The 98,267-nt window shown below is 61.0% G+C and carries 93 protein-coding genes; 39 read left to right on the forward strand and 54 right to left on the reverse strand.

Features of this window, described 5'->3' with window-relative positions; all coding sequences use genetic code 11:
• Nucleotides 1-12: 12 nt before the first annotated feature.
• Both ACILSR_RS27890 and ACILSR_RS27895 read left to right on the forward strand, forming a co-directional pair.
• Nucleotides 13-738 carry a GxxExxY protein gene (locus ACILSR_RS27890; protein ID WP_395753189.1) on the forward strand — a complete coding sequence of 242 codons (726 nt, stop codon included), beginning with the start codon at nucleotides 13-15 and terminating at the stop codon, nucleotides 736-738.
• 140 nt (nucleotides 739-878) lie between these two features.
• Entirely contained in the window at nucleotides 879-2,048 is a 1,170-nt protein-coding gene (locus tag ACILSR_RS27895) for a serine hydrolase domain-containing protein (RefSeq protein WP_395753101.1), read from the forward strand.
• A gap of 452 nt (nucleotides 2,049-2,500) precedes the next feature.
• Here the strand turns inward: ACILSR_RS27895 and ACILSR_RS27900 are convergent, their stop codons facing one another.
• Together ACILSR_RS27900 and ACILSR_RS27905 are read right to left on the reverse strand one after the other, a co-directional pair.
• A complete protein-coding gene (locus ACILSR_RS27900) occupies nucleotides 2,501-3,253 on the reverse strand; it encodes a hypothetical protein (protein WP_395753102.1) in 753 nt (250 codons plus the stop codon).
• A 32-nt stretch (nucleotides 3,254-3,285) separates the two neighbouring features.
• Nucleotides 3,286-4,248 carry a hypothetical protein gene (locus ACILSR_RS27905; protein ID WP_395753103.1) on the reverse strand — a complete coding sequence of 321 codons (963 nt, stop codon included), beginning with the start codon at nucleotides 4,246-4,248 and terminating at the stop codon, nucleotides 3,286-3,288.
• 127 nt (nucleotides 4,249-4,375) lie between these two features.
• On the opposite strand from ACILSR_RS27905, the gene ACILSR_RS27910 reads away from it, so the two are divergent.
• Both ACILSR_RS27910 and ACILSR_RS27915 read left to right on the forward strand, forming a co-directional pair.
• A complete protein-coding gene (locus tag ACILSR_RS27910; RefSeq protein ID WP_395753104.1) occupies nucleotides 4,376-5,284 on the forward strand; it encodes a sugar phosphate isomerase/epimerase family protein in 909 nt (302 codons plus the stop codon).
• Between the two features lie 40 nt (nucleotides 5,285-5,324).
• The gene (locus ACILSR_RS27915) at nucleotides 5,325-6,110 is read left to right on the forward strand and encodes an NIPSNAP family protein (RefSeq protein WP_395753105.1); all 786 of its coding nucleotides are present in this window, start codon (nucleotides 5,325-5,327) and stop codon (nucleotides 6,108-6,110) included.
• A gap of 154 nt (nucleotides 6,111-6,264) precedes the next feature.
• Here ACILSR_RS27915 and ACILSR_RS27920 read toward each other — a convergent pair whose 3' ends face one another.
• On the reverse strand, nucleotides 6,265-6,690 hold the full coding sequence (locus tag ACILSR_RS27920; protein WP_395753106.1) for a thioredoxin family protein: 426 nt from the start codon (nucleotides 6,688-6,690) through the stop codon (nucleotides 6,265-6,267).
• Between the two features lie 145 nt (nucleotides 6,691-6,835).
• Here ACILSR_RS27920 and ACILSR_RS27925 point away from each other — a divergent pair, with 145 nt between their 5' ends.
• Both ACILSR_RS27925 and ACILSR_RS27930 read left to right on the forward strand, forming a co-directional pair.
• Nucleotides 6,836-6,982, forward strand: coding sequence for a hypothetical protein (locus tag ACILSR_RS27925; RefSeq protein WP_395753107.1), 147 nt, complete (start codon nucleotides 6,836-6,838; stop codon nucleotides 6,980-6,982).
• Between the two features lie 9 nt (nucleotides 6,983-6,991).
• Complete coding sequence (locus tag ACILSR_RS27930; protein WP_395753108.1) at nucleotides 6,992-7,876, forward strand: hypothetical protein; 885 nt, start codon at nucleotides 6,992-6,994, stop codon at nucleotides 7,874-7,876.
• A gap of 40 nt (nucleotides 7,877-7,916) precedes the next feature.
• On the opposite strand, the gene ACILSR_RS27935 is transcribed toward ACILSR_RS27930, so the two are convergent.
• Nucleotides 7,917-8,552, reverse strand: a complete 636-nt coding sequence (locus ACILSR_RS27935) for a hypothetical protein (protein WP_395753109.1) — start codon at nucleotides 8,550-8,552, stop codon at nucleotides 7,917-7,919.
• A 660-nt stretch (nucleotides 8,553-9,212) separates the two neighbouring features.
• A complete protein-coding gene (locus ACILSR_RS27940) occupies nucleotides 9,213-10,088 on the reverse strand; it encodes a LysR family transcriptional regulator (RefSeq protein ID WP_395753110.1) in 876 nt (291 codons plus the stop codon).
• Nucleotides 10,089-10,179: 91 nt separating this feature from the next.
• On the opposite strand from ACILSR_RS27940, the gene ACILSR_RS27945 reads away from it, so the two are divergent.
• The 13 genes from ACILSR_RS27945 to ACILSR_RS28005 all read left to right on the forward strand — a co-directional run bounded on the left by ACILSR_RS27945 (nucleotide 10,180) and on the right by ACILSR_RS28005 (nucleotide 29,407).
• Nucleotides 10,180-13,287, forward strand: a complete 3,108-nt coding sequence (locus ACILSR_RS27945; RefSeq protein WP_395753111.1) for a DUF2339 domain-containing protein — start codon at nucleotides 10,180-10,182, stop codon at nucleotides 13,285-13,287.
• Nucleotides 13,284-15,278, forward strand: coding sequence for a hypothetical protein (locus tag ACILSR_RS27950; protein WP_395753112.1), 1,995 nt, complete (start codon nucleotides 13,284-13,286; stop codon nucleotides 15,276-15,278). The genes ACILSR_RS27945 and ACILSR_RS27950 overlap by 4 nt, the downstream gene beginning before the upstream one ends.
• 86 nt (nucleotides 15,279-15,364) lie before the next feature.
• Nucleotides 15,365-17,542, forward strand: a complete 2,178-nt coding sequence (locus ACILSR_RS27955) for a thioredoxin domain-containing protein (RefSeq protein WP_395753113.1) — start codon at nucleotides 15,365-15,367, stop codon at nucleotides 17,540-17,542.
• Nucleotides 17,543-17,548: 6 nt separating this feature from the next.
• Nucleotides 17,549-18,271, forward strand: a complete 723-nt coding sequence (locus tag ACILSR_RS27960; RefSeq protein WP_395753114.1) for a hypothetical protein — start codon at nucleotides 17,549-17,551, stop codon at nucleotides 18,269-18,271.
• 49 nt (nucleotides 18,272-18,320) lie between these two features.
• A complete protein-coding gene (locus ACILSR_RS27965; protein ID WP_395753115.1) occupies nucleotides 18,321-18,542 on the forward strand; it encodes a hypothetical protein in 222 nt (73 codons plus the stop codon).
• Nucleotides 18,539-18,847: a type II toxin-antitoxin system RelE/ParE family toxin gene (locus ACILSR_RS27970; protein ID WP_395753116.1), complete on the forward strand. Its 309-nt coding sequence runs from the start codon at nucleotides 18,539-18,541 to the stop codon at nucleotides 18,845-18,847. The genes ACILSR_RS27965 and ACILSR_RS27970 overlap by 4 nt, the downstream gene beginning before the upstream one ends.
• An 81-nt stretch (nucleotides 18,848-18,928) precedes the next feature.
• The gene (locus tag ACILSR_RS27975) at nucleotides 18,929-24,556 is read left to right on the forward strand and encodes an excinuclease ABC subunit UvrA (protein ID WP_395753117.1); all 5,628 of its coding nucleotides are present in this window, start codon (nucleotides 18,929-18,931) and stop codon (nucleotides 24,554-24,556) included.
• Between the two features lie 47 nt (nucleotides 24,557-24,603).
• Complete coding sequence (locus tag ACILSR_RS27980; protein WP_395753118.1) at nucleotides 24,604-25,065, forward strand: hypothetical protein; 462 nt, start codon at nucleotides 24,604-24,606, stop codon at nucleotides 25,063-25,065.
• Complete coding sequence (locus ACILSR_RS27985) at nucleotides 24,990-25,661, forward strand: hypothetical protein (RefSeq protein ID WP_395753119.1); 672 nt, start codon at nucleotides 24,990-24,992, stop codon at nucleotides 25,659-25,661. The genes ACILSR_RS27980 and ACILSR_RS27985 overlap by 76 nt, the downstream gene beginning before the upstream one ends.
• A gap of 110 nt (nucleotides 25,662-25,771) precedes the next feature.
• On the forward strand, nucleotides 25,772-26,488 hold the full coding sequence (locus ACILSR_RS27990) for a YebC/PmpR family DNA-binding transcriptional regulator (protein ID WP_395753120.1): 717 nt from the start codon (nucleotides 25,772-25,774) through the stop codon (nucleotides 26,486-26,488).
• Complete coding sequence (locus ACILSR_RS27995) at nucleotides 26,488-28,662, forward strand: hypothetical protein (RefSeq protein WP_395753121.1); 2,175 nt, start codon at nucleotides 26,488-26,490, stop codon at nucleotides 28,660-28,662. The genes ACILSR_RS27990 and ACILSR_RS27995 overlap by 1 nt, the downstream gene beginning before the upstream one ends.
• The gene (locus ACILSR_RS28000; RefSeq protein WP_395753122.1) at nucleotides 28,655-28,969 is read left to right on the forward strand and encodes a hypothetical protein; all 315 of its coding nucleotides are present in this window, start codon (nucleotides 28,655-28,657) and stop codon (nucleotides 28,967-28,969) included. Before ACILSR_RS27995 ends, ACILSR_RS28000 begins: the two co-directional genes overlap by 8 nt.
• Nucleotides 28,970-29,029: 60 nt before the next feature.
• A complete protein-coding gene (locus tag ACILSR_RS28005) occupies nucleotides 29,030-29,407 on the forward strand; it encodes a hypothetical protein (protein ID WP_395753123.1) in 378 nt (125 codons plus the stop codon).
• A 33-nt stretch (nucleotides 29,408-29,440) separates the two neighbouring features.
• On the opposite strand, the gene ACILSR_RS28010 is transcribed toward ACILSR_RS28005, so the two are convergent.
• The 3 genes from ACILSR_RS28010 to ACILSR_RS28020 form a co-directional block, all read right to left on the reverse strand.
• Nucleotides 29,441-31,513, reverse strand: a complete 2,073-nt coding sequence (locus tag ACILSR_RS28010) for a hypothetical protein (RefSeq protein WP_395753124.1) — start codon at nucleotides 31,511-31,513, stop codon at nucleotides 29,441-29,443.
• A 150-nt stretch (nucleotides 31,514-31,663) separates the two neighbouring features.
• Entirely contained in the window at nucleotides 31,664-34,642 is a 2,979-nt protein-coding gene (locus ACILSR_RS28015) for a PAS domain S-box protein (RefSeq protein WP_395753125.1), read from the reverse strand.
• A 136-nt stretch (nucleotides 34,643-34,778) separates the two neighbouring features.
• A complete protein-coding gene (locus ACILSR_RS28020) occupies nucleotides 34,779-35,219 on the reverse strand; it encodes a 23S rRNA (pseudouridine(1915)-N(3))-methyltransferase RlmH (protein ID WP_395753126.1) in 441 nt (146 codons plus the stop codon).
• Between the two features lie 300 nt (nucleotides 35,220-35,519).
• Here ACILSR_RS28020 and ACILSR_RS28025 point away from each other — a divergent pair, with 300 nt between their 5' ends.
• The 4 genes from ACILSR_RS28025 (at nucleotide 35,520) to ACILSR_RS28040 (ending at nucleotide 38,975) form a co-directional block, all read left to right on the forward strand.
• A complete protein-coding gene (locus tag ACILSR_RS28025) occupies nucleotides 35,520-36,143 on the forward strand; it encodes a hypothetical protein (protein ID WP_395753127.1) in 624 nt (207 codons plus the stop codon).
• Between the two features lie 131 nt (nucleotides 36,144-36,274).
• The gene (locus ACILSR_RS28030; protein ID WP_395753128.1) at nucleotides 36,275-37,078 is read left to right on the forward strand and encodes an MlaE family ABC transporter permease; all 804 of its coding nucleotides are present in this window, start codon (nucleotides 36,275-36,277) and stop codon (nucleotides 37,076-37,078) included.
• Between the two features lie 2 nt (nucleotides 37,079-37,080).
• On the forward strand, nucleotides 37,081-37,878 hold the full coding sequence (locus tag ACILSR_RS28035; protein WP_395753129.1) for an ABC transporter ATP-binding protein: 798 nt from the start codon (nucleotides 37,081-37,083) through the stop codon (nucleotides 37,876-37,878).
• A gap of 47 nt (nucleotides 37,879-37,925) precedes the next feature.
• Entirely contained in the window at nucleotides 37,926-38,975 is a 1,050-nt protein-coding gene (locus ACILSR_RS28040) for an MlaD family protein (protein ID WP_395753130.1), read from the forward strand.
• Nucleotides 38,976-39,325: 350 nt separating this feature from the next.
• Here the strand turns inward: ACILSR_RS28040 and ACILSR_RS28045 are convergent, their stop codons facing one another.
• Both ACILSR_RS28045 and ACILSR_RS28050 read right to left on the reverse strand, forming a co-directional pair.
• A complete protein-coding gene (locus ACILSR_RS28045; RefSeq protein ID WP_395753131.1) occupies nucleotides 39,326-43,123 on the reverse strand; it encodes a peptidylprolyl isomerase in 3,798 nt (1,265 codons plus the stop codon).
• Nucleotides 43,124-43,350: 227 nt separating this feature from the next.
• Nucleotides 43,351-44,001: an RNA polymerase sigma factor gene (locus ACILSR_RS28050; RefSeq protein ID WP_395753132.1), complete on the reverse strand. Its 651-nt coding sequence runs from the start codon at nucleotides 43,999-44,001 to the stop codon at nucleotides 43,351-43,353.
• A gap of 148 nt (nucleotides 44,002-44,149) precedes the next feature.
• Here ACILSR_RS28050 and ACILSR_RS28055 point away from each other — a divergent pair, with 148 nt between their 5' ends.
• Together ACILSR_RS28055 and ACILSR_RS28060 are read left to right on the forward strand one after the other, a co-directional pair.
• Entirely contained in the window at nucleotides 44,150-45,775 is a 1,626-nt protein-coding gene (locus ACILSR_RS28055; protein ID WP_395753133.1) for an ATP-binding protein, read from the forward strand.
• Nucleotides 45,776-46,120: 345 nt separating this feature from the next.
• Nucleotides 46,121-46,276 carry a helix-turn-helix transcriptional regulator gene (locus tag ACILSR_RS28060; protein ID WP_395740023.1) on the forward strand — a complete coding sequence of 52 codons (156 nt, stop codon included), beginning with the start codon at nucleotides 46,121-46,123 and terminating at the stop codon, nucleotides 46,274-46,276.
• A 55-nt stretch (nucleotides 46,277-46,331) separates the two neighbouring features.
• Here the strand turns inward: ACILSR_RS28060 and ACILSR_RS28065 are convergent, their stop codons facing one another.
• Nucleotides 46,332-47,750, reverse strand: a complete 1,419-nt coding sequence (locus ACILSR_RS28065) for a DUF1501 domain-containing protein (RefSeq protein ID WP_395753134.1) — start codon at nucleotides 47,748-47,750, stop codon at nucleotides 46,332-46,334.
• Between the two features lie 168 nt (nucleotides 47,751-47,918).
• On the opposite strand from ACILSR_RS28065, the gene ACILSR_RS28070 reads away from it, so the two are divergent.
• A complete protein-coding gene (locus ACILSR_RS28070; RefSeq protein WP_395753135.1) occupies nucleotides 47,919-48,155 on the forward strand; it encodes a hypothetical protein in 237 nt (78 codons plus the stop codon).
• On the opposite strand, the gene ACILSR_RS28075 is transcribed toward ACILSR_RS28070, so the two are convergent.
• Genes ACILSR_RS28075 through infA form a run of 3 tightly spaced genes read right to left on the reverse strand, consistent with a single transcriptional unit; the run spans nucleotide 48,131 to nucleotide 49,521 of the window.
• The gene (locus tag ACILSR_RS28075; protein ID WP_395753136.1) at nucleotides 48,131-48,571 is read right to left on the reverse strand and encodes a hypothetical protein; all 441 of its coding nucleotides are present in this window, start codon (nucleotides 48,569-48,571) and stop codon (nucleotides 48,131-48,133) included. The genes ACILSR_RS28070 and ACILSR_RS28075 overlap by 25 nt on opposite strands.
• A gap of 2 nt (nucleotides 48,572-48,573) precedes the next feature.
• The gene (locus tag ACILSR_RS28080) at nucleotides 48,574-49,125 is read right to left on the reverse strand and encodes a ribonuclease H-like domain-containing protein (RefSeq protein ID WP_395753137.1); all 552 of its coding nucleotides are present in this window, start codon (nucleotides 49,123-49,125) and stop codon (nucleotides 48,574-48,576) included.
• Nucleotides 49,126-49,149: 24 nt separating this feature from the next.
• The gene (gene infA, locus ACILSR_RS28085) at nucleotides 49,150-49,521 is read right to left on the reverse strand and encodes a translation initiation factor IF-1 (protein WP_395753138.1); all 372 of its coding nucleotides are present in this window, start codon (nucleotides 49,519-49,521) and stop codon (nucleotides 49,150-49,152) included.
• 162 nt (nucleotides 49,522-49,683) lie between these two features.
• On the opposite strand from infA, the gene ACILSR_RS28090 reads away from it, so the two are divergent.
• Genes ACILSR_RS28090 through ACILSR_RS28100 form a run of 3 tightly spaced genes read left to right on the forward strand, consistent with a single transcriptional unit; the run spans nucleotide 49,684 to nucleotide 52,120 of the window.
• Nucleotides 49,684-50,202, forward strand: a complete 519-nt coding sequence (locus ACILSR_RS28090) for an RNA polymerase sigma factor (protein ID WP_395753139.1) — start codon at nucleotides 49,684-49,686, stop codon at nucleotides 50,200-50,202.
• Nucleotides 50,199-50,525, forward strand: a complete 327-nt coding sequence (locus ACILSR_RS28095) for a hypothetical protein (protein WP_395753140.1) — start codon at nucleotides 50,199-50,201, stop codon at nucleotides 50,523-50,525. The genes ACILSR_RS28090 and ACILSR_RS28095 overlap by 4 nt, the downstream gene beginning before the upstream one ends.
• A gap of 47 nt (nucleotides 50,526-50,572) precedes the next feature.
• Entirely contained in the window at nucleotides 50,573-52,120 is a 1,548-nt protein-coding gene (locus ACILSR_RS28100) for a hypothetical protein (protein WP_395753141.1), read from the forward strand.
• A 51-nt stretch (nucleotides 52,121-52,171) separates the two neighbouring features.
• Here ACILSR_RS28100 and nadC read toward each other — a convergent pair whose 3' ends face one another.
• Nucleotides 52,172-53,008, reverse strand: coding sequence for a carboxylating nicotinate-nucleotide diphosphorylase (gene nadC / locus ACILSR_RS28105; protein ID WP_395753142.1), 837 nt, complete (start codon nucleotides 53,006-53,008; stop codon nucleotides 52,172-52,174).
• Between the two features lie 148 nt (nucleotides 53,009-53,156).
• Here nadC and rplS point away from each other — a divergent pair, with 148 nt between their 5' ends.
• Nucleotides 53,157-53,516, forward strand: coding sequence for a 50S ribosomal protein L19 (gene rplS / locus ACILSR_RS28110; RefSeq protein ID WP_395753143.1), 360 nt, complete (start codon nucleotides 53,157-53,159; stop codon nucleotides 53,514-53,516).
• A gap of 634 nt (nucleotides 53,517-54,150) precedes the next feature.
• On the opposite strand, the gene ACILSR_RS28115 is transcribed toward rplS, so the two are convergent.
• Both ACILSR_RS28115 and ACILSR_RS28120 read right to left on the reverse strand, forming a co-directional pair.
• Nucleotides 54,151-55,443, reverse strand: coding sequence for a dihydrolipoamide acetyltransferase family protein (locus ACILSR_RS28115; protein WP_395753144.1), 1,293 nt, complete (start codon nucleotides 55,441-55,443; stop codon nucleotides 54,151-54,153).
• A 51-nt stretch (nucleotides 55,444-55,494) separates the two neighbouring features.
• Nucleotides 55,495-56,490: an alpha-ketoacid dehydrogenase subunit beta gene (locus tag ACILSR_RS28120; RefSeq protein WP_395753145.1), complete on the reverse strand. Its 996-nt coding sequence runs from the start codon at nucleotides 56,488-56,490 to the stop codon at nucleotides 55,495-55,497.
• A gap of 398 nt (nucleotides 56,491-56,888) precedes the next feature.
• Here ACILSR_RS28120 and ACILSR_RS28125 point away from each other — a divergent pair, with 398 nt between their 5' ends.
• Entirely contained in the window at nucleotides 56,889-57,782 is an 894-nt protein-coding gene (locus ACILSR_RS28125; RefSeq protein WP_395741910.1) for an RNA polymerase sigma factor RpoD/SigA, read from the forward strand.
• Nucleotides 57,783-57,941: 159 nt separating this feature from the next.
• Here ACILSR_RS28125 and ACILSR_RS28130 read toward each other — a convergent pair whose 3' ends face one another.
• From ACILSR_RS28130 to pdxH, 10 genes are all read right to left on the reverse strand, one after another.
• On the reverse strand, nucleotides 57,942-58,520 hold the full coding sequence (locus ACILSR_RS28130; protein WP_395753146.1) for a xanthan lyase: 579 nt from the start codon (nucleotides 58,518-58,520) through the stop codon (nucleotides 57,942-57,944).
• Nucleotides 58,517-59,011 (reverse strand): hypothetical protein, encoded by a 495-nt coding sequence (locus ACILSR_RS28135; RefSeq protein ID WP_395753190.1) that lies wholly within the window; start codon nucleotides 59,009-59,011, stop codon nucleotides 58,517-58,519. The genes ACILSR_RS28130 and ACILSR_RS28135 overlap by 4 nt, the downstream gene beginning before the upstream one ends.
• 45 nt (nucleotides 59,012-59,056) lie before the next feature.
• Nucleotides 59,057-62,182 (reverse strand): PVC-type heme-binding CxxCH protein, encoded by a 3,126-nt coding sequence (locus ACILSR_RS28140; RefSeq protein WP_395753147.1) that lies wholly within the window; start codon nucleotides 62,180-62,182, stop codon nucleotides 59,057-59,059.
• A 32-nt stretch (nucleotides 62,183-62,214) separates the two neighbouring features.
• Nucleotides 62,215-62,658: a thiol-disulfide oxidoreductase DCC family protein gene (locus tag ACILSR_RS28145; RefSeq protein ID WP_395753148.1), complete on the reverse strand. Its 444-nt coding sequence runs from the start codon at nucleotides 62,656-62,658 to the stop codon at nucleotides 62,215-62,217.
• Nucleotides 62,655-63,125, reverse strand: a complete 471-nt coding sequence (locus ACILSR_RS28150; RefSeq protein ID WP_395753149.1) for a hypothetical protein — start codon at nucleotides 63,123-63,125, stop codon at nucleotides 62,655-62,657. The genes ACILSR_RS28145 and ACILSR_RS28150 overlap by 4 nt, the downstream gene beginning before the upstream one ends.
• Before the next feature lie 40 nt (nucleotides 63,126-63,165).
• Nucleotides 63,166-63,621: a hypothetical protein gene (locus tag ACILSR_RS28155; protein WP_395753150.1), complete on the reverse strand. Its 456-nt coding sequence runs from the start codon at nucleotides 63,619-63,621 to the stop codon at nucleotides 63,166-63,168.
• The gene (locus ACILSR_RS28160; RefSeq protein WP_395753151.1) at nucleotides 63,618-64,034 is read right to left on the reverse strand and encodes a hypothetical protein; all 417 of its coding nucleotides are present in this window, start codon (nucleotides 64,032-64,034) and stop codon (nucleotides 63,618-63,620) included. The genes ACILSR_RS28155 and ACILSR_RS28160 overlap by 4 nt, the downstream gene beginning before the upstream one ends.
• The gene (locus ACILSR_RS28165; RefSeq protein WP_395753152.1) at nucleotides 64,031-64,963 is read right to left on the reverse strand and encodes an acyl-CoA desaturase; all 933 of its coding nucleotides are present in this window, start codon (nucleotides 64,961-64,963) and stop codon (nucleotides 64,031-64,033) included. Before ACILSR_RS28165 ends, ACILSR_RS28160 begins: the two co-directional genes overlap by 4 nt.
• A 55-nt stretch (nucleotides 64,964-65,018) precedes the next feature.
• The gene (locus ACILSR_RS28170) at nucleotides 65,019-65,540 is read right to left on the reverse strand and encodes a GbsR/MarR family transcriptional regulator (RefSeq protein WP_395753153.1); all 522 of its coding nucleotides are present in this window, start codon (nucleotides 65,538-65,540) and stop codon (nucleotides 65,019-65,021) included.
• 161 nt (nucleotides 65,541-65,701) lie between these two features.
• Complete coding sequence (gene pdxH, locus ACILSR_RS28175) at nucleotides 65,702-66,355, reverse strand: pyridoxamine 5'-phosphate oxidase (RefSeq protein WP_395753154.1); 654 nt, start codon at nucleotides 66,353-66,355, stop codon at nucleotides 65,702-65,704.
• A 73-nt stretch (nucleotides 66,356-66,428) separates the two neighbouring features.
• Between pdxH and hpt the strand changes: the two genes are divergently transcribed.
• Genes hpt through ACILSR_RS28190 form a run of 3 tightly spaced genes read left to right on the forward strand, consistent with a single transcriptional unit; the run spans nucleotide 66,429 to nucleotide 67,874 of the window.
• Nucleotides 66,429-66,986, forward strand: a complete 558-nt coding sequence (hpt, locus tag ACILSR_RS28180; protein ID WP_395753155.1) for a hypoxanthine phosphoribosyltransferase — start codon at nucleotides 66,429-66,431, stop codon at nucleotides 66,984-66,986.
• Nucleotides 66,983-67,228 (forward strand): molybdopterin converting factor subunit 1, encoded by a 246-nt coding sequence (moaD, locus tag ACILSR_RS28185; RefSeq protein WP_395753156.1) that lies wholly within the window; start codon nucleotides 66,983-66,985, stop codon nucleotides 67,226-67,228. The genes hpt and moaD overlap by 4 nt, the downstream gene beginning before the upstream one ends.
• 22 nt (nucleotides 67,229-67,250) lie before the next feature.
• Nucleotides 67,251-67,874, forward strand: a complete 624-nt coding sequence (locus ACILSR_RS28190) for a macro domain-containing protein (RefSeq protein ID WP_395753157.1) — start codon at nucleotides 67,251-67,253, stop codon at nucleotides 67,872-67,874.
• 6 nt (nucleotides 67,875-67,880) lie between these two features.
• Here the strand turns inward: ACILSR_RS28190 and ACILSR_RS28195 are convergent, their stop codons facing one another.
• From ACILSR_RS28195 to ACILSR_RS28235, 9 genes are all read right to left on the reverse strand, one after another.
• Nucleotides 67,881-69,062 (reverse strand): VWA domain-containing protein, encoded by a 1,182-nt coding sequence (locus tag ACILSR_RS28195; RefSeq protein ID WP_395753158.1) that lies wholly within the window; start codon nucleotides 69,060-69,062, stop codon nucleotides 67,881-67,883.
• Complete coding sequence (locus ACILSR_RS28200; protein WP_395753159.1) at nucleotides 69,059-71,323, reverse strand: DUF5682 family protein; 2,265 nt, start codon at nucleotides 71,321-71,323, stop codon at nucleotides 69,059-69,061. Before ACILSR_RS28200 ends, ACILSR_RS28195 begins: the two co-directional genes overlap by 4 nt.
• Nucleotides 71,320-71,655 (reverse strand): hypothetical protein, encoded by a 336-nt coding sequence (locus tag ACILSR_RS28205; RefSeq protein ID WP_395753160.1) that lies wholly within the window; start codon nucleotides 71,653-71,655, stop codon nucleotides 71,320-71,322. Before ACILSR_RS28205 ends, ACILSR_RS28200 begins: the two co-directional genes overlap by 4 nt.
• A gap of 3 nt (nucleotides 71,656-71,658) precedes the next feature.
• A complete protein-coding gene (locus ACILSR_RS28210; RefSeq protein WP_395753161.1) occupies nucleotides 71,659-72,738 on the reverse strand; it encodes an AAA family ATPase in 1,080 nt (359 codons plus the stop codon).
• A gap of 28 nt (nucleotides 72,739-72,766) precedes the next feature.
• Nucleotides 72,767-74,287: a DUF5691 domain-containing protein gene (locus tag ACILSR_RS28215; RefSeq protein WP_395753162.1), complete on the reverse strand. Its 1,521-nt coding sequence runs from the start codon at nucleotides 74,285-74,287 to the stop codon at nucleotides 72,767-72,769.
• The gene (locus ACILSR_RS28220) at nucleotides 74,284-75,627 is read right to left on the reverse strand and encodes an SWIM zinc finger family protein (RefSeq protein ID WP_395753163.1); all 1,344 of its coding nucleotides are present in this window, start codon (nucleotides 75,625-75,627) and stop codon (nucleotides 74,284-74,286) included. The genes ACILSR_RS28215 and ACILSR_RS28220 overlap by 4 nt, the downstream gene beginning before the upstream one ends.
• A gap of 74 nt (nucleotides 75,628-75,701) precedes the next feature.
• Nucleotides 75,702-77,153, reverse strand: coding sequence for a DUF1501 domain-containing protein (locus ACILSR_RS28225; protein WP_395753164.1), 1,452 nt, complete (start codon nucleotides 77,151-77,153; stop codon nucleotides 75,702-75,704).
• Nucleotides 77,154-77,205: 52 nt separating this feature from the next.
• The gene (locus ACILSR_RS28230; RefSeq protein WP_395753165.1) at nucleotides 77,206-77,718 is read right to left on the reverse strand and encodes an ORF6N domain-containing protein; all 513 of its coding nucleotides are present in this window, start codon (nucleotides 77,716-77,718) and stop codon (nucleotides 77,206-77,208) included.
• Nucleotides 77,719-77,730: 12 nt separating this feature from the next.
• On the reverse strand, nucleotides 77,731-81,147 hold the full coding sequence (locus tag ACILSR_RS28235; protein WP_395753166.1) for a DUF1553 domain-containing protein: 3,417 nt from the start codon (nucleotides 81,145-81,147) through the stop codon (nucleotides 77,731-77,733).
• Nucleotides 81,148-81,361: 214 nt separating this feature from the next.
• Here ACILSR_RS28235 and alaS point away from each other — a divergent pair, with 214 nt between their 5' ends.
• On the forward strand, nucleotides 81,362-84,142 hold the full coding sequence (gene alaS / locus ACILSR_RS28240) for an alanine--tRNA ligase (protein ID WP_395753167.1): 2,781 nt from the start codon (nucleotides 81,362-81,364) through the stop codon (nucleotides 84,140-84,142).
• A gap of 643 nt (nucleotides 84,143-84,785) precedes the next feature.
• Here the strand turns inward: alaS and ACILSR_RS28245 are convergent.
• The 15 genes from ACILSR_RS28245 to ACILSR_RS28315 all read right to left on the reverse strand — a co-directional run bounded on the left by ACILSR_RS28245 (nucleotide 84,786) and on the right by ACILSR_RS28315 (nucleotide 91,632).
• Nucleotides 84,786-85,220, reverse strand: a complete 435-nt coding sequence (locus ACILSR_RS28245; RefSeq protein ID WP_395753168.1) for a hypothetical protein — start codon at nucleotides 85,218-85,220, stop codon at nucleotides 84,786-84,788.
• Entirely contained in the window at nucleotides 85,217-85,489 is a 273-nt protein-coding gene (locus tag ACILSR_RS28250) for a hypothetical protein (RefSeq protein ID WP_395753169.1), read from the reverse strand. Before ACILSR_RS28250 ends, ACILSR_RS28245 begins: the two co-directional genes overlap by 4 nt.
• 115 nt (nucleotides 85,490-85,604) lie before the next feature.
• On the reverse strand, nucleotides 85,605-86,102 hold the full coding sequence (locus ACILSR_RS28255) for a hypothetical protein (protein ID WP_395753170.1): 498 nt from the start codon (nucleotides 86,100-86,102) through the stop codon (nucleotides 85,605-85,607).
• A gap of 54 nt (nucleotides 86,103-86,156) precedes the next feature.
• A complete protein-coding gene (locus ACILSR_RS28260) occupies nucleotides 86,157-87,068 on the reverse strand; it encodes an alpha/beta hydrolase (RefSeq protein ID WP_395753171.1) in 912 nt (303 codons plus the stop codon).
• A gap of 279 nt (nucleotides 87,069-87,347) precedes the next feature.
• Nucleotides 87,348-87,524: a hypothetical protein gene (locus ACILSR_RS28265; RefSeq protein ID WP_395753172.1), complete on the reverse strand. Its 177-nt coding sequence runs from the start codon at nucleotides 87,522-87,524 to the stop codon at nucleotides 87,348-87,350.
• Between the two features lie 28 nt (nucleotides 87,525-87,552).
• Nucleotides 87,553-87,933 (reverse strand): hypothetical protein, encoded by a 381-nt coding sequence (locus ACILSR_RS28270; protein ID WP_395753173.1) that lies wholly within the window; start codon nucleotides 87,931-87,933, stop codon nucleotides 87,553-87,555.
• Nucleotides 87,934-88,013: 80 nt separating this feature from the next.
• Nucleotides 88,014-88,535, reverse strand: a complete 522-nt coding sequence (locus ACILSR_RS28275) for a hypothetical protein (RefSeq protein ID WP_395753174.1) — start codon at nucleotides 88,533-88,535, stop codon at nucleotides 88,014-88,016.
• A 75-nt stretch (nucleotides 88,536-88,610) separates the two neighbouring features.
• A complete protein-coding gene (locus ACILSR_RS28280) occupies nucleotides 88,611-88,997 on the reverse strand; it encodes a hypothetical protein (protein WP_395753175.1) in 387 nt (128 codons plus the stop codon).
• 145 nt (nucleotides 88,998-89,142) lie between these two features.
• Nucleotides 89,143-89,430, reverse strand: coding sequence for a hypothetical protein (locus ACILSR_RS28285; protein ID WP_395753176.1), 288 nt, complete (start codon nucleotides 89,428-89,430; stop codon nucleotides 89,143-89,145).
• 29 nt (nucleotides 89,431-89,459) lie between these two features.
• Nucleotides 89,460-89,687 carry a hypothetical protein gene (locus ACILSR_RS28290; RefSeq protein ID WP_395753177.1) on the reverse strand — a complete coding sequence of 76 codons (228 nt, stop codon included), beginning with the start codon at nucleotides 89,685-89,687 and terminating at the stop codon, nucleotides 89,460-89,462.
• Nucleotides 89,688-89,738: 51 nt separating this feature from the next.
• Nucleotides 89,739-90,206, reverse strand: coding sequence for an NADAR family protein (locus ACILSR_RS28295; protein WP_395753178.1), 468 nt, complete (start codon nucleotides 90,204-90,206; stop codon nucleotides 89,739-89,741).
• 90 nt (nucleotides 90,207-90,296) lie between these two features.
• Complete coding sequence (locus tag ACILSR_RS28300; protein ID WP_395753179.1) at nucleotides 90,297-90,587, reverse strand: hypothetical protein; 291 nt, start codon at nucleotides 90,585-90,587, stop codon at nucleotides 90,297-90,299.
• Nucleotides 90,588-90,621: 34 nt separating this feature from the next.
• Complete coding sequence (locus ACILSR_RS28305) at nucleotides 90,622-90,918, reverse strand: DUF1330 domain-containing protein (RefSeq protein WP_395753180.1); 297 nt, start codon at nucleotides 90,916-90,918, stop codon at nucleotides 90,622-90,624.
• Between the two features lie 49 nt (nucleotides 90,919-90,967).
• Complete coding sequence (locus tag ACILSR_RS28310) at nucleotides 90,968-91,453, reverse strand: hypothetical protein (protein WP_395753181.1); 486 nt, start codon at nucleotides 91,451-91,453, stop codon at nucleotides 90,968-90,970.
• Nucleotides 91,450-91,632 carry a hypothetical protein gene (locus ACILSR_RS28315; protein WP_395753182.1) on the reverse strand — a complete coding sequence of 61 codons (183 nt, stop codon included), beginning with the start codon at nucleotides 91,630-91,632 and terminating at the stop codon, nucleotides 91,450-91,452. Before ACILSR_RS28315 ends, ACILSR_RS28310 begins: the two co-directional genes overlap by 4 nt.
• 274 nt (nucleotides 91,633-91,906) lie before the next feature.
• Between ACILSR_RS28315 and ACILSR_RS28320 the strand changes: the two genes are divergently transcribed.
• Nucleotides 91,907-92,914, forward strand: coding sequence for an IS630 family transposase (locus ACILSR_RS28320; protein ID WP_395753183.1), 1,008 nt, complete (start codon nucleotides 91,907-91,909; stop codon nucleotides 92,912-92,914).
• A 109-nt stretch (nucleotides 92,915-93,023) separates the two neighbouring features.
• On the opposite strand, the gene ACILSR_RS28325 is transcribed toward ACILSR_RS28320, so the two are convergent.
• From ACILSR_RS28325 to ACILSR_RS28335, 3 genes are read right to left on the reverse strand one after another with little or no spacing between them, the layout of a single operon-like run.
• Nucleotides 93,024-93,749: a discoidin domain-containing protein gene (locus ACILSR_RS28325; RefSeq protein WP_395753184.1), complete on the reverse strand. Its 726-nt coding sequence runs from the start codon at nucleotides 93,747-93,749 to the stop codon at nucleotides 93,024-93,026.
• Nucleotides 93,750-93,773: 24 nt separating this feature from the next.
• Nucleotides 93,774-95,234, reverse strand: a complete 1,461-nt coding sequence (locus ACILSR_RS28330; RefSeq protein ID WP_395753185.1) for a Gfo/Idh/MocA family protein — start codon at nucleotides 95,232-95,234, stop codon at nucleotides 93,774-93,776.
• A 51-nt stretch (nucleotides 95,235-95,285) separates the two neighbouring features.
• Nucleotides 95,286-95,771 carry a TQO small subunit DoxD gene (locus ACILSR_RS28335; RefSeq protein ID WP_395753186.1) on the reverse strand — a complete coding sequence of 162 codons (486 nt, stop codon included), beginning with the start codon at nucleotides 95,769-95,771 and terminating at the stop codon, nucleotides 95,286-95,288.
• 259 nt (nucleotides 95,772-96,030) lie between these two features.
• Between ACILSR_RS28335 and ACILSR_RS28340 the strand changes: the two genes are divergently transcribed.
• The 3 genes from ACILSR_RS28340 to ACILSR_RS28350 all read left to right on the forward strand — a co-directional run.
• Nucleotides 96,031-96,486: a Crp/Fnr family transcriptional regulator gene (locus ACILSR_RS28340; protein ID WP_294396665.1), complete on the forward strand. Its 456-nt coding sequence runs from the start codon at nucleotides 96,031-96,033 to the stop codon at nucleotides 96,484-96,486.
• Between the two features lie 80 nt (nucleotides 96,487-96,566).
• The gene (locus tag ACILSR_RS28345; protein WP_395753187.1) at nucleotides 96,567-96,950 is read left to right on the forward strand and encodes a DUF3307 domain-containing protein; all 384 of its coding nucleotides are present in this window, start codon (nucleotides 96,567-96,569) and stop codon (nucleotides 96,948-96,950) included.
• A 100-nt stretch (nucleotides 96,951-97,050) separates the two neighbouring features.
• Nucleotides 97,051-98,267, forward strand: a 1,217-nt coding sequence (locus ACILSR_RS28350; RefSeq protein ID WP_395753188.1) for an alkaline phosphatase family protein, incomplete at its 3' end; no start/stop codon positions are given.

Genomic DNA, 98,267 nt, shown 5'->3' on the forward strand with positions numbered 1-98,267 from the left:
TTTGGTCCGGGACTGGATGAAGCAGACTATGAACGTGCGCTCCACTTGGAACTGATGGCCATGGGAATAGAAAATGAATGCCAGGTGCCGCTCCCGCTGATCTACAAAGGCGCGAACCTCGATTGTGGTTACAGGATGGACTTGTTGGTGGCTGGCAGGTTGCTGCTGGAGCTGAAGGCCGTCGAAAAACTTCATCCTCTGCATGAAGCCCAACTGCTCACTTACCTTCGTCTCGCGCAGATGAAACTTGGATTGCTGATGAATTTTGGCAGCCTTGTACTGCGCGATGGCATTGTGCGGCGGGCCAACAGTGCTTCGAGAGCGTTGAAACCTCGGAGTGCCATGACAGCGGGCACCCCGATTGATGCCCTGTCATACGAAGTGATCGACGCTGCAATCGAGGTGCAGCACATTCTCGGTGCCGGCCTTCTTCGCAGTGTTTACGAAACCGCACTGGCGCATGAGATCAAGTCGCGCGGCCTCCATGTGGATCAACGGCTGCCTGCGAATATCACTTTCCGCCAACAGCTCATCACCAGCACCAAACAAATTCCCATGGTGGTCGAAGGCCGTCTCATGGTCGGCATCGTTTGCGCCAAAAAACTGGACTCCATTCATCTGGCGCGCCAGCGCTCCCTATTGAAGGCGACACAAGTCGAAAATGGCCTGTGCTTCAACTTCCACGCAATGTCCATGGCCACAGAGGCCAAGTGTTTCTCCAGACAATTCAAACGTTGAACCACCGAAAGCGAGGTATGAAATGGCCTTCTCTGCGGTCTTCTAAACTCTTGCGTTGCAATCCTCTGAGGCACCTTCATTTGCCACGAAGCGGCAACATTGGCTCCCTGGCTGCGTTCGATAGTCCTCACCACACCATCATGCGCACGCTTCTGCTTTCTTTCGTCCTGTCATCTGTCGCTTTCGCGGATACCCTCAAACTTCGTGGCATTGGAGAGGCGATGGAGGGGATGATTGCGAAGAATGAGGTGGCGGGGGTGGTGACGGTGGTGGCGAAGAAGGATGGGGTGGTGCATCTGGAGGCGAATGGGATGGCGGACATCGAGAAGCAGAAGGCGATGAGCGTGGATGCGATGTGCTGGATTGCCTCGATGACGAAGCCGGTGACGGGGGTGGCGATCATGATGCTGCAGGATGAGGGGAAGCTGAACATCGCGGACCCGGTGGCGAAGTATCTGCCGGAGTTTGCGGGGCTGAAAACGCCTTCGGGCAAGGCGGCGAATCTGACGATCACGCAGATTCTGACGCATACCTCGGGCCTGGGAGAGGCGGGCGGTGCGAAGGCGCAGGAGGCGCACACACTGGCGGATCTGGTGCCGATCTGGCTGGCGACGCCGATGCAGTTCGAGCCGGGAGAGAAATGGCAGTACTGCCAGTCGGGCATCAATGCGGCGGCACGGATTGTGGAGGTGATCAGCGGGATGACGTTTGATGAGTTTTTGCAGAAGCGTGTGTTTGATCCGCTGGGCATGACGAACACGACTTTTTATCCCACGGATGCGCAGTGGAGCCGCGTGGCCACGGGGTATGCGAAGAACAAGGAGAGCGGCAAACTGGAGGCGGTGCCGCCACGTGGTGATTTTGGCAAACGCGGTCGGCCGCCGCAGGGGAATGGGGGGCTGTATTCCTGCGCGAAGGATTACACGCGCTTCTGCCAGATGTTGCTGAATGGCGGGACGCTGGAGGGCAAACGCATCCTGAGTCCGGAGGCGGTGAAGATTCTATCCTCAGTGCACACGGGGGATCTGCCCTGTGGGTTTTTTCAGAAGGCGGAGTTTGGCAGTCACGGGAAGAACTATGGCTGGGGCATCGGTGCGTGTGTGCTGAAGGAGCCGCATGAGGGGCTGGCGGAGATGCTTTCGCCTGGCACCTTTGGCCACGGGGGCGCGTGGGGGACGCAGGCGTGGATTGATCCGAAGAAGGAGGTTATTTACGTGCTGATGGTGCAGAGGGCGAACTTTCCGAACAGTGATGCAAGCCCGGTGCGCGAGGCGTTTCAAAGGGCGGCGGCGAAGGCGCTGGGGAGGTGATTGGGGGGCGCTGCGGCCCAACGTGGACATACGGCGATGTTGCGTGACGGAGAGTCATCAAACGGAAGCGCGGAGCATCTTGCACCTGCGGAGCCCTGCGGCATCGGAGTGCCGCGCTCCCAGGGTGGGTGGCTGTCGGCCTGAGGATGGCTTTGTGGGGTACGGGCGTCCTCGCAGTCGAGCCGTTTGGCGGAGGATGCGATTGAGCATCAAAACGCTTTCGACGCCAAATACAACCGACCTACGACCGGAGTGCGGGGCTCCCAGGGTGGCTGGCTGCCGGCGTGAGGGTGGGTTTGTGGGGTACGGATGTCCTCGCAGTCGGGCGGTTTGGCGGAGGATGGCATGGAGCATCGCAACGCCTTCGACGCCAAACACACCCAACCTACGACCGGAGTGCTGCGCTGTTCGGGAAGATGTCTTTGCTTACCGCCCAGATTTTCAAACACGGCCTACCGCTGCTGCAAGGAGCGGTCCACGAGGCCTTCGTAGATTTTGCGGCGTTCGTCGAGGCCGAGGCCTTTGTTGCGGAGGCCGAGCATTTGTTGATTGATGGTCTCGCGCTGGGAGGTGCTGAGGCGCCCGAGTTTGGCGACCATTTCGGGGGGTGGGGCTTTGGGGTAGCCGTCTGAGGAGAAGCCTTCCTTGTAATTTACGGCGGCGGTTTTGGCCTCGCTCAGCTGAGAGGAGGTGAGCTGCGGGGTGCTGCCACCGGAGCCGCCGGAGCTGCCGCCTGATTTTGAGCGCGGGGGTCTTGGCGGGGGCTTTTGATAACGGACGGAGATGACTTCGCCGCCGGGCACCTGAATTTTGGCGGACCAGGTCTGCATCTCTTCGCTGACGCCACCGACGCCGACGAGCTGCCAGCCCTGATAGTTGGGGACTCTGGAAACGACGTGGGACTCGAAGGTTTTGGTGTCGAGGAGGGTGGCGTAAACATCCTTTTCGAAATGGGCGACGCCGGTGAGGATGAGGGAGTCTGAGACGCCGAGGGAGCGGGTGAAGGGAGAGTTCGTTACGAGAGCTTCGAACTCCTCCATATTCACCACCCGCGGAATGGCGCCATCGTCTTCAGCGGGCATGGGCTGCGGCATGGCGTCTTCGGCCTGCAGCGGCAGGATGGCAGCCAGGCACAGAAAGGCGAGGAATACGCAGGGCAGCGGCTTCGCGGGATTTCGGGCTGTGTCATGAGGCAGGCTGCTCATGAGGAAATTACGGCGGGAGGCTGTGAGAACCATCACGGCAGCTTCTGAAATTCCTGCCAGCCTTCCCAAGCGATGCGCTGGAGATCGGCGCGGTCTTTCTCGGAGAATTTGCGGGTGATGGGATTGCCATCGCGGTCCTTGGTTTTATCTGGCCTGGGCTTCTCCTGGCTGCGAATGTCCGTGACGGAGTCGACGGGCAGGCCGACGGGGCTTTGACTGAAGATGGCGGAATAGAGCGTGCATGCAGTGAGGTAGGCCATGGTCTGATTGAGGTGCGCGTCATTGACGAAACGCAGCGTCAGGTCCGGACGCTGGGTCTGGCAGCGCAGTGCGACCAGGGCCATGGGAGCGACGGAGGCGTCGATCTTTTTGGCGAGAGCAGCGATGGCGCGCTCTTTGGCAAGGACGGGAGCGGGGTCGGGCGCGGCATTCAGGGGTTTTTCGTTCTGCGTGCCGGGCGTGGTGACGTAAAGGATGACGCGCGCGCCCTGGGCTTTGGCGAGAGCGGCAAATTTGGGCGCATACTCGGCGTAGGCGGTGGGATCTCCCTCGATGTCATCGCGGTAGGACTGAAGCACGATGATGTCCCACGGTTTCCGATGGGCCTCGATCTTCGGAAGGATTTCAAGATGTCGTGCGAGGGCGATTTTGGCGTAGTTGTCCTTGGGGCTTTCAGCGAGCGTCTTTTCGAGCGTGGCGATGGTGGCTTTCTCTTCGGCCTCGGTGAGGGTGGAGCGTTTGACGATGTTCTGGGTGCCGAGGCGCCAGTGGTCCTTCAGGGTACGACCGCCGTAGATGACATCTGTGGTGTTGAAAGTGAGCCCTGGATTTCCCGCCTCGGCCATGGCCTTGACCACAGAGCAGAGATTGTGACGGCCGGTGAAGCTGTTGCCGATGAAGAGGACGTTGAGCGTCTTTGCTGTGTCCGCGGCACCGGCGGCCATGGGGAGTGCGAGAAGCGCCCAGAAGGCGAGGCGATGGAGGGTGCGTTTCATGGTGGGGCGTGAGAACGCGGCGGCGGGGATTTGTCTCTCAGGGATTTCGTGGGGATGGTGGTGAAACTTCCTGTGCAAGGAAGAGGGAGCCCAGTAGTTTATCAGGAAATCCAACCCTTTATTATTCATGATCACACGCCGCCATTTTCTTCACACTGCTTTGGGGTTTGCTGCCTTGCCATCGTTTGCGCGCGCGGCTGCTGCTGGTGGACCCAGCCTGGGATTCAGCCTCTATGGAATGAAGACGCTGGCTCTGAATGAGGCGCTGAAAACCTGTGCGGAGATCGGCTACTCGAATGTGGAGCTGGCCTTGAATGCGGGGTTTCCGACGGAGCCGAAGTCTTTCTCCGCAGACGCGCGCAAGGAGGCGGTACAGCAGCTTGCTGCGCTGAAGCTGGAGCTGCCGTGCCTGATGGTGAACATGAGCCTGACGGCAGATGACAAGGGGCGTGCGCTGGCGCTGCAGACGATCACAGATGCGGCTCAGGTGGCGCGGGACATGAATGCGGCGCAGCCGCCGATCATGGAAACGGTGTGCGGCGGCAAGCCGGCAACGTGGGAGCAGCAGAAGGCGGGCATGGTGGAACAGCTGAAGTCATGGGCGGAGGTGGTGGAAAAGGAGAAGACGGTCATCGCGATCAAGGCGCATGTGGGCAGCGCGGTGAACTCGCCGGAGCGGCTGCTGTGGCTGATCGATCAGGTGAAATCTCCGGCCATTCAGGTGACGTATGATTACAGTCACTTTGAGCTGCAGGGGATCGACATGGAGGAGAGCATGAAGCTGCTGCTGCCGCGGACGAAGTTCATCCATGTGAAGGACTCGACGGGTGATGCGGCGAAGTTTCAGTTTCTTCTGCCGGGCGAGGGGCGGACGGATTATGTGAAGTATTTTACCGCGCTGAAGAAGCACGGCTACACCGGACCGGTGGTGGTGGAGGTGAGCGGGCAGATCTTTAACAAGCCGGGTTATGATCCGGTGGCGGCCGCGAAGAAGAGCCATGCGGCGCTGGCGGGTGCGCTGGCGAAAGTTGTTTAATCCTGGCTCGTCTTTCATTTGTTCACACCAACTCATTCCCATGACACGAAGCACCTTCCTCAAAACCACCGTGGCCGCCAGCGGGCTGGTCGGCGTTGCACAAGAACTGACTGCTGCTGAGGCGCCCGCGGGTGCTGCGCGCGAGTATTTTGAAATCCGCAAATACACGCTCAAAGGCCCGGAGAAGCAGGCGGTGCTGGAGGGCTACCTGAAGGACGCGGCCATCCCCGCGCTGAACCGGCTGGGCGTGAAAAATGTGGGCGTGTTTCTGCCGGAGAAGCCGGAGGGCGCGCCAGTGGTGTATGTGGTGCTGCGTTATGGCTCGCTGGATCAGCTGGCGAAGTGCGCGGAACTGTTGAGTGACGCGGCTTTGCAGAAGCAGGGGGCGGCGTATCTGGATGCGCCGGCCACGGATGTCGTCTATGAGCGCGTGGAGAGCTGGCTGACGCAGGGCATCTCCGGCATGCCTGCGATGGATGTGCCGGCGAAGGGCGGGAAGGTGTATCAGCTGCGCATCTACGAAAGCCCGACGGAGAAGACGGGGAAGAAGAAGATCGAGATGTTTAACATCGGCGAGCTTGCGATCTTCAAAAGGAGCGGGCTGAATGCGGTGTTTTTTGGCGAGACAATCGTGGGGCCGCTGATGCCGAACCTAACGTATATGCTGAGCTTCAATGACGCGGCGGCGAAGGATCAGGCGTGGAATACTTTCCGCGTGGATCCGGAGTGGACAAAGCTGAAGACGACGCCGGGTTTTACGGACAAGGAGATCGTGTCACGCATCACGAACATCGTGCTGGTGCGTGCGGCGTATTCGCAAATTTAGACCGGTGCTGAGAAGGCTGTTTCATTGCCACGGGGGCGATGTGCAGTGCGGGCGAGCTGGTTTTGAAGGGAGCTTTTCCAGAGCGGCATCGGAGTGCCGCGCTCCCGGCGGGGGAAGCCGGGAAGGTCCGGCTTCCTGCGCGACAAGGGCTGGATTACTTGTCCTTGGCCTTGGTAAGTATGCCCTGGAGCGTTTTGGCAAACGCTGCGGCGGGAGTGCTGCCGACCTGTTTGTCGATCTGTTTGCCGGAGGCATCGAGAAATTCGATGTGAGGGATGCCGTTGACGCCGTACTTGCTGGCGATTTTGGCATTGCTCTCGTCATCGATGTCGAGATAGGCCCAGACGAATTTGTCATGAAATGCCTTCACCTCTTCGCTGGGATAGACATCCTTTTTCATGGCCTGGCAGGGCGGGCACCAGGCGGCGGAGAAAACCATGATGACGGGCTTGTCGGATTTTTTAGCGGCATTCAGCGCGGAGGTGCTGCTGGTTTTAAACTCCGGACTGCCTTTGGGGAAGTCGCTGGCGAGGGTGAGACTGGCGGTGGCGGCGAGAAGGAGGAGAATGACTTTTTTCATGGGTGGAGATAAACGGTGGAATAGGAGGAACGCTTCATGAGATGCACAAGGGGTGATTTTTATTCCAAAAAATCGGCCCTCGTAAGCATGGAGGCAGGGGCCGATGTGGATTGACTTGGAGTCAGGCTGACCTACCCCGTACGCCATGAGCATTTCACGACTGCCGGTCCTTCTCGCCAGTGCCATGCTGGCGCTCATGCTGCCGCTTCAGCGCAGCGTGGCAAACGAAGCCTTTTTCTCGAAAGACGGCAAAACGGTGACGATGGGCCTGGGAGGCAGGGGGATCGACTGACTGCTGCAGGTGGACATCGCCACGGGGAGAATAACCCGGGCTCCTCTGCCTCCCGAACTGAAGGATGAAAGCATCGAAAGCGTGGCTGCAGGCAGCGAAGGCGAGGCTTTGTTTCTGGCGAAGAACGGCGTGTGGGTGTGGACACCCGGAGCCGCCACACCGGTGAAGCATGTGTGCGCCACGGCACCTGTCTTTAATGCCGCGGACCTGTTTGTGGCCACCGTGCCGGGGACGCCGCTGACGGACTGCCTCTTTGTGAGCGGCAATGAAACGGCTGACGCGACAAGCCGTGGCACCTTTTACGGCCGCAAGCCGGGGAGCAAGCAGCCCTTCCTCTCCATTTTCTGCCGCCGTGTGGACGATGCCACGAGCGGCATTTTTTCGACGGACGGACGGCTGTTTTTCGTCTCCCACGGAGATCTGTGGGAGGGCGGGATCCAGGTGGATGACGACACCGGCACCGAACGGCTGGGAACGCTGGTGGGGGCGCGCATCGCCCCGCTGGCAGTCCTGAACACGGATGAAGCCAATGGCGGCAGTATGTGGGTGGAGCATGTGGCACCCGCTGGAAAATGGATCTATGCGAAGCTGCGCGGACACCACATGGCCGCACTGGTGCGTACACCGATGCCCGCCAAGCCGCTCTACGCGCCCAGTTCCAGCGATTCTCCATCAACGCAAGATCACCTCGCCGCGATGTCCCACGCGCTGAGCAAAACGGAGATCATCACGGAGGACTATGAGCACGTGGACGCCTTCTGCGCCACGGAGGTGGGTGGCAAACCGCGGGTGTTTTTCTGCGGCGATGTGGAGGATGGCAAGGGCCCCGCCATGATGCTGTGGGAAGGCGCCGGGAAGCCGCGAGTGTTCGGCCACCTGCCCGCGCAGCAGTGAGCCGGATCACACGATCACCTTTTTCCAGAACCGGTCTCCATCAGTGCAGAGTGTGATGGCCACTGTGGTGCCCGCTGCCGGAGTGGCTGGAAGCGGGAGCAGAACCTCCGGACGAGGAGCTGCCGCCGAAGTGATGCCCGCTGTGGTGGGAACTGCCGCCCGAGCTGCCTGAAGGTGCGCCACCAAAGCCGCCGCTGGAATGATGGGAGCTGCTGCCGCCAAACATGCTGCCGAAGCTGCCTCCGGAATGGTGCGAGCTGCTTCCAAACCCGGAGGGAGTGCTGAACGGACTCGCCGTGATATGGCTGCCGGAGTGGTGCTGGTGGTGATTGAGCACCGGTGCCGAAGAATAGCCGTGGCTGGAGTGGTGCGTGGGCGCACCCCTGCCACTGAAGAATGAAGCGAAGCCCGGCGACGAATACGAGCGGCTGGGGTAATTCACGGACGGACGGGGGTAGTAGGTGCTGTAGCTGTTGTAGGACACCACCGGGCGGGAGTAGTAACCCCCACTGGAATAGCCGCCGCCGTAATAGGGCGCTCCGGAGGAGTAGTATGAGCCGTAGCCTCCGGAACCATAGCCTGTGGAGCCATAGTAGCCGCCTCCGTAGTCAACGCAGGAGGAGAGTGCCGAGGCGAAAGTCAAAGAAGCGAGAAGAAGGAGCGAGGTACGTTTCATGTTCCCCAGCTCGGACGCATCGGCGCAAAGCTTATTCATTTGAATGTTGAAGTGACTGCAAAAGTGCCTGGGATGAATGGCACTCGGTTAAAGAGGGTTATCGTGGTTAGCCGGGGGCTTGGCGGCAGGCGTGCGGCGGAGCGTTTTGCAGACGCTGCTGGTGACCGGTGGGTGTGGCGAAGTGCTGGCTTTGCTTCCCGGTGCGCTTGCGGCAAACCCAGGGTCTCCTCGCCAAGGCTCGGCTGACCCTGGGCTGTATGACGCAGCCCTTTCAGGGCTGGTGCGAGGGGCGAAAGCTGTTTCAGCCAAGGTGATTTTGCAGTGTCATACCATCAGCAGTTGAAAAGAGGTCTTGTCTTGCCCCAGAAAGGCAAAGGTTAGGTGGACGCGGAGCGGTGGGTAATTGCGGAGCGTTGAGGGATCGGGATGATCCCTCTCCTCCAATCCGTGCGCGTGGCGAAGCTCTGGCGGATTGGGACCATCCTGGTCCCACACAACGCTCCGCAAAGATCGGCGTTTTTGACTAGCTGAGGCGGGCTCGTTCCCGAATGATGGACCCGTTTCTACTGTTCGTGGTATAAGACGCGCGGAGAAGGAAAGGGAACACTCGCGATCGAGAGGCTTAACCGAGCGCCATTCATGCCTGGAATGCACTGCCTTTTACGCAGAGAGTTCGCCGGCCAGCGCAGCAGCCTCTGCAAGGAAGGACTCCGCCAGCGGTGACAGGCGGCCAGTCCAGAGCGCGCCGAAGCAGAGGGGTGGGAAGCCCTCCAGCGGCAGAGCCTTTACGGTCGGGGGCAGCTCGATGCGCGGGTGGCGCAGCACGAGGCCGGCGCCGAAGCCTTCCACCACGTAGCGCAGAACGAGATCCAAGCTGCCGACCTCGAGGCTGGGCAGCCACTCAATGCCGCGCTGTCGCAGGGCTGCCTGAAAGGAGCGTGAGACGACGTCTCTGGCCTCCAGCGCCACGAGCGGGAGATCGATGCGATCCTTCTCGAAGATCTGCTCCGCTTTGGTGATGCCGCTCTGCTTTGGCACCAGCAGCGCCATGGGCAGGCGGAGGAGCTCACGTGACTCGATGTTCGCTGTGTTTTTTTCCATCAGCGTGCCGAAGCCGATGTCCACCTCCTGGGAGGCGAGCAGGGCCTCTATCTCCTGCTGACGCCCGTGGGTGAGGGTGAAGTGGAAGCCTTTCACGCGGCGGCGCATGCGCGCAAAGAGCTCCGGCAGGTAGTCGCGCTGCACGACCTCCGCGGAGGCAATGCGCAGGCGGTTTTCCCCACCTCCGCGCAGGCGGTCCGCCATCTCCGTGAGGCCGCCGAAGAAAGGGGAGATGAAATCGTAGAGCGCCTGCCCTTCGCGCGAGAGCTGAAACGGACGGCGCTGATACAGCGTGACGCCGAGGGAGTCTTCGAGCTGGAGAATCTGTGCGCTGATGGCGGGCTGCTGAATGCCGTAGGGCATGGCGCGTGCGGCCGCACTCACACCGCCGTGCCGCGCCACATAGTAGAAAAGTTCGAGGTGATGGACATTCATGGCCTGGGGGTAGGCTATACGGTTTATCAATGATGCCACCAGGAAATATCAATTTCCCTTGGCGGCTGATCCTGAGAGACTGAGCGGTGTTATGGACGAAATCATTTTCCTACTTGTGATCGTTGCAGGCGCAGTGCTCGTCATGCCGGTCATTTCCATTGTTCTTGCCACCAAAGCACGGCGACGCGCCGAGGAGCTGGGCCGGGAGATTGCAGCGCTGCGCGACGCGACCGCGCGCGGCATCAAGCGTGAAGCGCAGCTCATTGAGCGGATCGAAAAACTGGAGGCGGGGGTCAAAACCCTGCCTTCCCCACTGCGGCAGGACGCTCCTGCTGTGGCCCTTGTGGAGCCTGCGGCGCCACCTGTGGCAGCCGTCGAGGCAGCTGCAACGCCGCCGCCTGCGGAATCGGACGAACCGGTCTTTGTGGTGGCGCGGTCCGCGCCGCCGCCGATCCCGCCTGCGGAAACCGAAGCGGCCCAGGTTATTTCACCCGTGGTGGCTGGGGCCGGGTCTCTGCCCGCGTCTGTGCCACTGCCACCACCCGCACGGTCTGCGGACGTTATCCGGTCCGTCGAATCCAAGCCGCGCCCTGCGCGTGCTCCTGTACCGAGCATCAATCTGGAGCAGTTCATGGGTGCCAAGCTTTTCGCGTGGGTTGGCGGTCTGGCATTGTTCCTCGGGGTCATCTTCTTTGTGAAGCTGAGCATTGAGCGCGGCTGGATTTCGCCAGAGCTGCGGACGGCAATCGGCTTTGTCATTGGCGCCGGACTGGTGGGAGCGGGTGTGGTGATCGAGCGGCGCAAGCTGTATGCGACTCTCGGGCAGACGCTGTGCGCCACGGGCATCGTGGTGCTGTACGGGGTGAGCTACGCGGCGCATGCGCTGTATCACATTCCGCCGTTCAATCACGCCCTTGTGACCTTTGGGTTGATGACGCTCATCACCGCAACGGCCTTTCTGCTGGCGGTGCGCATGCAGGCTCAGGTGGTGGCGGTGCTGGGGATGCTGGGTGGATTTTTGACACCAATCTTCTGCTCCACGGGGCATGACAATCCGGGTGGGCTGTTCGGGTACATTGCGCTGCTGGACATCGGAGTGCTGGCGGTGGCAAAGCACAAGCGCTGGCTGCACCTAACAGCGCTGGCGGCTTCAGGAACGATCATCATGCAGGGGGGGTGGATGATGAAGTTTTTCCACTCGTCCCATTATGCCATGGGATCGGCGACGTGGATTCCGGTGGGCGTGTTTCTGGGGTTTGCCATTCTTTTCATGCTGGCGGCCTGGTGGTCCCGGCAGCGGAATGATGAGGACGCCTTTCCCGCCGGTGCAGCGCTGGCGCTGTGTGGCAGCGCGATGTTTGCGGCAATGGTGTTTCTCGGCTTCGGGGCCATCGCCGAGCGCCCGGTGTTGCTGTACACTTTTGTGCTGGGCATCAATGCAGTGGTGATGGGGGTGGTGTGGCAGCAGCCGCGTGTGGCCGCCGCCCAAGGCATCGTCGCGGCAATGACGTTCCTGCATCTAACCAAGTGGACCGCCGATCATCTGACCGCCGAGCTCCTGCCGTATGCGCTCTGCATTTACCTGGGCTTTGGCCTGCTGCACACGGCCTTTGCGGTGCTTTGGCAGAAGCGCAACCAGACTGCCACGGCCTTCATGAGCTGGACGCCGGTGATCACCCTCGTGCTGCTGCTGATGCCGGTGCTGTGCCTAGACTCGGTGAGCCTGATGCTGTGGCCCGCAATCTTGCTGGTGGATCTGCTGATCATCGGCCTGGCGATTTTCACGGGCGCGCTTGTTCCCGTGCTGGCTGCGCTGGCGCTGACGCTGATCACGGCCGGGGCGTGGATGTTCCGCCTGCCCGTCAACACGACGAGCAGCCTGGAGCAGTTCCTCATCGTGCTGGGAGGATTTGCCGTGCTGTTTGGACTCGCCAGCAGCTCCATCGCCCGCAAGATGCCGAAGGTGCCGCTGGCGGGGCTGCTGCCGGTGAGCTCGGCGGTGCTGCCGTTTGCGCTGCTGATTCTGGCCACGGTGCATCTGCATGTGGCGAACCCTTCACCGATCTTTGGCCTGGCGCTGCTGCTCACAGTGTTTCTGCTGGGGCTGGCGCGCATCAGCGGCATCACGGTGCTGATTCCCACGGCGCTGGGCTGCGTGCTGGCGCTGGAGTGGATCTGGCACCAGCAGAGCTTCAGCGTGGAGCACCCAAACACGCCACTGCTTTGGTATCTGGGATTCTATGCGATCTTCACCGCGTTTCCGCTGGTGTTTGAGAGGCACTTTGCCACGCGCCAGATGCCGTGGATCGCCTCGGCTGCCGCGGGATTGGGAACGTTCGGGCTGGTGTACCGCGTGGTGGGGCAGACCTGGCCGAATGAGATGATGGGGATGCTGCCAGTGGCCTTCGCGATCGCGCCGCTGATGTGCCTGGTCTTTGTGCTGAAGCAGCACGGGGCGGAGAACCCAGCGCGCCTCGCGCAGCTGGCGTGGTTCGGAGGTGTGGCGCTGTTTTTCATCACGCTGATCTTTCCGATCCAGTTTGAGAAGCAGTGGATCACGCTGGGCTGGGCGCTGGAGGGCGCGGCGCTGTGCTGGCTCTTCCGCCGCGTGCCACATGCAGGTCTGCGTGGCACGGGCACGGTGCTGCTGGTGGCAGCATTTGTGCGGCTGGCGCTGAATCCAGCGGTGCTGGAATATCAAGTGAGGGGTGAGACAGCGATCCTGAACTGGCAGCTCTATGCCTACAGCCTTTCGGCGCTGGCGATGTTTGCGGCAGCACGCTGGCTGACGCCGCCGAATGACCGCTGGGGCGGCGTGAACTTGCGCGGGCTGTTCTGCGCGCTGGGCGGCATCCTGATTTTTCTGCTGCTGAACATCGAGATCGCGGATGCGTTTACACCGGCGGGAGAGAGCTCGATCACCTTTGACTTCGACGGCAACTTTGCCCGTGACATGACCTACACCATCGCGTGGGCGCTGTATGCGCTGGCTCTGCTGATCATTGGCATCTGGCAGAGGAATGCGCCGACGCGCTACGCGGGAGTGGGTCTGCTGGCGGTGGCGCTGCTGAAACTCTTCCTGCATGATCTGGCGAACATCGAAAGCATCTACCGCATCGGCGCACTGATGGTCGTGGCCGTCATTGCCCTGGCCGCTTCCTTCCTGTATCAACGTTTCCTCACTGAAGACAAATCATGAAACTGCATCTTCTGCTCCCAGCCCTGTGTGCATGCTCCGCCGTCCATGCCGCCGACTTCGCGGCGTGGACCCACCGGCAGACGGTGCGGATCACGAAACCGGGGCTGACCCGGATGGAGCTCGAGCCTGCGCTGCTCGGCGCTTCAAAGACGGACGGTGGCGCGGCTTTTCACGACCTGCGGATCGTGAGTCCGGCCGGGGCGGAAACACCCTACATCCTGGCTTTGCCAAAAATCATCCGGCCCGAGATGGTGGAGGTGCCGGAATTTAAGGGCTCGCTGAATCCGGGCGGCTCAAACACCGTGCTGGAATTTCGAGCGCCCGCACGCAGCACGATCTCCGAGGTGCTGCTGCAAACGCCTGAGCCGCACTTCATCAAATCGGCCACGCTGGAGGCCAGTCCGGATGGCGCGCGCTGGCAGACGCTGGCCAGCAACGCCCTGCTTTTCCGGCAGAGCGGCACTGAAAAGCTGCGCTTCACCTTTGCCTCTGCGGCATGGACGCACTTCCGCGTGACGGTGGACGATTCGCGCAGCAAGCCGGTGGTGTTCATCGGCGCGCAGGTGCGGCAAGATCTGACGGAACTGCGCACGCTGCCGCAGGCGGTGACGATCCGCGGGCGGACGGAGGCCGCGGGGGAAACGCATCTGAAACTCGATCTGGGCAGCGCGAATGTGCTGCTGGGCAGCTTGCGCCTGCACACGCCGGAGCCGGTGTTTCAGCGGGAGGTCTCTCTGCTGAATGCACGTGCGAGGCTCTTCCGGCTGCAGTACGAAGGCCGCAGTGCGGAGGATCTGGACATGAGTGTGCAGCAGCTGGCCACAACACGCGAGATCGAGCTGGTCATCCGCAATGGCGACAGTCCGCCACTGCGCATCGAGCACATCGAGGCGACGCGGCACCCCATGCCGGTGGTGTTTCAGGCGGACGCCGCCGGAGACTGGCTGTTTTACATCGGGAATGCGCAAGCTGCGGAGCCAAGCTATGACATCGCCGCGCTCGGCGAAAAGCTGCGGGACGCGACGGCGCAGTCCGGCATGGCCAGCGCGGTGGAGCCCAACCCCGTCTTTAACAAAACGGCCACCGCACCCGATGTGGGGGACGTGGGGCCTGCGATCGATGTTTCGCCGTGGTCATTTCAGCGGCCGGTGAAGTTCACGGAGGCCGGCGTGGTGGTGGTGGAGCTGACGCCCGAGGTGCTGGCCTGCTCCGCCAATGACCTGCATGATGTGCGCGTGGTGCGGGACGGACATCAGATCCCCTTTCTGGCCATCAAGCCGGGGGTGGAACGCGAGCAGCCGGTGACGATCGCCGAAATTCAGGATCCCCAGGCGCCCACGTGGTCAAAGTGGGACATTCAGATGCCGTTTGCGAATTTCCCGGCCAGCGAGCTGCTGCTGGACTCGCCTACGCCTTTGTTTGCACGCACGCTTACCGTTTCTGAGCAGCACGAGACGGAGCGGGGGCATTTCGAGCGCATCCTGAGCAATGCGAACTGGCAGCGCCGGCCCGGGCAGCCTCCGGCGACCTTTCACCTCTCTCTTTACAGCGCGCCCCGCGCACCCACGATCCGGGTGGCGACGGACAATGGCGACAATGCGCGGCTGACGATCACCTCCGCTAGAGTGCTGTATCCTGTGGTGCGGCTGCTGTTTCGTGTGCCGGACACGACACCGGTGCAGCTGTGCTACGGCAACCGGAATGCGCCCTACACGCGCTATGATCTGCAGCTGGTGAGGCCCGAGTTTGAAAGCGCCACCAAGGTGGCAGGCATGCTGGGAGACGAAGAAAAGCTGCCCGGATTTGAGGCCGGTCCGAACGGCGCCTCCGGCAAGGGTGGTCCGTGGATCTGGGTAGCGCTGGCGCTGGTGGTGGGGGCGCTGCTGTGGGTGGTGGCCAAGATGCTGCCGAAGAAGGAGGAGGGCTCCGCCGTCGAGGAGTCAGGAGCTGCGCGTCAAGAGGGTCAAGACGGGCAGGGGCAAGACTCTTGACGGCCTGACCATTCCTTGACCTCCTGATCGTCTTCCCCCCTTGCAACCCCGCGCTGGATGCGGACGTTATCTCTCTACCCCCAACCATGAGTGATACGACCGGCCAGCCCCCCAAATTTACCAATGCCCTAGCCAAGGAGCGCTCGCCTTATTTGCTGCAGCATGCGCACAATCCGGTGAACTGGCTGCCGTGGGGCGAGGAAGCGTTCAAGAAGGCGAAGGCGGAGGACAAGCCGATCTTTCTCTCATCCGGATACTCCACCTGCCACTGGTGCCATGTGATGGAGCGGGAGTCATTTGAGAACGAGGAGACGGCGAAGATCATCAACGACAACTTTGTGCCTATCAAAGTGGACCGTGAGGAGCGGCCGGATGTGGACCTGACCTACATGACGTATGTGCAGGCGGCGAGCGGTCATGGCGGGTGGCCGATGAGCGTCTTCCTCACGCCGGAGCTGAAGCCCTTTTACGGCGGCACGTATTACCCGCCGGAGAACACGCCGGGCCGCATCGGCTTTAAAAATCTGCTCAGCGAACTGCACAAGGTGTGGACGGAAGATCGCAAGGGGATCGACGAACGTGCGGCGCGCTCGGTGGAGAAGCTGCAGGACCACCTGGACAATGAGAACACGGCGCTGGACAAGATCGATCACGATGCGCTGGTGCAGAAGGCGTATGACGATCTCTCGGGCACCTTTGACTACCACGAGGGCGGGTTTGGCAGCGCACCCAAGTTCCCCAGGCCGACGTCGCTGAACATGCTGATGCGCATCCACCGCATTCTGGCGGAGCGGAAAGGCGAAGACCGCCAGTCCGAAAGCGACTGGGCCATGGAGATGACGGTGAAAACGCTGCGCGGCATGGCCAACGGCGGCATGCGGGATCACCTCGGCGGCGGATTTCATCGCTACAGCGTGGACGGCTACTGGCACATCCCGCATTATGAAAAGATGCTGTATGATCAGGCGCAGCTGCTCACGGCGTACACCGAGGCGTGGCAGATCTCGCAGAATGCGATGTTTGAAGGCATCGTGCGCAGCACGGTGGCGTATGTGAAACGTGACCTCCGGCAGAAGGACGGCGGCTTTTTCTCCGCTGAAGATGCGGACAGCCTGGCCAGCGCGGAGGCAGGCCATAAAACCGAGGGAGCCTTCTACGTGTGGAAGGCAGCCGAGATCGACGAACTGCTGGGCAAGGAAGAGGGCAGCATCTTCCGCTACGCCTACGGCGCTCGGCGCGATGGCAATGCGCGCGCGGAGAGCGATCCGCATGGAGAGCTCAAGGGGCTGAACACGCTATACCGCGCGGCGTCGTTCAAGAAGACCGGGGAATACTTCAAGAAGTCGCCGGAGGAGATCAAAGCGATCATCGACAGAGGCACGGCCACGCTGCTGGAAGCGAGAGCGAAGCGCCCGCGCCCGCATCTGGATGACAAGGTCATTGCCGCATGGAACGGGCTCATGATCTCAGGACTCGCGCGCGCTGGCGCAGCCTTTGGCGATGCGGAGATGGTGAAGCTGGCCGCGGATGCCGCGCAGTTTTTGCATGACCAGCTCTGCACGACGCCCGGCAAGGAGCTGCACCGCTCATGGCGCGAAGGCGAGCGCGGCCCCCGGGCTTTTGCGATTGATTACGCCTGCCTCATCCACGGGCTGATCGATCTGTATCAGGCGTCCTTTGACGTGAAGTGGCTGCAGTGGGCCACGGCTTTGCAGACAGAGATGGACGCGCTGTTTCTCGACACGAAAAATGGCGGCTACTACAGCGTGCACACGGACATGCCGAACAGCGTGCTGCGCATCAAGGAGGACTATGATGGTGCTGAGCCTTCTCCAAACTCGCTCGCCTCGCTCAATCTCGTGCGCCTCAGCGCCCTGCTGGCCAAGGACGAGTGGAAGAAGCAGGCGGAGAAGATCTTTGCGCTGTTTGGCTCCACGCTGCAGAACAGCCCATCCTCCGTGCCGGTGATGACGATCGCGTATGACATGCACCACCGCGGCAAGCAGCAGATCGTACTGGCGGGCGATGTGGGGAGCGATGGATTCAAAGCGATGGCCGGGAATGTGCGGCGGCGCTTCCTCCCAACTGCGGTAGTTTTGTGCGCCGATGGTGGGGCGGGCCAGGAGTGGCTGGCGAAGCACAATGAGGTGCTCGCCGGGATGAAGCCGGTGAAGGGGGAGACGGCGGCGTATGTGTGCGAGAATTTCACGTGCCAGGCGCCGGTGACGACTTTGGAGGGGCTGGAGAGGGTGCTGGGGAAGTAGCCTGCGATGAAGAGAATCTATTTAATGCTCCTTGGATTGAGCATGCTCACCGGATGTCATTCGGCAGCTTACAAAGAGAATGCCGAGTGGAAGCGCACTTACCAAGCCGAGCAGGCTCGTGCTCGGACCGAGAGACAGCGGATGGACGATAGTCTGCGTCAGGCGAAAGCCCGTTTTGTGGAACTCTTTGGCCGATATCAATGCACTCTGGATGATGTCCCGCAAACCGACGAGTCCAAAGGACCGGGCCACCGGTTCAAGTCCATGCAACTCGGAGACCATGTGACTCTGAAGCTGAAGCTCGGAAAAGCCACCCACGCCGATGGAACTCCTTATGGCCCCACACGCACGGCATCTCGTTATCAGCTTCTCTGGGATGGCAAGCTCGTCGCTGAGGCAGAAAGTCTTTTTTCCACGGGTAACGAAGGTTCTCTTGAAAACCGCATTTTTTACTGCCCGAAAGATCACACGGTCGTGGTGTATGATGATCTTTGTTGGAGCACCGATCGGTTTCTCGTTTTCGAAAAAACCAGCGCATTAGACACTCTCAGCTCCTGGCGTGTTAAATATTTTACAGTGCCAGATCAACCGATTGGCCAGGGTCTGTCAGACTTGGCCAAGATTTTGGGTGTCGGAAACGGCCGCATCTATGTGGAATACGACGGCCAGCCTTACGCCCTCCCGTTCGATGATTTCCTAGTGACAAAATTGGAGTTTACTGTTGGGTGATCCCAAATCAATTCTTGAGCTTGGGGAATCCTCCACGTATTTTAACCCTATGGTTATCGAGCAACATCCCTCCCTCCACTCTCTGAGTGCTGAAGAAAAGCTCCAGCTTTCCGAGGAGCTGTGTCTGGACGCGCTCCTGGATGCGCAGCGAAATCCGGCTTTGCGCGAAATGGTGCAGCAGCGCCTTCAGGATTATCGCGATGACCCTGACAGCGGTATCGCGTGGGATGACCTCAAAGGAAAGATTTTTTCCCGCCAGAAGGTCGCATGATGGAAATCATTTGGACTGCCGGAGCCGGACGCGAGCTTCAGGAAGTTTATGAACAACTTGAAGATGCCCGGGAAAACAGCGGGCGGAGTCTGATTGCGGAAGTGCAGCGGATGGTGGAATTGCTCTCGGCTCAGCCTCATATGGGCAGCTTCTTCGAAAAGCCTGCTCGGAAGCTGCTTGTCGCGAATCGTTATGGCATTATTTATTCGCCAGAGGACCGAGGCGTGGTGGTGCTCTCGTTTGTGGATATGAGGCGTGATTTGCAGCCGCTGCGTAAACGCATTCGAGACTGGTACGGCAGGTGAGAACATCCGCCCGCTTTTCTTTTTCACCTTCCCTCAGCGCCCGATTGCCAGCGGGGGGCGTATCGTTAATCTCGCGCCTCCATGTCTCGTACTGCCAAAAAATCTGCCGCAAAGAATTCGCTCAGTGACGTCATTCGCATCCGGGGGGCGAGGCAGAACAATTTGAAGGGGGTGGACCTGGATCTGCCGCTGGGGAAGCTGAATGTGATCACGGGGCCGAGCGGTTCGGGGAAGTCGTCGCTGGCGTTTGACACCATCTATGCGGAAGGGCAGCGGCGGTATGTGGAGACGTTTTCGCCTTATACGCGGCAGTTCTTTGAACGCATGGACAAGCCGAAGGTGGACTCGATTGAGGGGATTCCGCCGGCGATCGCAATCGAGCAGGTGAACAACATGCGCAGCACGCGCTCCACGGTGGGCACCATCACGGAGATCAATGACTACCTGAAGATGCTGTTTCCGCGGCTGGCGGAGGCGACTTGTCCCTCCTGCCATCGCACGGTGCGGCCGGAGTCGCCGGAGAGCATCTTGAACGAACTGCTCGGCGCGTTTGCCGGAAAGCAGGCGCTCATTCTTTTCCCCGTGCCGGTGCCCAAGAACGCCGTGGCGGCGGACTTTGCGGCGTTTCTGCAGTCCCAGGGCTTTCTGCGCATCTGGCTGTATGGAAACGTGATCCGTCTGGATGAGGCGGACGCGGTCAAGGGCCGCAAACTGCCGGAGCAGGTGATGGTGGTGCAGGATCGTGTGACACTGGAAGCGAAGCAGCGCTCACGCGTGAGCGAGGCGCTGGAGGCGGCGCTGCGCTACGGCAAAGGCAAGGTGGCAGCGAGCATCGATGATGAGACGCGGCACTTTTCCACGGACTGGTCCTGCGCGGACTGCGGCATCACGCTGCCAGCGCCGACGCCGGGACTGTTCAGCTTCAACAGCCCCATCGGCGCATGTCCGACGTGCCGGGGCTTTGGCCGCACGCTGGGGCTGGACATGGGGAAGGCGATTCCCGATGAGTCGCTGAGCATCAATCAGGGGCTGGTGCGTCCGTTTCAAGGCAGCACCTATGGCGAGTCTCAGGTGGATCTGGAGAAGGCAGCGCGGAAGCGCGGGGTGGACATTCACAAGCCGTTTGAGGATTACTCGAAGGAAGATCGCAAGTGGCTCATTGAAGGGACGCGGGATGATCCGGAGGAGGCGTACAATCGCGGCGAGTGGTATGGCGTGCGCGGCTTTTTCAAATGGCAGGAGTCGCGCAGCTACAAGATGCATGTGCGTGTGTTCCTGAGCCGTTACCGCGCTTACACGGAGTGTGGCGATTGCGGCGGCGGGCGTTTGAAGAAGGAGGCGTACAATTATCGCATCGGGCAGCACACCATCGCCGAGCTTTCACGTCTGCCGGTGAGCGAGCTGCACCCGCTGGTAGAGTCGTGGCCGATCAAGGCGAGCGATCATGTGGCGACGATGCTGCGCGGAGAAATCGCCAGCCGCATCAGCTACATGGATCGCGCGGGACTGGGTTATCTGAACCTGGACCGGCAGACGCGAACACTGAGCGGTGGTGAGCTGCAGCGCGTGAATCTGACGACCTGCCTTGGTGCTTCGCTGGTGAACACGCTTTTCGTTTTGGATGAGCCGAGCATCGGACTGCATCCGCGTGACATCGGCCGCCTCATCGGCGTGATGGAAGGGCTGCGGGACAAAGGCAACACGCTGCTGGTGGTTGAGCACGAGGAAGCCGTGATGCGCAGCGCGGACAACCTGATCGATATCGGGCCGGGTCGTGGCGAGAAGGGAGGCGAGCTGGTGTACAGCGGGCCGCTCGAAAAACTCAGCGCAAAGGTGAAGTCGCTTACGGGAGACTACCTGTTTGGGAGGAAGTCGGTGCCGGTGCCTGCGAAGAGGCGTTCCGTTACAAGTTTAAAGTCTCAAGTTTCAGGTTCAGAGGCCGTGGAGGTCAAGGGACGCCGCAAAGGCAAACTTGAAACTTCAAACCTGAAACCTGGCACTCTTTCCATCCACGGTGCGCGACAGAACAATCTGAAGAAGCTGGATGTGGACATTCCGCTGGGGGTTTTCTGCTGCATCAGCGGCGTGAGCGGTTCGGGGAAATCCACCCTGGTGCATGATGTGCTGTATCGGAATTTGCAAAGGCTGCGCGGCGAAGTGTGCGAAGAAGAACCCGGGCGCGTGAGCAAGATCACGGGCTGGGAGCAGCTGCATGATGTGGTGATGGTGGATCAGTCACCGCTGGCACGTACGCCGCGCTCCACGCCGGCGGTGTTTCTGGGCGCGTTTGATCACATCCGCGCGCTGTTCGCAGAGACAGAAGATGCGAAGGCGCAGGGCATCATGCCGGGCTTCTTCAGCTTCAACTCCGGCGAGGGGCGCTGCGAGCGCTGCGCTGGAAATGGCTTCGAGAAGATCGAGATGCAGTTCCTGAGCGACCTGTATGTGACCTGCCCTGAGTGCGAAGGGAGACGCTATCAGCCGCACGCGCTCAAAGTTCTGCTGCATGGCAGGAGCATTCACGAAGTGCTCGGCATGACGGCGGAGGATGCAGTGACTTGGTTTGGCGGGCCGTTGTTTGAGTCATCCAAAAAGGCCGCGCAGATTGTTTCGCAGCTCAGCCTTCTCAACGAAGCGGGCCTTGGCTACCTGAAGCTCGGCCAGCCGCTGAACACGCTCTCGGGCGGTGAAGCACAGCGCCTCAAGCTCATCGGGCATCTCATCGAGCATCCCGCTGGCGCCTCCTCAGGCAGTCTGCTGCTGCTGGATGAGCCCACCACAGGCCTGCACTTTGACGACATCGCGCTGCTGGTGAAACTGATGCAACGCCTCGTGGATGAGGGTCACAGTTTGCTCGTGATCGAGCACAACCTGGAGGTGATCAAATGCGCGGACTGGGTCATCGATCTCGGCCCTGAAGGCGGCGAAGCAGGCGGCTCCCTCGTGATCGCAGGAACGCCGGAGGAAGTCGCGGCATGCGCGGCTTCACATACCGGACAATATCTCAGCACCGTTCTCGGCACCCGGACTTTTGCCCCCAGCTTGGTTCGTGAGACGCCTCGGGAAACACCCGCGAACCGAGATCAGCGAACGGCGAACGCCATCAGCATCCGCGGCGCGCGCGAGCACAATCTCAAGAACATCTCCGTGGACATTCCGCGCGATGAATTTGTCGTCGTGACCGGCCTTAGCGGCTCCGGCAAATCCTCTCTGGCGTTTGACCTCGTTTTTGCGGAGGGGCAGCGGCGCTTCCTGGACAGCATGTCCGTGTATGCACGCACGTTTGTGGAACAGATGGAGAAGCCGGAGGTGGATCTCATCACCGGCGTGCCGCCCACCGTGGCCATCGAGCAACGCATCTCGCGCGGCGGTGGAAAATCGACCGTGGCGACGGTGACGGAGGTGTATCACTTCTTTCGCCTGCTGTTTTCCAAGCTGGGCACGCAGTATTGCCCCACCTGCAATGTGCCGGTGAAAAAGCAGAGCGTGCAGGCCATTCTGAAAACCGTGCAGCAGCACCTGCGCAGTAGCGAAGGCCAGCTCCTGGCGCCGCTGATCAAAGCGCGCAAAGGCTTCCACACCGATGTGGCGGAGCATGCCGCCAAGCATGGCATCCAGACCCTGCTGGTGGACGGAGAATTCCGCGACACGATGGGCTTCAAGAAACTGGAGCGCTTCAAAGAACACACGATCGATGCAGTAATCGCCCGTGTTTCCATGAGCGACGATGCCGAGCAAATCCGCTCTCACATCGAGGCCGCGCTGAAGATGGGCAAGGGTACGATCAAGCTGCGCCTGAATGACAAGACGATGCATGTGCTGAGCACTGAGATGAGCTGCCCCTCATGCGGTCTCTCGTTTGAAGAGCTGGACCCGCGCCTCTTCAGCTTCAACAGCCCGCATGGCTGGTGCAAAGACTGCCGCGGATTTGGCGTCACAGGGCACAAGACCGACCACGCCGATCGCGCGCCGGATGTGTCTGTGCTCGAAGCGGAGCTGGAAGAAGAGCGCCGCTTTGCCAGCGCGGAGGATGAAGAGGACAAGCCGCGTGAGATCTGCCCGAGCTGCCAGGGCAGCCGTATCAATGAGATCGGCCGTGCGGTGCAGCTGCAGGGCACGAAGATTCAGCAGTTCGCCGGATTGACGGCGGGCGATGCAGGCAAGCTGCTGGGCAAGCTCAAGTTTGAAGGCACGGAGGCGATCATCGCGCGGGACATTGTGAAGGAGATCGCCCAGCGCCTGAAGTTCATGCAGGAGGTGGGGCTGGGGTATCTGCAGCTCAACCGCAGTGCGGATACGCTGAGCGGTGGTGAGGCGCAGCGCATTCGTTTGTCCGCGCAGCTCGGCAGCAATCTGCGCGGGGTGCTGTATGTGCTGGATGAGCCGACCATCGGCCTGCATCCGCGTGACAACGAGAAGCTGCTGGACACGCTGATGGCTCTGCGGGACAAGGGCAACTCGCTGCTGGTGGTGGAGCACGATGACGAAACCATGAAGCGCGCAGACACCATCCTCGATCTCGGACCTGGTGCTGGGAAGTTTGGCGGGCAGATCGTGGCGCAGGGCACGCTGCCCCAGATTTTGAAGAACAAGCAAAGTGTCACCGGCGCCACTTTGCGTTCACCCATGCAGCACCCGGTGCGCGGCTCGCGCCGTCCTCTTCCCGCAGCCAAGTCCAAAGAAGGCTGGCTGGCCGTCACCGGTGCGACGGTGAACAATCTCAAAAACGTGGACGTGTCCATTCCGCTCGGCCGCCTCACGGTGCTCACGGGCGTGAGCGGCAGCGGCAAGAGCTCCTTCATGCATGGCGCGCTCTCGCCTGCGGTGCGGGAAAAGATCAGCAAGTCAAAGGTCAAAACGACCGTCAAGACCTGGAAGAGCATCAGCGGATTTGAAAATCTGCAGACCGTGCATGAGGTGGACCAGTCGCCCATCGGCAAGACCAGCCGCTCCTGCCCGGCCACGTATGTGGGCATCCTCGATGACATCCGCAATCTCTTCGCGCAGGTGCCGCTGGCACGCACACGCGGCTACACGGCGAGCCGTTTTTCCTTCAACACCGAAGGCGGTCGCTGCGAGGTCTGCGGTGGCAATGGCGAGATCAAGGTGGAGATGGCTTTCCTCCCCACCACCCGGGTTCATTGCGAGGCCTGCAACGGCCAGCGCTTCAATCCCTCCACGCTGGAAATCGAATACAACGAAAAAAACATCGGCAACGTGCTGCGCATGAGCATCAGCGAAGCCGCGGAGTTTTTCGCGCCGGTGCAGAAGATCGCTCGTCCGCTCCGCCTGCTGGCAGACACCGGCCTGGGCTACCTCCAGCTTGGCCAGCCCAGCCCCACGCTCAGCGGCGGCGAGGCGCAGCGCATCAAGCTCGTGACCGAACTGCGCAGCGGCGATGGGCGCACGACGAAGGAGCGGCTGAAGGGCATCACCGTGGCCGGAAAGCGGAATTTGTATCTCATCGAGGAGCCGACGATCGGACTGCACATGCAGGACGTGGCCCGGCTGATCGATGTGCTGCACCGGCTGGTGGATGAGGGGCACACGGTGGTCGTGATTGAGCATCACCCGGATGTGTATGCCGAGGCTGACTATCTCATCGACATTGGCCCCGAGGCCGGACCCGAGGGTGGGAAGCTGGTGGCTGCGGGAACGCCGGAGCAGGTGAAGAAGTGCAAGGGGAGCGAGACGGCGCGGTTTTTGTGAGGCTAGTTTGAGGTTGCGCAAAAACTTCCAGTCGCAGAGGCTTCCCCATGAAAGCCTTCCTGCTTTTGTTTTCGTTGTTGTTCTCGCTGGCCCAGGCATCCACGACTTCATTCTTGATGGTCAAAATGCCGGTCTGCCTGTCCGATGAGAGCGAGGAATTCCCACCCATCTTCCTGCTGGATGTGCCAGTGTTGAGAGCGGGCGGCGCTCCCGACTGTGACTTTGGCCTCATCTGCAGCGAATACCTGCCACCGAGCGCAGCCAAATGGGCGAAGCCTCAAAATGTGAACATCGCTGCCGCCTACGGCATCAGGATCACGGCCAGGATTTCAGCCGCAGACCAAACGCTCGCGCTCACCATTGACGCAACGACCGCACACAAGCCGGAGGGTTCTCCGCACAGCATCGAGCAGGTGATTGATGCCGTGGAAAAGTGCGTGAAGTCGATGGAGAACCAGATCCTGCCTGCTTACAAAAAGACGGTGGTGCGCACACTTACTGCCCGGTAGCGGCAGGAAGATTTGTGCCGATGGCCAGTAGTGGACCCAAGAAGTGGTTCGGCGCTCTCGTCATACCGGGCATGCGCTTTCACAGATCATCGCTTCGTCGCACCCCTGACTGGCAGATGGGGTGCATCGACAGCAAGTGGAGGTGGATTGTCCCCTGGGGTGTGTTTGGAGTGGTTGGGGCGACCGTGACGCTCCTGTGTTGTACACCTGGGATATGCTTATCCATCGAGCGCAATACCTTCTACGAGTTCAGGTTGCAATTTGCAAACCCCGCAAAGTCCCCTCCGCCTGGAGCGATGGTGGTTCGAATTGATTCCGAAAAAGAGATTCAGCTGGGTGAAGTGAGGCTTGACGTGTCTCCGCCCAAAATTCAAACCGATGACCAGTGGTTGTTTCGCCAGCTGGAATGGAAACAAGAGTTGATAAGAAAGAAAAATATTCGGGCTGCGGTTCGGCAAGAACTTGGGAAAAAATCCGTGACACCAACCGTTGTGGTTCGCGTCACTTCGCAAGTACCCCTGGAGACCATCGCCATCGTATGGACAAGCATACAGGCCGTTTCAAATGCGACCTTGTATTTGGAGGTATGCGATTAGTCTCCGCGCGGCGCGCGGAGTTCAATAGGAGTCCAGCCTTTGTGGCTCTTGCATTCCCCCCGCTCCCACCTTTGATTGTGGCCTAACTTTGAACTGAACAGACACACATCATGGGCGCACAATGGAAACAGAAATGGCGGGAAATGGCCGCGGACCAGAAGGGGAAGATCACGGGCAAGCTGGTGCGTGAAATCCAGGTGGCGGCGAAGCTGGGCGGACCGCACCCCGAATACAACGCCCGTCTGGCAGCCGCCGTGGCGAATGCCAAGAAACAGAGTGTGACGCGGGACACCATTGAGCGCGCGATCGCCAAAGGGTCGGGCACCGGGCCGGATGCGGTGCAGTATGAGACGACGATTTATGAGGGCTTCACCCCGCACCGGGTGCCGGTGGTGGTAGAGTGCCTGACGGACAACAACAACCGCACCTCCTCCGAGATCCGCGTGCTGTTCCGCGCAGGCAGCATGGGCAAGGTGCTGTGGATGTTTGATCATGTGGGGCTGATCGAAGCGCACCATGCGGACAAGTCTCTGGACATCGAAGAGGCGGCGTTGAATGCCGAAGCCGAAAATGTGGAGCCGATGGAAGTCGAGGATGAAGAGGCGGCGGGCCACCTCGGCGCGCGCTTTTTCACGCAGACCACCACGCTGGACGCAGTGACGAAGGCGCTGAAGGCGGCGGGCTGGCAGATCACCACCTCGGAAATGAGCTACATTCCCAAAGAATACCCGGAGCTGACGGATGAGCAGCGGGATGAAGTGACGAATTTCCTGCAGACCCTGGATGGGCACGATGATGTGCACCGGGTGTATGCTGCGCTGAAGTAATGACCTGTGCCAACATCCGCATGACGAATGAGTGCCGAAGCCCTATCGCCCGAGAGGTGCGGCACCGGCGCGTGGGGTGGGTGATTCGAGCTGCGCCGCTCCTGCTGGCGGCGTTGTTTCTTGGTGGCTGTGGAAAGAAGAAAGCTGCCGCACCTGCCACAACGGCGGCGCCTGTTGTGGTGAAACCCACACTGCTGACGGAGGCTGAAAAGCTGGGCCTGGCGGGAAGGGTGCCGGTGGATGTGGAGTTCTGCCTGAGCAGCGTGCAGCTCAAGAAGCATACGGAGGCGCTGATGGCCTCGCGCTGGTGGGGGCAGATGCACGCCTTTGTGGAGGACAAGCTGCCGGCTTCAGGATCAAACGAAGCCGTCGCGGTGGACGATGCCTTTGTCGCATTCGGGCCGGAAAGCGTGAAAAGTCTCCTGCTGCTACGGCAGCTGAATGATCTCTACAACGAGACGGCGTATCGCGGCATGATGAGCGGAGGCGCGTTGTCGGGGCTGGGCACAAGCTTTGATTCCAAGAAACTCGTAGATGCGGCCCTGCGAGATACCGAAGTGCTGGAGGCGCTGATCCTGCTGCTGGAGCGCTTTGAAATGCCGCCGATGATGATCGGTGTGGCATCGCCAGAACCGGAGAAGGTGCTGAAGCAGATGAGCGATCTGCTGCATCTGGCGGACTGGCTTGGAGATGCGCCGCAGTCACGCATCGTAACGACCCAGGGCGAAAAGATCACGGTGAATGAAATCGCGATGGAGCGTGTTTTGACTGCGGAGCGGCGGCGGGAGTGGCTGGATGTTTTGGTGAAGACGATGCCGGGCCTGACGCCGGAGATGCAGGACCGGATCTCGCGCGGACTGGAGGTGCTGGCGCGGAAGAAATGGGTGCTGGCGCTCGGCCTCGGCACGCAGCGCGCCTATCTGGCGGTGGGGAAATCCAAAGATGAGATCCGGCTGGCAAGTTCGGTGGAGGAGTCGGTGCTGGCACGCCCTGAAATGCGCACGCTGGATGCGCACGCGCAGAAAGGTCTGGGTGTGATCGCATGCTGGGACGGTGCCTTTTTGGACGTGCTGCAGTCGGACCATCCGTTTCAGCCGATCCTGAGCGGACTGCTGGCGGGACTGCGCGCAGAGAAAATGTTCGCTGGCATGGCTGGCGCTCTGGAGCCGGGGATGATCGAGCTCGCGGCGGCTGAGCGTGCGTATTACCACAGCGACCACACGCCGGGCGCGGCGGTGGCGTGGTGGGAGGGTGGTGTGCAGATGGAGATGACGGGAGGCTTTTCCAAAAAGGATGCGGAGGAGATGAGCAGGGCATCGCAGTTCAGCGCGCTTCTGGATGAGCCTGAACTGGTGCTGGGCGTGAGCGGCCAGGGGTCCAGCACCGGCGCGGGGCGGGCGTATTTTGAGGCGTGGATGCGCGCGGTGCATGCGACAGCGCATGAGCTGGTGAAGGCGGGCGTGGGCGGCACACAGTCCGCGGAGATGTACAAGCTGGCGGACCAGATGCTGCTGCCCCGGGTGCTGGATGTGTATGACGGCACGAAAACGATCTGGCAAAAAGCGCTGACCGGCGATGGAGCCTTCATTCTCGATGTGGGCGGAAAGATGCCGCAGCTGCCGGGCCTGCCTCCAGGTGGTGATGCTGTGCCGCTACCGCGCATGATGACCGTGCATGAGATCAAGAACCGGGCGCTCATCGGAGTGTCATGGCAGAACATGGAAGAATCGCTGCAGCTGCTGCTGAAGAGCGTGCCACTGCCGCAGCCGATCACGCTGCCAGAGGCGGTGGTGAAGCGGAGCGGCGACCTGATGAGCTATGTGTATGAGCTGCCGTTTGATTCACGGGAGCTGGCACCCTGCGCGTCTTTGAATGACCGGCTGCTCATGCTGGGCACCTCCCGTGTGCAGCAGAGCCATGTGGCGGAGCTCCTGCAGCAGCCACGTGGCGGCCCGGCCGCAGGCATGCGCGTGAAGCTGAACATCACCAAACTTCGTGAGTTCCTGAAGAAGTTTGCGGCTGCGCGTGCGCAGGGTGGTGGCGGCGATGATTTGAAAACAACCTTGAAGTGGCTTGAGCCGCTGGGAGCACTGGACCTGCGCCTCTGGAGTGAGGACGGCGTTGGGAAATCCCGTGCGTCATGGCAGATGCACGATGTGATGAGCTATGACTGACAAACCTCAAAGCATCTGGAAGCGCATTCCCTGGCTGATGCTGGCGGGAGGACTGGCGGCTGCGCTGGATTTGCTGTGGTGCTGGGCCTGCTTTTCGGATGAGGAGGGGCCGGGTGGTGGCATGGCGATGGCACTCTGGCTGCTCGTCCAGGCGGCACTCGTTTTTACCGCCTCCCTGCTGATCGTGGTGGGATTCATCGTGACCAAGGGGCGTTCCCGGTGGATGGGCTGGCCGCTGCTGATCGCTGCATGGGTGCCTGTGTACTTTTGGTGGCAGAGCGGGAACCTGCCGTTCTTCCGTCACTGATGGAAGCGAACTGGTTTGTTTCAACGAAAACGCAAATGGCTCCACTCATGCCGTATGCTCATGAGATTCTTTTGTTCAGTGCTGATGATCTGCGGTCTGTCAGGCTGCTACGTCTTCGATGCGAACCTGCCCCGGCCCAAAGCCGAGTATGGTCAGCACAGTGAGCAGACCATTGCGGTGACAGCGCGCACTGGATTCAGAAAGCCGGGTGTGCATCATGTGCCGCGCGGAACGACGCTGCGACAATTTATGAAGATCGCTCAAATTTTGCCGAACCGTAAGTGGGGCTTCAGTGAAACTTTCTGCGGCTGCAGGGTCGGGCAAATTCGGAATGGGAAAGGAGCGGGAATTTTCTCGCAGGCAGAACCCACTGAAAAACAGTATGAAACAAGCCTGGAGGACGGAGCCGAAGTGAATGTATTTTTTTGGAACATGTGACGGGCTTCACCTTCCACATTCCAATTCCCCGCCTCACTTGGGCGACGGAGACACCGGCACCGGCCCTGCTTGCGCGCGCCATGTGAGGAGGTCTTTGTCGTTTTTGAAGTAAATGACGGGGACGGCCTTGCCTTTGGGGCCGTCCGGCAGGAGGCGGCCTTCGGCGTCGAAGTTGGCGATGCGGGAGTCGGCGTAGCGGATCCACCCTTGCAGCGCGCCGGAGTCGGGATCGTAGCGATAGACATCGCGCCACAGCTTTGGCGTGGTAAGCCGGGGGCTCACATACGCAGGAGCGGTGGAGCGCTCGAGTACTTCGGGGAACACCACCTGGCTTAAGAGGGTGAGGTTGAGTCCGCGCAGCATGTAGCGCTCGCCGAGGGAGAGCTTGTCTGGAGGAGACATGGTGTCGAAATGACCGGAGGCCTGCTCAACGAGTACACCCTGGGTGATGAGGCGGTGGAGCTCGGCGCGGACATCTGCGACGGCGGTGGATTTGGAGGAGGTCATGGCGAGTTTGTCGAGCTCGCTCTGGGAACCGAGATAGAACGAATGAAACGCGGCGATGGTGTTGAGCACCTTGTCGATGGTGGCGCGCACGGTGATCCCGGACTTTTCCACAGCGATGGTTTTCAATGCTGCGCTGATGCCCTCGCCGAGTTTGGCGCGGAGCTGCGCGGCCTCGTCCTTGCGTTTTTCATCACGCTCGGCGGCAGTGAAGGCCTCGAGCTGGGGCTTGAGCACAAGGTAGTGCTTTTGCAGGGCGCCGCGTTCCTCGGGCGTGAGGATTTGATCCAGCAACCGGCTGCGGAGGTTGGTGTCCTTCAGGCTGAAGGCGAGCAGGATCCTCACCCAGCGGGGATCCGTCTCGGTGACAGGAAGTCCGAAATCAGGATTGTGCGTCTGATAGTGGATCTCGGCCACGCGGCCCTTCTCGTCGTAGAAATGCATCTCGTTGGGCAGCATGTAAAAGCTGATGATGGCGGGCGCGCTGACGCTGGCGCCGTTGTCAGCAAAGATGCCGATGTCGATGCGATGGGTTCGAATGCCGGTGGCGGCGGCAATGGGCGGCTGCCAGCGGATGCGGAGACGCATGGCCTCGCCGCCGCGCTCCTGCTCAATGTGCACAAAGCGCGGGTCTCCCTGCAAAACGGAGGCGCGCATCTGCAGCGGGGCTTTGAAGAGATTGACGGTTTTGTCCAAACCAATGAGCATGCTGTGCTCCGCCTCATTGCCGCGGAGTATGCGTGCGATGGAGACTGGCGTGTCTGAAAGCTGCCAGGGATAGGGACCGAGAAGCTCAAAGAAATTCTTGCCCGCTTCGATCTGGCTTTCTTCGATGACACGTAGCAGGACGACCGGGGGAATCTTGGCAGATGTCATGTCATGGGCCATGAGCACCATCTTTTCCTCGTCGATCTGCCTGCCGTCAAAAACGGGAGGATGAGCCTTGCCGGAAAAGTAGTCCTCCGGGTTCTGCACCTGCTTGTTGGACCGGCGGAAGATGGACTGCAGGGTGGGCATGAGCAGGTGCTTTTCAATGAGCAGCTTCTGCGTGCCCGGAGGAAAGGCGGCGGTGGTGGAAAGAAGGGCCTGAAGAAAGGGCTGGTCGGTGAATGAGGAACCCTGGGAGATGAGTAGGCACGGCGTGTTGAGCGGAAGCAGATCACCGTACCCGCCACCGACACCGTTGGCACCCATGTCGTAGTCCTGATGCTCGGGATAGATGAAGAGGTTGTTCGAAAGGTACTGCTGGGCCAGGAAACGGTTGCCGCCAGGGTCCATCATGTAAATGCGCGGGAGACAGCCGAGCTGTGTGGCTCCGGAGGCCATGGAGCAGTTGCCCAGGAGAGGCTGCGAACGAACCTGCGAGGCGGCGCCTGTCTCATTTCCGGTGCTTTTAAACACCTGCAGCTGCGGATAGAGACCCGTGTTCAGCGGCGAGTGCTGGCCGTCGCGATTTTCATACATGATGGCCGAGAGCCCTGCGGCGGTGCCTTTGGCAAACCAGTCATTGATGAGCGCTGCGACTTTGTCCGTGCGAGTGGTGACAGGCTGCGCCGTGACGGCAACCACACCCAGCGTCAGAAACGCAAGGAGGCGCATCAAGGCCGTGGGTGGGATCAGCACGCGGCCAATGTCAGTGAAGCAGGGCAGTTCGCAAAAGGAATATGCAGCGAGAAGGTTTAGAGAGGTCTCAGGCACCCGCGCATCGGAAACCCCGTTTGCTCACGCTGGGGCATCCGGCCGCGGCTTTCATCAAATCTCAGGCGTGCCGAGAGGAAAGCGCAGTTTGATTTCTGTACCCTGGTCCGGGTAGCCCTGGACGAAGAGCTGGCCGCGCATCTGCTCGGCAAAGACGGCGAGGATCTTGAGGCCGAGGCCGCTGCCCTCACCTGGATGAAACCCGGCGGGCAGGCCGATGCCGTCGTCACGGATGACGAGTTCGCCACTGCCATGGGTGTAGGTGAGCGTGGCCGAGATCTGCCCGCTGCGGCCGTGAGGATACGCGTGTTCGAAGCAGTTCGAGAGCGCCTCATTGAGCGTGAGGGCGAGAGGCATCAGCCACTCCTGCTCGATGGAGCCTTCCTGCACTTCCAGGTGCACGCGAATCTGCTCAGACCTGACTTCGTAGCACTCACGCAGGTGGGTCACAAGATCGCGCGTGAAGTCACTGAAGGTGTCTCCTTTGCCGAGTGCGACCTGATACAAATGCTGGTGCAGGGCGGCGATGGCGCGCACACGGTTCTGACTCGAGCGCAGCGCGTTGCGGGCGTCCTGATCGCTCACTCCATTGATCTGCATGTTGAGCAGACTGGAGATGATCTGCAGATGATTTTTGATGCGATGGTGCGTCTCGGTGAGCAGAAGCTTTTCACGCTCGAGATCGACGACCGGCCAGCGCTGGCTGGAGGGGGAGACCACCTGAAATGCCAGTGGAACAGCTGCTGTAAGCGCGGCGGCAGGCGCAGACGCGGGTGTTGAGGAAAGCAGTGCCGAGGCCGGTGTCTCGATCCTCGCCATGAAGTGGGAGGAAAGTTCGACGCCGCCGGCCTCCAGCATGCGGACGCTGGTCTGCACTTCGCCGCGTTTGCCATTGCCTCCAAAGAACGGACGCAGGACGACGGACTCAGGATCGGCGGCTTGTTCGGCGATGTCCGCAAAGAAGCCCGTGGCGTCCGACGGGCGGAAAAACTGGTGCAGCGGCCGCCCAATGGCAGCCGCAGACTCAAGACCAAAAAGCTGCTGCGCATGTTCAGTCCAGGTCCGCACACGGCCATTGGCGTCCGTGGTGAGGAGGACAGCGCTGGTGGGTCCGGAGATGGCGGCGGTAGAGCGGGAAGGCGGTGGCGCAGGCCGCACTTCCACGGGCGCGGCTGCAGCCACGGGATCCACGACCTGCTGCAGGTAATGGATGGTGCAATGGATCTCGCCCTGCGTGTCCGGCACGGCGGCAAGGTGAAGGATGGCGCGCGAGGTGGTGCCGTCAAAGCGCTTGATGCGCACGCCGAGGGCCTCTGCCTGCCTGCCGCTGCTTTGCAGGGAGCGCAGGGCATCGCGCCGTGCGGTGGCGCTTTCGGGCTCCAGCCAGGCATCGAATGGGTAGCGGCGCAGTTCGGACTTGGCCTGGCCGAGCAGCTCTTCGGCGTGCTGGTTCACCTCGAAAATGACACCCGCCTTGTCCGTCATGACGATGGCCACCGGACTTCCCTGCATCAGAGTGCGCAGCTTGGCCTCCATGCTGCGGAGCTGCTCCTCATGGCGCGTGTGCTCCGTAGTATCCTGAATGCTGACCAGCAGGCCGCCGCCGGGCAGCGCGATGGGATGAAACTCCAGCTCTTTAAGCAGTCCGTCCGCCGTGGCGAGTGACACCGTGCGTGTAAGCTGCCTGCGCCAGACGCTTTCACGCCATGCCAGCGCCACCTGGCTGCGGTGCTCTTCCGTGGGGCAGGCATGGGCCAGCCAAGTTTCGACGGATTGATCCGCCTCCAAAGGCCGGCCGAGCAGGCTGGCCAGGCGCTCGTTTTGAAAGACGGGCATGCCACGCTCATCCAGCACGAAGATGCCGATGGGCACGCCCTCGAGATAACTGCGCAGGCGGCCTTCGCGCCTGGAGAAAGCCTGCTGCGCCTCGGCAAGGGTACGCAGTTCCTGCCGCGCGCGTGAGAGCTCGTTCTCCGTACGCTTCAGGGCTTCATCATCCACCACGGGTGCCGGGGCAAAGACAGGAGGTGGAGCGGTGACCGGTGGCAGTGCTTGAGGCGCAGGCGGGGTGAAGCGCGTCACTCCCTCCACCGCGGTCTGGGCGGAGAAACCCATCAGCATGAACTGGCGGGAGGTATCATCGACGCCCTTGCGCGCCAGCGCGGATACCAGCCAGCGCGAGGGCGTGGCGGGATCCACAGCCGCATCATTGGGGTGGGTGATGATGCAGCCGGGCACGACGGCATGCTCCATCGTGGCACGCGTCAGCGCATCCAGCGTCTGCTGCCGCAGGCTGCTGTAGTCCCGGCCTTCGCCAAAGACTTCCCAGAAGCAGGTGGTTCCTTCCTGGATGCCCTTGTCGAGAGTCAGGTGGGACGCGGCCACGTTCGCACGCAGAATGGCCCCGTTGGAATTCAAGACCAGCATGGGAATGGCGCAGTCCAGCGGATCGGGCGACTTTGCCATCGGTGGAGCGCCACTTTCGTGATCCTCCATGGCAGGAGCGGCCGCGACCTGATCTTCCGAGTTCGACTGGCGCGAGCTGAACTTCTCGCAGGTGACCATCAGGCCGCCGACGGCAGCATCTCGCTTCTTGCGCCACGGACGCACTTCCCAGCGGTAGACCAGATGGCGGCCATCCGGCCCGCTGAGCGCATCGTGCTCGCTCCGGACGATGTGCCCCTGCAAGGCACGCTCGTACACCTGGCGCCAGCCGGGGTGGAGACCGGGAAAGATCTCATACTGGCTCTTGCCCACGAGCGGCTGCACTTGCTGCAGGCCAAATTCGCTGATCCATTGCCTGTTGGCCAGCATGTAGCGCATGCTCCGGTCAAACATGGCCATCGCCACCGGGGCATTCTCCACCAGCACCCCGAGCACCAGCTCCATGTCTTCGGACTCTGGCCTAGGAGGTTCCCCGGCAGCGGAGCTTACCGGGCGCTGTTCCTTGTCCCTTCCCTCATCACGCCCTTTCTCCAAAGGAGCAGTCTGCCCCTTGGGATGAATGACATTTTTAAGGACTGAGGAGGACATGATCGATTAGTTGAGAAAATTTGAAATTTAGGTTCTCCCAAGTTTATCAGCAAGGCGAAAATACAAAGAATTGCGACTCAGTTCAGCAATAAACGAGCCGGGAGGCAAAAATGATCAAGGTGTTCGTTCAGTAAATTCATTCGCGATGATAAGGCTCTCTCCGGATAATGGTATAAGCGCGATAAATCTGCTCCATCAGCACCACCCAGGCGATGTCGTGCTGCAGGGTCAGGGTGGAGAGTGACCACGTGACTTTGGCCTTGGCGCGCAGCTCCGGCGAGTGCCCGTCCGCACCGCCAATCACGAGGCAGATCTTCTTTCGCCCGGAGATCTCCTCGTTTTCGATCCACCGGGCCATTTCAGTGCTGCGCAGCTGCTTGCCCCGTTCGTCCAGCAAGACACAAAGGTCCTGGCCGCAGGCGGCTTCGATCTGCTTTTCCACACGGTCCAAAGGTCCCTCCTTGATGATCACATGCTCAAACTGGCTGTAGTGCTGAAGTCGTTTGGCATAGAGCTCCACCGCCTCTTTGACCCAAGGGTGCCCCGGTTTCCCCACAGTGATGATGCGCCATTGCATGCATGAATGGAGAACGGCTTCCATGCACATACAAGGCGAGGGATGATATTATGGCCATTTTAATAAAAATGAATATTGTTGAATACCGTTACCATCCTTGTTGTTGCATAATTTAAAAAGATCGTTAAAATGAGAATGCTAATTCAAAAATAAACAGTTCCCTTGCCTATGTCACAAGCATCCTACCCAACGGTCCGTCTAGCCACAGCCAGTCTGGCGGGCCTCATGCTCGCATCCTGTGCCATTCCGCCTCGCGAAGCTTGGCATGAGATCCAAAGTCGTGGGCTCATCACCTACTACATGCACAAGGAAAGCCGTCCGCTGGGCTCGACTGCTGGCACCAAAAACTTGGTCCAGACCACACCGGCTCCAGTGCAGGCTCCCATGCCGTCTGTCGGTCCCGACCGTCCGGCTACGCCGCCTCCAGCGATGCTGAACGCCTCCACGATGCCCGTGGCCCAGGCAGTGCCAGACCTTCCCGGTTATGTGCGCACTCCGTTCACCAATCCTCCACGTCTGGTGGATGTGCGCGGCATGTCCCCGGGTTCCAAAGTGGTGTGCCCTTACACCCAGCGTCCCTTCCTGGTGCCTGGCAGCGTGAGCGCCTCCACCAATATCGCCGCCAACCGTCCGAAGCCGCAGCCGGCTCCAGATCGTCCGAAGACAACTCCCGTGGATGCCAATGCCAACGTGGCTGCGATGACCAAACCCGCTCCTTCCGCACCAGCCACCACGGCCCCAGCCCCGGCTCCGGCCACTGCAACGCCTGAACTGCCCTACGGCACGCCGATCGCCGGCCGCCCTGGTTTCGTGAACAGCCCGTTCGCCGCCAAGCACCAGCTGGTGGATGTGACCGGCCTGCCCGTCGGCATGGAAGTGAAGTGCCCCTACACTGGAAAGCTCTTCCGCGTGCCACCACAGTAGCACCCGCATAACTCAATTCGCACGTCAGTGCCTCAGCCCCGTCTGGAGAGATCCATGACGGGGCTTTTCATTTCTCCCCTGACGTACCGTGATTTGCTATGAGGCCAACAACATGCGATGGTCGGAGCGTAATGGATTTCCCCTCAGGCCTGCTGACACTCCCCGGCCGCACCTTCTTACATTTTCTTGCCTACCTCGGACAACTCGCGGAACTCATGCGCGAGCTCTCGATCGCCGTGCGCTCGGGCGTGTGGCGCCTCAGACTGGTCGCGCAGCAGATCGTGGCGATCGGCTACGGTTCCCAGGCGGTGGTGATTGTCACCGGAGCCTTTACGGGGGCGGTGTTCACCTTTCAGAGCTATGCCAAGTTCAAGGACTTCGGCTTTGAAACGACGGTGGGTGCCGTGGTCTCCGTGGCGCTGTGCCGTGAGCTCGGCCCTGTTCTGGCGGGGCTGATGGTGGCCGGGCGCGTGGGCGCTGCCATGGCGGCGGACATCGGCACGATGAAGGTGACGGAGCAGGTGGACGCCCTGCGAGTGATGGGGGTGCATCCGGTCGATTATCTCGTGCTGCCGCGCTTCCTGGCGATGATGGTCTCCATGCCCTTCCTCGTGGCGGAGAGCATTTCCTTCGGTCTGTTTGCCTCCTACCTGGTGACGAGCTTTGGTTATGACATGCCTTCCGCGTGGTATCTCAACCACATGCTGGAGCACACCAACATGGACGACCTCAACATCGGCATGATCAAAGGCTTCGTGTTTGGCATGCTCATCACCCTGATCTCCTGCCATCAGGGCCTTTCGGCAGAAAATGGAGCGGTGGGAGTCGGCGCCGGCACCACCCGTGCGGTGGTCATCTCCTCGCTGGTCATGCTTATCGTCAATTTCTTCCTCTCCCTCCTGCTCAACTACATTTTCCCCATCGGCACCGTCTGACCATGGCTGACACTCCCCCCAGCTCGACGCCGTCCCCTGCAGGCAATGACGGCAGCACCCACTTCATCGAACTCCGAGGTGTGTACAAACGCTTTGGCAGCCAGGAGGTGCTCAAGGGCATCAACCTCACCCTGCAGCATGGCGAGACGCTGTGCATCATCGGCCCCAGCGGTGAAGGAAAGACGGTGATGATGAAGCATATCATCGGGCTGATCAAACCCGACCGCGGGGAGATCTACGTGGATGGCGTCCACGTGAACCGGCTCAAGGAGCGTGAGATGGCGCCCATCCGCAAGAAAGTCAGCATGCTCTTCCAAGGCGCCGCACTGTTTGACAACCTGACCGTGGAGCAAAACGTGGCCTTCCCGCTGCTGGAGCATGGCGTGCGGGACCGCGAGGAGATCACACGCCGGGTGCGCGAGGCCCTGCAGGCGGTGGACCTGGATGAGCACCGGACCAAATACCCCACCGCGCTTTCCGGCGGCATGCGCAAGCGCACCGGCATCGCCCGCGCCATCATTGACCACAGCGAGTGCATCCTCTACGACGAACCAAACTCGGGTCTCGACCCCATTGGCTCAGACATCATCGACAAGATGATCGCGCGCATGCAGAAGCGCTTCAACATCACCTCCATCATCGTCACGCATGACATGCGCAGCGTCTTCAAGATCGCCAGCCGCGTGGCCATGCTGTATCGTGGTGAAATCCGCTTTCTGGGCACGCCCGATGAACTGCGCAATTCGGACGATGAAATCGTGCAGAATTTCATCAACGGCCGTTCTGACATCACCGGTTGAACCCGGCTTTTTTACCCCCATTTTATCCTTCCCCCTCCCCCTCTCTCATGATCGACAGCGACAAGAAAACTGAAATGCTCGTGGGTCTCTTTTTATTCGTCGGGCTCTTGCTGCTCGGCGGGCTGATCCTCACCTTTGGACGTGTGCGTGAGGTCTTCAAAGACACCTACCACCTGCGCGTTGCCTTCCCCAATGCATCCGGCATCAAGGAGGGCTCTCCGGTCTTCCTGGGCGGCTCCCGCGTGGGCAAGGTGGACAAAAAACCGCAGCTCAACGAGACCTTCACCGGCGTCATTCTGGATCTGGAGCTCTTCAAGGATGTCATGATCCCGGCAGATGCCACCTTCGCCATCGGCTCCGCGGGCCTGATGGGAGATGCGCTCGTGGAGATCAAGCCGTCCGGCAAGCTGACCGATGTTTTCCTGCCGCATGATTATGACAAGATCATCGAAGGTGAAAAAGGCGGCGGCCTGAATGATCTGCAGACGCAGGCTGAAAAGGTCGGCAAAAAAGTCGATGTCGTGCTGGACGATGTGCGCGTGGCCCTGAAAGACGTGCAGGACGCCATGGGCAAGGTGAACAAAGATGCGCTCTCCGACACAACGATTCTCCATTTTAAAGAGGGCATCGAGCACCTGAACAACACTCTGAAGCGTGTGGATGACAAGGTGCTGGGGGAGGAAAATGCGCAGACGCTGAAGACCGCGCTGTCTGAACTCAAGGACGCCGCCACCAGCTTCAAAAGCGCCGCGAAGAACATCGAAGATTCGAGCAAAAAACTCGGCCCCATGTTTGACAAGCTGGACCCCGCGATCGCCAAGGCGGACAAAGTCATGGCCGAAGCCGACGCCTCCCTGCAGTCCATCAAGAAAGCCGCCGATGGCTTTGCCGCCGCCGCTGCCAACATCACCGCCGGCAAAGGCCTGCTGGGAGCGCTCTCCAACGATCAGCGCCTCATGAATGACTTCCGTGATCTGATTTACAACTTCAAGGTGAACGGCCCGCTGTGGTACAAGGACACTGCGGAAAAGCTCCGCGCCGAAGAAGCCAAAAAACACCTGGAAGAAGCGCCGCCGAAGAAGGGCATTTTCCGCTGAAGCATTCTTGAAATGCGGAACGTGTGCCCTGCCCCGTGAAAACGGGAGCAAAGCTCTTTGATCCCAATCGCCTTTGAAAAAAGAGCCTGTATTGTGAGGCCGGGCACTTCGTGCCGAGTCATCGCTCTGGAGGAGGGGGACCATCTTGGACCTCCGGTTTGGGAACGATGGGCCGGGCGAGAGCATGAGGGATCAAGATGATCCAACTCCTGTCGGAATCGCTGCGCCGGGCCCCTGATTCCGGGTCTATCTCATCGCAGGCACCCAAAAAGGTTCGCCGTCCTTGGCGCATGGAGAAACCGAAACTCCGATGCGCTCGCGACCGATCCGCCACCCCTGATCCCTCGCCATCACGGCGGTGGAGAGACGGAAATGCGGACGAACTTGGCGGTGGCGCTGTTCGTCGGAATGACCGCCTTCACCTGCTGGGTGGTGCCGTCATCGCTGAGGACATTCTGCGTCACTCCCGTGGTGCTCCAGCTGCCGGAGGCAAAGGTGGTGCTCCATTCCACATTGATGACCAGACCCGCGTTCACCGCGGCGGTGCTGCGGGAATACGTGTATTCAAAGTTCGCTCCATTGACGGCCGCGGTGTAGTTCAGCTTGCTTGAGGTGGTGGGATTGAGGTTCAGGGCATACTCCACCAGGTTCGGGATGCCATCCTTGTCATAGTCCGCATTGTCCGCCGTGTCGCCTGAGTTGGCAGTGGTGCCGAAGTACGTCTGGCGCCAGTTTTGCAGGGAACTCAGGGTGGTGAAGGTGGACACCGGCGTGCTGTAGGTCGTGCCAGTATTGTTCGTGGCGTAGGCCTTGAACGAATAACCTGTTCCAGGTGAGAGATTTGTGACGGGAGCGGTGAACACCCCGGTCGTTCCTGTGGCGACAACTTTGGCCACGCCAACTCCGCTAATGATGGGATCGCCATTCGTGGTGGTGACGGAATAAACCACACCACGTTCGGTGATCGCCGCGCCGCCATCGCTGGTCACATTGCCGCCGAGAGTGACTGTCGTGGCGGTTAAGCTCGCGCTGGTGGGCGTCGTCACGGTAGGAGATTGAGTGCTGGTCGTGAAGGTAGATACCGGTGAGGTGTAAGTAGTACCAATGCTGTTGATGGCATAGGCCTTGAAGGAATAACCAGTGCCGGCCGAGAGGCTCGTGACCGGAGCCGTAAACACGCCCGTCGTTCCTGTTGCGGTAACTTTGAACACACCTGCACCGTTGATGATCGGATCGCCGTTGGTTGTGGTGATGGAATAGACCACGCCGCGTTCAGTGATCGCCGTGCCGCCGTCACTCGTCACATTGCCGCCGAGAGTTGCTGTCGTGGCTGTGATGCTGGCGCTGCTGGCGGCAATAACCGTAGGAGCCTGGGTGCTGGTGGTGAATGTCTCCGCCGGACTGGTGTAAGTGGTGCCGACGCTGTTGATGGCGTATGCCTTGAAGGAATAGCCGGTGCCGGGGGCCAGGCTGCTGACATTCGCGGTAAACACACCCGTGGTTCCGCTAACGGGGAATTTGACAACGCCCGGACCATTAATGATCGGATCGCTGTTCGTGGTGGTGACAGAATAAACCACACCGCGTTCGGTGATCGCCGCGCCGCCATCGCTGGTCACATTGCCTCCCAGCGTTGCCGTTGTGGCAGTGATACTGGCGTAGGTAGGAGTGGTGACAGTGGGCACCTGCGCGTTGGTGGTGAAAGTCGAGACAGATGTGTAAGTGGTACCGATGCTGTTGGTGGCATAGGCTTTGAAGGAATAGCCGGTGACGGGGGAAAGTCCGGTGGCGGAGGTGGTGAATACACCCGTGGTTCCGGTGCCCACGAATTTGGCCACGCCGGTGCCACCAATCGTTGGACTGTTGTTGACGGAGGTGATGGAAACCACCACGCCGCGCTCGGTAATCGTGGATCCGCCGTCGCTGGTGACATTGCCGCCGAGCGTTGCCGTCGTTGCGGTGATGCTCGCACTGGTGGGGGTCGTAACCGTGGGCCCCTGGGCCACAGTGACGGCAAAGGTTTGAGACACGGTGTTTCCATCGAGATCCGTCGCCGTCACTGTCACATTGCTCTGGCCGTTGGCGGCGCCAGTGATCTGCAAGGTGCTGCTGCTGTTGCCGGAGCCGTCCACCACTGTGTTAATGCTAGCAGTGACTGCGGAGGAGTTCGTGTTGCCAGTGATGGCGTAAGTCATCAGCGGCACATTCTTGGTAGCGGAGGTGATGGAGACCACCTTGGTGGTGTCCATGGCCGCGCTGCTGCTGGAGAGCGGCCAGTCGGTGAGCGTGGTCGTCGGGGACCCGCCGACATTGACCAGCGAGTCCACCATGGGGAGCGCAGCGATAGCCTCTGCGACAGCCAGGCCATTGCCAGCGACACGGGCGAAGGCGGTGAAGCCGCCGTTTTGGCTGTCAAGGTTCCCGCTGTTGTCCGCGAGATTGACGAAGAACTGATCGGTGGCGCTGTTAGGATCACTGCCAAGCTTGGCCATGGCCACGGTGCCGCGGGTGTTGGAGTTCACCGGTTCATTGTTGGGCGAAGGTGCGGTGACGATGGAGGAAAAGTTATTCGGCGAGGACTGCACCTTGAAGGCGCCGCCTTGCACAATGAAGCCAGGAATAGAGCGATGGAACACGGCGCCATCGTATTTGTTTGTGGTATCAGAGACGCCGAAGTTGCGGATGTAGCTGAGGAAATTGGCCACCGTCAGCGGTGTCGCGTTTTGAGTCGTCGTGGCCGTGTCGTAGAGGATGAAGTCCATCGTGCCCTGGCTGGTGACGAGGCGCGCCGCCGAGGTGGTGTCGGGGTCGGTGAACTTGTCGGAGAGAGGAATACTGGCATTGCCACCGGTGGAGACGGACTGGGCCGTGATGGCCGTGGCGACCGTGGGAGGCAGCACGACGCGCAGCGTCAGGGTGGTGCTGGCCGTAGCACCGCCGACAAAGCTGGCGGTCATGGGGCAATTGGTCACGCCAGTCGCCGTCGGGGTGCCAGTGATCTGGCCGGTGGAGGAGTTGAAGCTGAGACCCGCCGGCAGATTGGTGATGTTCCAGGTGCTACGGGCGGCGGCCGTGGTGACCACCGCCTGATAGGTGAAGGCCTGGTTGTAGGGGATCTGCTTGTAAGTGGCGCTGGTGAAGCCGTCCTTGGTGGACTTGGTCACCACGGCGGAGAATGCGGAGCTGCTGACCGTGGCGCCGTCGTTGTAAATGGCGCGCACTTTGAAATCGTAGGACTGGTTGGGGCTGAGGCTGGATTGTCCCGGACCGAAGCCGCCCAAGGTGATGCTGGTGGCATTGGCGCTGGCGGAGCCGAGTTTCTTGAAGTTGTTTGCCCCGGCGATGCTGTACTGGATTTCATAACCGGTCTCAGCGCTGGAATTGTCCGCCCAGGTAAAAGCCACGGTGGAGTCGTTTTGCACGGTGGCGGTGAAAGCCGTGGGTGCAGTGAAAGGAGTGCTGATGGAGTAGGTGTTTGAGTAGGTAGTGTAAGCCGTGGGGCTGGTTGAGGTGCCCTGAAACCCACGGATGCGGAACTGATACGCGGTACCGGGCGCCAGTCCGGGGAAGGAGACGTTGGACACGCTTGCACCGGTGTTGCCTCCGGAGGCAAAAGTACCGGACGTGCTGTACTCGTAGAAATAACCCGCCTCAGAATAAGAATTGTCCACAACGGCAAAACGAACGGTCGTTTCGTTGGTGTTCGTCATCGTGGCGATCGCTGGCGTGCTGAACGATGCCGGAATGACAGTGATCGAATTCGTGGTGGTGGACATGTTCCCCGCCGTGGCGCTGCCGGCGTAGGAGGCCACCTGAAAGGTGTAAGTGACGCCCTGCGTAAGGAGAAGGCCGACGATCACATTGCCGGTGCCGGCCGTGGTGGCGGTTGTTTGATTGGTGTTGCCTGAGAGCACCTGGAGATGCTGGGTGGAGCCGCCGTTCGCGGTGTAGGCAAAATCAAATCCGGTTTCGTTGGTGGAATTGTCATCAAACGAGAAATAGACAATGCTTTGGCTGTCCTGCACCGCCGCACCTAGCGCAGCCGGGGCATTGGGCACAAAAGCATGCGCCGCCGCGGTGAAGAGCAGGAGACAGGAAGTGGCGAGGAGCACACGCAGATCCCTGAGGGGAGAGGAGACGAAGGCCATGGTTGGAAAAATCTGGAAGGAAAAAGGCGGCGAGAATAAGCGCACCTGCCGCTGCGCGCAATGCTGGAAGGCATGGCTGTGGTGGTGCCCGGTAGCAGACACTCCGGCGCGCTAAATGTTCAGAGTCCACACACTTGTAATGCAAACCTTTACAGTTACGCACCTGGTCCCGCCCATGGGGCTGCTGTTATCTGCCAGACGATGTGACAGGACTGTTAAAAAGCGGTTTATGCCAGCACCGCATGCAGGGTGCCTTCGTCTTCACGGCATTCCGCCAGGATGAGCGCCCGCAGGCGGCGCTTGGCCCGGTGAACCGCTGTGCGCAGCGCCCCGCTTTGCGGACGGGCGGCGCGGCAGCCTCTCACGAGGTTCTCCTCCAAGGCGCTCCAGATTTCTCCCCGGCCCTGGGCGCGCAGCTCCACGCAGCAGGAATGCAGCGCACGCTCGATCACCCCCCTGGCCCAGTCACGGTCCATCTCATCGGACGGGGAGGCGTGGGTGTCCGCCACATCGATGTTTTCACCATTTTCATCGCTCAGGGAAAAGCAGATGGCGCCGCCGCCGCGACGCTGGCGGGTGCGGTGCTGCCAGCGCTTGATCAGATGGGTGCGCAGCCGCGCAAACAGGAAGGCCGCCTGCTCACCGTGGTCCGCGATGGCGGCGGCGCGCTCGTGCTGGCCCTGGGCGACGAGCTTGGCAAACAGCTCCTGCACGGCGTCTTCGGCATCGTGCATCTCGCAGCCACGTGCCCGGGCGAAGGCGCAGAGCACGGGCCAGTGGCGGCTGTAAAGCAGGGAGGTGGCATTCAGGGCGGATGAATCCGTGGTATGGCTGTGGCTGGGGCTGTAGCTGGGGGCGTGGTCTTCTCCGAGGTGCATGGCGGTGAGGGGTGGTTCTGCAGGTATTGGAGCAACCGCGCATGACGCCCGCCTGTGGGAGCACATTAATTGGCATTTATCTTCGTGCGTGCCGCTGCGGTCCGCGTGAGAGTTCCGCCGTCCCCCCCTTCCCTCTTCCTTCCACCGCATGAGCGCCCCGGCCAACAACCGCAGCTTCCGCACCCGCCTGGCCCTGCAGACGATGTTCGTCGCCGGGACGCTGGTCGCCGGTTTTGGCAGTGCGTCCTGGTGGTATGCCTGCGAGACGCTGGAGCGCAGCGTGGACGACCGCATCATCGCTCCGGCGCAGCGAGTGTGGAACCGCATCGATCCCTACACGACCGACGAGCAGTTCAAAATGATCGCGGATCTCGTGTTTGGCACTTCGCCCGATCGCGCGGGCAGCAATGCCGTCCTCGTGGTGCAGGAGCACACTCAGGGGAAGACCATCTTTGCCACGCCCAATGCGCCCAAGGATCTGGACGTTTACTTCCGCAGCTGCTTCCCCACCGCTGACGAAATCGGACGCGCCCCGCATCCGCCCCAGGGGGAATCTCCGCCCGGCAGGGGACCTGGTGGCGGTCCGCCGGGCCGCCGCCACGACCCACCACCACGCCGGGGCAATGAATTTGACGACCTGCTCGGCACGCCAGGTTTTGACCCGGAACCGCCGCCGCAGGACCGCCAGCTGCCCTTCCGCCCGCACATGCCCATGGTCCGCGAGCCGACCACCTTCACCGCGCGCTCCGCTGGCACCGACTGGCGCTTTGGCGCCTTCAGCAGCCCGAGCTACACCATTTTCGTGGGTCTCTCGCTCACCGATTTTTATGCGGAGATCAATCGCATGGCGTGGTGGTATGTGGGTGCCGGCACGCTCGGACTCCTGCTCGCCGGCCTGGGCGCGCTGTGGACTTCCAAGCAGGCCATGCGCCCTCTGGAGCGGGTGGTGGGCACCGCACAGCGCCTGACGGCGAGCGACCTCGCGGAGCGCATCCCTTTGCAGCGGGATGACAATCGCGAGTTCGCCCAGCTCATCGATGTGCTCAATGGCATGATGCAGCGCCTGGAATGCAGCTTCAAGCAGGCCGTGCGCTTCACCGCGGACGCCTCCCACGAGTTGAAAACCCCGCTGGCCATCATGCTCGCCGAGCTGGATGACGCCGTGCGCCACGCCGCTCCCGGCAGCACCGAGCACGAGCGTTTCGCCTCCCTTTTTGAAGAAGCCACCCGCCTCAAGCAGATCACCCAAAGCCTGCTGCTCCTCTCCCAGGCAGACGCCGGCCGCCTCCCGACCCACCCGGAAACCTACGACCTCAGCGCAGACCTGGAACGCCTCGTCGAAGACGGTGAGATCCTCTGCGAGCAGGCCGGGCTGACGCTGGAGCACAGCATCGAGCCCGGTGTTCTGGCGCATGCAGACCGCGCCCTGCTGCGGCAGGTGTTTCAAAACCTCCTCAGCAACGCCACCAAATACAACCGCCCCGGTGGCCGCGTGACGCTCCGCCTGACGCGCCAGGATTCGCAGATCATCTTCAACGTCACCAACACCGGCCCCGCGATCCCGCCCGAGAATCAGCAGCGCCTGTTCGAGCGCTTCTTCCGTGGCGACAAAGCGCATACCCGGCAGACCGACGGCTTCGGCCTCGGACTCAACATCGCCACAGAGCTCGCCCGTGCCAATGGCGCCGACCTCCGCCTGGTCAGCTCCCAAGACGACGAGACAGTGTTCGAAGTGCGCATGCCAGCGGCAGCAGAGGAAACTGACGCCGTGTGATGCCCTCCAAAGTATGCCCGGCGGGAGCGAAAAGGCAGCGCGTGGCAGTTCAGCGTATCCGTTTGTCCCATTTCACGGCACCCTTTTTCCATGCTCAAATTTACCGTCCTACTCTCCAGTCTGCTCATGGCACTCATGGCCGCGCGGGCAAAACAGGCCTGTCCCCGCGCCACTTCGGCACGCCAAATATATGCATAATTGCCTGACCATTAGCAGGTTACCATGTCCATTTTAAATATAGCCTGGCGTTTAGTACGAAGTGGCGGACGCCCCTCACTCCGCGTTGCCGAGATGATCCGCTCCGTTCAATGAACGCCAGGAGCGCCGACGCTGTCAGCATTAGGTATGACTCCCAAACCCAACCTGACCCCGAAAGAGAAAGAAATTCAGAGCCTCTTCGCCCGCGGCAAATCCCCCGAAACCATCGCCATCCGCATGGGCATGAAAGTCTCCAAAGTGATGATGGTGATCGCGATGCTCCCCAAGATGATGCTCCTTTAATCCCGAGCCATCCTGTTCTTGGTGCCTACCTCCGGATCGAAATGGCTGCTCCACCTCACGCCATGATCCCCGGCACCAGTTCGCCGTGCACATCCGTCAGGCGGAAGTCGCGGCCCTGGTAACGGAAGGTGAGGCGCTCGTGGTCCAGGCCCAGCAGATTTAGCACAGTGGCGTTGAGGTCATGCGTGTGCACACCGTTTTCGGCGATGTTGAAGCCGAAGTCATCGGTCTTGCCATAGACCGTGCCGGGCCGCGTGCCACCGCCGGCCATCCACATGGTGTAGGCATCTTTGTGGTGGTCACGACCTGGGGATGTCTTGGTGCCGTCGCCATTCGCACCCTGACGCAGTGGCGTGCGGCCAAATTCTCCGCCCCAGATCACCAGTGTTTCATCCAGGAGGCCGCGCTGCTTGAGATCGCGCACCAGCGCCGCCATGGGCTGGTCAACATCCTTCGCTTTGGCCGTGAGGCGTTGCTTCAGGCCGCCGTGGTGGTCCCAGTCGGAATCAAAGAGCTGCACCATGCGCACACCGCGCTCTATCAGGCGGCGGGCGAGCAGGCAGTTGTTGGCAAAGGAGGCCTTGCCGGGCTGCGCACCATACATGTCCAGCGTGGCCTTGTTCTCATGGGCGATGTCCATCAGCTCCGGCACACTGGTCTGCATGCGGTAGGCCATTTCATACTGGCTGATGCGGGTGGCGATCTCCGGATCTCCCACCACGCCGAGCTGCTGCTCATTGAGCGCCTTCACAGCATCCAGCACATGGCGGCGGTCTTTGGAGCTGTGCCCCGGCGGATTCCCGAGAAACAGCACCGGCTCTCCGCTGCCGCGAAACTGGATACCCTGGTACACGCTTGGAAGAAATCCCGTGCTCCAGAGCGTCGAGCCTGCGCCGCCGGCCGGGCCGGAAAGTAGCACCACATAGGCGGGCAGGTCGCGGTTCTCGGTGCCAAGGCCATACGTCACCCATGCGCCCATGCTCGGCCGCCCACCCTGGCCGAAGCCGGTGTGCAGAAACATCTGCGCCGGTGCGTGATTGATCTCATTCGTATGCAGGGACTTCACCACGCAGATGTCGTCCGCCACGGTGCCCAGGTGCGGCAGCAGCTCGCTCAGCTCCAGGCCGCTCTGGCCATGGCGCTGAAATTTAAATTCCGTGCCCGCCAGTTTCATCTCTCCGCCGATGAAGGCAAAGCGCTTCCCCTTCGTCAGCTCCTCCGGGCAGGTCTGGCCGTCCATCTTCTGCAGCAGCGGCTTGTAGTCATACAGATCCAGCTGCGAAGGCGCGCCGATCATGTGCAGGTAGATGATGTGCTTGGCCTTCGGCGCAAAGTGGGGTCGCGGCCCGGCGATCGCAGCCGCCGCAGGCAGATCCCGCGCCAGCATGGACCCCAGCGCCACGGAGCCAAGCCCCAGGCCGGACTGCCGGAAAAACTGGCGGCGGGAGACATCGAGAAAAGCGGGCGTGGTCATGACAGGAATGAAACGTGAGCCGAAGGACGGAGATTGCGCAAAGTAGCCTTGTTCCTGTGGACCAAGGACAGGCGTCATAACGGCGAGGGGAAAGGGACGACCCCAACGCAGGGACCGCGGCGGAGCGGGTCCTTGTTGCACAGCCACAAGGCTACCTTATGAATACCCATGGCACTGGGAACCAAAAATCGACTTCACGAAACGGGCGTGGCCTGCAAGACACACCTGCGCGAGCAGCATGGCGACAAGCTGGAGCTGGTGAACGAATTCATCGCGGAGATCGAGGGCACGGGCGCCAAGGTGGACCTCGCCGCCTGGAACCAGTTCAGCGATCTGCGCCGCAATCAGGCCGAAATGCTCCAGCGCGTGGAGGCTGCGTTTCAGACCTGGCTGGCGGGTGGCTGATCTGCCACTGCCCCACCCTTCGCAGTAAAACACCGCGCCACCCACACCCCCGTCAGCGTCGTCAGCGCGCCGGTCGCATCAGCGACGAGATCGCGCAGCGTCTCGCGGATGCTGTACTGGATGTGCGTGTGGAGCACGATGTCGGAGAAAAGCTCCGCGAACTCCCAGAACAAGCCCACGGTACAGGCCAGCGAGAAAGTGAAAAGATAGCGCGCAAAGGCCGTGAGCTGCCCAAACCAGTGCGCAAAGCAGTCCAGCGCATGCCAGATGAAAAACGAGATCGCCACGCCTCCGCTGTAATGCATCACAAAGTCCAGCGCCTGCCGGTTGGGCGAATGGATGATCAGCTGATGGAAAAACAGAACCGCCAGCGGTGCCCAGCCCGCGCGCAATAGAAGGCGGAGCAGCGGCTTCATCATCATACGGCTTTCCATTCCACCCTGGCCTGCTGCTCGCGACCATTGCGGTCATGGTATTTCACATGGCCATGCTCCATGCCGTATTCGTGCACGCACTTGGTCACTTTCACATCGTAGCAGCAGTATTCGGCGATCTTTGCGACTTCGCCCTGCTGCCACCATTTGAGGGCGTCGAGGCCGTCGGCCGTCTTGCCGGTGCCGAGCGTGGCCGCAGCCACGGCATCGAGCTTGATGCGATGACCAAGCACTTTTTCGAGATCGATGAGCAGATCCAGGCTGTGCGGCAGATCGGCGGGATCAAACAGCAGGTCATGACCTTTCAGCACTTCGTAGTCGAAGCCGATGTGGTTGAAGCCCACCACAAGGTCGGCGTTCTTGAGCTGTTTGATCAGCGCCGGCGTCTCTTCCTGCGTGTAGATGCAGTATTCGTTGAGCCGGGTGCTGAAGGTGCACGCGACGGAGATGCCCATCTCGTGCTTGTTTCCCCAGCCGCCCACGTCGTTCGCGGTGCGGCGTGTTTCGAGGTCGAAATAGACGATGTCTCCTGCCATGGTTCGCGAAGGCCGGGCGGAGGCTTAGCCGATGCGGTAAACGATGCGCGCCTTGTCCATGTCGTAGGGGGACATTTCGATCTTCACTGCATCGCCAATGACGAGACGAATGAATTTCTTGCGCATCTTGCCGGAGATATGGGCGAGCACTTCGTGGCCGTTGCGCAGCTTCACGCGGAACATGGTGCCGGCGAGCACGGCTGCGATGGTGCCTTCGAGTTCGATGGCTTCTTCCTTCTGCTTGCCAGTTTCTTCCGGCTCTGGCGGACGTGGCGGAGGCACATACCGTGGGGGCGGAGCACCGCCGGGACGGCGGGGTGGGCCCCCGCGTGAGGGACCGGAGCCGCGATTGGGGGGGCCGCTGCGTGATGGGCCGCGATTGGGGGGACGTGACATGCGTGAAAAAAAAACTGGGCGGGAGGATGCTGCCACACGCGGGGATTACAAGGGTAATTTTGTGCCGTGAAAGCCGGGAAAGAGCGGACCGCCCTCTCCGGCCGGAATTAGGACAGACAAAAATCTCGCCGCCGCGCGTCCTGTCCGTGAAACTGCACCCGCATGCCCGCCGCCCCCACAGTGCCAGATCTCTACGATGCCCATGGAGCGGGCCTGTTCCACTATTTCACCAGCTTCACAGGCAGCGAGGCGGACGCCAAGGACCTGCTGCAGGAGCTTTTCATCAAGCTGGCACGGCAGCACATCCCCGCTGACATCCTCAACATGCGGGCCTGGCTGCTGCGTCTGGCCCACCACCACGCCATCGACTGGCTGCGGCGGCACACCGTGCGCCGGCGTGCGGAGGAGGAGGCGCGAGCGCAGGTGCCCGTGGAGATGTTTGCCAGGCATGATGACCCGGATCAGGCCGAGCTGGCGCAGCGGCTCACGCGGGCGCTGGCCCTGCTTCCCCTGGAGCAGCGCAGCGTGGCCCAGCTCAAGCTCTGGGACGGCCTGACCTTTGAAGAAATCGCTGAAGTGCAGGGCATCCCGCTGAACACCGCCGCCAGCCGCTACCGCTACGCCCTGGAGAAACTGCGCAGCGAACTGCGCCCCCTTTACGATGAACTGAAACCGTCATGAACCTGAAGCCCGATGCCTTTGAAAATGACCTGCGCGCCCTGCGGCGGCGCGCTCTGCCAGACGAATGGCGGAATGAAATGCTGCATGCTGCTGCAACAGCTGCGGCGCGGACCGCCCCGCCACCTGCCTCCCGTTTGGCGGACCGCACCCCGCGCTGGCTGGTGGCAGGCTGGAGCCTGGCCTGGGCAGCCACAGTGGTGATGTACTTCACCACGCCCGCCGAACCCACTGCGCCACAGGCGGCCGCAACGAACGACACCACTCCCCCCCTGCTGTGGCAGCAGCGCGCCGCCACCATCGACGCTCTCCTTGCCGCGAACTGATTCCCTTCCCCCTCCATTCCTTTTTTCACCTCCTGCCATTTCCTACCATGATCCGCCATTTCCTCTCCAAACGCTACGTCCGCATAGCACTCTGGATTTTCACCACCCTCGCCACTCTCGTCGTTCTCCTCCACGTCTGGACCAACTGGAGCGGCAGACGCCGCTGGGCCGCCGCGAAGGCGATGCTCGACCAAGAAGGCGAAACACTCGACTACCGCAAGCTGCTGCCCGAGACGCCGCCCGAAGCACAAAACCTCCTCGCCATCGAACCGCTGCGGGACATTGCCACCGTCATTGACCACGATGACAGCAAGGGCGGGCCGGGAGCCAAACGCAAAGCCTTGGACAGCATGAAGTGGAGCGGAAGCGCCCCTGCCGGCGGCGGGGTGACCCTGGGAAAAACCACGGACTTTCAGGAGTGGGCAAAGTTCCTGCGTGAAATCAAATACCTTGACCTGCCTGCCGAACCTTCGCCCGCCGCCTCCGACGTTCTGGCCGCGCTGGATGCGAAGTTCCCGCTGCTAAAACAAATGGCCGATGAGTCCGTCCGCCGGCCATTGGCCATGATGACGCCCGGGCTGCGGGAGCGGGAAATGCCCGACCTGCTCTTCTCCCTGCGCGTGCCGCACTACACCGCCGCCCAGACTCTGGCAAAGGCGCTGTCTCTTCGTGGCCGGGCCGCTGTGGCCGCGGGTGCCAGCGCCGAGGCAGCACGCTGCATCATTTCCATTCAGCGACTGGCCCAGGGCTGCAAGCAGGAGCCACTGCTGATCGGCTTCCTCGTGGGAAATTCGCTGGAGGCCATGGCGCAGGAAACGCTGTGGCTGGGCCTTCAGCAGCGCGTGTTTGCGGAGGAAGATCTGCGGCTGCTGCAGGACCTCTTTTCCACCAGCCACACCCGCGAGGCCTTGCTGCGGGCCGTGCGTGGAGAGCTCGCCTCGGGCATGAACGCAGTGGAGTATCTGCAGCAGGCCGCCAATGGCCGGAAAGAGGTAGACGCCGAGATCCTCGGTGCCTTTACCAACCAAGGAAAATCCAGGAGTCTCTTCATCTGGCGCGCCATCCCCAGTGGCTTGTTTGACCACTGGAAGAGCGTGATCGCCGAGATGGAGGTGCAGCATTTGATCCAGCCGTTGAAAACCAGCGGCCTGCGGGAGTCGGTGGCCCAGGGAGAAGCCGTCGCCACGGAACTCACGAAAAATTCCAACCCGCTGCTCCACCCAGACCACCTCATGGCCCGCCTCATCCTCCCCGCAGTGAGCATGGTCAGCCTCAATGCTCTGGTGCAAGATGCACGCCAGCAGCAGGCACTGGCGGCACTGGCGCTGGAGCGGTATTTTGTGAAACACGGCCGCTATCCTGCCGTGCTGTCAGACCTGACACCGGAATTCTTGCCTGCCGCCCCGCTTGATCCCTGCGACGGCAAGCCCCTGCGCTATCGCACCACCCCCGCCGGCCGCTACCAGCTCTGGTCCGTGGCTTTTGATGGCAAGGACGACAACGGCAAAGTGACCGTGGACAGCCAGGGCAAGGCCAAGCTGACCAAGCGCGAATACGTGGGCGACTGGACCTGGCAGTATGAGCCGGTGAAGTAGCCTTGTTGCTGTGTAGCAAGGGTTCCTTTGCTCCTCATGAACAAAGCTATTTTAATAAAAATCCAGTCCAAGATCCAGCGCACGTGAGGAATGCGTGAGCGCGCCTACGGAGATGGCATTCACCCCGGTGGCGGCGACGTCTTTGATGGTCTCAAGGGTGATGCCGCCGCTGGCTTCCAGCCAGAACCTGCCGTTCACGAGTTTCACGGCCTCGCGCAGCTTCTCAGGCCCCATGTTGTCCAGCAGCAGCATGTCCACACCATCCAGCGTGAGGAAGCCGGCCACCTGCTCCAGAGTATCTGCCTCGAGCTGGACACGGGTGCCGGGACGCTCCCTGCGCAGCCGGTGAATGGCGGCCTGGAGGGAGGGGAGGTCGCTGTTGGCGGCGAGGTGGTTGTCCTTGACCATGGCGTGGTCATAGAGGCCCATGCGGTGGTTGGTGCCGCCGCCGTGCTTCACCGCGGCTTTTTCGATCAGCCTCCAGCCCGGGGTAGTCTTGCGCGTGTCCCAGATCTGCACCGGGTGGGGCCGCACCGCCTCCACGTAGCGCCGTGCCTGGGTGGCCACTCCGCTGAGGCGCTGGAGGAAATTCAGAGCCGTACGCTCTGCCGTGAGCAGGGAGCGGGTGCTGCCCGCGGCCCTCATAAGGACGCTGCCGCGCTCAAAGGGGCTGCCATCGGAAAGGCAGATTTCCACTTCGAGGGCGGGGTCGATCTCCTTGAAGACGGCCTCGGCGATCTCTGATCCTGAGACGACGCCCGGCTCCCGGGCGACGATCTCAGCCCTGGAACGGGAGTCGGCAGGAATGAAATACTCGGCGGTGACGTCTCCGGGGCCGACGTCTTCGGCGATGGCGGCTCGGATCAGGGCTAAAACGGTGGGTTCCATGGGTGGGCGGATGATAGGCCGGAGCGGGGAGGTTTCCAGTACGGGGAAAAACAGGTTGCCAAATGGCTGGAACTCGGCAACTTCCACGCCCCTCGCCCCCGGCCGGACTGTTTGAAGGCCTTGCGCAGCGCGGATTTAGGAGTGTGTCATGAGCAACATCATCGAAAAGATCAATCAAGAGCAGCTGAAGAAGGAAGTCACCGCTTTCACCGTGGGTGACAGCGTCAAGGTCCATACCCGAGTGGTGGAAGGTGACAAAGAGCGTATCCAGATCTTCGCTGGCATCGTCATCGCCCGCAAAGGCTACGGCATCAACGAAGCTTTCACGGTCCGCAAGATCTCCTACGGCGAAGGCGTGGAGCGCGTGTTCCCCGTGCACAGCCCCAAGGTGGCCAAGGTGGAAGTGACGAAGTCCGGCCGTGTGCGCCGCGCCCGTCTGCACTACCTCCGCCAGCGCCAGGGCAAGGACGCCATGTCCGTCAAGGACCAGGCCCAGAGCGAGAGCTAATTTTCCCCAGTGTGTGTGTTTTAAACCAAAAGGGAGAGCCTTCCGGCTCTCCCTTTTTTTGTGCTCTCAGATAAGGAGCCAGTTTCCGAACAGGTGAACCGCAGGCCCTGCGCGCCGTAGATTGGTCGTGTTTGGCACCCAGCGCGCTTCACCGGCCCACACCCTCCTCCGCCAAACCGCCCGGCCACGAGGGCTCCCCTACGCCACAGCGTTCGCAGCACGGAGTAAAGCGACTCTCCCTCTCCCCGCCCCTGAAAGATCTAAACGCGAAATTTTTTCTTCGGGGAACCGTAGCGCAGCGGGTCGAAGACCGCCGAAGGCAAATAGACTGCCGCAGGCAGCCCGAAGGGCAAACGCAGTGAGTCAAAGGTCTGGGGTGAGGGGCCAACGCTTGACCTCGCCAAGCAGGACGTCCCCCTCACCCTAACCTCTCCCCCAAGGGAATTTTGGAAGGTACCATGCCCTCGAGGGGGAGAGTGGATCCGCTCTGAGCACGCTCTTCCCTGCAGCCACGAGGCGGCCATCAAATCATTTTAACGGACCTAACTTGCGAAGGTGCCAAGTCCCAGAAATCCACCTCATCCCGCAGACCATCGCCTGCGGGGACTCCCATCTGTTTAAAAACGAAGAGATCCTACACCAGCATCAGCGCCGGATTCTCCAGCAGCTTGCGCATCTCTGCCAGGAACGTCGCAGCCACGGCGCCATCAACGACGCGGTGGTCGCCGCTCAGGCCAACCCACATGCGCTGACCCACCACGATCTGCCCCTTGTCATTCACGACTGGAGCGGAACGAATACTGCCGATGGCAACAATGGCGGCCTGCGGCGGATTGATGATCGCGGCAAACTGGTCGATGCCGTAAGCGCCGAGATTGGAGACGGTGATGGTGCCACCTGCGTAGTCATCCGGGCTGAGTTTCTTGTTCTTCGCCTTGCCAGCGAGATCCTTGACGCTCTGGCTGATCTCCAGCAGCGTCTTCTTTTCCGCCTGCTTGATGACCGGAGTCACGAGGCCGTCATCGATGGCGATGGCCACGCTAAGACCGACGGACTTGAACTTCACGATGGCATCGCCATCCCAGGCGGCATTGATGGCGGGCTGGGCCTGGGCGGCGCGGATGACGGACTTCAGGATGAAGTCGTTCACCGTGTACTTGTTGCCGCCGCTCTTCTCAGCCGAGGCGTTCAGATGCGCGCGGAATTCCATCAGCGGACCGGCATCCACTTCCATCTGCAGGTAGAAGTGCGGGATCTGCGTCTTCGAGGCCAGCAGGCGCTCGGCGATGATGTTGCGCATGCTGCTGGTGGGCACGCGCTCGTCATCAGGACCAATGACCGGACGGATGGCAGGTGTGGCAGCCACGCGACCAGCGGATCCACCACCCACAGGGGCGCTTTCCACATCCGCACGCACCACACGGCCGCCAGGGCCGGAGCCGACGAGAGTGTTGAGATCCACGCCGCGCTCCGCAGCGATCTTTTTGGCCAGCGGGGAGGCTTTCACGCGCAGAGCGGCTCCGGCAGCGGCGGCACGGCTCTTGTGCTGCGGGGCCAGCGGCAGGCGGGGACCGGCGGCAGCGGCTTTGCTGGCGCTTGCGGCAGGCTTTTTCTCAGCGGCAGGGGCCGGAGCGGCGGCGGCTTTGGCCTTCTCGATGAGTTCATCCAAATTTGCCGGAGCCGCCTCGTCATCTTCCAGCACCACCGCCAGCGGTGCGCCCAGAGGAACCTTGCCGCCTGGCGTCGCTACGAACTTGTGCAGCACACCTTCATACGGGCTGGCGTACTCCATGGTGGCCTTGTCGGTCTCAATGTCGGCGATGGCTTTGCCAACGGTGACTTTGTCCCCTTCCTTGACGAGCCATTTGGCGAGGGTCCCCTCGGTCATGGTGTCACTGAGCTTGGGCATTTCGATGAATTTGGGCATGGCGGAAAACGAGATTGAAAGGGTTCTGGGTAAAGCGGAAAACGGGGCGGATCAGCAAATGCCAAGGGCTTTGGCCACGACCACATCGGCGGTCGGCAGCTGGATGGCCTCAAGCGGCGGGCTGTAGATGGCTGGGGAGTCGAGGCTGCACACGCGCTGCACAGGGGCGTCGAGCTCGTCAAAAATGCGCTCCTGGATCATGTAGGCGATCTGGGCGCCGATGCCGCAGTAGGGCTTGTTTTCCTCCACGTAGATGGCGCGGTGGGTTTTTGCCACGGACTCAAGGATCGTGTCCTCATCCAGCGGGCGGATGGTCCGCAGGTCCACCACCTCGGCGCTGATGCCGTGCTCTTCTTCCAAAATCTTGGCTGCTTCCAGGCAGGTGATGACCGCCTTGCCGTGCGCGATGAGGGAGATGTCCGTGCCTGCGCGTTTCACGTCAGCGAGGCCAAGGGGGATGAAGAGTTCGCCACCGGGCAGTTCGTCATTGCCGGGGACTTCCCATTCTTCACCGTAGAGCTTTGTGCTCTCCATGAACATCACGGGGTCATTGTCGCGGATGGCGGCCTTCATGAGGCCCTTGGCATCGTAGGCGTTGCTGGGGCAGACGCATTTCATGCCGGGGAAATTCGCCATGATGTTTTCCGGCGTGTGGGAGTGGGTGGCACCCACGCTGGTGCCGCCGTTTGCCGGGCCGCGAATGACGATGGGGCAGTTGATCTTGCCGCCGCTCATGTAGCGCACCATGGCACCGTTGTTAACGATCTGGTCCCACGCAACGGTATAAAAGCTCCAGAACATCAGCTCCATGACCGGACGCACTCCGAGCATGCTGGCACCGATGCCCATGCCGATGAATCCAGCCTCGCTGATGGGGGTGTCCACCAGACGCTTGTCGCCCCATTTGTCCCAGAGGCCCTGGGTCACCTTGTAGGCGCCATTGTACTGGGCGACTTCTTCGCCCATGACCACGACCATGGGGTCGCGGGCGATTTCTTCATCGAGGGCTTCACGGATGGCGTCGCGGTAGGTGATTCGGCGGGGCATGGCAGGTTTTGAGGGGGCAGTAAGTCGGGTCGGGGCGGGGCGGTGTCAAGCGGGCGGCTGCGTTCAAAAAGGACAAACTTCACCCCCTGGCCGGGACGAAAGGTGTTCCACACCGGTCCCCACAGCTGAAAAAGTGCCTGTTTACAGGTCTTTTTATTAACATTCCTTAACTTTTTTTAGAAATGATGTTGACGATTCCCCGAAAGTTTAGTTGAACGTAGGCTGTCATATACTCGCCCGTGCTCTATTCTTCCGGTCCATCCTCCAATACTGGCCGCAAACTTGCTCAAAAAAGACGAGCGAAGTATAAAATCGCATCTATACTGACTACCCCCTGCGTCTCGGCGCGGGGCAAGGACGTTGGTCCTTTTATCGTATTACCCAACTAGAAATTTCATATGGAACTCGACGGAGGCATCAAGATTTACCTGCGTGAGATCGGCAAGACAGACTTGCTGACTCCCGACCAGGAAGTCGAGCTTGCCGAACGCATCAAACGTGGCGACCCCGAAGCCCGTTCGCACATGATTCGTGCGAACCTCCGCCTCGTGGTGAAGATCGCCCAGGATTACGCCAATTACGGTCTGCCTCTTCTCGACCTCATTTCCGAAGGCAACATCGGCCTGATGAAGGCCGTGGAACGTTTCGACCCGAACAAGGGCGGCAAACTTTCAACCTACGCCGCCTGGTGGATCAAACAGTCCATCAAGCGCGCCTTGGCAAACCAGTCCAAGACCATCCGCCTCCCTGTCCACATGGTGGACAAGATCAGCAAGATGCGCCGTGTGGCCATGGCGATGTCCGAGGAACTGGGCCGCGAACCCACCGACGACGAACTCTCCGAAGAAATCGGCATTGATCGTGCCAAGCTCAGCCAGCTCAAGGTCGCCTCCATGCGCCCTGCCTCGCTCGACGCCCCCATCAGTGACGACGACAGCACCGAGTTCGGCGAAATCGTGGGCGACGAAAACGCCCAGACCCCTTTCGACCTGCTCTCGCATAAGAACATGCACAGCCAGCTCGATGGCCTGCTGACCGTTCTCGACGAACGCGAACGCAAGATCATCGATGCCCGCTTCGGCCTCGCCGGCCAGAAGCCACGCACGCTGGAAGAAGTCGGTCAGGAGTTCGGCGTCACCCGCGAGCGTATCCGTCAGCTGCAAAACATCGCGCTGCGCAAACTGCGCCGCGCCCTGCAGAAGAAGGAAGACCCCATTCCAAAGGCTCTCCGCAACGCCGGTGGCAAGAAGAAGCGGAAAAAGGCCGCCGCTGCCGAAGCCGAAGAGGATTAAATTCAAAAAAAGCCGGGTGTCGAAAGACCCCGGCTTTTTTGTGGCTTGGAAAGTAGCCTTGTTCCTGTGGAACAAGGGAGGCCCTCGCAACCATATGCAGTATGGAAGTCCGTAAGATGTGAATGCGGCTGAGTTGTCCTTTGTTGCACAGCAACAAGGCTACTTTGTCACCGGCAAAAACTGCACTGCATCGGCAATCACCACCTTGTCCGCCTCCGTGCCCTCATTGGACACCCGCACCCATCCTGCACGCCCCGCTTCAAACCGAAACGTGCCCAGCGTGCGAAACAGGCGCCCGTGCTCCGGCTCCTGCTGCTGATTGATGATCACCTTCGTGTTCCCATCTGCATGATGAATCGTGACCGGCGTCCTGGTAGAACGTCGCACATTGTAGCAGTGCGCCAGCCTCACCTCATACCAACCCGCTTTCGGCAGCGCGGGTGTGAAGGTCACCGACTTGCTGCCCTTTCCCGCTTTCATGTCGTGGATATAACCGAGCCCCACATACGGCGGCGTATGCGTGGAATACTGCCACTCCCCCACCAGCTCCGCATCCATCTCATCCACCACGATACCCGGCAAAGTTGCCGAATCCGACACACAAGACTGCACCATTTCCGGCCGGTCCACCTCGCCGGGAGGATGGATGTTGGCGATGGCTTTGGGGTGCGGTTTGAGGCTCTCAGCAGCCATGGCAGCATTGAGAACCAACAGGATCGATGAGAGGCGAAGAGTCATGCGCGCTTTACGGGTAGATTCAATTCCTGGAACTTTCGCTGAATGAGATCCAGCGCCTCTGGAGGTACATCGCCACGCGGCAGTGTGAAGTGATCGCCTCGTGAATAATGGAGCAGGAGGCAGTCCGGGCGCTCGACGAGTTCACGAAACACCATCCACTTCAATTCGGTGGCTCCAAGATTGGAACGTCCATGGATCGTTTCTTCACTGAGGGTGTAATGCACATGCGCATCGCCTTGCATGCGTTTCCAGTCCGCAATCACACGTCGCATCCGGAAATAATACGCGAGGAAAATTAGCAGCAAGAATCCGATCACCATCATGCCGAAGATAGACATGGCGCTCAGCTTCCCCGGTTGATAATCCAGAATGATGCTGGCGATCAAGAGCATGATCGCAATTAAAAGGCGGGGCCACCGCTGCAGTATCCGCCGCCAGGCGATACGCCACAGAAGCTTTTCGGTGATGTGAACGTCGAATTCGATGGGCATGGTGTGGATGGTTTGAGCGCTGTGAAATGCGGCCGGGATGGAGGCCTATTTCTCCGCCTTCTCGTTCATGAGGTACCCCAGCAGGTTGATGAACGTCGCTTCATCCAGCGTCTGCCCAAACACCGGCGGCATCAGCGACATGGGTGTGGTCACATCCTTCGCGAGATCATTCTTGGATACGCGCTGCTCCTGCCCTGCGGCATCTGCGAGAATCAAGACCTGCCCGGCCTCGCCTTTGAGGAAGCCGCTCAGCGTGCCACCATCTTTGAGCGTCAGCGTATGCAGATGGAAATGGGCGTCCACATTGCGATTCGGATCCAGGATGTCCTCGCTCAATCTCTCAGCTCCACGTGCGCCGATGCCGTCGAGCTGCGGGCCGATGAGGCCGCCGGTGCCACGAATTTGATGACAAACGGCGCAGTTCGTGGTGAAGACGGTTCTCCCCGCTGCCACATCCGGCTTTGCTTTCGCATACGCAACAGCGCGTGCAGCGATCAGCGCATCCAAGTTCTTGCGCTGCTCGGGTGAAACGGGCAGCGGTGGTGGTGCGGGGCGTGGGGGCAGGTAGGCGGAGAGCTTTTCGCGCAATGCGGCCGGTGCCGTGTGCTGGAGCATCGCGGCGAGGGTTTTGAGTGCGGTGCGGTTGCTATCCTCGCCCTGGAAATCGTTCACACTGACGACGGCGGGCTCGATGCGGGTGATGCCGATCCAGGCGTAGGCTTTGCCGTCGTCGCCATCGACGATCTCCAGGCGCACGGATTTGCCGGTGTGTGCGGAGAGGTCCAGCTCGGTGCGCTGGCAGACATCGCTGCGTGGTGGGAAGGCGCTGGCGAGCGTGACGCCGCTTTGTGCGTCCACCACGCGCACGAGGTTTTTGTCGTGTGCCTTGCTGGTTGGAGGGCCGCGATGGCCGTTGATCCAGACGATGAGTTGGGCGGGCGCGGCGAAGTCTTTGGATTTGAGAATGCCGCTGCGCTTTTCCTCATCGCCACCGCCTTTCGCCATGCTCTGCAGCACCTGAGCCTGTGTGCCGTCAGTGCATTGGCGTGGCTGCAAAGACCATAGGGCATCGCCTGAGGAGGTCCAGGCGGGAGTGGGCTGCTGCGGTGCGGAATCGAGGAGCTGGGTGGCGAGCTCCTGCGTCCATTGCAGCAGCTCGGGGTTGGCGGGGGCACCGCGCTCGCTGAGGCCGTTGTGGAGGGCTTCCAACAAGGCGACGGATCCGGGAGACCTGTTCCTGGTCAGGCGGATCAGCCGCGCCACCATGTCGGCATCGCCATAACGAGCGACATGACCCACCACCTCGATCCTGAGCGGCGTGGCGTCTGGCAGATGGCTCAACAGAAACCCAGCAGCATCCTGAGTCTGCACGGCGATGGCGATTTTTTCCACCGCAGGCAGGTGCCTTTCGGCGACCGCCGCGAAGCCTTGCGGGAGCATCAAGTGCGCGCGAACCGCGAGTCTGGCGGTGAGCGACAGGACTGGATCTGCGGACTCTTTTTCCACCCATGCGTCGAGCACCCAGGGAAAATTCTCCTTTGCAGGATGCGCGCGCAACGCGTTCAACGCGGCCACCTGCACCCGAGCCGATGAATGCTTAAGCGCAGCCTCACAGGCTTTGGTTCCCACACATGCCAGGCCGAAGGATTCCGCCTGACGCAATGCCTCCACCATGTCCGACTCGGAAACATCCGATCGGGGGTCTGCCAGTGTGACTTCCCACTGGTGACCGCCTATTGCTGGCTGGCGTCCGTGGCGCAATTGCAGGTCATGCCACCACCAGTTTGCACGGAGCAAGCCGGTGGCATGCTTTGGAGGAGCCAGAAAAAACGGTTTGTCTGGATGCTCCGCCTTCATGGTCTGCAGGGCCAGATATCGGCGTGTCAGGTTGGCGTCTTCCAGATCTGCGGGCGTGACATCGCGGATGGGCTTCATCTCATTCAAGGCCACGTTTTTGTCCGTCTTCACCACCCGCCAGATTCTCCCTCGTTCTCTGTCGCGGCCTGGATGATCCAGAGGCACTTCGTAGTGGCCGATTATCTTGTTGTAGAAGTCGGCGATGTAGAGGGCGTTGTCGGGACCGAGCTGGAGATCGACGGGGCGGAACCAGGGGTCGTCGCTGGTGATGAAGTCGGGTTGTTCGTTCGCCTTGGGTGTGGCGCCGGTGAAGGTGACCTTGTCATGATTCACGCGGGAGGTGACGCAGTTGCCGACGAGGGTGTGGTCGTCCCACTCAGAGCCCCACACTCCGCCGTCGAGGTAAACGATGCCGCAGATGCCCGTGGAGCCGTGGCTGTGCTCGCACATGACTGGCGCGAAGCCGAGGCCATCATGCGGCTTGCCAAAGCTGGGATAACAGGCACCGCGGATGAGCTGGTATATGGGAGAGCTGTGGCAGTCGGCGCTGTAGAGATTGCCGAAGCGGTCCCAGCAGAGGCCGAAGGGATTCACCTGGCCACGCGTCCAGATTTCGACGTGCGAGCCGTCGGGGCGGAAGCGGAAGACGTTGCCGCTGTGGAGGTCCAAAGTGCTGCCGTCTTTCGCCTTCAGGTGACTGGTGTTGTTGAACCCATGCGTGGCATAGACCCAGCCATCCAGCCCCATGCGGAAGCTGCTGCACATGCCGTGCGTGTCTTTTTCATAACCGAGCGGCCCGAAAAGAATCTCGCGGTGGTCGGCTTTGCCGTCGCCATCAGTGTCGGCGAAGTACCAGATGTTGGGGATGCTCCAGGCGATGCAGCCGGACTTGTGCTCCGGTTTGTGCCAGGGGAGAACGCCGGTGGGAATGTTCAGGCCGTCGGCGAAGTCGGTCACCTTGTCGGCCTTGCCGTCGCCATCGGTGTCTTCGAGGATTTTGATCGCATCGCGGCTGTCTTTGATGCGCGTGCCCTGCGCGTCAGACCAGCGGCTTTTGTCGGCGGAGTAGGGGTACTCAACCGTCGAGGACACCCAGAGGCGGCCCCGCGCATCGAAGGCCATGTTGATCGGCTTGTTGATCATCGGCTCGCTGGCAAAGAGCTGCACAGTGAAGCCGGGCGGCAAATGTAGCCCCGCACGCTCCTGCTCCGGCGTCAGCGCGTCCGTTTCACGCACAAGGCGCATCTTGTCCTCCGCCGCATGAAGGCTGGCGGCGAGGGTGCATGCAGTGAGGAAGCAGCGGAAGAAAGACATGCAGCCATTACAGCCCAAACCGCCGCCTTCATTCAAGCCGCGTTTCGTGATTGAATCGAACACGCGCCATTGTCACAAGCCGTCTCCGTGATCTGCGCCCGCAGCGCATCGTCGCTGCGCAAACGCAGCAGATGGGAAAGGCCGATGCGATTGCTGGAAATCCAGTGCACCACGCGCCGTGCGACCTGCTGCATCGCCGGACTCGCCAGCCGCAACGACCACTCCCGATACTCCCGCAGCGCCCACAAGCACGTCACCCACGCGCCTGCGCCCTGCCAGAGCGATCCGTCATCGCCCATGACGACGATTTCCTGATCCGCCCGCAGATTCGGCAGCTCGGGACAGCGCTGCCGTGCCTGCGCCGAATCGTAAGGCAGAAACTCCAGCCGCACGTAGGCGGCCTGTTCGAGCATCCAGCGCCGGAAGCGCGAGCAGAGGCCGCAGCGGGCGTCGTAGAAGATGGTGAGGGTGTTCATGGCATTGAGTTTCGGTTGGGTTTGTCCATCAAAGCGCGAGTCCACGCCGCTACGGTCCCACCAGCGCAGGGTGCCAGCAGCTTGGGCAGCGCCCCATGGTCGAATGCATGGCGGATGGCGGCGAGAAGTCCAAGAGCCCTCATGCGATGCCCGACAGCGCACACGAAGAACAGCGCCACTAAAGCAAAGGAAACCAGAAACCCCAGCAGAGCAGCCGCACCGGGTTTTCTCCATGGTGAGGTGTCAGAAAGCACCACGTCCAGTGGCAGAAAGACGAAGAGCCACACAAGGAAGGTCACGATGTGAGTCCACAGTCCGATCGCTAGAAATGCAAGAAGCTGTATGCATGCCGATGGCTCCCGTACCGGATAAGCGCTGTAGCCCGTCCACCACGCGATGTTGCATGCGATCAAGCCGTACAACATCGCGAGGAATGAGAGCTTCAGAGTTTGCGGGAACGTTTTCATCACAGGGTGTCCAGGATGTCGTTGGCTTTGGTGACGCGGTTCATGGCATTGTCGAAATAGGTTCGCGATGACGTGACCTGACATAGGCTGCCACCATTCCTGTGATGCCAGGACTGCTCAGCAGGAAGAATGCTTTCAAACTGAAAAATTCCTCACTGTTCATTGATGAACCCTCGCTCCAAACCGCGTGCCCCCAGATGATAGCAACCACGCTGCTCCCGGCCATGAATCCACAAATCGAAGCGGGCCAGGGCCTGCGCAGCTTGGAATGATCTGGCACGAGCAAGTCCACAGGCAAAAAGATCATCAGCCAAGCAACCAGAATCACAACGCCTGTGGCGAGCCCATAGAAGAGCACCCCAATGATTTCTTCTCGCACGGTCGGGTACATTCTAAGTTCCGGCAGACGTGCCAGCCACAGCGCGATGTTGCACGCGATCCAACCGCACAACATCGCGAGGAACGACAGCTTCAATTTGCGCAGGAACGTTTTCACAGCGTGTCGAGAATGTCATTCGCCTTGCTGACGCGGTGCATCGCGGGAACGGGCGGAGGCATGCTGGCGAGAGTGGCGCGGCGGCGCATGCGGGTGAAGATGTAGAGATTGAAGAAGTGCATGCCGCCGAGCATGAGGAGCACCACGCCCATCTTGCCGCTGAGCAGTTCAAAGACTCCGCGCGCGCCGCTGATTTCTTCCGTGCTTTTGAGATACAGCGAGACGAAGCCGATGTTCACCAGGTAGAAGCCGACGACGAGGAGGTGATTCACGCTGTCGGCGAGGTCCGTGTTTCCGTGGAAGCAATCGACGAGGAAGATGCGGCCGTTTTTGTGCAAAGTGCGAGCGACCCACACCGTCATGCTGACGGCGAGGATGAGATAGAGGGTGTAGCTGATGACGGTTTCGTTCATATGTTTGTGTGGTTTGGGTTTGGGTTGAGAGAAATGAGTTCTGGCCGCTCCGGCATGTCAGCAGGCAGCTTCATGTGCTTGATCAGGCCAAAAAAATTCAGCGCTCGCAGCGCCCACCAGCCGGGATCGTGTTGGGCCTGTGTCAGTCCCAGGCGCGCGGATTCAGGAAAGGCGTGATGGTTGTTGTGCCAGCACTCGCCCATCGTGATCAGGCCGAGATGCGGAATATTATACCCCTGCACGGCATGCCCTTGCAGATGCCAGTCACGCTCACCCAAGTTGTGTGCGAAGTAGCCGATGAGCCAGTGGCCGATGATCGACACCACGATGCGCACCGAGATGCCCCACACCACCCAGCCGATGCCACCCAGCAGATAAAACAGCACCGCGTAGGGCGCCTGCTGCAGCATCCACGTGCGCTGCATGAACTGGTAAACCCGGTCTTCGCGCACCTCCCGCTCGATCTCAAACTGCGGCGGATGTTTCAGGCGGAGCCGGCAATGAAGCTGCCACAGCGCATCCCGCCACATGGGCCGCTGATCGGTGTAGAAAGGATGGCACACCTCATGCCGCTGCGCCCAGTCCCGGATGTCATGCAGATACAGCATGGCATACGGCCCGCCCATGCCCACCACCGTGCCCAGATGCACCAGCACATACTCCAGCCAGCGCGGACAGGTGAAGCTGCGATGAATGATGAGCCGATGCAGCCCAAGCGTATGCCCCAGGCACAAAGTCAGCCCTGTAAACACCGCCGAGAGCACCACCGCACCCACGCTCGCGGTGTGCCACCCACCCACCACCGCGATGATCAAATGCCCCGTGAACCAGAGGGACTTCACCGGACTCCACTCAACCTGCCCTTCGACAGGATTTGTCTCGGCAGCAGCCGGACTCATGCGGCGGACTTGGAGCGCTGGAGTATTCATAAGAGTGTATTTTCCGAATTTTCAGTTATTTGTGAAACATATATGCACAAAAAAATCAGCCGAGGAGGCGCATGGCCCATTGCAGGGCTGAGGCGTGCTTCATGGAGATCACGGTATCGGCCACTTTGACGCCAAAGCTGAGGAATTCATCGAGGTCCTTCATCTGCTGGTGAAACTCCCGGCCAGGCCCCGCGCCTTCGTCCTTCGTACGCGCCGCACAGTCGCGCAGCAGCTGCATGGCCGGCTCGATCTCGCGGCGTTTGCGCTCCTTTGAGATGGTGATGAAGATCTTCCACACATCCTTTTCAGCTTCAAAGTACTCCTTGCGGTCGCCTTTCTTGGTGATGATGCGGATGAGGTTCCAGCCGACGAGATCCTTCAAATTCGTGTGCGCATTCCCGCGGCTGATCTCCAGCCGTTCCATGACGTCGTCCGTGCACATCGGCTCCGGGGCGGTCATGAGCAGGGCGTGAATCTGGGCCATGGTGCGGTTGATCCCCCACTGCGTCCCCAGCGAACCCCACTGGACCACGAATTCCTCGCGTGCCTTTTCCCATTCTGGTAGTTCCTTGCTCACGCTTTCATTAAAAACTGAAAACAATGAAAGGCAAGCGACTTTCGACATTTCTGCAGGCGAACGGCCCCAGGCCCAAGTAGAGGCACTTGCCAAGTGCCGGGCTAGGCGTCTGGCGTATGTCTTCGGGCGGCACTTGGCAAGTGCCGCTCCTTGATGATGCCCTACGGACTCAGCCGCACCTTCACCCACACCCCGTGCTCTTTGCGGTAGCGGATGCGGTCATGCAGGCGGCTTACCCGCCCCTGCCAGAACTCGATCTCTCCCGGCAGCAGGGTGTACCCACCCCAGTGCGGAGGGCAGGGGACCTGGCCTTCGGGATACTGCGCTCGCAACTCTGCATCCCGCTGCTCCAGCCATTCGCGCCCAGGGATTTCCACACTCTGCGCCGAGGCCCACGCGCCGATCTGGTGCCCATACGGGCGGCTGGCAAAGTACTTCTCCGCATCGGCACGCTCCAGTTTGGCGATCGCGCCTTTAATGCAGACCTGATGATGCCGGTCCGTCCACAGAAAGCAGGCGGCGGCACGGGCATCGGCCTCAATCTCATGCCCCTTCCGGCTCTCATAGTTCGTGTAAAAATGAAAGCCCCGCTCGTCGATGCCCTTGAGCAGCACCGTGCGCACCGTCGGCGTACCATCCAGGCCATTCGTGGCCAGGCTCATCGCGTTCGGTTCGGGCAGCTTGTGCGCCAGGGCATCATTGATCCACAGCGTGAAAAGCTCCACGGGATCCGCCGGGGCGCTGTGTTCATCCAGTTCGCCCTGGTCGTAGCTCACACGCAGGTCGGGCAGGTTCGGTTTGTCAGTCGGGTTCATTCAGGTTACAAGAAACGTGTGTCGAGTGGCCTGCGCTACGTCAGCTTTGGCCTTTTGCACACTCTTTTGCTCCATGCCATCCTCCGTCACCGGCGTCATTCAAGATCTCGAACGCATCCTGCTCACCCCCGCGCAAATCAGCGCCCGGGTGGATGAGATGGCGGCGCGCCTGAATGCGGAACTCGCAGGCAAAGTCGTCACCGTCGTGGCCCTCATGGACGGCGGCCTCTTCTTCGTCGCTGATCTCCTCCGCAAGCTCGACTTGCCCGTCCGCCTCCACACGCTGAGCGCCAGCAGCTACCAAGGCGGCACCGCCACCACCGGCGAGGTGAAGGTGAACTGGCCCGCCAACCTCGACCTGCGCGACCAAAACGTCCTCCTGCTCGACGACATCCTCGACACCGGCCTCACGCTGAACTCCATTTGCGAACGCATCCTCGCCCAGCAGCCCGCCTCTCTGCGCACCTGCGTCCTGCTCAGCAAACGCCGCCAGCGCCTGCGTGAAGTCCCGCTGCATGACGCCGGCTTTGAGATCGACGACGAATTCGTCGTCGGCTACGGCATGGACTACATGGGCCGCTTCCGCAATCTGCCCTGCATCGGCATCCTCAACCCGGGCTCGCCCTCATGAAGCTGCGTGTCCTCTTCTTCTCCGTCCTGCGTGACATCACCGGCACGGATGAAATCACTCTCGAAGTCCCGATGGGTGCCACGATGGGCGACCTCCTCGCTCAAATCGAATCCCGCTGGCCCAAACTACGCGACTGGCAGAACAGCCTCCTGCTTGCACTCGATCAAACCTACGTGAAGCGCGACGAACCGCTGCACGATGGAGGCGAGGTGGCGATCATGCCGCCGGTGCAGGGAGGCTAATAGATCTCAACCTTCCAAACCCATGCGATTGATTCTCGTCGACAGAGGCAAAGAGCTTTGTGACGTGCTGCGCTGGGAGTTCCGGCCCCATCCCGAAGTCGAGATCGTGCATGGCCGCTTCGAGGATCTGCCCTGCTTTGATTGCGTGGTGACCGCAGGCAATTCCTTCGGTCTGATGGATGCAGGGGTGGACCTCGCTGTGGTGCGTTATTTTGGCAGACATGTCATGGAGCGGGTGCAGAAGTGCATCCTCGAGGACCATCTCGGCGAGCAACCCGTGGGCACCTGCCTCATCATTCCCACCGATCATGCGACCCACCCTTTTGTGGCCCATGCTCCCACCATGCGCGTGCCCATGAACATCCAGGGCACGGATCATGTGTACCTCGCGCTATGGGCCGCTCTCACAGCGGTGCACCGGCACAATCGCACCGAAGCAAAACAGATCAAAACCCTCGCGTGCCCCGGCCTTGGCACTGAAACAGGTGGCATGGGTGCTCTTGAGGCCGCCACCCAGCTTCGGCTGGCCTACGAACACTTCATGAAACCGGCGAAATTCATCAACCCCACCATGGCGCAGGAACGCCACGAACGCATCCACTACGGCGGGCGATCGGGATTCGTTACTCCTCGCTCAGGGGAGTGAGGTCCCTCACGCATGGCGCGTGGTCACCAAGTCTGCCTGCGCGGCCCACAGGGCGATGTCCTCCTTCTTGATCGCCGCCGCCATGAGCGCGGGGAATTTGTCCGGCGTGCAGGCAAAACTGGGAACACCAAGCAGGCTCATCTTGGCTGCGAGTTCGCGGTCATAGCAGGGTGCGCCTTCATCGCTAAGCGCCAGGAGGGTGATGAACTGCACACCGCTTTGCACCAGCTCATTGGTGCGCTGGAGGAGGTTTTTTTCCACACCGCCTTCGATGAGGTCGGAGATGAGGACGAGGATGGTGTTGGTAGGATCGGTGATGAGACTCTGGCAGTAACCCACGGCTTTGTTGATGTCTGTGCCTCCGCCAAGCTGCGTGCCAAAAAGCAGTTCCACGGGATCGTCGAGTTTCTCGGTCAAATCCACCACCGCCGTGTCAAAGACCACGAGCTGCGTCTTCACGGCGGGCAGGGAAGCCATCACCGCGCCGAAGATGCTGGAATAGACCACGCTGGCGGCCATGGAACCGCTTTGATCAATGCAGAGGATGATGTTGCGCTGCGTCTTCTGCGCCTTGCGGCCGTAGCCGATGAGGGTCTCTGGCACGACTGTCTTATAGTCTTCCTGGTAGTGGCGCAGATTTGCACGGATGGTGCGGTTCCAGTCGATCTCGGCCAGCCGGGGGCGACGATTCCGCACGGCGCGGTTCAGCGCGCCAGTCACGGCCGTGCGCATGGGCTCGGCGAGTTTGCGCATGAGTTCGTCCACCACTTTGCGCACGACGAGCCGGGCGGTCTCCTTGGTTTTGGCGGGGATGACGCCAGAGAGCGAGATCAAACTCGCCACCAGATGCACATCCGGCTGCACGGCCTCCAGCATCTCCGGCTGCAGCAGCATTTCACGCATGCCCAGGCGGTCCAGCGCATCCTGCTGCATCACCTGCACCACACTGGAGGGGAAGTATTTGCGGATGTCTCCCAGCCAGCGGGCCACACGCGGTGCAGACTTGTCCGAGCCTCCGCGACGGGCGTTCTTCATGCCGCCGGGGCTTTCGGGTTCGTACAAAGCGGCAAGGGCCTGATCCATCTCGATATCCTCGCCGGCGAGACCGCAGCAAGATTCTTCAGCCTCGCCGCCGAGGGCGAGGCGCCAGCGGCGTTGACGTTCGGTGTCTGTGGGTGCGGTGCTCATGAGTTGAGTCCAAGGATTTGCTCCAGCACCGCCAGCGGCTTCTGGGCGCGTGCTTCATTCCATTCCACCGCAGCGGCTGGCTGTGCTGCAGGAGCGGCTGCACCCGAATGCTTCGCACGAGCACCGAGCTGCGTGCGCTCAGTGCCAGGAAAGAGCGAAAACGTGCGCCGGATCAGCGGCAGGATGCGGATGAAACCGTCATCGCTCAAAGAGGCAAGCCATGCGTCCAGGATCTGCCAGAGGCGGTCGTCGTGCAGCAGCACCATGCCGCTTTGGTGAAGGAAGCCGGAGAGCCATGCAGCCGCAGGCGCGGGGTCATTGCCCACAGAAAGCGCCTGGCTCATGCGTGTGGCGGTGGCATCGGCATCTTCGTTATTCTCATCAAACAGCAGCCGTGCGGCCAGCCCGCACACGAGCCCATGTGTGCCACCCAAAATGGCCAGCCGCGAGAGCGCCGGCATCCACTCGGCCAGATGCTCCTCCTTGCCGATCAGCTTGATGGCCTGATGTGTGGCGACGATGCGTTTGCGCATGGCGGCGGCGGCATCGTCATCCAGCGAAGCGCATGCGCCGCCAAGACTGATGCTGGCGCGGGTGACGAGACCATCCATCACGTGGCCGACGAGCGAGGCATCGGTCTGGCGCACATTGCCATAGCGGAAAATATTGGCCAGCGGCGGGATGGCTTCGAGAAGCTGCGAGGCATCGCCTGCCACGGCGGCCAGATTTTCCAGCGCATGGGTCACCGGCTCCACGGCCTGAGGCAGATTTGCCAGCAGCACGCGGTCCACCAGCGCGGAGAGCGCGGGCAGGGATTCCGCCTGCTGCGCCTTGTCGATGGCCAGTGCGGTGGCGGCATCGCTAAGGGTATGGCCCCAGCGGCTGGCCTCAATGATGGCCACGGCAAACTCGGGCTGCCACTGCACCTGCCACACTTCATGAAAGGTGCCTTTGGCACTGCGCCCGGTGCCGCGCACTTCACCCCACTTGATCCCCAGCAGGCCCAGGCGATGCAGCAGGTGGCTGCGGCTGAGATCGTTCTCACCGCGCAAATCGAGATCCAGCTCCTTTGCGAGCGCCTCGGGCTTCAGGCGCAGGCTGCGCTGCTGCTTTTCCAGATCCTGCTGCAGCGGCACGGTGGGCACATCCGGCGGCACGCGGCCGAGCTTTTCGCCCACGATGAGTTTGGAACGGATGAGCTTCAGCGGACCGTCATCGCCCATGCAGATGACGGTGCGGATGGACTCATTGATTTCCTCCAGCCCGGCGGCGGGACGCTCGCGCATGGCCGCCAGGGCATCGCTGAGACGCGCTGCCTCGATGACGTGGGCGGAGGAGCAGTCGATGTCCTCCTCGCGCATCAGCCGCGCGACTTTGGAGATCCATGCGATGGAGCGCTGCGAGGCCTCGGCGGCCTGGTTTTTCCACAGAAACTCATACCAGCCCGGAGAGAGCACCCCTGCGCCGTAACCGCTTGCAGCCGCAAGGCGGCCATACGTCCACGGCGCCCAAGTCGCGGCCACTTTGACCTTGGGCAGACCTTTGAGCAGATCGTTGTCAGCCTTGGCGCTTGGCATAACAGCGAGCGCCGGCACATGCCAGGCACCACACACCACGGCGATTTTTTGAAATCCATCCTTCTCCGCCTGGCGGATGGTTTTGCGCATGTGTGCCTCACGCAGGGCTTCGCGTTGATGGGACTGTGGTGGCAATTTGCGCGGGATCTCCGCACGCACGCTCGTCATCGCTTCCTGGATGGCGGCGAAGAGTCCCGTGCCGTCACCATCACGGCGCTCCTCCACCATCTGGTTCCACCACGTCTCGCCATCGCCATAGCCTGCGGCACGGCCCAGCCAGTCCAGTGGATCGCCGGAGATGTCTTCGGCCTCGGCGACTTCGATGTGTTCGGTTTCTTCCGTCAGCGGTGCGGTCTTCTCAACATCTCGGAGCGCAAGATCATGCGCCTGCGGCAGGTCCATGAAGCGCACCGGCACACTCCGTGAGAGTCCAAAGCGTATGGCCTGCCACTCGGGCGAAAATTCCGCGAAGGGATAAAACGAAGCTTTCTTCGTATCGTCCGGACAGTACAGCAGCAGCGCCACCGGTGGCTCGATCTCCGCATGAATCGCGGACGTCAGCACAGCCTCCGCCTCTGGCGGTCCCTCGATCAAAATGCAATCCGGCGACAGCTCCTCCAACGCGCGAACCAAGGAACGCGCGCAGCCAGGACCATGATGGCGGATGCCGAAGAGGTGGGTCATGGATCAAGAATGAGATTATCTGCCAACAAATCGAAGTGAGTGTTCCCACTTACATCTGAAATGCCCCAGGGCTTGTCTGTGTTCACAACAACAATAGGCCGTCCATCACTTGCGATTTGTTTATCAACGATCATTGCAGCAATCGAAGCTTCCTCCTCATAGGGTCCTCCGGGAACCACATCCTCACATGTCACCACAGGAGCTTTTTCTTCGAGAACCCAATCCTTTCCGTGAGCGTCCGTGAATCGGAGTTCCAACCAATCTGGATAGCTGGAGCTGTCGATCACACGACTGATCCTTGCCGAAAAGTGAACTTGCTGGCCAATTTTCATAAATCAAATCACCTCCCGGCACGCGCGGTACAAATCCTTCCAGTCGCTGCGCTCCTTCACCACGGTTTCGAGATATTCTTTCCACACCACGGCGTCCTGCACGGGGTCTTTGATGATGGCACCGACGAGACCGGCGGCCACGTCGCCCGCGCTCATGGTGCCGTCTCCAAAGTGCGCGGCGAGGGCGATGCCGCTGTTGAGCACGCTAATGGCTTCTGCGGTGCTCATGGTGCCGGTGGGTTGCTTGAGCTTTGTTTTGCCATCGGCAGTCTGGCCGTCGCGCAGCTCGCGGAAGACCTGCACGATGCGGCGCACTTCCTTGAGCGCGGGTGGTTCGGCGGGAAGTTCGAGCGCCTTGCCCATCTCGCTCACGCGCTTGGTGACGATGGCGATTTCCTCCTCCTCCGTGGCGGGCACAGGCAGGACGACGGTGTTGAAGCGGCGCTTGAGCGCGCTGCTGAGTTCGTTCACGCCTTTGTCACGATTGTTCGCCGTGGCGATGACGTTGAAGCCGCGGTTGGCCTGTACCTCGCTGGAGAGTTCGGGGATGGGCAGTGTTTTTTCCGAAAGGATGGTGATGAGCGTGTCCTGCACATCCGCCGGGATACGCGTGAGTTCCTCCACGCGCGCGATGCGACCATCGTTCATCGCCTTCATGAGCGGACTGGGGACGAGCGCTTCCTTGGAAGGACCTTTGGAAAGCAGCAGCGCGTAGTTCCAGCCGTAGCGCATCTGCTCCTCGCTGGTTCCAGCGGTGCCTTGAATGAGGCGTGTGGAGTCTCCGGAGATCGCCGCGGCCAGATGTTCGGACACCCAGCTTTTCGCCGTGCCGGGCACGCCATAGAGCAGCAGCGCGCGGTCCGTGGCCAGCGTGGCCACGGCGATCTCGATCACGCGCCGGTTGCCGATGTATTTGGCGCTGACCTCAAAGCCGTTGTGCAGCCTGCCACCGAGCAGGTAGGTGGACACCGCCCACGGCGAGAGATCCCAGTTCGTGGGCCGCTGGCGCGTGTCGGCTTTTTTCAGTTCGTCGAGTTCGTGGGCAAAGAGCTGTTCGGCGTGTTGGCGTAGCGCGTTCGTCATGGGTGAGCGGGGTTCGATTTAAAAAGGGTCAGGCGGAAAGCTGGCGGCGCTGGTCGAGCACGATGCCGATGCGTGCGACCGCTTCCGCAAAGGGCTGGGTTTCTTCCTTGGTCAGTTCCCAGCCGGTGGCAAAATCCTCAAAGGCCGCGAGTGGCAGCAGGCAGGCAAGCTCGACGAGTGAGGAGCGGAGCTGCCAGTCGTAGCGTGCCTCGCCGCTGTGGATGCGCTGCTTGAGGATATTGATGACCCTGGCAGCCACGGCTGGTGACAGCATGGGCGCACCCACGGGAAGTCCGCGGATGAAGCGCTCCACGACGGAACTGAGGGCGACCACGTTGGTGTTGTTTTCGGTGAGCAGTCTGAGGAAATGCGCTTCGCGCCTGTCAGGTGGCAGGGTTTCAAGGAGATCGAACAGGGTCAGCGGTCCGTTTGGCGGCAGGTTGATTCCCAGGAAGGCCTCCGCCCATTCCACCCGGCGCTGCATAGCCTGCGCCTCGGCCCAGCCCAGCAGGAGCACGTCTTTCCAGTCTGATTTTTGCGCCCAGGCCAGGCTGTCGGCAGGTGACATGCCCGTGTGCGTCTCCCACCAGCTCAGCGGCGTCTGGCGCACGATCTGCAGCAGCCACCAGGCGCGCTCTCCCATGCTCAGGTGTTTGGGCTTCGCTTCCTCGATCAAATCCGGTTTCCAGGAGAAATCGTAGGCGGCGGGTGCCTCCAGGGTGAAGACCGTGCCGCGCAGCAGCTTCTTCTCCGACTTCAAACACAGCGCCGCACGCGCGGCCATGCGCTGGGAGAAGCGCGAGTCTGGCAACGCAGATAGCAAACGTGCCGCAGCCTGCCGCGCTTCCTTGCTCTTGTCCGCCAGCGTCGATTCCAGCAGATCCTGGTCTTCCAGAGAGAGTCCGGTGGCAAGGCATTCAATGAACGCGGTGCGCTCCTTGGCTCCTTCGATGCCCATGGCGGCGCGGCACAAGTCACGCGCCTGGGCGGCATCGGTGCTGCGCAGGGCCGTCAGATAGAGCCGCCGCTGGTCCAGGCTGCCATGCTCCCAGACATCGCTGCCAGGGGCAGTCGTGCTCACCGCGCCTGCGGCATAGGCCCAGGCGTCGTTCTGTGCCGCAAGCCAGGCACCGCGAGTGCCGAGCACCGGCAAAAGGCTCGGACGCAGCGCCGTGCTGCGCCGCCCGCACTCCAGCGCCTTCGGCAGCAGGCGGTGCGGCAGACGTGTGCGGGATCGGGCGAGGGCGTGAAACGCTTCCGCCTGCAAACGCTCCGGCCCGGAACCGAGGATCTCAGCCAGCAGATCCAGCCGCGCATCCTGGACAGACGGCTCGGATGCCGCGGGCGCTGCATCTACCTTCCCAGGTAGCAGCCCTGCGAGCTGGCAGGTGCCGAGCACACCGGCCGTCTGCAGCAGGGCTTTTTCCACAGAATCCTTCGGAATACGTGTCAGCAACGCTCCCATCGGACCTTCGTGCGCCGGCCACTGTGGCGGATGACGCTCGGTGCCGAGCAAGGCATGGGTGGCCAGAGAGGCGAGTGTGCTCATGCGAGTGGGAGCACCTCCGTCCAGCAGGGAGTTTCTTCGTCGGCATGCCATGCGGTCAGCGGTCGCCAGCGGTCGCCCAGCCATTCGCCAAAGAGAGTCAGCGGATGCCCGCCGCCGAGTGCGAGAAGCTGCCAGCCATCGTCATCGCTGGTGCGCAGCGGGGCCTCACGCCCTTCCGCATCACGGGCCAGCCACTGCCCGCCGCGCAGCACGGGCGTGGCATGGTGCAGCAGCACCGGCAGGCGCTGAAACCACGGCTGGCGCGCCAGTGCCTCGGCCACGGAATCCAGCGCGCCATCCCAGGTGGTGATTTTTTCATGCTGCTGGCTCGCAGTTGCTTCGACGGGGGCATCCGCCAGAAGAGCGCGCAGCGGGCTTGCGCTGGGGAAGTAGCACAGCGCCGCCTTGAACCGCATGCCTGGTACAAACACTTGCTCAAAGCGCCGGCCTCCGTGGGAAAAGTCCAGCAGCAGTGCATGACGGCCTGAAGCAGCGCCACGCAGCCAGACTCGACGCTCCCAGAGCTTGTCGTTTTCATCATGGCTGACGCCGAGCACCTGCCAGGTGTCTTGCACGCGGTCTTTGCCAGCCAGCACTTCGTCCTTGTCGGCCGACCAGCCTGCGCAGCTGCGCACGTCGTGCTGAAGGGACTCGGGCAGGGAGTCGAGCCGCTGCATGGCATCGATAAGTAGTTGCATGCGTCCCATCTGCAACAACGTGCGCTGCTGCCAGCCTTCGCCGGATGAAACTGCGCTCTCAAGCTGCCGGACGGAAAACGCCAGCCCCGAGGCCTGGGCATCCACCAGACGAGCAGCCGCCTCACGCCAGTAGTTCGCGGGTTTGGCAGGCAGCTCGGCGATGCCTTGGCGCACCAAGTCTGCCAGCCAGCGCTCCAGATCACGTGCGCCATTGAGCATGTTATCCATGCGTTTGGCCTCACGCTTTGCGGTGGCCACTGGGTCGGCGGGCTTCGCCTCCGCCTGCGTGGCTTTTTTCTCCGCCTGTTTTTCCGCACGCTGCTGCCGCGCCGAAAGCCACTCATTCACCCACTGCGGCTGGGCATTGGCGGTGAAGGCAGCAGGCTTCTGCGCCAGCAGGAGGTACAGCGCCAGCCCGTGTTTGCAGGGAAACTTGCGGCTTGGGCAGCTGCATTTGAATGACGGCCCGCTGACATCAATGATGACTTGGTAGGGCTTGGATCCGCTGCCCTGGCACTCGCCCCAGATGGCCGAATCATCGTTACCAAGCGTCGGCCACTTCGCCGGAGCCAGCAATCCCTTGGCCGCCTTTGCCGATGAATCATCGGGAGAAAGGGCGAGGATTTGTTCTGGCGTCAGCATTTAGAATCGCATCCAAGCGAATGCCTGCCGAATTGGCAAGAAAAGCCTTCGTCGTCTTCAAAAAACTACTGCCACTACGCCAGCAGATCCTTCACCACGTGCCCATGGATGTCAGTGAGCCGATAATCACGGCCTTGAAAGCGGTAGGTGAGGCGTTCGTGGTCGAAGCCGAGGAGGTGCATCACCGTGGCCTGGAAGTCGTGCACGTGGACTTTGTTTTCAGCCACGCTGAAGCCGAGCTCATCCGTGCTGCCGTATTCAAAGCCACCCTTTACACCGCCGCCGGCCATGAAGAGTGAGAAGCAGTCGGGATAGTGATCGCGACCGAGCACGGCGCTGGCAGCGGTGCGGCCTTCGCGGAAGGGAGTGCGGCCAAACTCACCGCCCCAGATGACGAGGGTGTCGTCCAGCAGGCCGCGCTGCCGGAGGTCTTTGATCAAAGCGGAGACGGGCTTGTCGGTCGCAGCCATCTTGTTCGTGAGGCCGGTGGTGATGCCGCTGCCTTCGCTGGTGCCGTGGAAGTCCCAGCCCCAGTCGAACAGGTTCACAAAGCGCACGCCTTTTTCGATGAGCCGCCGAGCGAGCAGGCAGTTGTTGGCGAAGCTGGATTCACCGGGTTTCGCCCCGTAGGCTTCGATGACGTGTGCTGGTTCCTTGGAGATGTCCATCACCTCCGGCACGCTGGTCTGCATGCGAAAGGCCAGCTCATACTGCGCGATGCGTGTGACCGTTTCGGGATGTCCAAATTCGGCCACCTGCTGCTGATTGAGATCCTGCAGCGCATCGAGCGTTTTGCGCCGCATGGCGCGGTTCATTCCGGCGGGATCGCTCACAAAGAGGACGGGATCTCCCTTGCTGCGGCATTGCACGCCCTGGTACACGCTGGGAATGAAACCACTGCCCCAGCAGCCCTGGCCGCCACTGGGCTGCGTGCCGCTGGAGATGAGCGCCACAAAGCCCGGCAGATCCTGATTCTCTGTGCCCAGCCCATACGTCGCCCAGGAGCCCATCGAAGGCCGGCCCTGCCGCGCATGCCCGGTGAAGAGCAGCAGCTCAGCGGGAGCGTGATTGAACTGGTCCGTGTTCATGGAGCGGATCAGGCACATCTCGTCCGCGATGGTGTGGAAGTTCGGGCAGGCATCGCTCATCGTGAGGCCACCTTTGCCATAGCGTGCAAAGGTGCGCGGTGTGCCCATGAGCTTCGGCACGCCGGTGGTGAAGGCAAAGCGCCGGCCTTTGAGGATGGAATCGGGGCAGTCCTGCCCGCTGCGCTTCACCAGCTCCGGCTTGTAATCAAACAGATCCAGGTGCGGCGGAGCGCCGGACATGTGCAGGTAGATCACCCGTTTCGCCTTTGGCGCATACTGCGACTTCTTCGGCGCAAGCGGATTCTCCGGCACCATGGTGGCGCCCGCCTGCTGCTGCAGCGCCTGCATGGCGATGGCCCCCAGGCTGAACTGCCCCGCATTGCCAAGAAACTGGCGGCGGGTTCTGAGCTGGAGGGAGTCGTGAGTGATGGGGTTCATGGGGAAATGGTTTTTGATGTCACAAATTGTGACTTCAAGTTTGGAGGAGTGTTCAAGGATGAAAACCTATCTGCTTACGTGGAGGTGCGGGTGGTGGCGTGAGAAGCGGCATCAGCTTCTTGTAAACGTCACGGAGGGAGGCGTCATGAATGAGCAGAGTGTTATCGATCTCGGCCAAGCGCTTCAAGATGGCAGCGTTAACAGTCAATTTTTCGCGGATTTCCACGAAGGCACGGATCACATAAACGCTCATTGCGATGGCGCGATCACTGTTCAGGACAGAGGCGGCCATGAGAGCGCCATGCTCGGTGAAAACCCGGGGTGGTTTTGTCCGACCACCTCTGCCAGCGGGCTTTGATATCGCATTTTGCGATATCAAAAACAGCATCTCTTCTGGTGTGAGTTGAAACGCGAAATCTTCGGGAAATCGTTTCAAATTGCGTTTCACAGCCTCATTAAATCGACCGGTGCTGACACCATAAAGCACCGCCAGATCAGAGTCGAGCACCACGCGCTGGCCGCGCACGGTATGGATGGGAACATCGATGGATTTTTTGGCAGGCATGTTTGGATCGAATCACCTCCGCATCAAAAACTCATCCAAATTCATGACCACATTCGCAATCGCCGTCCACGCGGCGAGTTCGGGGATGTCGGCACCTTTTGGAGCGGCACCCAGCGGCTCGGTGGCCATCTTCGTGGCATCGGGGAGATCAGCACGGTAGGTGGCGAGGGATTCGTCGTAGAGTCTGGTCAATGCCGTGATTTCATGCGCGGCCGGTGCGCGTGAGAGGCAGAGTTTGAAGAGAAGCGCGAGACGCTCGGGCTGGGTCTTGGCTTCGGCGACGAGTCGGCGGGCCATGGCCTGATTCGTTTCAATGAAGACGGGATCGTTCAGCGTGACGAAGGCCTGCAGCGGCGTGTTGGTGCGGCTGCGGCGGATCATGCAGACCTCGCGGTTGCCAGCGTCAAAGGTGGTGAAGCTGGCGTAGGGGCTGTTGCGGCGTACCTCGGTGTAGAGGCTGCGGCGGTGAGCGTCCTCGCCGGGGCTCACGGTCCAGTCATTGCTGCGGCCAAAGGCGGTGGTGAGACCGAGATTGGGAGTCATGGGACGCACGGGTGGGCCGAACATTTTTGGGCTGAGCAGGCCGCTGACCGCCAGCGCCTGGTCGCGCAGGAGCTCTCCTGTGGGACGGAAGCGCGGGCCGCGGGCCAGCATGCGGTTGTCGGGGTCGCGTTCGTTGAGCTCGGGCGTGGTTTTGGTGCTCTGCTGGTAGGCCGCGCTGGTGAGCATGAGTTTGAGCATGTGCTTCATGTCCCAGCCACTGTCCATCAGCTCGGCGGCCAGCCAGTCGAGCAGCTCCGGATGAAACGGCAGCTCTCCCTGGCTGCCAAACTCCTCGCTGCTGCGCACGATGCCAGTGCCAAAGATGCTTTCCCACAGGCGGTTCACCGCCACGCGTGCGGTGAGCGGATTGTCCCGGCTCACCAGCCACTGCGCCATCGTCAGACGATTTCGCGGAGCATCCTTCGGCAGCGGATTGAAAGCCGCGGGCGTGCCTTCGCTCACCTCGTCTCCCAGCGCCTGCCAGTTGCCACGCAGCTGGATCTTGGTGACTCGGCGCTGCTTGGGATCCAGATCACGCATGATCGGCACGGTGACGAGTTTGAGTGCGGCCAGTTCCTTGCCTGCGGCGGCGAGACGTGCGCGCTCGGTGGCGGAGGCTTTTGAGACATTGCGCACGAAGTAGTCCACCACTGTCTGCTGCTGCGCGGGGGTGCGCTTGTCTTTCGCCTGCCCGAGCGCGGCCACCACATTTTCCGGCACCTTCGTCACCTGCTGCACGCGTGCGTCCCCCGTGTAGCTGAGGCGGAAGCTGCCGAGCGTATGCTGCTTGTGCTCGCTGTTTTGCGCCAGGGTGATGCGCAGCTTGGCACCTGAAGGAATCATCAGCGGCGATGCAGCCAGCAGCGTGAGCGTGTGCGGCTTGTCGGCAGCGCCGGAGACAGCCCATCCCGGCTGCTTTTTGTTTTTCGGCTTCAGAATGGAGGCCGCGGGAAAGCCGTCCTGCTCATAATCTGCCAGCGCGGTGGTGAAGCTCACGGCCACGGGGCCGCTGATGGCAAAGGCTTTTTCCTTGTCCGGCGCGGGCGTGGGTTCGCTCTTCCACAGGGTCTGGCGTTTGTCATCCAGCAGCAGCACTCGGAATCCATCGAGGCGCTTACTCGTGCCGCCGTCCGTGCGGTTCCAGACAACGACGCGGTCCACCGGTTTGGAGGCTTTTAGATCCACCTCCCACCACGGTTCTTTGTCGCCGTCGGCAGTGTGGGCCACGCTGTTCTTGGCGTAGTCTCCCTCGGTGCCGCCATCGATGGCTCGCTTGGCGGCTGCATTGGTGTAGGTGCTGCTTTGAGAGGCGGTGCCTTTGGGGGCGATGTTTTCGCTGCCGCTGAACACCTGCACCTCGGCCAGCTGAAGCAGCTTTTTCTCTCCCGGCAGCTCCACGCGCACATAGCGCACCTGCGGCGGCGGCGTGGCATTTGAAGGCACCACTTCCGCTTTCACATCGGTGATGACGAAATTGGCAAAGCCAGCCGCAGGCAGGGTTTCGAGGCGCAGGGCGCTCAGCTTGTCCCCGGTGGCTGGCAGCTCAACGGTGTAACTGTCTTTGTCGCTGTTTTTTGGAATCGAAACCGTGCCGCCCGCGGCGATGGTGGCGGTTTGTTTTGACTGCGTGGTAACCAGAGTGGGCTGCGGCGTCTGCCAGCCCAGATCTCGGGCGAAGCCCTGGTCCCAGGACTCCAGTCCGGCCAGCCATGCGGGGGCAGGGGAGGTAAATTTCTTCTCCAGCGCATCGATCTCGCCCTTCAGCTTTGCCCGCTGCTGCTTCAGCTCCGGCGTGTCAAAGCTGTGCAGTGGCACCTCGTCTTTTTTGTCGCTATCGGCGCTCTGATTCAGAAAGGCGTAGAACTGGAAGTATTCGTTGATGGTGATGGGATCAAACTTGTGCGTGTGGCACTGCGCGCAGGCCATCGTCGTTCCCATCCACACAGCCATGGTCGTGTTCACCCGGTCAATGATGGCTGCGTTGCGAAACTCCTCATCGTCCGTACCGCCTTCGTTTTGCGTCATCGTGTTGCGATGAAACGCCGTGGCGATGAGCTGGTCGTCCGTCGGATTGGGCAGCAGGTCGCCTGCGTTTTGCTCGATGGTGAACTGATCAAACGGCATGTTCGCATTCAGCGCGCGCACCACCCAGTCGCGGTAGGCCCAGATCTCGCGTGGCTGGTCGCTCGGATACCCCGAGCTGTCTGCATACCGCGCCAGATCCAGCCACTGCCGCGCCCAATGTTCGCCATAGGCGGGGCTGGCCAGGTAATGCTCCACCACCTTGTCATAGGGCTGCTTCAGCAGCTGATCGAGCTCTTCCGGAGTGGGAGGCAGGCCGGTGAGGTCCAGCGCCACGCGGCGGATCAGCGTGGCTGCGTCAGCCATCGGTGCGTATTTCAGCTTCTCTTTCTCCAGCCGTTGCACCAGAAACGCATCGACTGAATTCAATTTTAAGCCTGCAGCTTGAGCCTTCAAACTCGGCACGGCGGGCCTCACCACCTTCTCATAGCTCCAGTGCTTGCCCCAGGGCGCACCTTGTTTGATCCATTCGGTGAGCAGCGCGACCTGGGCGGGAGAGATGGTCTTGTGCTGCTTCGGCGGCGGCATCATTTCGTCCGGATCTTTGCTGACGATGCGCTCCAGCAGCGCGCTCTTTTCGGGGTGTCCGGGCACCACGGCCGTCACCCCATCATTGTTTTTCTTGGCCCCGGCCTCCTCATCCAGGCGCAGGCCCGCCTCGCGCTTCTTTTCGTCCGGCCCGTGGCAGAAGAAGCAGTTCTCGCTCAGGATGGGGCGGATCTCCTTGGAAAACTGAATGGTATGCGGTGCCGTCTCAGCCAGGGCGGAGGAGGCGGAAAGAAGGGCTATGAAAACGCGGGTCACGGAGTTTCATACGCAGGAGAAGAGCCATTCTTTGAGCCGTAGCGGCATTCTCCATGGGCGCGGCAGGCGGGTTGGCTCCGCCCCTTGCAAAACCGGCCGCTCGGAAGGCCGCTTCATGGGCTCTGGCGGGAGCATTTCGGCATCGGCACCAAACCCCGCCTTTACCTTCGCCGTCCCCCCGCTAACATCCGCGCTCCCTTTTCCCCAGCCGCCCATGTCCGCCGTCCCTACCGCCGCCCAGATCCGCCAGAGCTTCCTCGATTTCTTCAAGGAGAAGCAGCACACCATCGTCCCCAGCGACAACGTGGGCTACACCAGCCGCGACGGCGCCCGCATTTTCACCAATGCCGGCATGAACCAGTTTGTGCCCATCTTCCTCGGCGAGCGCAGCGCCGACGTGGACACCTGGCCCGGCGTCCTGCACAAAGGCCTCCCCACCCGTGCCGCCGACACCCAGAAGTGCATCCGCGCCGGCGGCAAGCATAACGACCTCGAAGATGTCGGCCTGGACACCTACCACCACACGCTTTTCGAGATGCTGGGCAACTGGTCCTTCGGCGACTACTTCAAAAAGGAAGCCATCTCCTGGGCCTGGGAGCTCGTCATTGAGCGCTGGAAATTCCCGCCGACCCGCGTCTTCGCCACCATTTATCAGCCTGGCGAGGGAGACCCTGCTGAGCGCGATCAGGAAGCCTGGGAAATCTGGGCCGAGAAGTTCCACAGCATCGGCCTTGATCCCAATATCCACATCGTCAACGGCAACAAAAAGGACAACTTCTGGCAGATGGGTGAGACCGGCCCCTGCGGCCCCTGCACCGAGATCCACATCGACCTCACCCCCGGCCCCCGCGACCTCGACGAAGACCGCCAGCGCGCTGGCTCCAAGCTCGTGAACGGCAGCGACGCAAGCTGCATCGAAATCTGGAACAACGTCTTTATCCAGTACAACGGCAATCCCGACGGCACCTTCAGCCTGCTGCCCGCACAGCACGTGGACACCGGCATGGGCTTCGAGCGCGTCTGCTCCATCATTCAGGGCACGAAGAACTTCACCGACTTCGAGACCGCCAAGATCAGCAACTACGACACCGACGTCTTCAAGCCCATCTTCGACGAGCTCACCAAGCTCTCCGGCAAAACCTACGCCAGCACCCTGCCCAAAGCCAACGAGCAGGGCCACGTCGTTCCCGTGACCGAGCAGGAGAAGATCGACGTCGCCTTCCGCGTCATCGCCGACCACCTCCGCACCCTCAGCTTCGCCATCGCCGACGGCATCCAGCCCGGCAACTCCGACCGCAACTACACCCTCCGCCGCATCCTTCGCCGCGCCGTGAAGTATGGCCGCACCCTCGAATTCAAAGAGCCGTTCTTCTTCAAGCTCGTCGATGTACTTGCCGCGCAGATGGGCGATGTGTTCCCGGAAGTGAGGACGAAGAAGGAGCAGATCAAGAGTGTGCTGAAACTGGAGGAGGAGAGCTTCAACCGCACCTTGGACAAGGGCATCGCGTTGTTTGAAGAAACAGCCAGTTCCGGCAAAAACATCGACGGCGCTTTCGCATTCAAACTCTATGACGAGCAGGGCTTCCCTCTCGACCTCACCGAGCTTCTCGCCCGCGAGCGCGGCTTGACCGTTGACGTCGCAGGCTTCAACAAACTCATGGAAGAGCAGAAGGAACGCGCCCGCGAAGCCGGCAAGAAGAACAAACAAGTCGTCTCCGTCTCCGAAATCGAGACCAAAGCCCCCACCAAGTTCATCGGTTACGACAACCTCGAAGCCGATGTTAAGGTGCTCGAAGTCGTGCAGCTCAAAGATAAAGAGATGAAGGACAAGACCGCGGTCGTGCTCGACGTCTCCACCTGCTACGCCGAAATGGGCGGCCAGATCGGCGACGCTGGCCAGCTCATCCTCGGTGCCAACACCTACCCGATCAGCTCCACCACCAAGGTCGGCAACACCTGGCTGCACTTCCTCGAAGGCGAAGAAGCCCCCGCCGTCGATGCCACCGTCAAGCTCATCGTCGATGCCCCGCGTCGTCACGCCATCGAGCGCCACCACACCGTCACCCACATCCTGCACTGGGCCCTGCATGAAGTGGTGAGCAAGGACGCCACCCAAAAAGGCTCCAACGTCACCCCTGACAAACTCACCTTCGACTTCAACAGCGCCGCTCTCACCGCGCAGCAGCTCATCGACATCGAGCGCCTGGTGAACGAACGCATCGTCGCCAACGAGCCTGTCTCCTGGACTGAAGTACCCTACGTCGAAGCCAAGGCCAACAAAGGCATCATGGCCCTCTTTGGAGAGAAGTACGGCGACCTCGTCCGCGTCGTGCAGATCGGCGGCCAGCGCAACAAGCTCGACGGCTGGAGCATGGAGCTCTGCGGCGGCACCCACACCCGCAGCACCGGCGAGATCGGCCTCTTCCGCCTCGTCAGTGAAAGCGCCAACGCCGCGGGCATCCGCCGCATCGAAGCCATCGCCGGACTCGAAGCCTACAACGCCGCCCGCGCCGACGCCGACCTCCTCAAACTCCTCGCCGGCAAAGTCAGCGCCCAAGGCGCCGCCGACCTTGAAAAGAAGCTCGATCAAATCCTCACCCAGCAGAAGGAACTCGAAAAGTCGCTCAAAGCCGCCCAGCAACGCGAAGCCGCAGTGAAGGCCAAAGACCTCATCGCCACCGCCGCAAACAACACCATCGTCACCAACCTCGGTGATGTGGATGCCGACTACGCCGTCGGCGTCGCCGAAGCCCTCAAAGCCACCTTCAACGGCATCGTCGTCCTCGCCGCCACCGGCGGCGGCAGCGTCGCCCTCATCGCAAGTGTCGCCAAAGAGCACCAGGCCAAAGTCCAGGCCGGCAAGATCATCCAAACCATCGCCCCCATCGTCGGCGGCAAAGGCGGCGGCAAACCCGACTTCGCCCGCGGCGGCGGCAAAGACGTGGCGAAGGTGGATGCTGCACTCGCGGAGGCGCGGAAGCTCATCGGTGCATAGCCCCCTCTCGCTCCATCGCATCTGCAAACCCAGCGCATTTACGTAATTCGGCCTTCAGACCAACTCTCAAAAATCTTGTCACATTGCCCGGGCGGCGGAGCGGCCCCATTGGCTGCGTTGGTCGCTTGCCTGTTATTTTCAAATAGCAGGCGGCGCTCCCGCCTTGCCACTGGGACCGCTGCGCTCGCCGGTCAAAATGACAATCTTTTCGAGAACTGGTCTAGACCTGATGCCGCTAAGCGAAAGATGACTGAGTTGAAAAAAGAGCGCTGTAGAAATGAACTGCATGGTTAACTGAAGGTGGATGAATGCATCATCCCCGCCTGATACTGCCCCCGCCGTTTTTACATGAAGTAGGCGAAGGTGCGCAAAGCACCGCCGAAGCTGTGGCTCAGTTTTTCCATAGACAGATGTTCATGGCACTCGGCCGCGCGCGGTCATCTGGGTTTTAGCGGATCAGCCGCGTCCAGCCTGATGAAGCACTCGCGATTTTTCCGCGCGTAGTCATGAAGTTCCTCGCCACTCCACCAGGCGGCGTTGGAGGTGACGCCGTCGAAGGCGGAAAAGTCGGAGTCTGCGAAGTGATCGAAGACTTCCTGAAGGTGCGGGCTGTCCAGCAGCCCTTTTCATGCCACTTCTTAGCTCAAACCGCCTGCCCTCTACGCGGAACGGGCAGCAGCAGGTGCAGCTCGGTAAAGCTGCGGTAGTACTCCATCTGCGGACGTGTGGGATCGATGCCGTGCTGCTGGATCATGGCTCCGAAGGAAGGGCCGATTTGAGCGGTCTTGGACGACCAGTCGAGCATCTTCACCCGTGCGCAGGGGCCGGCGGCGATCTCGGTGATGGGAAAGCCGAGGGCGGCAAAGCGGCGCTCCTCGATCTCGCTATCCGGCACGAGTCCGGCGTGGTAGTCCATGCCCGCCTCCGTCTCATAAACGAGGCCGTAGAATTTGCGGCCCTTCAGGCTTTTGAGGTGTGCCTCCAGAGCACGAAAGGCGGCGCGATTGCCCTCCGGGAATTTCGCGGAGCGTGCGGTGATCAGTCGCAGCGCGGGCTGCTGAATGATGGTAGATGTCATGGTGTGTGCGAAGGCGTTCCACCTAGCGGAGCCTGCGTGGAGGCGTCTGGTCTGACACCGGGGCCGCCAAAGGTGCGAAGCAGCTTTCTCAGGAGGATCTGGCTCAGCGCGATGGCACCGAACACATAGCAGATGATGATAAGGTAGTGGGAAAACTGCAGTGTGGGGAAATCGGGCAGGGCGGCGGCTTTAAAAACAAAGGGGCCGGACAGCGGGCCGATAAAAACAGACAGCCAGTAGGCGAGGTCGGTGGTGGGTTTTGTCTTCATGGTGAATGAGAGTGCGCTGCTTCCGTGCCGGTCCGCCAAAGCTCGGCGAGCGCGCCGAGAGGTGCAAGGAGCGATGCTGGCCGGCCAGGGATGCCGCCGCTAATGTGGTTTTGCATCATATGACAAACTCCTCCACCCGCCCAAACTCAAGACGGCTCAGCGCTCCGAGCATGGCGTCAAAGCGTGGCAATAGCAGGCTATAAGACATGCGCAGGCTGGTCCCGATGAATCCGTGATGCGCGTCTGCCGCACCGTGAACCATCTTCACACGGCGCTGCAATTCTCCGCTCAAATGCGTGACAAAGGCGGCCCGGCTGCCAGCCGCTGGTGCAGGGCCAGGTGCACCACCAAACGACACGAGAACCAGCGCACCGAGGATCGAATACACCAGTCCATCGTGTGACATTGCCATTTCGGTGACTTGCCCGACCATCGCCGAAATATGTTCGGGTTTTTCTCCCTCCACGAAAATGAGCACATACTCGACACGCTCCACCGTGAATGACTGCTGCGCGGGGGCATCGCTAAGCCGTGCTGCCTCAGCCGTTGCCCCGGAAAGATACTGCTCGAAAAGCTTCCTGCGTCTTCGGTATTCGAAATACGTGCGAAACATGGCGGTGTGAGCTGCGGGCTGACGAAGAAGGTGCAGTGACGGTGTGACCGCCTTTTATCGGCTGGAGGATTTGAGGATCTTGCTTTCCAAAAAGTCGAAGGCGGCGGGCAGCGACTGCTCCACCATGGGGAAGGTGTGGCCGCCGGAGAGGCGCATGATTTCCACGGACATTTTCAGCGCTTTCGCATCGGCCAGAAAGGCCTCGTTCATCTGGCGCTCCGACGCGTGGTCCGCATACGCGACGAAGAGGGGCACTGCCTGCAAACGCGGCAGAAGAAGGCGCGGATTGACGGTGTTCCAGAATGGCGGATCGATGCCAAAGCGCAGAGGCACGGCGTAGTTTTGACCCACCTCGGCGATCTGCAGGCGCGGGAAGTCGAGAATGCCGATGAGCGATGCGACCGCCGCAAAATCCGCGGACCTGCGGCACGCGGTGTACATGGCGCCATAGCCTCCCATGGACCAGCCGCCAAGGGCCCGCTGCGCGGCCGCGCGACTCACTGGGAAATGTTTTTCCGCCAGCGTCATGACTTCATCCACATAGTCCGCATAGCGGTCTGTGGGTGTCATTGGCGAGTTCACATACCAGCCGTCCCGCCCGCGCGGCAGCACCACGGCGCATTTCGTGGCGAGCACGCGCTCACGGGTAAGGGGATTTTCCAACAGCGTGCGTTCGTGTCGGCCACGGCCGTGCAGGAAGTAGATCACGGGCAGCGGCGCGGACGTGGGCTCTACGCCCGGCGGCAGCACCACGAGGAAGCGCATGGGCACACCGCTGAGCGCAACGCTCTTAAATTCGCAGGACCAGATGCGCGGCTCCACCTGCGCGATCTGCGGAGCTGGTGTGGTGGCTTTTGGTGCGGGGACAACTTCCGCTGCAGCGGCCGCCTTCTCTGCGCCGGCGGAGAGAGCTGCGGACATGCTGAGGAGGCATGCGGTGAGGAGGAGGCGGCTGGGAGGTGTCATGGTGCGGTCAACTTTCTGGTGTGGCTGTTGCCTGCGGCGACTGGTCCGGACTGCCCATCAACAGGCGGTGGATGGCACGCTGCCGCATGCTCCTTGTCGCCCAGAATGCAAACCCGTCGCCACAGAGACAGTGAGAAGAGGCCACGGGACAATCAGATGGCCTGCATCGCGAAGCAGAGAGCAGCAGGCAAATCCGGCCACCATCACCCAAAACGGCCCGAAGGTGAGAACGAACGCGCCCGCGCTGCGGTGATACCTGCGGAGCACAGGCGCTGTCTCTTATGCAACGCCGGACCGGATGCCATGGCTTCTGCAGACGGTGGCCGCTTCTTCAGACAATGCTTTTTTCCTGCCGCGGATCCCATGCAGAACAGCCGCCATGGCGAAGGAATACAACGCCAGCATCCCCACGTCGCTCCATGACGTCAGGGGTGGTGGCGAAGTCATGGCATTCATGGGAGTAGCTGCGGCGGGGAGGGAAGCTCTAGCCCTCCCGAGGTCCCGGCCACTTACGCTTCGGGCTCCACGGCTCTTTTTTTGGCGGTGTGTGGCGGCCATCCACGGTGCCGTCCCGCGCATCGATGGCGGCGGTGCGTTCGGCGACGAGTTGGCGGTTCAGCGTCTGCGATTCTTCGAGAAGTTCCAGCAGGGCTTCGATCACCAGGCCTGCCTGGCCGACATCGCGCTCCAGTTGCTCGATGCGCTGCTGCACCTCTGCCGCCCGCGAGTCGTCCTCGCGCCGCAGCCGCTGCTGCTGAAAGCGCTCCCGGTGCAAAGCACGCGCCTGCTGCTGAGAAAGAGCCGCCAGCTCGCGCAGGTGGCTGGCCTGTGCCTGCTCAGGGAAGAAGAAATCGAGGAAGTCCATGCCGGGAGTGAATTATGGCGATGGTAGAGATTTCGCGCCGCGCAGCGACTACAAAATGACGCGGGGAGTGGACGAGCTCCTCACGGATGTGCGAGATCGCTCCAGGTGGGATCCGGACGCCCATGCGAGGACGGATTGATCTTTTCGCGCAAAAGACTGATGAGCTGGGAAAAGAAGTTGGGCCTTCGAAGGGGGCGGGCGTACAGCTGCGCGGCGGTGCCACGTTCGAAATAAATGCCCACCGCAAAGGGCAGCGGCGGTTCTGGCTCATTGTAACTCGGAAGGCGCACTTCAATCTCGGCCGCCGAATGCGGCGCGAGCGTGTGCAATCCGGCACCGGTGCCGCACCATCCCAGGCTGTAAGTTTTCCAGCCGGAAGGCTCCGCGATCCTGTAGCTGTAAAATGGCGTGGAGAGCCCATAACCGTAGCAGGAAAAGGATTCGTCCGTGTCGTTTGCGATCCGGAAGGTGGCGAGCCGTCCGTATTTTTCCTCATGAAACCGCACGAAGTGTATCGATGGGCCGGACCTCAGGGCGAGCCACGCCATGCTTCCCACCAGGAGCGCCCCGATGAGCGAGAGAAGGATGAGTTTGGGTTTCATGCAGCAAAGCTCAAGGCGGCATGAGGGTGGAAATGGAGGGGATTCATGGCCTTGCCCAGACACCACGCTCCAGCATCACGATGCCTTGGGGTCGGTATTCTCGGCTGCCTGCTTGGCCTTGGTACTTCGGCGTTCGAGCCATTTTACCACGGATGACACAGGGAAAAACATAGCGATCAGCACGATGAGCAGACTGCGGTCAACCGCAGGAAGAAGAGGCAGTCCGCTGCCGATCACAAATCCAAGTCCCGAAAGGAGCAGCAGATAGACCAGCACCGTGCGCCACGCAAAGGCGCTGCCACCCGACAGCCAGTTAAAAAGCAGCGCCGCCGGCAGCAGGCAGAAGCCCTGGAGATAGATGGGCACACCGAGCGCACCGCCAAGAGCAAACCCAAGCACCACGGCCAGAGTGACCAGCGCCGTGTTTAGGATGATCAAGGAGATGACGCGCAGAATCTTCATATCGCAGCCGAATCGCAAGATAGCACGCCCGCCCTCGTCATCAACCATCACCGCGGCACGAAGGACGCGGCGAGCAGGGATGAAAGCCTGAACTTTTTCCGAGGCCTCTCGCGGGAGCTGATGATCGGCATGGTATGCGCAGGTTTTACTTCGTGGGTTCGGTCATGCTCCCGCCGAGGAGATCTGCCAGCCTCTGGCCAAGCTCACGCAGCATGTCATAGTCCTGAGAAGAGTTCAAACCGGCGGCGAGCGTCACCGTGTGCGGATCGGTGGCAGAAACATCCAGCGGTCGTTCATCGATCCATAAGCTCCAAACCCGGCCTTTGCGCGTGCGTATTATCTGGCCCGCGAGTTTGGATAGCAGAGCATCGATGGCGAGAAGCTGCTCATCTGTGATGAGTTCTTCGGTCACGACTGCAGCGGTGGGTCCCATGAGCAAAGTGTCTGACTGTGTGAACGAGATTAAACTCGCGCCTTCACGGCAGCAGGCGGCTTCACGGCCCACACCAGCGCCCGTCCCGAGCCCTTGCTCCGCACCAATCCGATGTCCTCCTCAAGCCGGCGTGTCCACTCCGGGCAGGGGCGCTCGTAGGGCAGGCCCAGCTTGTCCCGCAGCTCCACCCACGTCGCGCCCGCACGGCTGCGCCGGAGATGCTGCTGGATGGCGGATTTGAATTCGTGGTAGCTCATGGCAGTCGCGGGAAGGCTGCGCGAAGGTGGGAAACGTGCAAGGGCAGAGTTTTACCCTGCCGCCTCCTTGCGCAACTGGGCTCGGATTTCCATGAGCAGCCGGCCCAGCATGTTTTTTCCGGAGCCGTCTCCGCCATCGCCCCAGCAGTCATCATTGGGGGTGCTTTCGATGAGTCTCCGTTCCCCGGTGGAGAAGAGCAGCTCTCTCAGCTCCGCATGCTGCGTGAACTTGGCCAGCAGCGCCTGACGCATGACGCCGATCTTCACCGCCTCCCAATCTTTTCGCAGCGGCGCTTTCCTGTTCCGACCCAGGCGTGCGGCCATCATGGGCGAGCCAGATTTACGGATCTTTTCTGCATGCCCTGCATCCTGAAACTTCTGCGCCTGAAAGTAGTGCTCGGAGGTCGGCCAGGTCTTGCCGCCGATCTTCACGGGGAAAGGAGCGAAGTTGGAGAACTCACCAAAGGCATCTCCGGTGCTGTAAAAGCGGAGTGGTGCGTCGGAAGAGGCGGGGAGCATGAGCAGGACAAAGGCTGTGCCACGGAGCTACCGGTGCAAGCGCGGAGTTTGCATCGTCAGCGCGGCAGCGATGGAATCACAGGGCACGCTTCATTCTCTTTGTAGTGACGAATCAGCGGGGATTTCCTCAAAGAACTGTCTCCACAGACCGTCCTCCGCATCGTCATCGACATCCCAGACACGGAGTCCTTCTTTGCCGGTCTGGCGAAAGAAGTAGCCGGTGATGCTGTCGTAGCGGGAGTAGGCGCTGTCCTGGAAGATCAGGACTTCGCCTTCGGTGAATGAATCTCGAAGTGCGGCGAAGGTCTTTTTTACGCGATACCCATGGCCTCGCTGGAATGGACCATCGTGCGGGCCGCCGGCATTGGGGGAGGTGCTCATGGTTTCAACCTGCCTTCATTTCTTCACGCGGCTGTCATGCCACGGGCACCCCATCGATCGCATAGAACTGCGCCTTCGCGGCGCCTTCGCGCAGGGTTTTGGCGTGGCGGTATTCCTCCGAATGGAAGAACTGCTGCGCTGCTTCATAGGTAGGGAATTCGAGGATCACCACGCGGTTGGTCTCCTCGGGGCCTTCCAGCGTCATCGACTCGCCACCTCGTGCCACAAAGCGGCCGCCGTATTGCGCGATGATGGCGGGCGTGAGCTTCATGTACTCCGCGTAGCGTGTCCAGTCGGTGACTTCAACGCGTCCGATGATGTAGGCTGGCATGGGGTGTATTGGAGTTGGAGGTTCTGGCTCAGGTTGCACAAAGCAAAAGTTACAGGATGAGCGTCCCCGGTCCCAGCACTCTCAAAATTCGTCCTGACTGATCAAATTCGATTCCAAACATGTTTGGAATTTGAATGTGCCCTTCTTCTGTTTGCTCTGTGATCCCAATGAAAAGCCGGTAGTACTTACCCTTCACATCAGGATGCTCGCCACGATTTTTGACGAACTGCGGTTCACCTGCAGCCAGAAGCCCTGGGTAGTCAAAGACGCTGTCCCCGACGGTGATCAGTGGCCGCAGCTTTGGTATTCGCTCTTTGGCAACTTCGAACGTTTTTCTGGCAATCTCTCGCTCGATCTCCGAGCGTATCAGTCCCTTGTGAAGGATAGCGTCAGCGTGATAAAGGTCCGAGCGTGAAGGAAGCCCGTCCAGTAACTTCGCGGCCTCCGCGTGTCGCGCAGCAGGCGATAACTCATCGGCGGCTTGGGAGGCAATCGCCAGCCAGGCCAAACAAAACAGGATAGCGGTGTGCTTCATGGTGAGGAAATTTTCATCAGCCACAGAATGGCTGCGGCGATGTCATTGTAAAAGACGCGGTGGTGGAGGTCTCCAAACGCCAGCCGTGCCAGATACGCGATGGCGGTGTTTGGCACGACGATGGCCACGCTCAGGGCCGAATTCTTGAGTTCGGAGGAAAATGACTGCTGGGTGAGCACGATCTCGATGGGCGGCCGCTCCAGCTCCAGTGCGTCATACAGGACGCGCTTGCAGTTTGTGTCCGCCTGCAGCGCGATGACGCGGCGCTGGCACTCGCCAATGAGCTCCTCCGTGGGAACGCCGCGGATGCGGGCGACGATGATCTCGCCGACGAGTTCGACCCAGAGCTGGGAGGTAGACCAGTTCTCGAAAAGATTGTCATATTCGTGCTGTACTTTTTAGAATCATAGTAATGAATAGGCGGTGGTGGCCCGCCCGTGCATCGAGCTCAATATGGACAACGCGACTCTTGATGAGGTTCGCGTGGCCATGGACTGCACGCCCACCAAGAAGGGCTTTCGTCGGCTGCAGGCATTGCTCTGGCTTTATGAAGGCAAAAGCCGTGAAGAGGTTGCCGCGCTATCGCGCTTCAGTCTGCGGCAGGTGCTGCGCTTCATCAAAGCCTTCAACCTCGCCGGTCTCGACGGCCTCATTCCAGGACGTAGCAGCGGTCGCAGCCGGATACTGCCCAAGGCCCAGGTAGCCGAGAAGATCGTGCCGATTATCGAGGATCCTGCTCTGGCGGGACAGACGCACTGGACTGCGGTGAAGCTCCACGGCTGGATCAAGGAGCACCTGCAGACCCAGCTCGGCTACAGCACCATGGTGCGTTATCTCCATGAGCAGGACTACAAGCTCAAGGTGCCACGTCCCTGGCCGCTCAAACAGGACGAGGAACTGCGCGAGGCCTTCTGCGTCAAGCTGCGCGCCTGGCAGCAGAATCCTCAGACCGATGTGTGGTTTTGCGATGAAAGCGGCTTTGAAGGCGACCCGCGCCCGCGACGCACCTGGACGAAGATCGGCAAGGTGCGTCTCTCCCCCTATCTGGGCGAGCATATCCGCCACAACCTCTTTGGCGCGGTGTGCCCTGCCGACGGACGGCTGACTGCAATGCTCTTCAATCTCTGCGACAGCGCAAGCTTCCAGGTGTTTTTGGACACGCTGGCCCAGGAGAATCCGCAGGTGCCCGGACGCCGCGCCATCGTGGTGCTCGACAACGCATCCTGGCACAAAGTCAAACGTCTCAACTGGCACCACTTTGAGCCGGAGTATCTGCCGGCACGTTCACCCGATCTCAACGCCATCGAACGACTCTGGCTGCGCATGAAAGCCGACTGGTTCAATGGCTGGATCGCCAAGAGCGCTCAAGAACTTCAGGAACGCCTGATCGCATCTGTGCAATCTCTCTTTGAGCAACCTGCCATCCTCCAGTCCCAGTGCCGCCCAAAGACCAGTTTATGACAATCTTTTCGAGAACCGGTCTAGGCCCTGCTTTCCTTTCGACAGCACAAAAAAACCGCCGTGCAGGAGCGCTGCACGGCGGTGATTGAATGCCAGAGGTCAGGTCTGCTTATTTGGCAGCCTTGCCGAACACTTCCACTTCGCAGTAGTGGTTCATGTCGTTGCTGGTGTTGCCGTTGCTCCAGAGGCGCACGTAGCGGGCCTTGATGCCCTTGGCGTCAACGACGCGGCCATGGTTGGTTTCCACGTAGGCTGGGTCGCTGCCCTTGCCCATCTGTGAGGAGTCGTCGTGGTCGGAGTTCCACAGGGTGGTCACACCGGTCTTGAACTCAGGATCATCAGACACCTGCACTTCCACGTCGATGTAGGCCTGGGCCTGCTTGTGGTAGTGCCACATGGCGATCTTGTAGATGTTCGCCTCTTCGCCGAGGTCGATCTGCACCCACTGCTTGCCGGGCATCAGTTCCACGAAGGAACCGTCAGCGCCGTCGGCGTCGCCGTCGGTCACCAAGTTCAGATCGCCAATGATGGGAGCGGAGTCAGAGCTGGTGACCTTCTTGCCTTTGGCAAGGTTGGTGGTGCCTTTCGGGACCATGATGGTCTTCACCACTTTGCTTGGGTCTGCCTTTTCGAGGTTAGGCAGCTCAGCAGGCACCGGGGTGCCGATGAACATGGGCTTGGGGAACACGAGGGCGATCTCTTCGAGGTCACCAGCGGGAACCGCTGCTTCGGCAGGGGCGGCGGCGGCACCGGCTTTCGATTCTTCTTTCTTGCCGCAGGAGGCAAGGGTGAGAGCGAGCGCGAGGCCCGTGAGGATGTGGAGGGTGTTTTTCATTGGGAGTGGTTGGATTGCGAATGGTTATGCTTGGAAGTCTTCAGGAGTGAAGAGGTACTTGCCGCCTTTTTCCTTGGCCTCGTAGGCCTTGAGCACGGTGACGCAGGACTTGAAGGCAGCCTCCACATTACAGGTAAGGTGCGCAGGGTTCTTGGTCTGCACGGCTTCGATGAAGTTCTGCACATGCGGGGAGTGGGGCTTGCGCCCCAGCTTGATGGCCAGCTCCCACTGGGCCAGCGCCTTGCTTTCGCGCACGTCTGCCACGCTCACAGCACCGTAGGACGGCGGCTTCGGCTTTTCCCAGTCACGGGGGTGTTCCCAGAACTTGTTCTTGGCCTTGTCAGCGGCCTTCATGATCGGCGGGCTGTCTCCCAGCGCGTAGGGCTCCCAGTCCTGGCCCGGTTCGGCGTAGAGCTGGTTGCCATTGGTGTCGAGCTCGGAGATGATCGCCGTGCCGCCAGTGCCCATGTGCTTCTCATAGGCACCCTGGGAGCCTGTGGTGGTCAGCACCTGGTAGTAGGCGCGCAGCGCTCCGGAGGCGGTCTTGAATTCGTAGATGCACATCATGTTGTCCGGCAGCTCGAATTTCGGGCGGCCTTCCGTGCCGTCGAAGTAATCCACACCGCCGGAGGCGATGACGGAGACGGGCGTGGACTCATACATCCAGTTGAACATGTCGATCTGGTGCGCTCCCAGGTCGGAAAGGGGGCCGCCACCGTACTTCTTGAAGAAGCGCCAGTTGCGGAACTCCTCGATGCTGCCGTAGCCGTTCTTGGCGAGGACTTCATCGGAGATTGGGTAGCCCTTCACCGCATCCTGCGGCTGGCTGCCGGACACACCGCGGTTCCACTGTGCGTAGGCGTGGGTGACGCGGCCCAGCATCTTGCCGGGCTTGATCACATTGTCTCGCAGGTTCAGGTAGCGCGGGTTGGAGTGGCGCTGGTGGCCGATCTGGAAGATGCCAGGGTTGGCCTTGCCGGCGCGCACCATGTCACGCGCACCTTCGATCGTGTTGCTCATCATCTTCTCGCAGTACACATTCTTGCCTTTCTCCAGGCAGAGGCGCGAGTAGGGGGCGTGCAGAAAGTCCGGCGTGGCAATGAAGACAGCCTCAATCGAAGGCTCCTTGTCGAGCATCTCGTTGATGTCGAAGTAGGTTTTGATGTCTCCTTCGATCTGATGCTTGTTTTCACCCAGGAACCCGCCGCGCGTCTTGCGGATCGAGAATTCCCAGATGTCGCACATGGCCACCCATTGGATGCCAGGGACGTCCTTGGAGGCGACACGGAGCGCGTTGCCCTGGGCGCCGCAACCGACTAGGGCGCACTTGATCGTGCGTCCGGCGCTGGTCTGCTGGGCGATGGCGCCCTTGCTCGTGGCGAGGTAAACTCCGCTGCCGGTCAGGGCACTGGTGCGGAGGAAGCCGCGGCGGTCCATGAAACGGGACAGCGGCGCGGGGGAGGATGGGGAAGGCTGGGAATTCATAGGTGCAGTCAGGCGCGTGGTTCGCTTGCCGGGGACGACGCTGAAGTCGTCTTATGCCTTCTTACGGGCCAGGAAGCCGTCGATCGAAAAATTCTTTGCTTTCGCGGTCACCAGGGCGGCTGCCACGATGAGGATGGAGAGGCCGATGTTGCTCACCACTTCGGTGTCGTCCGGCAGGGCGGCGAGGCCAAAGCCCAGCGCCAGGAAGACCAGGCCGCCGACGAGCAGTCCCAGCTCCGTAAAGATGCCGACGGCAACCCAGATTCCCACAGGAACCAGAATGTAGCCGATGGTGTTGGCAAAGGCGGTGCAGGCCCACTCAGGCATGAAGCTGTTCGTGCTCATCAGCTTGGCGATGGGCGGACCCTTCTTTTCCGTGTAGTTGGTGATGCTGAAGGTCGTATCCGCTCCGTTGCCATAGCGGAACTTGTCCAGACCAGCCATAAAAAGGCGCATGCCGACCCAGAGACGGAGCAGAAGATGGGCGAAAGAGTAGCCGCAGCAGCTGTTGCAATTGGAGGAAGAGGAGTCGGACATGGATGGGGTGCAGGGGTGGCTGGTTGAAGTGAGGGCGCTGATTCTGAACCGATGCCCTTGGAAATCCAGCAGAATTTAGATTCTGCATAATTCGCAAATGCGAACGATCTCAATGAGAATTACGCCGCCAAATCGCAGATTTGGGGCAAAACTTTCGTTTTTGTAACCTGCGGGTTTCTCAAGCTTGTGATTCGCCGTGCTTGCCATTACGGGCATCTCCGCTTAAAAAAGACCGCTTAATTCAGCCCACTCACTCTTTATGAGCTCCCTCTCCTCTCCCAAGCTTCCGGCCCAAGGCATCCTCGAACCCCTCGGTGATGAGGATCGTGACATTCTCAGCGGATACGGCGAATTCCTACCGGTGCAGCCCGGTCAGCATCTCATCGAGGAAGGCCAGCAGCAGAACAGCCTTTTCTTCGTGGTCTCCGGAAAGTTTCATGCCACCGCCATGCGCGGCGGCCACAAGGTCCTCCTCGGTTCCATCCAGAAGGGGGAAACGATCGGCGAAATCAACCTGCTCGACCCCAACGTCGCCAGTGCCAGCGTCACCGCCGTGGAATTCTCCCAGGTCTGGCGCATTGATGGCGAGACCCTCGAAAGCTACATCAATGAATACCCGCGTGCCGCGGCCTGGCTGCTCATTGGTGTTGGTCGCACCATCTCCCACCGCCTCCGTGCCGTGAATGAGAAGATCGCCGCCTTCTACAGCGCCTGATTCATGGATGTAAGGCGGATTGTTTTGCGCAGGTATGAATCCTGCGTAGCAATCCGCCTGTCCCGATGGAAAACCTCCACATGCCAGGCTTGCTGCCATTCCCTCCGCACACTCTGCTGGATGCCATCCAGGTCGTTTTCCTTCTTTTCGCCGGTCATGCTCTGATGGACTACCCGCTGCAGGGGGAGTTTCTCTCCACCTGCAAAAACCGGCACCTCCTCATTCTCAGAAATGACCCCACGCGCCCGGTGCAGATCTGGCCTTGGTGCATGACCGCCCATTGTCTTCTCCATGCGACCGCTGTCTGGGCTGTCACCGGTTGTTTCATTCTCGCCTGCATCGAGCTCGTCCTCCACTGGTTCATTGATCTGGCCAAGTGCGAAAACAAAACGACCTTCGTTCAAGATCAGGCCCTGCATTGCATCTGCAAAATCGCCTACGTCGTCGCGGCCATGCTCTATTAAAGTTCGAAGTTAAAAGTTAAAAGTTTCAAGTTCTCCTCGGCGCACGATTAGTCCTTGGCATACCTTGAAACTTTAAACCTTAAACCTGCAACTCAGAGAAATGCAGCGCACCGCCATCCTGAACGTCGTCGGCCTCACCTCCCGGCTCATCGGCGAGCACACCCCGGCCATCCGCGCCTTTGTGGAGCGCAACCGCTCCACGCTCATCGAGCCCGTCCTGCCCGCCGTCACCTGCACCGCCCAGGCCACCTACCTCACCGGCCGTCTCGCGCGGGATCATGGCGTCGTCGCCAATGGCTGGTATGACCGCGACTACGCCGAGCACCGCTTCTGGAAGCAGCCGGAGCAGCTCATGCAGGGCGAAAAATTGTGGGAAGCCCTCCGCCGTGTCGATCCCCAGTTCACCTGCGCCAAGCTCTTCTGGTGGTTCAACATGTACTCAACCGCGGACATCTCCATCACGCCGCGCCCGCTTTATCCGGCCGATGGCCGCAAAGTCTTCGACATCCACACGCAGCCCATGCCGCTGCGGGACCGCATCAAAAAAGACCTCGGCCCCTTTCCCTTCCGCCACTTCTGGGGGCCTGGCTCCGACATCAAGTCCTCCATCTGGATCGCCGAAAGCGCCAAATGGATCGAGGAAAAGCACTGGCCCGGCCTCTCCCTCGTTTACCTCCCGCACCTCGACTACAACCTCCAGCGCGTCGGCATCGACATGGAGAAAATCCGCTTTGACCTCCGCCAGATCGACAACGTCGTCGGCGATCTCATTCGCTTCTACGAGACGCGCAACATCAAGGTCGTACTCCTCTCCGAATACGGCATCACCGATGTCGAGCAGCCCGTCCACTTGAACCGTGTCTTCCGGGAGAAGGGCTGGCTCAGCATCAAAGACGAACTCGGCCGCGAAACTCTCGACCTCGGCGGCTCCAAGGCCTTCGCCATCGCCGACCATCAGATTGCCCACATCTACCTCAACGATCAGAGCATCCTCGCCAACGTCCGCAGCACCCTCGAAGCCACCCCCGGCGTCGCCCAGGTGCTAGGCAAAATGGAAAAACACCTCGTCGGACTCAACCACGAGCGCAGCGGCGATCTCATTGCGGTCGCAGACGCCAAAAGCTGGTTCACCTACTACTACTGGCAGGACGACAAAAAAGCCCCCGACTTCGCCCGCTGCGTGGACATCCACCGCAAATGTGGCTACGACCCCGCCGAGCTCTTTGTCGATCCTAAGATCAAATGGCCCAAGCTCAAGATCGGCTCCAAGCTCGCTAAAAAAGCCCTCGGCCAGCGCATGCTCATGGACGTCATCCC

It is taken from the genome of Prosthecobacter sp. (assembly GCF_044222565.1).
In the GTDB taxonomy this organism is placed as follows: Bacteria; Verrucomicrobiota; Verrucomicrobiia; order Verrucomicrobiales; family Verrucomicrobiaceae; genus Prosthecobacter.

Bases quoted from the DNA above. Each gene is read 5' to 3' on its own strand.
- ACILSR_RS27895 (WP_395753101.1), top strand. From the start codon at position 879: ATGCGCACGCTTCTGCTTTCTTTCGTCCTGTCATCTGTCGCTTTCGCG.
- ACILSR_RS27900 (WP_395753102.1), bottom strand. From the start codon at position 3,253: ATGAGCAGCCTGCCTCATGACACAGCCCGAAATCCCGCGAAGCCGCTG.
- ACILSR_RS27905 (WP_395753103.1), bottom strand. From the start codon at position 4,248: ATGAAACGCACCCTCCATCGCCTCGCCTTCTGGGCGCTTCTCGCACTC.
- ACILSR_RS27910 (WP_395753104.1), top strand. From the start codon at position 4,376: ATGATCACACGCCGCCATTTTCTTCACACTGCTTTGGGGTTTGCTGCC.
- ACILSR_RS27915 (WP_395753105.1), top strand. From the start codon at position 5,325: ATGACACGAAGCACCTTCCTCAAAACCACCGTGGCCGCCAGCGGGCTG.
- ACILSR_RS27920 (WP_395753106.1), bottom strand. From the start codon at position 6,690: ATGAAAAAAGTCATTCTCCTCCTTCTCGCCGCCACCGCCAGTCTCACC.
- ACILSR_RS27925 (WP_395753107.1), top strand. From the start codon at position 6,836: ATGAGCATTTCACGACTGCCGGTCCTTCTCGCCAGTGCCATGCTGGCG.
- ACILSR_RS27935 (WP_395753109.1), bottom strand. From the start codon at position 8,552: ATGAAACGTACCTCGCTCCTTCTTCTCGCTTCTTTGACTTTCGCCTCG.
- ACILSR_RS27940 (WP_395753110.1), bottom strand. From the start codon at position 10,088: ATGAATGTCCATCACCTCGAACTTTTCTACTATGTGGCGCGGCACGGC.
- ACILSR_RS27945 (WP_395753111.1), top strand. From the start codon at position 10,180: ATGGACGAAATCATTTTCCTACTTGTGATCGTTGCAGGCGCAGTGCTC.
- ACILSR_RS27950 (WP_395753112.1), top strand. From the start codon at position 13,284: ATGAAACTGCATCTTCTGCTCCCAGCCCTGTGTGCATGCTCCGCCGTC.
- ACILSR_RS27955 (WP_395753113.1), top strand. From the start codon at position 15,365: ATGAGTGATACGACCGGCCAGCCCCCCAAATTTACCAATGCCCTAGCC.
- ACILSR_RS27960 (WP_395753114.1), top strand. From the start codon at position 17,549: ATGAAGAGAATCTATTTAATGCTCCTTGGATTGAGCATGCTCACCGGA.
- ACILSR_RS27965 (WP_395753115.1), top strand. From the start codon at position 18,321: ATGGTTATCGAGCAACATCCCTCCCTCCACTCTCTGAGTGCTGAAGAA.
- ACILSR_RS27970 (WP_395753116.1), top strand. From the start codon at position 18,539: ATGATGGAAATCATTTGGACTGCCGGAGCCGGACGCGAGCTTCAGGAA.
- ACILSR_RS27975 (WP_395753117.1), top strand. From the start codon at position 18,929: ATGTCTCGTACTGCCAAAAAATCTGCCGCAAAGAATTCGCTCAGTGAC.
- ACILSR_RS27980 (WP_395753118.1), top strand. From the start codon at position 24,604: ATGAAAGCCTTCCTGCTTTTGTTTTCGTTGTTGTTCTCGCTGGCCCAG.
- ACILSR_RS27990 (WP_395753120.1), top strand. From the start codon at position 25,772: ATGGGCGCACAATGGAAACAGAAATGGCGGGAAATGGCCGCGGACCAG.
- ACILSR_RS27995 (WP_395753121.1), top strand. From the start codon at position 26,488: ATGACCTGTGCCAACATCCGCATGACGAATGAGTGCCGAAGCCCTATC.
- ACILSR_RS28000 (WP_395753122.1), top strand. From the start codon at position 28,655: ATGACTGACAAACCTCAAAGCATCTGGAAGCGCATTCCCTGGCTGATG.
- ACILSR_RS28005 (WP_395753123.1), top strand. From the start codon at position 29,030: ATGAGATTCTTTTGTTCAGTGCTGATGATCTGCGGTCTGTCAGGCTGC.
- ACILSR_RS28015 (WP_395753125.1), bottom strand. From the start codon at position 34,642: ATGTCCTCCTCAGTCCTTAAAAATGTCATTCATCCCAAGGGGCAGACT.
- ACILSR_RS28020 (WP_395753126.1), bottom strand. From the start codon at position 35,219: ATGCAATGGCGCATCATCACTGTGGGGAAACCGGGGCACCCTTGGGTC.
- ACILSR_RS28025 (WP_395753127.1), top strand. From the start codon at position 35,520: ATGCACAAGGAAAGCCGTCCGCTGGGCTCGACTGCTGGCACCAAAAAC.
- ACILSR_RS28030 (WP_395753128.1), top strand. From the start codon at position 36,275: ATGGATTTCCCCTCAGGCCTGCTGACACTCCCCGGCCGCACCTTCTTA.
- ACILSR_RS28035 (WP_395753129.1), top strand. From the start codon at position 37,081: ATGGCTGACACTCCCCCCAGCTCGACGCCGTCCCCTGCAGGCAATGAC.
- ACILSR_RS28040 (WP_395753130.1), top strand. From the start codon at position 37,926: ATGATCGACAGCGACAAGAAAACTGAAATGCTCGTGGGTCTCTTTTTA.
- ACILSR_RS28045 (WP_395753131.1), bottom strand. From the start codon at position 43,123: ATGGCCTTCGTCTCCTCTCCCCTCAGGGATCTGCGTGTGCTCCTCGCC.
- ACILSR_RS28050 (WP_395753132.1), bottom strand. From the start codon at position 44,001: ATGCACCTCGGAGAAGACCACGCCCCCAGCTACAGCCCCAGCCACAGC.
- ACILSR_RS28055 (WP_395753133.1), top strand. From the start codon at position 44,150: ATGAGCGCCCCGGCCAACAACCGCAGCTTCCGCACCCGCCTGGCCCTG.
- ACILSR_RS28060 (WP_395740023.1), top strand. From the start codon at position 46,121: ATGACTCCCAAACCCAACCTGACCCCGAAAGAGAAAGAAATTCAGAGC.
- ACILSR_RS28065 (WP_395753134.1), bottom strand. From the start codon at position 47,750: ATGACCACGCCCGCTTTTCTCGATGTCTCCCGCCGCCAGTTTTTCCGG.
- ACILSR_RS28070 (WP_395753135.1), top strand. From the start codon at position 47,919: ATGGCACTGGGAACCAAAAATCGACTTCACGAAACGGGCGTGGCCTGC.
- ACILSR_RS28075 (WP_395753136.1), bottom strand. From the start codon at position 48,571: ATGAAGCCGCTGCTCCGCCTTCTATTGCGCGCGGGCTGGGCACCGCTG.
- ACILSR_RS28080 (WP_395753137.1), bottom strand. From the start codon at position 49,125: ATGGCAGGAGACATCGTCTATTTCGACCTCGAAACACGCCGCACCGCG.
- infA (WP_395753138.1), bottom strand. From the start codon at position 49,521: ATGTCACGTCCCCCCAATCGCGGCCCATCACGCAGCGGCCCCCCCAAT.
- ACILSR_RS28090 (WP_395753139.1), top strand. From the start codon at position 49,684: ATGCCCGCCGCCCCCACAGTGCCAGATCTCTACGATGCCCATGGAGCG.
- ACILSR_RS28095 (WP_395753140.1), top strand. From the start codon at position 50,199: ATGAACCTGAAGCCCGATGCCTTTGAAAATGACCTGCGCGCCCTGCGG.
- ACILSR_RS28100 (WP_395753141.1), top strand. From the start codon at position 50,573: ATGATCCGCCATTTCCTCTCCAAACGCTACGTCCGCATAGCACTCTGG.
- nadC (WP_395753142.1), bottom strand. From the start codon at position 53,008: ATGGAACCCACCGTTTTAGCCCTGATCCGAGCCGCCATCGCCGAAGAC.
- rplS (WP_395753143.1), top strand. From the start codon at position 53,157: ATGAGCAACATCATCGAAAAGATCAATCAAGAGCAGCTGAAGAAGGAA.
- ACILSR_RS28115 (WP_395753144.1), bottom strand. From the start codon at position 55,443: ATGCCCAAATTCATCGAAATGCCCAAGCTCAGTGACACCATGACCGAG.
- ACILSR_RS28120 (WP_395753145.1), bottom strand. From the start codon at position 56,490: ATGCCCCGCCGAATCACCTACCGCGACGCCATCCGTGAAGCCCTCGAT.
- ACILSR_RS28125 (WP_395741910.1), top strand. From the start codon at position 56,889: ATGGAACTCGACGGAGGCATCAAGATTTACCTGCGTGAGATCGGCAAG.
- ACILSR_RS28130 (WP_395753146.1), bottom strand. From the start codon at position 58,520: ATGACTCTTCGCCTCTCATCGATCCTGTTGGTTCTCAATGCTGCCATG.
- ACILSR_RS28135 (WP_395753190.1), bottom strand. From the start codon at position 59,011: ATGCCCATCGAATTCGACGTTCACATCACCGAAAAGCTTCTGTGGCGT.
- ACILSR_RS28140 (WP_395753147.1), bottom strand. From the start codon at position 62,182: ATGTCTTTCTTCCGCTGCTTCCTCACTGCATGCACCCTCGCCGCCAGC.
- ACILSR_RS28145 (WP_395753148.1), bottom strand. From the start codon at position 62,658: ATGAACACCCTCACCATCTTCTACGACGCCCGCTGCGGCCTCTGCTCG.
- ACILSR_RS28150 (WP_395753149.1), bottom strand. From the start codon at position 63,125: ATGAAAACGTTCCCGCAAACTCTGAAGCTCTCATTCCTCGCGATGTTG.
- ACILSR_RS28160 (WP_395753151.1), bottom strand. From the start codon at position 64,034: ATGAACGAAACCGTCATCAGCTACACCCTCTATCTCATCCTCGCCGTC.
- ACILSR_RS28165 (WP_395753152.1), bottom strand. From the start codon at position 64,963: ATGAATACTCCAGCGCTCCAAGTCCGCCGCATGAGTCCGGCTGCTGCC.
- pdxH (WP_395753154.1), bottom strand. From the start codon at position 66,355: ATGAACCCGACTGACAAACCGAACCTGCCCGACCTGCGTGTGAGCTAC.
- hpt (WP_395753155.1), top strand. From the start codon at position 66,429: ATGCCATCCTCCGTCACCGGCGTCATTCAAGATCTCGAACGCATCCTG.
- moaD (WP_395753156.1), top strand. From the start codon at position 66,983: ATGAAGCTGCGTGTCCTCTTCTTCTCCGTCCTGCGTGACATCACCGGC.
- ACILSR_RS28190 (WP_395753157.1), top strand. From the start codon at position 67,251: ATGCGATTGATTCTCGTCGACAGAGGCAAAGAGCTTTGTGACGTGCTG.
- ACILSR_RS28195 (WP_395753158.1), bottom strand. From the start codon at position 69,062: ATGAGCACCGCACCCACAGACACCGAACGTCAACGCCGCTGGCGCCTC.
- ACILSR_RS28200 (WP_395753159.1), bottom strand. From the start codon at position 71,323: ATGACCCACCTCTTCGGCATCCGCCATCATGGTCCTGGCTGCGCGCGT.
- ACILSR_RS28205 (WP_395753160.1), bottom strand. From the start codon at position 71,655: ATGAAAATTGGCCAGCAAGTTCACTTTTCGGCAAGGATCAGTCGTGTG.
- ACILSR_RS28210 (WP_395753161.1), bottom strand. From the start codon at position 72,738: ATGACGAACGCGCTACGCCAACACGCCGAACAGCTCTTTGCCCACGAA.
- ACILSR_RS28215 (WP_395753162.1), bottom strand. From the start codon at position 74,287: ATGAGCACACTCGCCTCTCTGGCCACCCATGCCTTGCTCGGCACCGAG.
- ACILSR_RS28220 (WP_395753163.1), bottom strand. From the start codon at position 75,627: ATGCTGACGCCAGAACAAATCCTCGCCCTTTCTCCCGATGATTCATCG.
- ACILSR_RS28225 (WP_395753164.1), bottom strand. From the start codon at position 77,153: ATGAACCCCATCACTCACGACTCCCTCCAGCTCAGAACCCGCCGCCAG.
- ACILSR_RS28230 (WP_395753165.1), bottom strand. From the start codon at position 77,718: ATGCCTGCCAAAAAATCCATCGATGTTCCCATCCATACCGTGCGCGGC.
- alaS (WP_395753167.1), top strand. From the start codon at position 81,362: ATGTCCGCCGTCCCTACCGCCGCCCAGATCCGCCAGAGCTTCCTCGAT.
- ACILSR_RS28245 (WP_395753168.1), bottom strand. From the start codon at position 85,220: ATGACATCTACCATCATTCAGCAGCCCGCGCTGCGACTGATCACCGCA.
- ACILSR_RS28250 (WP_395753169.1), bottom strand. From the start codon at position 85,489: ATGAAGACAAAACCCACCACCGACCTCGCCTACTGGCTGTCTGTTTTT.
- ACILSR_RS28255 (WP_395753170.1), bottom strand. From the start codon at position 86,102: ATGTTTCGCACGTATTTCGAATACCGAAGACGCAGGAAGCTTTTCGAG.
- ACILSR_RS28260 (WP_395753171.1), bottom strand. From the start codon at position 87,068: ATGACACCTCCCAGCCGCCTCCTCCTCACCGCATGCCTCCTCAGCATG.
- ACILSR_RS28265 (WP_395753172.1), bottom strand. From the start codon at position 87,524: ATGAATGCCATGACTTCGCCACCACCCCTGACGTCATGGAGCGACGTG.
- ACILSR_RS28270 (WP_395753173.1), bottom strand. From the start codon at position 87,933: ATGGACTTCCTCGATTTCTTCTTCCCTGAGCAGGCACAGGCCAGCCAC.
- ACILSR_RS28275 (WP_395753174.1), bottom strand. From the start codon at position 88,535: ATGAAACCCAAACTCATCCTTCTCTCGCTCATCGGGGCGCTCCTGGTG.
- ACILSR_RS28280 (WP_395753175.1), bottom strand. From the start codon at position 88,997: ATGAAGATTCTGCGCGTCATCTCCTTGATCATCCTAAACACGGCGCTG.
- ACILSR_RS28285 (WP_395753176.1), bottom strand. From the start codon at position 89,430: ATGGGACCCACCGCTGCAGTCGTGACCGAAGAACTCATCACAGATGAG.
- ACILSR_RS28290 (WP_395753177.1), bottom strand. From the start codon at position 89,687: ATGAGCTACCACGAATTCAAATCCGCCATCCAGCAGCATCTCCGGCGC.
- ACILSR_RS28295 (WP_395753178.1), bottom strand. From the start codon at position 90,206: ATGCTCCCCGCCTCTTCCGACGCACCACTCCGCTTTTACAGCACCGGA.
- ACILSR_RS28300 (WP_395753179.1), bottom strand. From the start codon at position 90,587: ATGAGCACCTCCCCCAATGCCGGCGGCCCGCACGATGGTCCATTCCAG.
- ACILSR_RS28305 (WP_395753180.1), bottom strand. From the start codon at position 90,918: ATGCCAGCCTACATCATCGGACGCGTTGAAGTCACCGACTGGACACGC.
- ACILSR_RS28310 (WP_395753181.1), bottom strand. From the start codon at position 91,453: ATGAAGCACACCGCTATCCTGTTTTGTTTGGCCTGGCTGGCGATTGCC.
- ACILSR_RS28320 (WP_395753183.1), top strand. From the start codon at position 91,907: ATGGACAACGCGACTCTTGATGAGGTTCGCGTGGCCATGGACTGCACG.
- ACILSR_RS28325 (WP_395753184.1), bottom strand. From the start codon at position 93,749: ATGAAAAACACCCTCCACATCCTCACGGGCCTCGCGCTCGCTCTCACC.
- ACILSR_RS28330 (WP_395753185.1), bottom strand. From the start codon at position 95,234: ATGAATTCCCAGCCTTCCCCATCCTCCCCCGCGCCGCTGTCCCGTTTC.
- ACILSR_RS28335 (WP_395753186.1), bottom strand. From the start codon at position 95,771: ATGTCCGACTCCTCTTCCTCCAATTGCAACAGCTGCTGCGGCTACTCT.
- ACILSR_RS28340 (WP_294396665.1), top strand. From the start codon at position 96,031: ATGAGCTCCCTCTCCTCTCCCAAGCTTCCGGCCCAAGGCATCCTCGAA.
- ACILSR_RS28345 (WP_395753187.1), top strand. From the start codon at position 96,567: ATGCCAGGCTTGCTGCCATTCCCTCCGCACACTCTGCTGGATGCCATC.